General features: G+C 59.1%; 109 protein-coding genes, 8 tRNA genes, 2 pseudogenes and 1 riboswitch (1 of these 120 running past the window's edge). Of the genes and pseudogenes, 57 read left to right on the top strand and 62 right to left on the bottom strand.

From position 1 onward, the window contains the following. From ddpC to BUB69_RS11430, 5 genes are all read right to left on the bottom strand, one after another. A protein-coding gene (gene ddpC / locus BUB69_RS11450; RefSeq protein ID WP_073166324.1) for a D,D-dipeptide ABC transporter permease crosses the window boundary here: on the bottom strand, positions 1-501 show its 5' portion. 399 nt of this gene lie to the left of the window's left edge; 501 of the gene's 900 nt are visible here — the first part of the coding sequence; it begins with the start codon at positions 499-501; its stop codon lies off the left edge, out of view. Between the two features lies 1 nt (position 502). Next, a complete protein-coding gene (locus tag BUB69_RS11445; protein ID WP_073166320.1) occupies positions 503-1,519 on the bottom strand; it encodes an ABC transporter permease in 1,017 nt (338 codons plus the stop codon). A gap of 115 nt (positions 1,520-1,634) precedes the next feature. Then, positions 1,635-3,191: an ABC transporter substrate-binding protein gene (locus BUB69_RS11440; protein ID WP_073166317.1), complete on the bottom strand. Its 1,557-nt coding sequence runs from the start codon at positions 3,189-3,191 to the stop codon at positions 1,635-1,637. Positions 3,192-3,350: 159 nt separating this feature from the next. Next, positions 3,351-3,908 (bottom strand): D-alanyl-D-alanine dipeptidase, encoded by a 558-nt coding sequence (gene ddpX, locus BUB69_RS11435; protein ID WP_073166314.1) that lies wholly within the window; start codon positions 3,906-3,908, stop codon positions 3,351-3,353. Between the two features lie 39 nt (positions 3,909-3,947). Beyond that, positions 3,948-4,799 carry a MurR/RpiR family transcriptional regulator gene (locus tag BUB69_RS11430; RefSeq protein ID WP_073166752.1) on the bottom strand — a complete coding sequence of 284 codons (852 nt, stop codon included), beginning with the start codon at positions 4,797-4,799 and terminating at the stop codon, positions 3,948-3,950. 367 nt (positions 4,800-5,166) lie between these two features. Here BUB69_RS11430 and BUB69_RS11425 point away from each other — a divergent pair, with 367 nt between their 5' ends. From BUB69_RS11425 to BUB69_RS11395, 7 genes are all read left to right on the top strand, one after another. Continuing rightward, complete coding sequence (locus BUB69_RS11425; RefSeq protein WP_073166311.1) at positions 5,167-5,577, top strand: DoxX family protein; 411 nt, start codon at positions 5,167-5,169, stop codon at positions 5,575-5,577. A 90-nt stretch (positions 5,578-5,667) separates the two neighbouring features. Next, positions 5,668-6,066, top strand: a complete 399-nt coding sequence (locus BUB69_RS11420; protein WP_073166307.1) for a DUF2946 family protein — start codon at positions 5,668-5,670, stop codon at positions 6,064-6,066. An 80-nt stretch (positions 6,067-6,146) separates the two neighbouring features. After that, the gene (locus BUB69_RS11415) at positions 6,147-8,204 is read left to right on the top strand and encodes a TonB-dependent receptor (RefSeq protein ID WP_073166304.1); all 2,058 of its coding nucleotides are present in this window, start codon (positions 6,147-6,149) and stop codon (positions 8,202-8,204) included. A 224-nt stretch (positions 8,205-8,428) separates the two neighbouring features. Beyond that, positions 8,429-8,545, top strand: coding sequence for an AraC family transcriptional regulator (locus tag BUB69_RS29590; protein WP_084537084.1), 117 nt, complete (start codon positions 8,429-8,431; stop codon positions 8,543-8,545). Positions 8,546-8,622: 77 nt separating this feature from the next. Further along, positions 8,623-9,588, top strand: a complete 966-nt coding sequence (locus BUB69_RS11405) for an endonuclease (protein WP_073166301.1) — start codon at positions 8,623-8,625, stop codon at positions 9,586-9,588. A 69-nt stretch (positions 9,589-9,657) separates the two neighbouring features. Further along, positions 9,658-11,364, top strand: coding sequence for an amidase (locus BUB69_RS11400; RefSeq protein WP_073166297.1), 1,707 nt, complete (start codon positions 9,658-9,660; stop codon positions 11,362-11,364). A gap of 96 nt (positions 11,365-11,460) precedes the next feature. Next, a complete protein-coding gene (locus tag BUB69_RS11395; RefSeq protein WP_073166294.1) occupies positions 11,461-13,314 on the top strand; it encodes an ABC transporter ATP-binding protein in 1,854 nt (617 codons plus the stop codon). A 59-nt stretch (positions 13,315-13,373) separates the two neighbouring features. Here the strand turns inward: BUB69_RS11395 and BUB69_RS11390 are convergent, their stop codons facing one another. Both BUB69_RS11390 and BUB69_RS11385 read right to left on the bottom strand, forming a co-directional pair. Beyond that, positions 13,374-13,931 carry a GNAT family N-acetyltransferase gene (locus BUB69_RS11390; RefSeq protein ID WP_073166291.1) on the bottom strand — a complete coding sequence of 186 codons (558 nt, stop codon included), beginning with the start codon at positions 13,929-13,931 and terminating at the stop codon, positions 13,374-13,376. Positions 13,932-14,068: 137 nt separating this feature from the next. Continuing rightward, positions 14,069-14,995, bottom strand: coding sequence for a transcriptional regulator GcvA (locus BUB69_RS11385; RefSeq protein WP_073166288.1), 927 nt, complete (start codon positions 14,993-14,995; stop codon positions 14,069-14,071). A gap of 139 nt (positions 14,996-15,134) precedes the next feature. Here BUB69_RS11385 and BUB69_RS11380 point away from each other — a divergent pair, with 139 nt between their 5' ends. From BUB69_RS11380 to BUB69_RS11355, 6 genes are all read left to right on the top strand, one after another. Continuing rightward, entirely contained in the window at positions 15,135-16,430 is a 1,296-nt protein-coding gene (locus BUB69_RS11380) for an aminotransferase class I/II-fold pyridoxal phosphate-dependent enzyme (protein ID WP_073166285.1), read from the top strand. Positions 16,431-16,456: 26 nt separating this feature from the next. Further along, a complete protein-coding gene (locus BUB69_RS11375; RefSeq protein ID WP_175561701.1) occupies positions 16,457-17,329 on the top strand; it encodes a TauD/TfdA dioxygenase family protein in 873 nt (290 codons plus the stop codon). Further along, positions 17,326-18,360 (top strand): hydroxyacid dehydrogenase, encoded by a 1,035-nt coding sequence (locus BUB69_RS11370; protein WP_073166278.1) that lies wholly within the window; start codon positions 17,326-17,328, stop codon positions 18,358-18,360. The genes BUB69_RS11375 and BUB69_RS11370 overlap by 4 nt, the downstream gene beginning before the upstream one ends. A 15-nt stretch (positions 18,361-18,375) precedes the next feature. Further along, complete coding sequence (locus BUB69_RS11365) at positions 18,376-18,798, top strand: DoxX family protein (protein WP_073166275.1); 423 nt, start codon at positions 18,376-18,378, stop codon at positions 18,796-18,798. A 65-nt stretch (positions 18,799-18,863) separates the two neighbouring features. Continuing rightward, positions 18,864-20,372 carry a UbiD family decarboxylase gene (locus BUB69_RS11360; RefSeq protein ID WP_084537087.1) on the top strand — a complete coding sequence of 503 codons (1,509 nt, stop codon included), beginning with the start codon at positions 18,864-18,866 and terminating at the stop codon, positions 20,370-20,372. Continuing rightward, positions 20,359-20,925, top strand: coding sequence for a UbiX family flavin prenyltransferase (locus BUB69_RS11355; RefSeq protein WP_073166268.1), 567 nt, complete (start codon positions 20,359-20,361; stop codon positions 20,923-20,925). Before BUB69_RS11360 ends, BUB69_RS11355 begins: the two co-directional genes overlap by 14 nt. Before the next feature lie 169 nt (positions 20,926-21,094). On the opposite strand, the gene BUB69_RS11350 is transcribed toward BUB69_RS11355, so the two are convergent. Next, positions 21,095-22,468: an MFS transporter gene (locus BUB69_RS11350; protein ID WP_175561699.1), complete on the bottom strand. Its 1,374-nt coding sequence runs from the start codon at positions 22,466-22,468 to the stop codon at positions 21,095-21,097. Between the two features lie 100 nt (positions 22,469-22,568). Between BUB69_RS11350 and BUB69_RS11345 the strand changes: the two genes are divergently transcribed. From BUB69_RS11345 to BUB69_RS11320, 5 genes are all read left to right on the top strand, one after another. Continuing rightward, positions 22,569-23,495 (top strand): LysR family transcriptional regulator, encoded by a 927-nt coding sequence (locus BUB69_RS11345; protein WP_175561697.1) that lies wholly within the window; start codon positions 22,569-22,571, stop codon positions 23,493-23,495. 153 nt (positions 23,496-23,648) lie between these two features. Next, positions 23,649-24,260, top strand: a complete 612-nt coding sequence (gstA, locus tag BUB69_RS11340; protein ID WP_073166261.1) for a glutathione transferase GstA — start codon at positions 23,649-23,651, stop codon at positions 24,258-24,260. Positions 24,261-24,324: 64 nt separating this feature from the next. Further along, complete coding sequence (locus BUB69_RS11335) at positions 24,325-24,696, top strand: Rid family hydrolase (protein WP_073166258.1); 372 nt, start codon at positions 24,325-24,327, stop codon at positions 24,694-24,696. After that, complete coding sequence (locus tag BUB69_RS11330) at positions 24,686-25,090, top strand: nuclear transport factor 2 family protein (RefSeq protein WP_073166254.1); 405 nt, start codon at positions 24,686-24,688, stop codon at positions 25,088-25,090. The genes BUB69_RS11335 and BUB69_RS11330 overlap by 11 nt, the downstream gene beginning before the upstream one ends. Positions 25,091-25,511: 421 nt before the next feature. Further along, positions 25,512-25,970, top strand: coding sequence for a thiol-disulfide oxidoreductase DCC family protein (locus BUB69_RS11320; protein WP_073166248.1), 459 nt, complete (start codon positions 25,512-25,514; stop codon positions 25,968-25,970). A 190-nt stretch (positions 25,971-26,160) separates the two neighbouring features. Here the strand turns inward: BUB69_RS11320 and BUB69_RS11315 are convergent, their stop codons facing one another. The 8 genes and pseudogenes from BUB69_RS11315 to BUB69_RS11285 all read right to left on the bottom strand — a co-directional run bounded on the left by BUB69_RS11315 (position 26,161) and on the right by BUB69_RS11285 (position 32,625). Continuing rightward, positions 26,161-27,195 carry a methionine synthase gene (locus BUB69_RS11315; RefSeq protein ID WP_073166245.1) on the bottom strand — a complete coding sequence of 345 codons (1,035 nt, stop codon included), beginning with the start codon at positions 27,193-27,195 and terminating at the stop codon, positions 26,161-26,163. A gap of 24 nt (positions 27,196-27,219) precedes the next feature. Continuing rightward, complete coding sequence (locus BUB69_RS11310) at positions 27,220-28,203, bottom strand: DUF1852 domain-containing protein (protein WP_073166242.1); 984 nt, start codon at positions 28,201-28,203, stop codon at positions 27,220-27,222. A gap of 237 nt (positions 28,204-28,440) precedes the next feature. Next, positions 28,441-28,922: pseudogene (locus tag BUB69_RS11305) on the bottom strand (DDE-type integrase/transposase/recombinase); the annotation flags it as partial. A gap of 42 nt (positions 28,923-28,964) precedes the next feature. Then, positions 28,965-29,027: pseudogene (locus tag BUB69_RS29585) on the bottom strand (DUF2946 domain-containing protein); the annotation flags it as partial. A 69-nt stretch (positions 29,028-29,096) separates the two neighbouring features. Then, complete coding sequence (locus BUB69_RS11300; RefSeq protein WP_073166239.1) at positions 29,097-30,479, bottom strand: PepSY-associated TM helix domain-containing protein; 1,383 nt, start codon at positions 30,477-30,479, stop codon at positions 29,097-29,099. 108 nt (positions 30,480-30,587) lie between these two features. After that, positions 30,588-31,010, bottom strand: coding sequence for a hypothetical protein (locus tag BUB69_RS11295; RefSeq protein WP_073166236.1), 423 nt, complete (start codon positions 31,008-31,010; stop codon positions 30,588-30,590). A 203-nt stretch (positions 31,011-31,213) separates the two neighbouring features. Continuing rightward, positions 31,214-32,266: an ADP-ribosylglycohydrolase family protein gene (locus tag BUB69_RS11290; RefSeq protein ID WP_073166233.1), complete on the bottom strand. Its 1,053-nt coding sequence runs from the start codon at positions 32,264-32,266 to the stop codon at positions 31,214-31,216. Between the two features lie 282 nt (positions 32,267-32,548). Continuing rightward, positions 32,549-32,625 (bottom strand) — tRNA-Arg (locus BUB69_RS11285). Between the two features lie 314 nt (positions 32,626-32,939). Here BUB69_RS11285 and BUB69_RS11280 point away from each other — a divergent pair. The 3 genes from BUB69_RS11280 (at position 32,940) to BUB69_RS11270 (ending at position 34,227) form a co-directional block, all read left to right on the top strand. Further along, a complete protein-coding gene (locus BUB69_RS11280) occupies positions 32,940-33,179 on the top strand; it encodes a hypothetical protein (RefSeq protein ID WP_073166230.1) in 240 nt (79 codons plus the stop codon). Positions 33,180-33,217: 38 nt separating this feature from the next. Continuing rightward, positions 33,218-33,403 (top strand): PA3371 family protein, encoded by a 186-nt coding sequence (locus tag BUB69_RS11275; protein ID WP_073166226.1) that lies wholly within the window; start codon positions 33,218-33,220, stop codon positions 33,401-33,403. A 497-nt stretch (positions 33,404-33,900) separates the two neighbouring features. Beyond that, positions 33,901-34,227 carry an Arc family DNA-binding protein gene (locus BUB69_RS11270; RefSeq protein ID WP_073166223.1) on the top strand — a complete coding sequence of 109 codons (327 nt, stop codon included), beginning with the start codon at positions 33,901-33,903 and terminating at the stop codon, positions 34,225-34,227. A 157-nt stretch (positions 34,228-34,384) separates the two neighbouring features. Here the strand turns inward: BUB69_RS11270 and mgtE are convergent, their stop codons facing one another. Further along, positions 34,385-35,827 (bottom strand): magnesium transporter, encoded by a 1,443-nt coding sequence (gene mgtE, locus BUB69_RS11265; protein ID WP_073166219.1) that lies wholly within the window; start codon positions 35,825-35,827, stop codon positions 34,385-34,387. Positions 35,828-36,150: 323 nt separating this feature from the next. Here mgtE and bamE point away from each other — a divergent pair, with 323 nt between their 5' ends. Further along, entirely contained in the window at positions 36,151-36,645 is a 495-nt protein-coding gene (gene bamE / locus BUB69_RS11260) for an outer membrane protein assembly factor BamE domain-containing protein (RefSeq protein WP_073166216.1), read from the top strand. A 43-nt stretch (positions 36,646-36,688) separates the two neighbouring features. Here bamE and BUB69_RS11255 read toward each other — a convergent pair. The 7 genes from BUB69_RS11255 to ltaE all read right to left on the bottom strand — a co-directional run bounded on the left by BUB69_RS11255 (position 36,689) and on the right by ltaE (position 42,650). Further along, positions 36,689-36,765: transfer RNA gene (locus BUB69_RS11255), tRNA-Arg, on the bottom strand. An 87-nt stretch (positions 36,766-36,852) separates the two neighbouring features. Beyond that, positions 36,853-36,929, bottom strand: a tRNA-Arg gene (locus tag BUB69_RS11250). A 108-nt stretch (positions 36,930-37,037) separates the two neighbouring features. Beyond that, positions 37,038-37,128, bottom strand: a tRNA-Ser gene (locus tag BUB69_RS11245). A 62-nt stretch (positions 37,129-37,190) separates the two neighbouring features. Next, positions 37,191-37,379 carry a carbon storage regulator CsrA gene (gene csrA, locus BUB69_RS11240; RefSeq protein WP_002554426.1) on the bottom strand — a complete coding sequence of 63 codons (189 nt, stop codon included), beginning with the start codon at positions 37,377-37,379 and terminating at the stop codon, positions 37,191-37,193. A gap of 171 nt (positions 37,380-37,550) precedes the next feature. Further along, the gene (locus tag BUB69_RS11235; RefSeq protein WP_073166215.1) at positions 37,551-38,783 is read right to left on the bottom strand and encodes an aspartate kinase; all 1,233 of its coding nucleotides are present in this window, start codon (positions 38,781-38,783) and stop codon (positions 37,551-37,553) included. A 93-nt stretch (positions 38,784-38,876) separates the two neighbouring features. Beyond that, a complete protein-coding gene (alaS, locus tag BUB69_RS11230) occupies positions 38,877-41,501 on the bottom strand; it encodes an alanine--tRNA ligase (RefSeq protein WP_073166214.1) in 2,625 nt (874 codons plus the stop codon). Positions 41,502-41,645: 144 nt separating this feature from the next. After that, positions 41,646-42,650, bottom strand: a complete 1,005-nt coding sequence (gene ltaE / locus BUB69_RS11225; protein ID WP_073166213.1) for a low-specificity L-threonine aldolase — start codon at positions 42,648-42,650, stop codon at positions 41,646-41,648. 207 nt (positions 42,651-42,857) lie between these two features. Further along, positions 42,858-43,025, top strand: a riboswitch (FMN riboswitch). A 126-nt stretch (positions 43,026-43,151) separates the two neighbouring features. Here ltaE and BUB69_RS11220 point away from each other — a divergent pair. Further along, on the top strand, positions 43,152-43,664 hold the full coding sequence (locus BUB69_RS11220) for a 6,7-dimethyl-8-ribityllumazine synthase (RefSeq protein ID WP_073166212.1): 513 nt from the start codon (positions 43,152-43,154) through the stop codon (positions 43,662-43,664). Positions 43,665-43,721: 57 nt separating this feature from the next. On the opposite strand, the gene arfB is transcribed toward BUB69_RS11220, so the two are convergent. From arfB to BUB69_RS11180, 8 genes are all read right to left on the bottom strand, one after another. Then, a complete protein-coding gene (gene arfB / locus BUB69_RS11215; protein WP_073166211.1) occupies positions 43,722-44,135 on the bottom strand; it encodes an alternative ribosome rescue aminoacyl-tRNA hydrolase ArfB in 414 nt (137 codons plus the stop codon). A gap of 114 nt (positions 44,136-44,249) precedes the next feature. Further along, entirely contained in the window at positions 44,250-45,659 is a 1,410-nt protein-coding gene (locus tag BUB69_RS11210; protein WP_073166210.1) for an amino acid permease, read from the bottom strand. 295 nt (positions 45,660-45,954) lie between these two features. Next, on the bottom strand, positions 45,955-47,178 hold the full coding sequence (rluB, locus tag BUB69_RS11205) for a 23S rRNA pseudouridine(2605) synthase RluB (RefSeq protein WP_024689182.1): 1,224 nt from the start codon (positions 47,176-47,178) through the stop codon (positions 45,955-45,957). Between the two features lie 184 nt (positions 47,179-47,362). Next, positions 47,363-47,554, bottom strand: a complete 192-nt coding sequence (locus BUB69_RS11200; RefSeq protein ID WP_073166209.1) for a DUF1289 domain-containing protein — start codon at positions 47,552-47,554, stop codon at positions 47,363-47,365. 206 nt (positions 47,555-47,760) lie between these two features. Beyond that, entirely contained in the window at positions 47,761-48,555 is a 795-nt protein-coding gene (scpB, locus tag BUB69_RS11195; protein WP_073166208.1) for an SMC-Scp complex subunit ScpB, read from the bottom strand. Between the two features lie 15 nt (positions 48,556-48,570). Next, a complete protein-coding gene (locus BUB69_RS11190) occupies positions 48,571-49,269 on the bottom strand; it encodes a segregation and condensation protein A (RefSeq protein ID WP_175561716.1) in 699 nt (232 codons plus the stop codon). Positions 49,270-49,388: 119 nt separating this feature from the next. Further along, on the bottom strand, positions 49,389-50,018 hold the full coding sequence (locus tag BUB69_RS11185) for an L-threonylcarbamoyladenylate synthase (RefSeq protein WP_024689178.1): 630 nt from the start codon (positions 50,016-50,018) through the stop codon (positions 49,389-49,391). Positions 50,019-50,031: 13 nt separating this feature from the next. Next, positions 50,032-50,895, bottom strand: coding sequence for a PHP domain-containing protein (locus tag BUB69_RS11180; RefSeq protein ID WP_073166204.1), 864 nt, complete (start codon positions 50,893-50,895; stop codon positions 50,032-50,034). 65 nt (positions 50,896-50,960) lie between these two features. On the opposite strand from BUB69_RS11180, the gene BUB69_RS11175 reads away from it, so the two are divergent. From BUB69_RS11175 to BUB69_RS11150, 6 genes are all read left to right on the top strand, one after another. Next, complete coding sequence (locus BUB69_RS11175; protein ID WP_073166746.1) at positions 50,961-51,557, top strand: septation protein A; 597 nt, start codon at positions 50,961-50,963, stop codon at positions 51,555-51,557. Between the two features lies 1 nt (position 51,558). Beyond that, positions 51,559-51,858, top strand: coding sequence for a YciI family protein (locus BUB69_RS11170; RefSeq protein ID WP_024694197.1), 300 nt, complete (start codon positions 51,559-51,561; stop codon positions 51,856-51,858). A gap of 153 nt (positions 51,859-52,011) precedes the next feature. Beyond that, positions 52,012-52,419 carry an SH3 domain-containing protein gene (locus BUB69_RS11165; RefSeq protein WP_073166201.1) on the top strand — a complete coding sequence of 136 codons (408 nt, stop codon included), beginning with the start codon at positions 52,012-52,014 and terminating at the stop codon, positions 52,417-52,419. A 7-nt stretch (positions 52,420-52,426) separates the two neighbouring features. Continuing rightward, the gene (locus tag BUB69_RS11160; protein WP_073166199.1) at positions 52,427-53,104 is read left to right on the top strand and encodes a response regulator transcription factor; all 678 of its coding nucleotides are present in this window, start codon (positions 52,427-52,429) and stop codon (positions 53,102-53,104) included. 99 nt (positions 53,105-53,203) lie between these two features. After that, complete coding sequence (locus BUB69_RS11155; protein WP_024689172.1) at positions 53,204-53,668, top strand: Spy/CpxP family protein refolding chaperone; 465 nt, start codon at positions 53,204-53,206, stop codon at positions 53,666-53,668. A 90-nt stretch (positions 53,669-53,758) separates the two neighbouring features. Continuing rightward, complete coding sequence (locus BUB69_RS11150; protein WP_073166196.1) at positions 53,759-55,114, top strand: sensor histidine kinase; 1,356 nt, start codon at positions 53,759-53,761, stop codon at positions 55,112-55,114. A gap of 7 nt (positions 55,115-55,121) precedes the next feature. Here BUB69_RS11150 and BUB69_RS11145 read toward each other — a convergent pair whose 3' ends face one another. Further along, entirely contained in the window at positions 55,122-55,682 is a 561-nt protein-coding gene (locus tag BUB69_RS11145) for a nitroreductase family protein (protein WP_073166194.1), read from the bottom strand. Between the two features lie 174 nt (positions 55,683-55,856). Here BUB69_RS11145 and BUB69_RS11140 point away from each other — a divergent pair, with 174 nt between their 5' ends. Next, on the top strand, positions 55,857-57,311 hold the full coding sequence (locus BUB69_RS11140) for a TrkH family potassium uptake protein (RefSeq protein ID WP_073166191.1): 1,455 nt from the start codon (positions 55,857-55,859) through the stop codon (positions 57,309-57,311). Positions 57,312-57,477: 166 nt separating this feature from the next. Further along, positions 57,478-57,789, top strand: coding sequence for an Mpo1-like protein (locus BUB69_RS11135; RefSeq protein ID WP_024685608.1), 312 nt, complete (start codon positions 57,478-57,480; stop codon positions 57,787-57,789). Positions 57,790-57,840: 51 nt separating this feature from the next. Here the strand turns inward: BUB69_RS11135 and BUB69_RS11130 are convergent, their stop codons facing one another. After that, a complete protein-coding gene (locus tag BUB69_RS11130; protein ID WP_073166189.1) occupies positions 57,841-58,668 on the bottom strand; it encodes a UDP-2,3-diacylglucosamine diphosphatase in 828 nt (275 codons plus the stop codon). Positions 58,669-58,800: 132 nt separating this feature from the next. On the opposite strand from BUB69_RS11130, the gene BUB69_RS11125 reads away from it, so the two are divergent. After that, complete coding sequence (locus BUB69_RS11125; protein WP_073166186.1) at positions 58,801-59,673, top strand: DMT family transporter; 873 nt, start codon at positions 58,801-58,803, stop codon at positions 59,671-59,673. On the opposite strand, the gene BUB69_RS11120 is transcribed toward BUB69_RS11125, so the two are convergent. From BUB69_RS11120 to BUB69_RS11110, 3 genes are read right to left on the bottom strand one after another with little or no spacing between them, the layout of a single operon-like run. Next, a complete protein-coding gene (locus tag BUB69_RS11120; RefSeq protein WP_073166184.1) occupies positions 59,667-59,969 on the bottom strand; it encodes an Rdx family protein in 303 nt (100 codons plus the stop codon). The two genes, BUB69_RS11125 and BUB69_RS11120, sit on opposite strands and share 7 nt — an antisense overlap. 51 nt (positions 59,970-60,020) lie before the next feature. Beyond that, positions 60,021-60,854 carry an ABC transporter ATP-binding protein gene (locus BUB69_RS11115; RefSeq protein ID WP_073166182.1) on the bottom strand — a complete coding sequence of 278 codons (834 nt, stop codon included), beginning with the start codon at positions 60,852-60,854 and terminating at the stop codon, positions 60,021-60,023. 2 nt (positions 60,855-60,856) lie between these two features. Continuing rightward, positions 60,857-61,711: an ABC transporter permease gene (locus BUB69_RS11110; protein ID WP_073166743.1), complete on the bottom strand. Its 855-nt coding sequence runs from the start codon at positions 61,709-61,711 to the stop codon at positions 60,857-60,859. 259 nt (positions 61,712-61,970) lie between these two features. Between BUB69_RS11110 and BUB69_RS11105 the strand changes: the two genes are divergently transcribed. Continuing rightward, on the top strand, positions 61,971-63,059 hold the full coding sequence (locus BUB69_RS11105; protein WP_073166180.1) for an LLM class flavin-dependent oxidoreductase: 1,089 nt from the start codon (positions 61,971-61,973) through the stop codon (positions 63,057-63,059). A 63-nt stretch (positions 63,060-63,122) separates the two neighbouring features. Here BUB69_RS11105 and BUB69_RS11100 read toward each other — a convergent pair whose 3' ends face one another. Then, the gene (locus BUB69_RS11100) at positions 63,123-64,028 is read right to left on the bottom strand and encodes a LysR family transcriptional regulator (RefSeq protein ID WP_073166177.1); all 906 of its coding nucleotides are present in this window, start codon (positions 64,026-64,028) and stop codon (positions 63,123-63,125) included. 208 nt (positions 64,029-64,236) lie between these two features. Here BUB69_RS11100 and BUB69_RS11095 point away from each other — a divergent pair, with 208 nt between their 5' ends. The 4 genes from BUB69_RS11095 (at position 64,237) to BUB69_RS11080 (ending at position 68,720) form a co-directional block, all read left to right on the top strand. Continuing rightward, entirely contained in the window at positions 64,237-64,845 is a 609-nt protein-coding gene (locus BUB69_RS11095; RefSeq protein ID WP_073166173.1) for a cysteine dioxygenase family protein, read from the top strand. Beyond that, complete coding sequence (locus tag BUB69_RS11090; protein WP_073166170.1) at positions 64,842-66,425, top strand: rhodanese homology domain-containing protein; 1,584 nt, start codon at positions 64,842-64,844, stop codon at positions 66,423-66,425. Before BUB69_RS11095 ends, BUB69_RS11090 begins: the two co-directional genes overlap by 4 nt. Before the next feature lie 77 nt (positions 66,426-66,502). Continuing rightward, complete coding sequence (locus BUB69_RS11085; protein ID WP_073166167.1) at positions 66,503-67,492, top strand: ABC transporter substrate-binding protein; 990 nt, start codon at positions 66,503-66,505, stop codon at positions 67,490-67,492. A 52-nt stretch (positions 67,493-67,544) separates the two neighbouring features. Further along, positions 67,545-68,720, top strand: a complete 1,176-nt coding sequence (locus BUB69_RS11080; protein WP_073166164.1) for an acyl-CoA dehydrogenase family protein — start codon at positions 67,545-67,547, stop codon at positions 68,718-68,720. Here BUB69_RS11080 and BUB69_RS11075 read toward each other — a convergent pair whose 3' ends face one another. From BUB69_RS11075 to BUB69_RS11065, 3 genes are all read right to left on the bottom strand, one after another. Further along, positions 68,721-70,991 (bottom strand): molybdopterin guanine dinucleotide-containing S/N-oxide reductase, encoded by a 2,271-nt coding sequence (locus BUB69_RS11075; RefSeq protein WP_073166161.1) that lies wholly within the window; start codon positions 70,989-70,991, stop codon positions 68,721-68,723. 231 nt (positions 70,992-71,222) lie between these two features. After that, the gene (locus tag BUB69_RS11070; protein ID WP_073166158.1) at positions 71,223-72,155 is read right to left on the bottom strand and encodes an ABC transporter substrate-binding protein; all 933 of its coding nucleotides are present in this window, start codon (positions 72,153-72,155) and stop codon (positions 71,223-71,225) included. Between the two features lie 153 nt (positions 72,156-72,308). Beyond that, positions 72,309-73,217, bottom strand: a complete 909-nt coding sequence (locus BUB69_RS11065; protein WP_073166155.1) for a LysR family transcriptional regulator — start codon at positions 73,215-73,217, stop codon at positions 72,309-72,311. A 117-nt stretch (positions 73,218-73,334) separates the two neighbouring features. Here BUB69_RS11065 and BUB69_RS11060 point away from each other — a divergent pair, with 117 nt between their 5' ends. From BUB69_RS11060 to BUB69_RS11050, 3 genes are all read left to right on the top strand, one after another. Then, entirely contained in the window at positions 73,335-74,762 is a 1,428-nt protein-coding gene (locus tag BUB69_RS11060; protein ID WP_073166152.1) for a mechanosensitive ion channel family protein, read from the top strand. Positions 74,763-74,922: 160 nt separating this feature from the next. Then, the gene (locus BUB69_RS11055) at positions 74,923-75,360 is read left to right on the top strand and encodes a helix-turn-helix domain-containing protein (protein ID WP_073166149.1); all 438 of its coding nucleotides are present in this window, start codon (positions 74,923-74,925) and stop codon (positions 75,358-75,360) included. Positions 75,361-75,431: 71 nt separating this feature from the next. Further along, entirely contained in the window at positions 75,432-78,194 is a 2,763-nt protein-coding gene (locus tag BUB69_RS11050) for an ATP-binding protein (protein WP_073166144.1), read from the top strand. On the opposite strand, the gene BUB69_RS11045 is transcribed toward BUB69_RS11050, so the two are convergent. Together BUB69_RS11045 and BUB69_RS11040 are read right to left on the bottom strand one after the other, a co-directional pair. Then, entirely contained in the window at positions 78,174-79,658 is a 1,485-nt protein-coding gene (locus tag BUB69_RS11045; protein ID WP_483878436.1) for an ATP-binding protein, read from the bottom strand. The genes BUB69_RS11050 and BUB69_RS11045 overlap by 21 nt on opposite strands. Before the next feature lie 163 nt (positions 79,659-79,821). Next, positions 79,822-80,772: a GlxA family transcriptional regulator gene (locus BUB69_RS11040; protein WP_073166137.1), complete on the bottom strand. Its 951-nt coding sequence runs from the start codon at positions 80,770-80,772 to the stop codon at positions 79,822-79,824. A gap of 286 nt (positions 80,773-81,058) precedes the next feature. Between BUB69_RS11040 and BUB69_RS11035 the strand changes: the two genes are divergently transcribed. Beyond that, complete coding sequence (locus BUB69_RS11035) at positions 81,059-81,781, top strand: pirin family protein (RefSeq protein ID WP_073166133.1); 723 nt, start codon at positions 81,059-81,061, stop codon at positions 81,779-81,781. A 142-nt stretch (positions 81,782-81,923) separates the two neighbouring features. Here the strand turns inward: BUB69_RS11035 and BUB69_RS11030 are convergent. From BUB69_RS11030 to BUB69_RS11015, 4 genes are all read right to left on the bottom strand, one after another. Then, a tRNA-Gly gene (locus BUB69_RS11030) sits at positions 81,924-81,999 on the bottom strand. Between the two features lie 3 nt (positions 82,000-82,002). Further along, positions 82,003-82,078, bottom strand: a tRNA-Glu gene (locus BUB69_RS11025). Positions 82,079-82,178: 100 nt separating this feature from the next. After that, positions 82,179-82,254 (bottom strand) — tRNA-Gly (locus BUB69_RS11020). A 2-nt stretch (positions 82,255-82,256) separates the two neighbouring features. Continuing rightward, positions 82,257-82,332: transfer RNA gene (locus BUB69_RS11015), tRNA-Glu, on the bottom strand. A gap of 285 nt (positions 82,333-82,617) precedes the next feature. Between BUB69_RS11015 and BUB69_RS11010 the strand changes: the two genes are divergently transcribed. Continuing rightward, positions 82,618-83,376 (top strand): hypothetical protein, encoded by a 759-nt coding sequence (locus tag BUB69_RS11010; protein WP_073166130.1) that lies wholly within the window; start codon positions 82,618-82,620, stop codon positions 83,374-83,376. Between the two features lie 158 nt (positions 83,377-83,534). Here BUB69_RS11010 and BUB69_RS11005 read toward each other — a convergent pair whose 3' ends face one another. Then, positions 83,535-84,017, bottom strand: a complete 483-nt coding sequence (locus BUB69_RS11005) for a GAF domain-containing protein (RefSeq protein WP_073166127.1) — start codon at positions 84,015-84,017, stop codon at positions 83,535-83,537. Further along, entirely contained in the window at positions 84,014-84,904 is an 891-nt protein-coding gene (locus BUB69_RS11000) for an ATP-binding protein (RefSeq protein WP_073166124.1), read from the bottom strand. The genes BUB69_RS11005 and BUB69_RS11000 overlap by 4 nt, the downstream gene beginning before the upstream one ends. Positions 84,905-84,993: 89 nt before the next feature. Between BUB69_RS11000 and BUB69_RS10995 the strand changes: the two genes are divergently transcribed. Next, positions 84,994-87,366 carry a hybrid sensor histidine kinase/response regulator gene (locus BUB69_RS10995; protein WP_073166121.1) on the top strand — a complete coding sequence of 791 codons (2,373 nt, stop codon included), beginning with the start codon at positions 84,994-84,996 and terminating at the stop codon, positions 87,364-87,366. On the opposite strand, the gene BUB69_RS10990 is transcribed toward BUB69_RS10995, so the two are convergent. Continuing rightward, positions 87,363-87,848, bottom strand: coding sequence for a glutathione peroxidase (locus tag BUB69_RS10990; RefSeq protein ID WP_073166117.1), 486 nt, complete (start codon positions 87,846-87,848; stop codon positions 87,363-87,365). The genes BUB69_RS10995 and BUB69_RS10990 overlap by 4 nt on opposite strands. A 132-nt stretch (positions 87,849-87,980) precedes the next feature. After that, on the bottom strand, positions 87,981-88,376 hold the full coding sequence (msrB, locus tag BUB69_RS10985) for a peptide-methionine (R)-S-oxide reductase MsrB (RefSeq protein WP_073166740.1): 396 nt from the start codon (positions 88,374-88,376) through the stop codon (positions 87,981-87,983). Positions 88,377-88,567: 191 nt separating this feature from the next. Here msrB and BUB69_RS10980 point away from each other — a divergent pair, with 191 nt between their 5' ends. Next, on the top strand, positions 88,568-89,779 hold the full coding sequence (locus BUB69_RS10980) for a pyridoxal phosphate-dependent aminotransferase (RefSeq protein ID WP_024689029.1): 1,212 nt from the start codon (positions 88,568-88,570) through the stop codon (positions 89,777-89,779). Positions 89,780-90,044: 265 nt separating this feature from the next. Then, positions 90,045-90,932 carry a protease HtpX gene (htpX, locus tag BUB69_RS10975; RefSeq protein WP_073166113.1) on the top strand — a complete coding sequence of 296 codons (888 nt, stop codon included), beginning with the start codon at positions 90,045-90,047 and terminating at the stop codon, positions 90,930-90,932. Between the two features lie 162 nt (positions 90,933-91,094). On the opposite strand, the gene BUB69_RS10970 is transcribed toward htpX, so the two are convergent. After that, positions 91,095-91,766 (bottom strand): thiopurine S-methyltransferase, encoded by a 672-nt coding sequence (locus BUB69_RS10970; RefSeq protein WP_073166110.1) that lies wholly within the window; start codon positions 91,764-91,766, stop codon positions 91,095-91,097. Positions 91,767-91,873: 107 nt separating this feature from the next. Between BUB69_RS10970 and BUB69_RS10965 the strand changes: the two genes are divergently transcribed. Next, entirely contained in the window at positions 91,874-92,641 is a 768-nt protein-coding gene (locus BUB69_RS10965; RefSeq protein WP_073166106.1) for a DODA-type extradiol aromatic ring-opening family dioxygenase, read from the top strand. 76 nt (positions 92,642-92,717) lie between these two features. Here the strand turns inward: BUB69_RS10965 and BUB69_RS10960 are convergent, their stop codons facing one another. Together BUB69_RS10960 and BUB69_RS10955 are read right to left on the bottom strand one after the other, a co-directional pair. Then, the gene (locus BUB69_RS10960) at positions 92,718-94,382 is read right to left on the bottom strand and encodes a DEAD/DEAH box helicase (RefSeq protein WP_073166101.1); all 1,665 of its coding nucleotides are present in this window, start codon (positions 94,380-94,382) and stop codon (positions 92,718-92,720) included. A gap of 602 nt (positions 94,383-94,984) precedes the next feature. Continuing rightward, positions 94,985-95,746 carry a spermidine synthase gene (locus tag BUB69_RS10955; protein WP_073166097.1) on the bottom strand — a complete coding sequence of 254 codons (762 nt, stop codon included), beginning with the start codon at positions 95,744-95,746 and terminating at the stop codon, positions 94,985-94,987. 161 nt (positions 95,747-95,907) lie between these two features. Between BUB69_RS10955 and BUB69_RS10950 the strand changes: the two genes are divergently transcribed. After that, complete coding sequence (locus BUB69_RS10950; RefSeq protein ID WP_073166093.1) at positions 95,908-97,254, top strand: class II 3-deoxy-7-phosphoheptulonate synthase; 1,347 nt, start codon at positions 95,908-95,910, stop codon at positions 97,252-97,254. A gap of 7 nt (positions 97,255-97,261) precedes the next feature. Here the strand turns inward: BUB69_RS10950 and BUB69_RS10945 are convergent, their stop codons facing one another. Together BUB69_RS10945 and BUB69_RS10940 are read right to left on the bottom strand one after the other, a co-directional pair. Further along, on the bottom strand, positions 97,262-98,467 hold the full coding sequence (locus BUB69_RS10945) for a winged helix-turn-helix domain-containing protein (RefSeq protein WP_073166088.1): 1,206 nt from the start codon (positions 98,465-98,467) through the stop codon (positions 97,262-97,264). 56 nt (positions 98,468-98,523) lie between these two features. Then, positions 98,524-98,757 carry a DUF1127 domain-containing protein gene (locus tag BUB69_RS10940; RefSeq protein ID WP_073166736.1) on the bottom strand — a complete coding sequence of 78 codons (234 nt, stop codon included), beginning with the start codon at positions 98,755-98,757 and terminating at the stop codon, positions 98,524-98,526. Between the two features lie 95 nt (positions 98,758-98,852). On the opposite strand from BUB69_RS10940, the gene BUB69_RS10935 reads away from it, so the two are divergent. After that, entirely contained in the window at positions 98,853-99,707 is an 855-nt protein-coding gene (locus tag BUB69_RS10935) for a LysR substrate-binding domain-containing protein (RefSeq protein ID WP_205031512.1), read from the top strand. Here BUB69_RS10935 and BUB69_RS10930 read toward each other — a convergent pair. Beyond that, entirely contained in the window at positions 99,697-100,443 is a 747-nt protein-coding gene (locus BUB69_RS10930; RefSeq protein ID WP_175561694.1) for a sulfite exporter TauE/SafE family protein, read from the bottom strand. The genes BUB69_RS10935 and BUB69_RS10930 overlap by 11 nt on opposite strands. Before the next feature lie 203 nt (positions 100,444-100,646). Here BUB69_RS10930 and BUB69_RS10925 point away from each other — a divergent pair, with 203 nt between their 5' ends. The 4 genes from BUB69_RS10925 (at position 100,647) to BUB69_RS10910 (ending at position 105,044) form a co-directional block, all read left to right on the top strand. Next, positions 100,647-101,120 (top strand): MarR family winged helix-turn-helix transcriptional regulator, encoded by a 474-nt coding sequence (locus tag BUB69_RS10925; protein WP_073166082.1) that lies wholly within the window; start codon positions 100,647-100,649, stop codon positions 101,118-101,120. A gap of 143 nt (positions 101,121-101,263) precedes the next feature. Further along, positions 101,264-103,357, top strand: a complete 2,094-nt coding sequence (locus BUB69_RS10920; protein WP_073166079.1) for a TonB-dependent receptor — start codon at positions 101,264-101,266, stop codon at positions 103,355-103,357. 213 nt (positions 103,358-103,570) lie between these two features. Further along, complete coding sequence (locus tag BUB69_RS10915; RefSeq protein ID WP_175561714.1) at positions 103,571-103,999, top strand: organic hydroperoxide resistance protein; 429 nt, start codon at positions 103,571-103,573, stop codon at positions 103,997-103,999. A gap of 25 nt (positions 104,000-104,024) precedes the next feature. Continuing rightward, the gene (locus tag BUB69_RS10910) at positions 104,025-105,044 is read left to right on the top strand and encodes an alpha/beta hydrolase (protein ID WP_073166076.1); all 1,020 of its coding nucleotides are present in this window, start codon (positions 104,025-104,027) and stop codon (positions 105,042-105,044) included. 78 nt (positions 105,045-105,122) lie between these two features. Here BUB69_RS10910 and BUB69_RS10905 read toward each other — a convergent pair whose 3' ends face one another. Next, positions 105,123-105,692 (bottom strand): elongation factor P, encoded by a 570-nt coding sequence (locus tag BUB69_RS10905; protein WP_005616505.1) that lies wholly within the window; start codon positions 105,690-105,692, stop codon positions 105,123-105,125. A 99-nt stretch (positions 105,693-105,791) separates the two neighbouring features. Continuing rightward, a complete protein-coding gene (gene earP / locus BUB69_RS10900) occupies positions 105,792-106,925 on the bottom strand; it encodes an elongation factor P maturation arginine rhamnosyltransferase EarP (RefSeq protein WP_073166072.1) in 1,134 nt (377 codons plus the stop codon). Between the two features lie 172 nt (positions 106,926-107,097). Here earP and BUB69_RS10895 point away from each other — a divergent pair, with 172 nt between their 5' ends. The 4 genes from BUB69_RS10895 to BUB69_RS10880 all read left to right on the top strand — a co-directional run bounded on the left by BUB69_RS10895 (position 107,098) and on the right by BUB69_RS10880 (position 109,075). Beyond that, a complete protein-coding gene (locus tag BUB69_RS10895; protein ID WP_073166067.1) occupies positions 107,098-107,484 on the top strand; it encodes a hypothetical protein in 387 nt (128 codons plus the stop codon). A gap of 3 nt (positions 107,485-107,487) precedes the next feature. Further along, a complete protein-coding gene (locus BUB69_RS28845) occupies positions 107,488-107,970 on the top strand; it encodes a GreA/GreB family elongation factor (RefSeq protein ID WP_073166064.1) in 483 nt (160 codons plus the stop codon). Positions 107,971-108,092: 122 nt separating this feature from the next. Beyond that, positions 108,093-108,299, top strand: coding sequence for a hypothetical protein (locus BUB69_RS10885; protein ID WP_024689010.1), 207 nt, complete (start codon positions 108,093-108,095; stop codon positions 108,297-108,299). Positions 108,300-108,535: 236 nt separating this feature from the next. Beyond that, complete coding sequence (locus tag BUB69_RS10880) at positions 108,536-109,075, top strand: PaaI family thioesterase (RefSeq protein WP_073166060.1); 540 nt, start codon at positions 108,536-108,538, stop codon at positions 109,073-109,075. Positions 109,076-109,131: 56 nt separating this feature from the next. Here the strand turns inward: BUB69_RS10880 and BUB69_RS10875 are convergent, their stop codons facing one another. Then, positions 109,132-110,424 carry a serine/threonine transporter gene (locus BUB69_RS10875; protein WP_073166057.1) on the bottom strand — a complete coding sequence of 431 codons (1,293 nt, stop codon included), beginning with the start codon at positions 110,422-110,424 and terminating at the stop codon, positions 109,132-109,134. Between the two features lie 336 nt (positions 110,425-110,760). On the opposite strand from BUB69_RS10875, the gene BUB69_RS10870 reads away from it, so the two are divergent. Next, positions 110,761-111,381, top strand: coding sequence for a TetR/AcrR family transcriptional regulator (locus tag BUB69_RS10870; protein ID WP_073166054.1), 621 nt, complete (start codon positions 110,761-110,763; stop codon positions 111,379-111,381). A 56-nt stretch (positions 111,382-111,437) separates the two neighbouring features. Here BUB69_RS10870 and BUB69_RS10865 read toward each other — a convergent pair whose 3' ends face one another. Together BUB69_RS10865 and BUB69_RS10860 are read right to left on the bottom strand one after the other, a co-directional pair. Then, positions 111,438-111,767 carry a ComEA family DNA-binding protein gene (locus tag BUB69_RS10865; RefSeq protein WP_073166051.1) on the bottom strand — a complete coding sequence of 110 codons (330 nt, stop codon included), beginning with the start codon at positions 111,765-111,767 and terminating at the stop codon, positions 111,438-111,440. A gap of 162 nt (positions 111,768-111,929) precedes the next feature. After that, positions 111,930-113,924 carry a polysaccharide biosynthesis protein gene (locus tag BUB69_RS10860; RefSeq protein ID WP_073166047.1) on the bottom strand — a complete coding sequence of 665 codons (1,995 nt, stop codon included), beginning with the start codon at positions 113,922-113,924 and terminating at the stop codon, positions 111,930-111,932. Between the last annotated feature and the right edge of the window lie 11 nt (positions 113,925-113,935).

Raw genomic sequence — 113,935 nt, 5'->3', positions numbered from 1 at the left:
CGTGATCGCCAGCATTGCATTGAACAGGCTCGGGCCAAGCGCAGCCGCCAACGCCATGATCAGTACCAGCGAAGGCACCGACAGCATGATGTCCATCAGACGCATGATCAGGCTGTCGAAGCGTCCGCCGATGATCCCGGACAGGCACCCCAGCAGGCCGCCCGCCAGGCAGGACGCGAAGGCCACGAACAGGCCCACACCCACCGACTGCTGACTGCCGTACAGCACGCGGCTGAACAGGTCGCGCCCCACTTCGTCGGTACCGAACCAGTGCGCAGCGGAGGGCGCAGCCAGCCGCTGGGTAAGGTTCAGTGCATTGGGATCATGCGGTGCCAGCCATGGCGCAAACAGCATCACCATCAGCACGATGAACGTGATCAAAAGGCCGGCCATGGTCAGCGGACTGCGCCCGACCTGATGAGCCAGCCAGGCGAATTTCTCACGCCAGCCCTCGGACTTGAGCAACGGTGCGACCACAGGAGCAGCGACAGGACTGGACATTTCAGTTGACCTCGCCAATACGTGGATCGACCAGGCGATACAACAGATCAATCACCATATTGAGCATTACGTAGATAAACGACACCAGAATGGCGAAGCCCATGACCGCAGGAAAATCCAGCGACTGGATCGACTTCACCACATAGGCACCCATGCCTGGCCAGGCAAAGACCGTCTCGGTGAGCACAGCCCCGTACAACAGATCGCCGAGGGTCAGACCCAGTACCGTGATCGATGGAATCAGCGCGTTCGGCAAGGCGTGTTTCAGGATCACTGACCACTTCGAAAGCCCGTAGGCCCGGGCGGTGCGGATGTAGTCTTCGCCCAGTTGATCGAGCATCGCCGAACGGATCTGACGCGCCACGATGCCGAGATTGACGAAGCCCAGTGTGATCGCCGGAAGGATCAGGTGTTTCAGCGCATTGAAGAACAGCGCGGTGTCGCCGGCCAGCAGCGTATCAATGAGATAGAAGCCGGTGACCGTTGGCGGTGGCTGCAGCCCCTCGTCGATACGCCCGCTGCCCGGCAGCCAGTTCAAATGGCCATAGAACAGCACGATCAGACCCAGCCCCAGCCAGAACGCCGGGGTTGAAATTCCGGTAACCGCCAGGGTACGCGCCACCTGATCGATAAACCGGTTGTGGTACACCGCGGACAACACCCCCAGCGGCACGCCGACGATAATCGACAGGGTCAGGGCCACCAGCGCCAGCTCAAGGGTGGCCGGGAAGAACGTTTGAAGGTCTTCGAGAACAGGACGGTTGGTGCGAATCGATGTGCCGAGGTCGCCCTGCAGCAAATCCAGCATGTAACGGCCGTACTGTTGATAAAGCGGCAGATCGAGACCCAACTGGTGACGAATGTTTTCCACGATCGCGTCTGTCGCCCGGTCACCGGCAATCAATCGCGCGGGATCGCCAGGGATCAAGTGTGATATCGAAAACGTGATCAACGACACGCCAAACACGACGAGCAGAAGACCGCCCAGGCGTTTGCGCAAGATATTCAGGAAGGCCATCAGGCACCTCGGTAACACGTACAGTGGGCAAAGCGAAACGTTTCGCGAGCACGCCGCTGCCGTGACCTCGCCTTGATGGCGAGGTCAATTGAGCGCGGCGGTCATGGACGCTGACTTACTTGGTCAGGGTCCCGACGTTGAACACCTGTTCCAGCATCGGGTTGAACACATAGCCTTTAACCTTATCGCTCATCGGCACCGTGTAAGACTTCTGATAGAGGTAGGCATAGACACTGTCGGCCAACACGATCTTCTGCGCCTGCTGATAAAGTTCGACACGCTTGGCCATGTCCAGCGTGGTCGCGGACTCACGAATCAACTTATCGACGGCTGGGTTTTCATACATTGAGCGGTTGCCCGCCAGCCCCTTGAGCCTGGAGTCGAAAAAGAAGTTCATGAACATGTAGGGGTCGGCGAAGTCAGGGCTCCACGAGCCGATGGCAACCTCGAAATCACCTTTGCCCAAGCGCTCACGCATGCTGGCGTTCGCCAGTTTTTCCATCTTCAGATTAACGCCCAGCGACTGAAGGCCAGCCTGCAAGGTCAGGCCGATAGGTTCCCAGTTAGGGTCCTTGTCGGAGTACATGAACGTCAGGTTGCTCAGCTTGGGCGAGACCTTGGCCAGGTCGGTTTTCGCTTTGGCCAGGTCCTGCTTCATGGGCACAAGCTTTTCATCGTAGGCCCACATGCCCTGTGGAATAGGGCCGTTCAACGGTTTGGCCTTGCCGCCCAGAATACCGGTGATAATGCCGTTGTAGTCCAGCGACTCGATGACTGCCCGGCGAGCGTCAGGGTTGCTCATCGGGCCTTTCTGGGTATTGAAGTACAACAGCGTGACCCGCAGCGAAGGGTAATCACCGACCACCACGCCCGACTTCTTGCTCAGCGCAGCCAATTGATCCTCGGGCATGTCTTCAACGATGTCCAGGTCCCCATGCTCCAGTTGCAGCCGGCGCACCGACGCTTCACCGATGATCTTGATCACCACTTTCTGCAAAGTCGGTTTGGGGCCTGCGTAATAGCTGTTCTGCTCCATCGTGAGCGTCTGGCCTTTTTGCCAATTCGTCAGCTTGAACGCACCCGACCCGGCGGTATGGGTCGAGAGGTAGGCCTCGGCACCTTCAGCCTGTCTGGCGGCAGCCGGGTTGACGATGGCCGCGCCGTTGTGGGCCAGGGTGGACAGGAACGGCGCGTAGGGAGCGGTCAGGACAAACCGCACCGTCATGGGGTCGACCACCGAGACCGTCATGTCCTCGGGAAAGGCACCGGACGGACCCTGCTTGAGCTTCATCACCCGATCAAAAGAGAACTTGACCGCATCGGCGTTCACCTCTGAACCGTCGTCGAATTTGTTGCCCGGCTTGAGTTTGAATTCCCAGGTCAGGCCGTCTGGCGACGTCGTCCAGCTAGTGGCCAGTTCGCCCTGCACCTCGGTGCTGCCCTTGCCGTTTTCGACCTTGTAGGTCACCAGCCGCTGATACGCCGGGTACGTGACGGTCCAGTCATTGTTGTCGATGGTCACGGCAGGGTCGAGGGTCTGCGGATCGGATGGTTTACCGATCATCAGCGTGTCCTGGGCAACGGCGGCACTGGCCGACTGCCAGGCGCCCAGGCCCATGGCCGTGACAAACAGCGCAATCGCCAGATTCTTGGGTTTAACGATGGAGTTCATGCCGGTTCCTTGATCATTCGATAGGGAAGTTCGTCGGTTTTTTATTGAAGCTATACCGGGCAGTAAAAAAGACGCCTGATGGCCTCTGTGCTCGCTCATGACGCTGATGTTGATCGCCGGGATTCTTGGGTGTCCCGGTCAGGTTTCACGGTCTTTGATTCAATGTGCAGGCGCGATGGACGCGTCATCGATGAGCGGATAGTCATCCGCACCGGGTAATTCGTAATGCCACCATTCACTGTCGATATAGGTGAACCCTGCCGACAGCATGATGCCCAGCAGCAGCAGGCGATTGCGTTGCACCTGAGCCGGAAGGTCGGCGTGAAACTGGTGGGACTTCTCACGCATATCATCGAAGCCGGTTCCCATGTCCAGCGCCTCGCCCGAGGCGTCGACCAGTGTCAGGTCGACTGCAACACCACGCGTGTGGTGCGAACCCAGTTCCGGGTCGCGGACGTATTCGGAATTAGGCAGCGCATCCCACAACAGGTATTGGGCGTAAGGCGGGCGATAGGCATCGAACACGCGTAACGTCAGCCCGGCGTTTCGGGCCAGGTCGCTCGCCTTGCGCAAACAGACTTCCGCATCGTGGTGCAACAGGCAGCGCGAATCCTGATAGATGCGTTTGCCGGCCAGGTTGTCGGCACTGGCGTAGATAAGATCGATCTCGATCTGCAGCGCCTGGGCGTCGACCTCAACCAAAGGATTAGTATTCACTCACGAACTCCGAAGCGTGCGATAACAATGAAAGAGAACTTAATCAAACTGACCAAACAGTGTTTGCAACTCACGGTTTTTAGCCAGTCGCTCGTCAAGGCGATTGCCATAACTTTCCGCGACGGCGGACACCATCAAATTAAGCAGGCAGGTCAAGGGCGCCAACGAATCCCAGAACTGCCCGACATCCGTGTCCAGTTGCAACAAGTCCGTGGGGTAATCCCGCGCCCAGGGACATTGAAAGTCGGTAATGAACGCCAGTGGCAAGTTGCGCTGGGCCGCGACCTCGCAAAACGTACGCGCCACCGCGGAATACATACGAAAGTCGGCAATCACGGCATACGGATTATCGAATCCGGAATTGAGCGACTCTGCATACGTGCCCGACAACCCATCCACGTAATACACTTTGGGCCTGATGTATTCCAGGTGACTGAAGAACGCATTGAGGATGCCGCGCGTGGTTTGAATGCCCACGATGAACACCGCATCCGCGCTCGACAATCGCTCGACAATGTTGGCAAAGACCTCACCCCGGGCCAGCGCATACACGCGCTGAATGGCCTCGACTTCGCGCTTCATCGACCTTTCGAGCGTGTCCCCATGGCTGGCCTCTTCCCGAAAGGCTCCCAGCCGGTCAGTCAGCACCCAAAGGCCGCCCTCATCCCCTCTCAGGCTGCGTTTCACATCGTCGATGTTGCGATAACCCAGTGAACGCAAGAAGCGGCCTACTGATATTCCGGTCGTGCCTGCCTGCAACGCGATGCTGTCAGCGGTCTCGAACGGCAACTTCTGCGGATTGGCCAGCAGGTAACCCGCGATCCGTTTTCCGGTCGGTGTCAGGTCCGCGAACTGCTGCTCAAGCGCCTCAAGAAAGCTGGGCTTTTCCATCAGGTCATCCATCAATAGGCCCGGCGGGCGAAACCCGAAAATGTTACTCATCGATCAGTTCGTGCAACTCTGTTATCAACATAACATAGACATTTCGTGACGGTATACCGCTTTTTTCAATGCGCTTTAATTAGTTTTTCATGACGCTTCAGACCGGTGCATCGCCCAGGTAAAACGCACTTTCATCGGGCGTTAATTCACCGATCATGCAGTAACGCCCGCCTGTCTTTTTCCGTCCAAGTGTTTGATAACGCCGTGAGTCATGTTTTCCATACTAAGCGTTCTTAATTCATCCTACTTGTTACTTTTCATCCAGGCCGACATGCTCACCGCCGTTGGACCACCACTCACTTATCGGGGGCTTGTCATGGCTGTTTATCTTTACTGGGTCAGCACCGCACTGTTGTCGTTGCTGTATTTCGCGTCGGCTTATCTGTACATCACCCAACAGGATTATGTGCGTCAGGCGCAGGCCGAACTGGGTTATTCCGCGTCCTGTCTGGTGCCGTTCATGATCGTGGTCAAGGTGCTCGGGCCTGTGCTGATTCTGTCGCGCTTCAATGTGGCGCTCAGCGATCTGGCCTACGCCGGCATCTTCTATCACCTGATTCTGTCCGGCATGGCTCACCTCAACGTGCGCAAACCCAAAGGCGCGATTCCGGCGGTGCTGGGTCTGCTGTTTCTGGCAACGTCCTTCATGACGCAAAACGATGCGCGGCAACTTGCATCGCCTTATGCATCCGCATCGAGTTTCTTACAGACATCCGTCAGCCCTTGATGCGAACACCTGACCTGCCGTGCCGACTGCGACGATTCGCCACATCAGGTCATCGGGTTAAAAAATACGGCGGTGATACAGTTTCGCCCCATGAAAATAACCCGTGATGAAAAATCGCTGATTGCATGGACGCTGTACGCCAGTGTCCTGCTCAGCCTGTTTTTCTGCGGCCTTCATCACGGGCAAATGGGCGGCCTGGCGTTGAGCGGCCTCAATGGCGGCTATTGCGCTCAGGACAGTTCCGGCAGCCTGGGCCTGGATTCAAGCGAGTCAGATCAGAAGCAAAACGCCCTCCCCCAGCTCTCCTGCCCTGTCTGTTCATCTGCCACGGTGCTGACGGCCAGTCAAACCGCTGACTGGATGCTGAATCTGGCTCCCGCAAAAAACGTTTCGCCCATTACCGTTCGCTCCTGGGCACAGCCGCCTCCGCGCTACCTGTGGCCCGCCGTCAGCCCTCGTTCACCGCCTCTGCACGTCCTCGCTGTGTGACTCACTTAACCTGAACCCACGGGCACGCTTCTGCGCGCGCGTTGGAACAGCGTCACTTTTTTGCGTGGAACACCTCGTTCATGAAAACAACCCGTACCTCTCACCCCGCATCGCCCATCATGCTGTCCTGCCTGTTCGCACTCACCCCGCTTGGCGAAGCAATCGCCGAGACTCGCGACAGTGCGGACTCGGTCGTTACGCTCGGTGCCGTAGCTGTTTCAGCAGGGCAAAACGGTCCGCTGGCCAGTCGCAATATCCTGAGCTCCGTCGATGTGCTGGGCGCCGATATCCTGGAAAAACAGCCCGTGCAATACAGCTGGGAGCTGTTCGGCCGCGTCCCCGGTGTGATGCTGACGCAGTTCAATCAAGGCACCACCTCAGGCAAGCTCTCATTTCGCGGGTTTAACGGTGAAGGGGAAGTCAACGCGGTCAAGTTGTTGATCGATGGCATTCCCAGCAACACCAATGACGGCAACATGCCGTTCATTGACATGATCTTCCCGCTGGAAATCGACAACATCGAAGTGGTCCGTGGCACCAATGACCCGCGATATGGCCTGCACAACATTGCTGGCAACGCGAGCATCAACACGCGCCAGGGTGGTAATGACGGGAAACTGCGGCTGCGCTACGGCAGTTTCGATACGCGCGAACTGCAACTGGTCAAAGGCGTCGAGCAGGGCAACTGGAGTCAGAACTATTCATTCAGCTATCAAGGCAGCGAGGGATACCGCAATCACGCTGAAGCTGAACGCATGAGCTTTTCCGGCAAATGGTTCTACACCCCTGACGATGAACGCTGGCGAGCAGGCCTTATTGCACGCCATTACACTGCCGATGCTGACGAGGCGGGCTATTTGAGTCGGTACGACGCGCACGATCGCGCTCGCCAGTCTTATGCCAACAACGCGACCGATACCGGCGAGCGCGAGATGAACCAGCTCAGCCTGCACCTGGATACCACGCTTTCAGACACCTTGAGCTGGGCAAGCAAAGCCTATGTGAACACCTTCGAGGACCGCCGCTGGACGCAGTATTGGCGCACCTCCTCGCAACAGGAGCGCTACAGCGACGAAACGCAATACGGCGCGCTGAGCCATCTGACCTGGCGTCCCGAGGTCGAGCATCTGTATGCCTTCGCGCTGGAAGGTGGCGCTGAAGTGCAGCGTCAGGAAAACCAGAGCCTCAGGTATCGAACCCTGCAACGTTCTCGGGTGGCGCAGACCCGCGATCAACAGTTCGACCTGAATGTGTACGGTGCTTACGTGCAGGCAGTGATCGAGCCGCTCCAGTCACTGAAGATCATTCCGGCGTACCGCGTCGACAAGGTCTACGGCGACTACACCAACGAGCTGACTGGCGAACGTGCCGACGTCAACGATTACGGCCAGATTCGTCAGCCCAAACTCAGTGTTGTCTACTCGCCATGGGAGCAGGCAAGCGTGTATGCCAACTGGGGTCGCAGCTATCAGATCGGCGTCGGCTCTGCCGCCTATCGTCTGGCCACACAAGCCGATGACTTGAAGCCTTCGATCAATGATGGCTGGGAAACCGGGATCAAATTCCAGCCCGTCGACTGGATCAACGGACGCATCGCCTATTGGGAGCAGAAGGCCTCGGATGAAGTGCAGCGCAAGCTCAATGACGCCGTCGGCGATGCCGAGAATGTCGGGCAGACACTGCGCAAAGGCTGGGACGTGCAACTCAACGTCTACCCGACGGATGCCAGCAGCCTGTGGCTGTCCTACTCCAGGCAGTTCTCCGAAATTCTCAAACCCAACCCCAATCTTCCGGCCAGCGAAGGCAAGGAAATGGATCACGTTCCCCATCACCTTTACTCCGCGGGCTCAACCTATCAACTGACGCCAAAACTTGAGCTCTCGACCTGGATCAACGGCCAAAGTGACTACTATCTGGAACGAACCAACAGCACCGGCACGTTCGGAAGTTACATGTTGATCAATCTCGGGGTGACGTACCAAGTGTCACCGCAACTGAGCCTTGATCTTCAAGCGAAAAACATCGCGAACAAGTATTTCGAATACGTGTGGTACGACGCCAGCAGTGGCGTGGAGCAGTCGCTGCATGCGCCTGGCGATGGTCGCGCGGTTTATGCGGGCCTGACGCTGAACTTCTGACGGGCGAAACCGCAGGCACAGTAAATAGCGCTCGTTGCAGGAGTATGCACCGAGCGCTTGTTAAAAGAATGGTTCTATCCAGAGGCTGACAATGACCGATGCTTCGCAACCTGTTCAAGTTCCTCTTTGACGCTGCAATCCAGAAGCCGTCAGTTTTCCGACCTTCACACGCGGATCAATGTGCATTTGCGTGAGGATGTATCGGTGCCGCGCTCGCCGACTTCATGCACGTCGCACAGCACTGCGGCATGGCCAATGAGTCGGCGCTTGTTCGTCGGTTCATCAAGACCTTCGGTATCACCCCCAAGGAACACCGCGCGCGCCTCCAGTCAGCGCTCTAGTGCAATCTGAATTGCACGTTTACGCTCAGGTTGTCATGAGTACAATGCGCGCCCCTGAACCTGAAATATGCTGACTCATGAAATTTCTGCTTTACGTCTTGACGCTGTCGTTCCTCATTATCAATCCCGCTTTCTCCGAACCCCCTTCTACCTTTTCCGAAGCCAAGGTCGTTGCCAGGCAAAAGATCTATCTCGATCAGGCCAGCAGTGCTCAGGGCGATCTGTATTGCGGCTGCAAATGGACCTGGGTCGGGAAATCGGGTGGCCGGATCGATGCCGGTTCCTGTGGCCTGCAAGCCCGGAAACAGGAAAACCGCGCAGCGCGCACCGAATGGGAACACATTGTCCCGGCCTGGACCTTCGGCCATCAGCGTCAGTGCTGGCAGAAAGGCGGGCGCGAATTTTGCGAAAACGATGACCCGGTATTCAAGGCCATGGAGGCCGACCTGTTCAACCTTTACCCGGCCGTGGGTGAAGTGAACGGCGACCGCAACAATTACAACTACGGCATGGCCTCAGGCGTAGCGCCGCAGTATGGGCAGTGCAAGACCAAGGTCGACTTCCAGCAGAACGTTGCCGAACCGCGTGACGAGGTGAAAGGCCTGGTTGCCCGCACCACTTTCTATATGTTTGATCGATACAACCTGAACATGTCGCGCCAGCAGCAACAGCTGTTGATGGCCTGGGACAAGCAATACCCGGTAACAGCCTGGGAAAAGGAACGTGATCGTCGAATCGCGACGGTCATGGGCCACACCAACCCGTTTGTCAGCCGTGCCCGTACCTGGACGCAAGACTACAAACCGGTCGGCGACGGCGTGGTCAGCGCCATCCCGCAGAAAACCGTCCAGTCCAGCACACAGAAGCCAGCGCCACTCGCCTCCTCGTCGGGCGTGATCATCGGCAACCTCAACAGTCACATCTACCACCTGCCTCAGGGCTGCCCGAGCTACGATAAAGTCTCGGCAAAAAATCGGATATCCTTTGAGTCTGAATCCAAAGCCAGGGCGGCGGGCTACCGGAAGGCGGGCAACTGCACCTGAGCTCGCACGCAAGGCCCGGTGCAGCGCGAGCGCTGAGGTCGCCCCTTATCAGCAGTCGGTGATAACCACATGATCGAAGTCACAGAAGTCTCCATTGCCGAGCTACGCGCGGCGCTAGAATCCGGCAGGACCACCGCTGTCGAACTGGTTCAGGCGTACCTTGCCCGCATCGACGCCTACGACGGACCGCACACTGCCACCGCACTGAACGCCCTGGTCGTTCCGAACCCCGAGGCCCTTGCTGAAGCACGCGCCTCTGACGCCCGGCGCGCCAAGGGCGAAACCCTGGGGCCACTCGACGGCATTCCCTACACCGCCAAGGACAGCTATCTGGTCAAGGGCCTCACCGCCGCATCGGGCAGCCCGGCGTTCGTCGATCTGGTCGCGCAGAAAGACGCCTTCACCATCGGCCGCCTTCGCGCCGCCGGAGCCATCTGCCTGGGCAAGACCAACATGCCGCCGATGGCCAATGGCGGTATGCAGCGCGGCGTGTATGGCCGTGCCGAAAGCCCCTATAACGCCGACTACCTGACCGCGCCGTTCGCCTCTGGCTCATCCAATGGCGCAGGCACCGCCACTGCCGCAAGCTTCGCCGCTTTCGGCATGGCCGAGGAAACCTGGTCAAGCGGACGCGGCCCGGCGTCGAACAATGGTTTGTGCGCCTACACCCCTTCTCGCGGTGTGATCTCGGTACGCGGCAACTGGCCGCTGACACCGACCATGGACGTGGTCGTGCCCTACGCCAGAACCATGGCCGACCTGCTGGAAGTGCTTGATGTGATTGTCGCCGAAGACCCTGACACACGCGGCGACCTCTGGCGTCTGCAGCCATGGGTGAGCATCCCGAGCGTCGAGTCGATACGCCCTGCTTCCTACACCGAACTGGCCGTCCCTACTGCTAGCCTTGCAGGCAAGCGCTTCGGTGTGCCACGCATGTACATCAATGCTGACCCTGACGCCGGCACAGCCGAGAAGCCCGGCATCGGCGGCCCGACAGGACAGCGCATCATCACCCGCGCATCGGTGATCGATCTCTGGGAACAGGCCCGCAAGGCGCTCGTTGCGGCAGGTGCCGAGGTGATCGATGTCGATTTCCCGCTGGTGTCCAACTGCGAGGGCGACCGCCCTGGCGCACCAACCGTGTTTACGCGCGGGCTGGTGTCCAAAGAATTCCTGCACCACGAGTTGTGGGACCTGTCCGCATGGGCGTTCGACGAGTTTTTGCAGGCCAACGGCGACCCGAAGCTCAATCGTCTCGTGGACGTCGATGGGCCCAAAATCTTCCCCCACGAACCCGGCACTCTGCCCAACCGTGAAGACAACCTGGCCGCAGGCATGGATGAATACGTGCGCATGGCCGAACGCGGCATTACGCCCTGGAACGAAATCGCGACCCTGCCTGACGGACTTCGCGGACTGGAGCAGACGCGTCGCACCGACCTGGAAGACTGGATGGAAAAACTCGGGCTGGATGCGGTGCTGTTTCCGACAGTCGCCGACGTCGGGCCGGCCGATGCAGACGTCAACATCGAGTCCGCCGACATCGCCTGGAGCAACGGTGTGTGGGTCGCCAATGGCAACCTCGCCATCCGTCACCTGGGCGTACCGACCGTCACAGTGCCGATGGGGCTGATGGCCGACATCGGCATGCCGGTCGGTCTGACCTTCGCCGGTCGTGCGTATGACGACTCCAACCTGCTGCGTTTCGCTTCGGCGTTTGAAGCAATGGGCAGCAAGCGGGTGATTCCGCGTCGTACGCCACCGCTGAGTCACTAGCACAGTCGCAAGGCTTGTTCGCCCGCTGCATGAGCGGGCGAATGGCCGTGTAAGTCATGGCAGGATCGCCTTAACTGATTCCGATGGAGACTGTTGATGCTTCAGGCATTTGAAAAACGACTTGACCCTTTTCCGCCCGACGAGGCACCACCGCCGCCTGAGGGGCTGGTGAAATTCCTCTGGGCCTGCACACGGGGCGCACGGGGTTACGTCCTCGCGCTGGCGGTACTGAGTGCCAGCGTCTCGATTTACGAAGCCTGGCTGTTTTCCTTCCTCGGGCAAGTCGTGGACCTGCTCTCGACCTGGCAGGCAGGCGGTGAAGCCGGCGGGCAGGAAAGTCGAGTCCTATGGGGCATCGGCCTCATTCTGCTGACCAGCATCGGGCTGGTAGCGTTAAGAACCATGGTTCAGCATCAGGTCCTGGCGATCAACCTGCCACTGCGGCTGCGCTGGGATTTCCATCGACTGATGCTGCGCCAGAGCCTTTCGTTCTTTTCCGACGAGTTCTCCGGCCGGGTCACGACCAAAGTGATGCAGACGGCGCTGTCCGTGCGTGAGGTGTTGTTCACGCTGATCGAGATAGCCCCCGGAATTGGTGTGTATTTCATTGCAATCATCGCGCTGGCGGGCGGCTTCGACCTGAAACTGATGTTGCCTTTCATTGCGTGGATCGTGCTATTCGGGCTCGCCATGCTGTATTTCGTGCCCCGTCTGGGAAAAGTCGGGCAGGAACAGGCCAACGCGCGGTCATCAATGACCGGGCGTATTTCGGACGCCTACACCAATATCACCACGGTGAAACTGTTCTCCCACTCCAAACGTGAAGCGCACTTCGCACGTGCAGCGATGGAGGACTTCAAGCAAACCGGCTTTCGCCAGATGCGTTTGGTCAGCCAGTTCGAGATCGTCAATCAGGCCCTGGTGGTTGCACTGATCATGGGCGCTGGCGGCTATGCCCTTTACCTCTGGCACCAGGGCGAGGTCGGCACAGGTGCGGTGGCAGCTATTACCGCCATGGCGCTCAGGGTCAATGGCATGTCGCACTGGATCATGTGGCAAATGACGTCGCTGTTCGAGAACATCGGCACCGTACAGGACGGCATGGAAACCCTGACCCGCGGCCCCAAAGTGCAGGATGCACCGGACGCAGCCGTGCTGGTCACGTCAGGCGGCGCAGTGACCTTCGATAACGTGAGCTTCAACTATAACGGCGAGCGTCAGGTGCTCGACGGCCTTGATTTGAATATTCGTGCCGGCGAGAAAATCGGCCTGGTGGGTCGCTCCGGCGCGGGCAAGTCCACACTCATCAATCTGCTGCTGCGTTTCTATGACGTGGACAGCGGCCAGATTCGCGTTGATGGGCAGAACATCGCGCACGTCACTCAGGACAGTCTGCGCAGCGCTATCGGCATGGTGACTCAGGATACGTCCCTGCTGCACCGCTCAATTCGCGACAACATCGCCTATGGCCGACCCGACGCGACCGATGAGCAGATCCGCAGCGCAGCGGCCAATGCTCAGGCAGACGGCTTCATCAGCCAGTTGAGCGACAAGCAGGGCCATTCGGGCTATGACACGCTGGTGGGCGAGCGAGGCATCAAGCTGTCGGGCGGCCAGCGCCAACGTATCGCGATTGCCCGGGTGATGCTCAAGAATGCGCCAATCCTTCTACTGGACGAAGCCACCAGCGCGCTGGATTCGGAAGTCGAAGTCGCCATCCAGGAAAGCCTCGATGACATGATGCAAGGCAAGACGGTGATCGCCATCGCCCACCGGCTGTCCACCATCGCAGCCATGGACCGGCTCATTGTCATGGATGACGGGCGCATCATCGAACAAGGCACTCACAGCGAATTGCTTCAGAAGAACGGAACCTATGCGCGGCTGTGGCAGCACCAGAGTGGTGGTTTTCTGGGAGAAGATCAGGGTGTGGCCGAGGTGATGGACTAGGCGGAAGGCGAGCCGAGCGCTTCAAAGGCGACCTGCCGCCTGGCGACACGCCGACGGCATTACGTCGCATTGTCTTGAAGCTGCTCGGCACAGGCAGTCTTACCTCGACACCCTGAACGCTCCATCGTCTTATGAGTGCCCAACTGCCCTGTAACAACGAAACCGGCACCCGTGAAGAAACGCTCATCCTTGCAGTCAAGCTTGATCGTGGAGTAATGACGTGCAAGTTCGTCCAACATCCTGACGAGAAGACCTTGACGGCGAAACGCCGGGTGAACGACGACGAAAATAACTTCACAGCTACCAGGCTGTTCAATCGGTCGGTCGGCGTATAAAAACCCGGCCACTCGACCCGTCTGCAGGTCCTGAGAAAGAATCAATGAGGTTGGAGGGAAGTTCATGGAGGTCTTGAATTGGCACTGGGTTCTCTCCAGCCGTCGGGTAAGCTCCAACTCCCAGCGCTCCCTCGCCCTGGCCAATCGTTGCGCAGACTCATCTTCGTCGATCCGATAGGCATCAACGAAATGGGCCACACCCAGGCTGATAATTTGCTCCAACTGCGTGTCTTCAAGCCGTTGGCTGACAAGTCCCACCTTGAAGCCCAGACCGTTTTCCATCCTCTACACTTCCCTTCCAGTCCAGACACAAACCGGATGGATACCACACATCTCCCTTCTTCATGAAGGGCCTGGGCGAAAGGTTGTTATCGAGAGACGAGAGCGTGATGGATAGAGGCCCATACAAAACGCAAAGCTTAGTTGGAAAGTTCGGAAACCGGCGCAAATTCAGCGCTTTGCACCAGATCGATCAGCCAGGTACGAAATGCCACGACTTTATTCGAGTTGGCAATTTCCAGCGGCGTCACAAGGTAGAAGCCCAGATCGGACTTCAACTTGAGGTTGAACGGCGCTACCAGTCTCCCGGCCCTCAAATCGTCATCGACGTAGGTGGAGCGGCCGATGCACACCCCCAAGCCGTCGATGGCAGCCTGCACCGCCATCATTGCCAGATCGAAGGTCAGCCGCGTGCCTTCGGCGAGTTTCTTCGGTTGCCCTGCCGCGCTCAACCACATGTTCCAGTCGTTGCTGGTCATGCCGCTGACCTGCAACAGCGTTTGATTGGCCAGATCGACCGGGCTTTTCAAGGCTTTGGGACCCGTCAGCAGCTTAGGGTTGCACACAGGAAAGATCTCGTCGGACATGAGCCAATCCGCCCGCAAGCCCTTCCAGTCGCCGAAACCGTAGCGGATCGCGGCGTCAATCCCGCCCTTGCGGAAGTCGACGAGTTCGGTTGACGCAGTGACTCGCACATCGATGTTGGGAAACGCATCCTGAAACGAGGCCAGACGCGGTAGCAGCCATTTGGAGGCCAGGGAAACCAGGGTGCTGATGGTCAATGTGCTGTTGTTGGTCGACTCGAGCAGCATTTCCGTGGAATAGCGCAACTCGTGAAACGCCGAGCGAATGCCGGGCAAATACGCGTGACCTTCAGTAGTCAGCGCCAGACCATCCTTGAGCCGCAGAAACAGGCGAACGCCCAGTTCATCTTCAAGTCGGCGGATCTGATGGCTGATGGCCGTCTGCGTGACATTAAGCTCCTCAGCGGCCTTGGTAAAACTCATATGGCGAGCTGCCGAATCAAACGCTTTCAATCCATTGAGAGAAGGAATCCTGGCAACCATAAGACTTCGTAATGCTCATGAGATTTTGTCATAAGGTAGCACTCGATTAGTCCTTTGCAAAATGTTTCAGCGATCGTGGATCCTAGCGCCGTTCTCAAGCTGCAACGGCTTGAAACGCCCCTCATAGGATGAGATCGCCATGAACGACGCAGTAGAAACCAATAACGGCCTGGACAATAAAGCGCCACAACTGAAAGCCCGCAATGCATCGAGAATGGCTGAAATCAGCCGTCCGCATTTCGACGCCGCGTATGAAAAAGGTCTGATGGGGGTTTCCTGCCGAGTGCTCGACAACCGCCGCATAGAAATTGCTACCAGCGGCAAGGAAGTGATCGACTACACCCGCTGCGGTTACCTCAACCTGGACGCCCACCCCAAAGTGCTCGCCGCCGCCAAGGCCTCAATGGATGAAATCCCGTCGGCGCACTTTTCGGTAGCCCGCACACGCCTTTCCGCCGAGCCACTGGTACGTCTGGAACGCACCCTCGCCAAGCTGTTCGATGTAAACGGCGTGGTGGTGTTCCCGACCGTGGCCGCCGCCAACATGGGCGCCCTGCCGCTGCTGGCTGCTGGCCTGTTCACCAACGGTGAGAAACCGCTGATCGCTTTTGACCGTTTCGCCCACGTGACGCTGCAGTACCACATCCCGGTTCTGCGCGAAGAAACCGACGTGATCGTCATCGAGCACAACGACCTCGAACACCTGGAGCGTCTGTGCCAGGGCGGTCGCAAGGTCGCCTATGTGGGCGACGGTGCCTACTCGATGGGCGGCGCGGCCCCGGTTCGAGAGCTGCGTGCGCTGCAGGACAAGTACGGTCTATTCGTGTACCTGGACGACGCCCACGGCATTTCAGTGGTCGGCCAGCACGGTGAAGGCTTTGTCCGTTCGCAACTGGACGGCCTGGATGAAAACACCATCGTCGCCGCGTCGTTGGGTAAAGGCTATGGCGCAGCGGGTGGTCTGTTGATGCTCGGCACCAGGCATATCGAGAACTCGATCCGTCGCTATGCACCCACCTACGGCTTCTCCTGCGCACCGAACATGGCAGCCGTGGGCGCAGCATTGGCGTCGGCGGAAATCCATGCCACGCCGGAACTGCACAAACTGCAACACTCGCTGCGCAACAACATGAAGCTGTTCGACACCCTGATCCCGACTGAAACCAGCGGCAGTGAATTGCCAATCCGGATCGTACGCATTGGTAACGAAGAGGAAGCCATTGCCAAGGGTGAGTACTTGCTACAACAAGGTCACTACACCTCTGTCGTGTTCTTCCCGACCGTCCCACGCGGTCAGGCAGCACTGCGCATGTCGGTCACATCGGCACACAACCCGGCCGACATCCTCGATTTGAGCCTGATGCTCAAAAGCAGCGAATCGAATAGGGACAGCACCCCTAACGCTGCCCAACTCCAGCCTGCGCTGGCCGTTTGATTAACATCGTGCAGGAGACGCTCAACGTGAAGCGAACGGATCTGGCGGAAACCTTCGTCACGGCGGTGACGGATTTCGATATCACTACTGCTTCCCTGGACGAGGTACGTGCCATTCAGGAGCTGGTTTACGAACGCAAAGTGGTGGCACTGAAAAACCAGATATTGACCCGTGAGGAATATCAGCAGTTCGCAGCCTGCTTCGGGGAACTCGAGCAGTTCAAGCTCAAGAGCTACCACGACCCTGAGTATCCGAACATTCTGGTGATCAACAACCGCAACGGCGCTGGGGCGGTCGGTGCGCGCAAGCTCGGCAACATGTGGCACAGCGACTCCAGTTACCTGGCCGAGCCACTGCCGTTGACCATGCTACACGCGCAACAGATTCCCGAAACGGGTGGCGATACGCTGTTTGTGGATATGCAGTCGGTGTACGACGATCTGCCGAAGGATTTGTACAGGCGAGTCCACAATCGTCAGGCGGTACATGACGTGCGCTGGACCTACAAAGTCAAGGAAGACGATGTCGGAGAGTCAATCCAGGAAATCTTCACCCGGCTGGAGCAAACGTTCCCCGCCAGCGTCCACCCGACGGTCGCCGTGCATCCGCGCACACAGCGCAAAAGCCTCTACGTCAACCCGGGCTACACCACGCGCATCAGCGGTTACTCGCAAGAGCAAAGTCGGGCGTTGCTGGATGGGCTGTTCGCGTTTGCCCTGAAGCCGGAGCGGATTTTCAACTACCAATGGGAGCCTAACGACCTGCTGATCTGGGATAACCGTTCGGTGCTGCACTGCGCGACCGAGCTGTCGCGCGATGCCCAGCGGGTGATGTTCCGTATCGGTGTCAATGATGGCGGGTTCTTTGCTCAGGACACGGCGCAGGAGAACGTCGCATGAGCAAGAAGCGTGTATTGATCGCCCATATCCTGGGTGCCAAAGGCAAACAAATGCTGCATGAGCGTGACGACATCGAAGTGGTGGAGTTTCCTAACACCATCGAGCAGGGCCAGTTCCAGGCCTTACTCGAGAGCTTCGATGCAGTGCACGGCGTGATCCTCGGCCTGACCCGGTTCGGCACCGCCGAGTTGCAACGCGCACAGGGCTTGCAGGTGGTGTCTCGGATCGGCGTCGGTTTCGATGCGGTCGATATACCGGCAATGACCAGGGCTGCGATACCTGTAATGGTCTGCGCCAATGCCAACCACCGGGCAGTGGCGGAGCACACCCTGGGCTTCATGCTGTCCCTGGCAAAACGTACCGAGGCGTTGACTGATCTGGTGCGCGACGGCAACTGGCACCAGCGGTACGACTACCTGCCCAGTGAACTGGAAGGTCGCGAAGTGCTACTCGTCGGTTGTGGACGGATTGGCGCCCGTGTTGCCACGCTCCTCGTGGCGCTGGGGATGCGGGTCAAGGTGTACGACCCGTACCTCGCGCCAGGGCATTTGCCTCACGGAGTGCAGTGGGTTGCAGTGTTGGAAAACGGATTGGCGACCGCCGATTACGTCAGCCTGCACTGCCCGAAAACCGCCGAAACGCTCGGCTTGCTATCTGCCGAGCGTTTGGCCCTGATGAAACCGCAGGCCTACGTCATCAATACGGCGCGTGGCGGCATTATCGACGAGCAGGCCCTCTACGAGGCACTCGTCGAAAAACGCCTCGCTGGCGCTGCGCTCGACGTGTTCCTGCCGGAACCGCCGACCCACGGCAGCGGTTTGCCCAGTCTCGGCAACGTTATCTGCTCACCGCATCTGGCCGGGGTCTCACACGAGGCAGTCAGCCGCATGGCGATACTGGCCGCTGGCAATGTACTCGACGTTTTCAACGCTGAACCAAACCACGAAAACGCGGTGAATCCACAGGTGTTCGACCGGGCATTTCACCTGGCTGAAACAGACTCCGCCGCCACCATCCCTTACCCAATCTGACTTGTGAGCAACGGAATGTACTTACGCTATCAGCTGTTTGATGACCAGCGCGACGCGATGATCCTGGTCGCGAGAATCATGATTCTGATCCTCTACGGCTACTTTGGCTTCACCTATGTCACCGACCACGGCAGCTTCGTGACCTACCTGAAATCGGTGAACGCGCCGATCCCTGAGTTCACCGCGATCGTCGCCACCATCGTCGAGTTCCTCGGAGGGCTGGCTCTGTTGTTCGGCTTCTGGACCCGGCCCATCGCAGCAGTTTTCGTGCTGTACACCATCGGCACCGGAATCATCGGTCATGCGTTCTGGAACACCACCAATCCGGCCGATCATCACACGTTGTTCGTGCACTTCTTCAAGAACGTGAGCATTGCCGGCGGTTTCCTTTTCCTCTGCCTGTTGGGGCCTGGAAAGTACTCGATCGACAAACGTTGATCTTTTTGACGATGGGCGCAGAAATGCGCCCGTCGTTCTCTATTCAGTTCCTGCGGAAACACACGATGAACGAAATGATTGAACCGGTTGCCGACCTTCGAGACTGGCTCGCACGCGCCGAGCACATCGGCGAACTGCAGCGGGTCTCGCAGGCCGTCGACCCGATAGAGGAAATGAGTGCTATCACTTATCTGGTAGCCCGCCAAAGCGCATCCCCTGCGGTGCTTTTCGACCAAGTGGACTCACCGTTGGGCTTGCGTCATCTATGGAACATCTTCGGCCCGAGCGTGGCGCGCACCGCGATCACCCTTGAAGAGGCGCCGGACACGCCGACTATGGAACTGATCCGGCGCACCAAAGACAAGCTCAGGAACAGCATCGCTCCGCTTGAAATCCCGGCCGAAGTCGCGCCGATCTATCAGAACACGCTCACCGGCAACGACATTGACCTGACTCGACTGCCGATCCCCAAACACTGGCCAAGGGATGGCGGTGCTTATGCCGGTACAGCGGATGCGGTGTTCACCCGGGATCTGGAATCCGGCTACCTGAACGTCGGCACTTATCGAATGATGGTCCAGGGTCCCCGCGAAGTGGGTCTGTCGCTTGCACCGGGTAAGGACGCCCTGCGTCATATCCACCAGGCATGGGCCAGGGGCGAGGCGCTGCACGTCGCGGCAGCCTGGGGTGTCGATCCATTGATGATGGTGGTGGGATCGCAATCCTTGCCGCCGGGCGTCAGCGAGTATGATTTTGCCGGTGGCATCAAGGGCAAACCGATTGAAGTCGTGCGCGCGAAAAACTCCGACCTGCTGATTCCTGCCGCCGCGGAGATTGTCATCGAGGGCGTCATTCGACCGGGTTCAACCCGTGAAGAAGGGCCATTCGGCGAGTTCACCGGCTACTACGGTTACAAGGACATCGATTGCCCGCTGATCGAAGTCACTGCCCTGCACTACCGTACCCAACCGATTCTGACCAATGCGCTGATGGCCGATTTTCCCTCGAACGAGCAAAGCGCGTTTTTCTCCACCATCCGTTCGGCCAAGATCTGGAACGACCTCGACAAGCTCGGCATCCAGGGCATCAAAGGAGTGTATTGCCCGCCTGCTGCTGCCGGGGCCTTCGGCATGATTGTCATCAGTCTCGAGCAGAAATACGCCGGGCATGCCGCGCAAGCCCTGGCCCTCGCCAGCCAGGTGCCCGGCGGAGCCTACATCAGCAAATGGATCGTCGCAGTGGATGAGGACGTCGATCCCACCGACATGAACCAGGTGCTGTGGGCCATGGCCACGCGCGCCACGCCCAGCGATGACATCGACATTCTGCGCAACACCCGTGGCTCGCCACTCGATCCTGCACAGAACCCGCCAGAAAAGCGCTTCTTCGGCTCCAAGGCCTTGATCAACGCCTGCAAGGACTACCGCAACATTCGCAACTTTCCGACCCGCACCCTGTTGCGCCCATCGGTCTATAAACACGTGCGCGAACGCTGGAGCGATTTGGGTCTGCCGGGAGAAGCGCCGGTGATCAGCGCATTCGACGACGCGGTGGATTCTCATGAGCAGCACTGAACGACGCATCGTGGTCGGCATCAGCGGCGCCAGCGGGGTGATTTATGGCGTGCGCACCTTGATGCTGCTGCGTGAGATGGGCATTGGCACGCACTTGGTCATGACCAAATCGGCCCAAGTCACGTTGGCCCATGAACTCGACATGAAAGTGGCAGATGTCAAAGCGCTTGCCAGCGTCGTACACGATCCGGCGGACATCGGCGCATCCATTTCCAGTGGCTCATTCAAGACCTTGGGCATGGTGGTGACCCCTTGCTCGATCAAGAGTCTCTCGGAAATTTCCAGCGGCATCACCGGTAGCCTGCTCAGTCGCGCTGCCGACGTGACGCTCAAGGAGCGCCGACCATTGATTTTGATGGTGCGGGAAACCCCGTTGCACCTGGGCCACCTGCGCAGCATGACCCAGGTCTGTGAAATGGGCGGCATCGTGGTGCCGCCGGTACCGGCGTTTTATGCCCGGCCGCAATCGATAGAGGACATGGTCGATCACACGGTTGGCCGCATGCTTGATCTGCTGGGACTCGACACCGGGACGGTAAACCGCTGGGGTTGATCGTCGCTTTCGGCTGCATCTTCGGCAAGCGTGCTTCGGCACCTTGCCGAATGGCTCTTTCACAACCTGGACCCACCCAACAACGTCGCGTTTGCCTGCCTGTTCGACAGAGCGCAGGCAACGCTACGCCCATCATTGCAGAACTCACCGGCTCGCTGCGGCGCGTCGGTCAGCATTCACTCACGACATCGACTTCGTCGGTGTACAGCCGCAGCACGGTCAGTAAAGCGGCGGCGGCAAACGACAGTGCAACGATAGATAAGGCGCCAGTGGCGCCGCCCGACTCTCCCAGCGTGGCGCCGAGCAAGGCGATACCGGTCACCCCGCCACATTGGCGTGCGGCGTTGAGTACCCCGGAGCCGACCCCTACCTTGCCGTTCGGCACACTCGCCAGGCAAGCGCCGACGATCACCGGCAAGGTCGCACCGCCCAGACCGATCAACAGTCCTCCGAGTGCCAGACTGACGTCATCCATTGCGTAGAGTGCCAGCCATGCCGCACCAAGCGCGCCGCAAAGCATACCGACGGCACCGACCGAACGTGCACCGTAGGCATTGGACAAACGCCCCGAGAGACTCGCCATCACGCCGGTCGCAATCGTCATGGGGATCATTGCCAGACCGATCCCCACCGGTGTCCGCCCCTGACCCTGCAAGGCGAAGGGCAACACGAACAGACTGCCGTAATACGCCAGGGTCTGCAGAAACCCGGCGCCAATGGCAGCGGAAAAGGTTCTGGATGTGAACAGATTCAGGGGGAGCATCGGTTCACGCTGCGTCTGCTGCGAATAGATAAATGCCAAGCCCGAAACTAGCGCCACCAGTAACGTAGTGACGACCCAGGCATTGCTCCACCCCCTCACCGGTCCTTCGATCAGGGCAAAAATCAACGACAGCAGCGCCAGCGCCGAAAGCACCTGCCCCGGCCAGTCAATCGAACGACGCTGGATGGCGAGGCGACTGTTGCGTACCGCGCAACAGCCCAAGGCAATCAGGCAGAACGGTACGTTCAGATAAAAAATCGAACGCCAGTTGACCAGCTCCACCAGCATGCCACCCAACAACGGCCCGCTTACCAGAGCGAGTGCCGAAATCCCTCCCCACAACGCCACGGCCTTGGCCCGCGCCTTGGGATCGGGATACGCCTCTACCAGCAACGCCATGGAGCTAGGCAGCATCAGCGCCGCACCAATGCCTTGAATGGCCCGCGCAGAGATCAGCTCAACAACGCCTTGGGCCAATCCGCAGGCCACCGACGAACTGATAAAAACCCAAAGGGCAAACAGGAACACTTTCCTGGCCCCCAGCCGATCACTCAACGCTCCGGCGGACAACAGCAGGCTGGCAAACACCAGAGTGTAGGCGCCGGCGATCCATTGCAGCCTATCCATACCCACTGCCAAGTCATGCCCGATGCTCGGCAGCGCCACATTCAGCGCTGTGACATCCAGCGCGACCATAAACGAACTCAACGCCACGCTCACCAGAACAGGAGCCGCCGAGACGGGTCTGGCCGTCGGATCCATTGACAGAGTTTCGCCCACTTTCCAACACCTCAATGTGTATTCAGGGGCGATCCTGAGGCAATGCAGGTACTTCGTAAAATTAGATCTCGACCAACTGAACATAAGAGGAACTACTGAGATGATGAACCTGATGCACTGGCGCCTGATGGTCGCCGTCGCTGACGCCGAAAATATTTCCCGCGCCGCCGAGCGTTATGGCATTACCCAATCGGGCGCAAGCCAGGCCCTCACGCAGATGGAGGAAGCGTTGGGCGTAAAAGTGTTCGTGCGCGACCGCCGCCAGACCTCCGCAACGGCCATCGGGCAACAGATCATCGACCGGGCACGACGCATGCTCAGTGAATTCGAATCCATCCAGAACCTGGTGGATGCGTCGCGTGGATGTCATCTGGGGCGGATCAAACTTGCCAGCTTCCCTTCCGTGTTTGCCAACCTGTTGCCGCCGATGCTGCAAAGCTTCAGCCGGCTACACCCAGGCATCGAAATTGTTTCGTTGGAAGGCACCGATGAGGAAGTCGAACAATGGCTGACCAGCAGCAGTATCGACCTGGGCGTCGTGATGAACCCCTGCCCGTCCCGCGGTGCGCTGTTGCTGGGCCGCGACTCCTGGGTAGCGGCAGTTCCCGCGAACCATGACATGGCCCGCAAATCCTCGGCCAGCACTGTCGCGCTTGAAGATTTAGTGAAAGAACCCTTCATCCTTGCGACCGGCGGTTGCCATCTCAATGGTCAGTCACTGGTCGAGCGTGAAGGACTCAAGCTCAAGGACATCAAGATCACCGTGCGCGACTGGACTACGGCATTTGCGTTGATCAGCGAAGGCATGGGTATCTCGATCGTACCGGCCTCGACACTGCCAGTGGATCGCCGGGGCATGCGGATCTTCGAATTGAGCAAACCCATCTATCGTGAGTTCGGCCTGGTTTGCTCATCCGCCGGCGAACGCACCCCTTGTGCCCAGGCGTTTCTCAATGAAATTCGCAAGTCGACCCTCGGCAGCGACATCCCGATGACGGTTCGCAGTACTGAAGCGAAAGTCGCCTGAATGAACATAAGAGAACCTAATGATGCATGCATACGATCGTAATTTTACCCATCGATGACATGACACCACTATATCTGGAACGAGGTTCGCAGCCGTTTCAGGCTTGGAACGGCAATACGTTCGGGTACGCGTTACCCGCTTATAGGAGATACCATGAAATTGTACTTTGCCCCCATGACCTGCTCCCTGTCGCCGCACATCGTGCTGCGTGAGCTGGGCCTGCCTTTCGAACTGATCCGAGTCAACAACAAGACCAAAGCCACGGCCGACGGTCGTGACTTCCGCGACATCAACCCAAAGGGTTACGTCGCCGCGCTAGTGCTGGATAACGGCCAGGTGCTGACTGAAGGCCCAGCCATCGTCCAGTACCTGGCCGATCGGGTTCCGGGCAATTCGCTGGCGCCGGCCAACGGCACCTGGGAACGCACTCGTCTGCAGGAACTGCTGAACTTCATCACCTCGGAAATTCATGGCGGCAGCGCACCGCTGTTCAATGCCGATATCCCTGAGCCCACCAAGGAAATTTTCCGGCAGAAGCTGTTCAAGCGCCTGGACTACCTGAACACAGGCCTGGTGAACAAAGATTACCTGCTGGGCGTCTTCGGCCTGGCCGATGCTTACCTGTTCACCGTGCTCAAGTGGCTGCCGTTCTTCAATATCGACGTCAAGAACTGGCCGGAACTGGCGTCGTTCATGGGCCGTATGGAAGCACGTCCAAGCGTGCAGGCCGCCATCGCTGCAGAAGAGGCGACGCAGCCGGTTTAATCATGGATGACAGAAGCTGGTCGAAGCTGGCTTCTGCGTTACTTCAACCTGGATGAAGCTCCCTATGCAGACAATTGAACGCGTCCCAAGCGGCCACGCAGGACGTAGCCGTTCCTGTGCCTACGCCGATATCGTTTACACCGTGGCAACTTCCGCGGACACCTCACTGGACATCGTCGGCCAGACTCACCAGGCCCTCGCCGCGTTGAGCGCCAGCCTCGAAGGCCTTGGCTCCCACGCTTCGCGCATGCTGTCGGCTCAGGTGCTACTGGCGGACATGGGCAGCAAACCCGCAGTCGATGAAATCTGGGCCCGATGGATCGGCGACAACCCCCAGCACTGGCCACAGCGCGCCTGCTACGGTGTCGATCTGGGCGGCAAACTTCTGATTGAAATCATCGTCACTGCGGCGCGAGGAACGGCTAATGACGCCTAACGATCAGATCGACCTGGTCATTCGGACCTGCGAGGCACAACGCACTGCGGCCATGCTCGGCGGTCATCTGGATATTTTCAGCTACCTGTTCCACCCGGACCTGACCTACATCCACGCCAGCGGTGTGGTGGACGATCTCAAGAGCTATCTTGAGAAATGCCGCTCTCGGGAATTCATTTATCACACCCTCAATCATCAAATTGACAAAGTGACTCGCGTGGGTGAACTGGCGATCGCGTTTGGCGAGATGTCTACCACCGTCACCTCCGCAGGCGTGCGAAAACATCTGCACAACCGAACGCTCACGGCGTGGAGAAAGACTGATGAGCAATGGCAACTGCTGGTCTATCAAGCGACGCCGCTCAAGCCAGCCAGGGTGCTTGAGGCTACGTGAACGATTCGGCGTACGCCGGCGCTCAATCACGTAAGACAAAAAAGCCCTGTACACATCTGGCGTGCAGGGTTTATTTATTTTGTCCGGACGGCTATCACGGCATAGGCGGTCATGACGCAAAAATGCTCGGCGCTCGTGTGCACATGCCGGACGACCGCCTTGACGTGTTTAAATCGTTGGCTGAAGCATCCGCTGTTGTACCTGCTCATCAGCGGAGCCGGAGGGCTCAGAGTTGCTCTGAAAGCGAGGCTGTTGGCGGACCTCGTATTTATTACCTCCAGCCAGGCTGGATAAGCCAGAATGGTCTGGTGAACATCCAGGCCGTCCTGGTTCACACGACAAAGGCGCACCGAGCGGCACTGCCCGCGTTGACCTGGTTTCCTGAGCCTATCGGTTGAACACCACTAAGGGACAATGATTGATGCACGAGCCAATAAAGTGGCCTCTAACGCTCTACTTCGATGGCGACTGCCCGCTCTGCGCTCGAGAAATCAACATCCTGCGTGCGCGCGCGGAACCCAGCCGCCTGCACTTCGTTGATATCAGCGACGAAGCCTTTGATGCCAAATCCGTTGGATTCACGCTCACGCAAATGGAGTCAGCACTTCACGCCAAGTTTGACGATGGAACCTGGGTCACAGGCCTGGACGCAACGCTCTGGAGCTGGCGAGCAGCGGGTCTCGGTGCCTGGGCTGCCCCCTTGTCATGGCGATTGACGAGGCCGCTTCTCAACATCGGCTATCGCCTCTTCTGTCGCTGGCGTCCGCACCTGGCATGGTTGCCCCATCCTGACGGCAGCACTCGCTGTCAGCGTGACAGCTGTGTACTCCCTGGATCAGAGCAGACCTCGCAAGACCGGCGACCGCCGGATAAAGGTTAGCGTCTCGCCCCTTCGTCGATCAGATCCGGGCTGGCGGGGCGTTCTTTCAGACACCACCCAACGAAGCTCAGCGTCAGCGCATGACTCTGTTCAGAATCAACGATGGGCTGCATGCCGACTGTAATGCTCTGAGGTTTTCTCAGACTGGATGCCAAAGGATGCGCAGCGCGGGGATGATCCGTATCCTTGCTCAGCGCTGGTTCGAAAGTTCTCTGCGAACGATTTCTGCACCCGCACTCAACGCGTGCAGCTTGCCGCTTGCGACTCGACGGGGCAAAGGTGCCATGCCACAGTTTGTGCATGGATAAAGCTTGTCGGCATCGACGAACTGGAGCGCTTTTCTCAGGGTATTGGCGACTTCCTCGGGCGTCTCAATGGTATGGCTCGCCACGTCAATGGCGCCTACCATCACTTTTTTACCCCGAATGAGTTCAATCAGATCCATAGGCACGTGAGAGTTATGGCACTCCAGCGAGATGATATCGATGCCGGATTTTTGCAGTTTGGGAAAGGCTGCTTCGTACTGCCGCCACTCTGAACCCAGCGTCTTCTTCCAGTCGGTATTCGCTTTAATGCCGTAGCCATAGCAAATATGCACCGCCGTTTCGCATTTGAGCCCTTCCATCGCCCGCTCCAGGGTAGCAACGCCCCAGTCATTCACCTCATCAAAGAACACGTTAAATGCAGGCTCATCGAATTGAATAATGTCGACCCCGGCAGCCTCCAGCTCTTTGGCCTCCTGGTTGAGAATGTTGGCAAATTCCCAAGCCAGCTTTTCGCGGCTTTTATAATGGGCATCGTAAAGGGTATCAATCATCGTCATGGGGCCTGGCAGGGCCCACTTGATCGGCTGCCTGGTTTGCTGTCGTAGAAACCTGGCATCTTCAACAAAAACAGGCTTTTTACGAGCAACAGCACCCACCACCGTTGGTACGCTCGCGTCGTAGCGGTCACGAATTCTGACAGTCTCACGTTTTTCAAAATCAACACCGTCGAGGTGCTCTATAAACGTCGTCACGAAATGCTGGCGAGTTTGCTCACCGTCACTGACGATATCGATACCGGCCAGCTGTTGTTCTTGCAGTGACAACCGGAGCGCATCCTGCTTGCCCTCAATCAATTCTTCACTTTGCAGCTTCCAAGGTGACCAAAGGGTCTCAGGCTGCGCAAGCCAAGAGGGTTTAGGCAGGCTGCCAGCAGTCGAAGTGGGTAACAACTTCTTCATGAATATGACCTTGTTTTTAATTAATCAAAGTGCGCAACGAGCGGACCATTGTTCAAGAATAGCGTGGTAAGGTTTGATAAGGTGTTCTTCGGCAAACTTCCCTTGCTCGGCAGCCAGTCGACTACGTTCCTCGCGGTCATAAACAATTCGAGTCAGCGAGTAATCCTGGTTTTTCAAGCTAGGCTGATAGCATTTTCCTGCCGCTGAGTTCGCATTATATATTTCAGGCCGGTATATTTTCTGAAACGTTTCCATTGTGCTAATAATGCCAATCAGCTCAAGATTCGTGTAATCAGCAAGCAAATCACCTGAAAAATAAAAAGCTAACGGCGCAGCGCTGTTCGGCGGCATAAAATAACGAACCTTCAAGCCCATTTTCTTGAAATACTCATCGGTCAACGAGTATTCATCTTGCTGATACTCATATCCTAGGACGGGATGCTGACTCTCAATCCGATGGTACCTTCTGCTACTAGAAACGCTCAGACAGATAACAGGCGGCTTCTCGAAATTATCTTTGTAGGCACCTGAATTAACGAAGCACTTAAACAGCTTCCCGTGCAACGCTCCAAAATTTTCTGGCGTACTGAACTGGGGCTGGTCCTTGTTGTGCTCTAGCAACCGCACACTGAAGTCATAGTCGCGCACGTAAGAGGAAAAATTATTCCCGACAATACCTTTGATGCGCTCACCGGTTGTTCGATCAATAATCGTGGCTTTCAGAACTTCGATTAGCGGGATGGCACTCTCCCCGCCGTCAGCAGCAATAGCCAGCTCAGCGGAGATGATGTCCAGTTCGACCCTGTAACGATCACCTGTAGGGTTGTTCCATTGCGCCAAGGCGTTGAAACGGTTGTTGATCATCGTCAACGTGTTGCGCAAATTCTTCTGGCGACTTTCCCCTCTTGCCAGATTGGCAAAGTTCGTCGTGATGCGGGTAGTGGCTGATGGAGCGTAATGCTCATCAAAAGGAATGCTCTTGATAGCAAATGTGAATTCTTTTTTCATCCTGACCTAGCACCCTGTTTCCGACGCACAGCTGAAATGGACTTTCGCCGTCATTAAGCGTTGACCTAAGCTCTGTTTCTTCACTGAGTGGTGGTTATCCTGCCTTTCGTGAAGAGCTGCGAGTATTTTAGGTCTAGTAAACACATGAGCAAAAACGAATTGATTTCAATAAAGCATTAGTCACGCTCATGATGGGTGCAGGGTTAAGACAAAGGTCGCCGGGTCCATTTATAGTGGTCAACTGATCCCGGACACGACGTTAAGTTTTATCTCGGCCTGAGCCGGGGTCCGCCCATTATTGAACTGATACGGTCTAATCCAGTTGTACCGATGCATCAGGTAATAACTGATGTCGCGTAAGCCATGCCCAACGCCTTGATGACCAGATCCGCATCCGGCTTGTTCGACAGCCCCTAGCCCATCACTCGGCGCGCGTAAAGATTCATAACGACAGCCAGGTAATGCCATTTCCCTTGAGCCCAGATGTAGGTGATGTCGCCACACCAGACCTGGTTCGGCGTCGGCACATCAAACGCTCGATTCAAGATGTTCGGAATGTCAGGCCGCTCAAACGTCGCTTGTTTGTAGGCATGTGATCCAGGTTGTTTGCTGACCAACTCCAGTTCCCGCATCAGGCCTCGCACCTTGAACCGCACAATTTTCTCGCCCCCTTCCTGCATCATCGACACGATGCTGCGGCGATGGTGAGACATCTGGCTCATGCCAGGCATATCGTGGCATTCCATGCCAGCCATTTCCATTGGCTGGCTTTTGCCATGCGCAAGGCTGATCCCCTGACTGATCAGCGGACCGGCAAAGATCATCAGCATGGCAAACAGACTCAGCCATGCTCCGATCAAGCGTCTGTTACGCATCACCTGCGCACCAGTGGGTTACACCTTGTCTTCGACAAAGGGCCTCAAGGCTTGCCGATAGCCCAATAGCGCATCCAGGAGGATAAAGCCCAGCAGGCTGACGCCCAGTACGGGCAGCGCAAAGCCCATCAACACGGCTGCCACGATCAGCGCCCACCGCGCGAACGGCTTTAATGAGCGCCATAGGTTGAAAAGCGTTGCCTGCTGACTACGGGCCTGAGAAAGCGCTGGACGACGTCGCCACCACATCACGTACCCCATGACGACCATGGCCGCCAGACCACTGGCAAAGACCACCAGCACCAATTGGTTGGCAAGACCAAACAACACGCCCATGTGAGCGTCAATGCCCCAGCGGGTCAGTTTGGCGGGCAACGAGTAAGCGGAAAACCTGACGTGATCGACCACTTCCAGTGTGCGTGGGTTGATCGACACGGCATCCACTTGCGTCGGCCAACTGCGGTCTATCTCGCTGACCACCCAGGCCTTGTCACTGCTCGTGGATGGCCTGATTTCAACCTTGGCAGCATCGATATGCTCGGCACGCGCCTTGGCCAGAACACTGTCGAACAAGGCGGGGTCCAGCACGGTCGCCTGTGCCGTTGGTGCCATGTGCATGTGATGCTCGGCATGTTCGTCCATGGGCATCGTCGCCGACTTGCCCAATGAGGTCGCTACGCTCGGTGTTGACCAGCCATAGTAGGCCCGCAATACGCCAATGTTATCGCCAGCGTACTGTGACCACGTCAAACCGGTGGCCGAGAAAAACAGCAGCCCCAGCAGCAACCCGACACCGGTCGTTGCATGCCAGCGACGCACAGTGTCGCGCTCGCGGCTCTGTCGACGACGGCGAACGGCCCACAGTATCAGGCCGCCGAGTGCAGCCACCCACAGCCAGGAAGCTGCCAGCTCGCTATAGATTCTGCCGACATCCCCCAGCAACAGGCCCCGATGAAACTGATCGATCCAGGTACGTAGCGGTAATACGCCACTGGTACCGTAGACCTTCATGTCCCCGCGAATGTCGCCACTCACCGGGTCCACGAACAGCGCTCGATGCTCTGATGGGCCAAACCCCGGATCGCTGAACATCACCCGGGTGGTATCCCCTTCCCGTGGGGCCGGGCGCACCGCGGCAACGCTCAGGCCTGGACCTGCCGATGCCTGGGCTCGCTGAACCTGAGCCTGCAAGCTCAGAACGGGGCCACGGCTGTCCGTGTGCAGGGCATGGGCGTAGAGCGACTCTTCGATCTGAGGGGTCAGCGCATACACGACGCCACTCAAGGCCGCGACCAGCATGAACGGACCGACGAATACGCCGATGTAAAAATGGAGCCTTTTCAGAAAGGCGACGAACGCCCCGGACCGCCGTGGTTCAGGGCTTGAAAATGATGCAGACATAGGGACTCACCAACGTGTAAACGCGGCCAGCCGGGATCAGATCCCGGAAGACGTTAAATTCAGTATGGGTTGTGCGTGCGAGCGACACTCACACTTCCACAAGAGGCGCTATGGAGCCTGTGGATTGAGTCCCGGAAGGGTGTGACGTGACAGGTTGCCGAGCCACAGATCGGGCAATACAAAACGGGGAATGCGGGTTCGGATCAGCCAGCCCAGGGCCACGAAGAAAATCGTCGCCAGCGTCAGTGTTCCGGCAAACGAACAGTCTCCCGGTTGCGACTGCATGCTGCCTGATGTCTCTATCTTTTTTGACGCACCCTCCATGGCCATCTGCATCTTGTGATGCCCTGCATGATGGCCTGAATGCATACCTGACATCTCATGGCCGACAGGGGACGCCGAGGCCACCGCCTGACCGGCAAAAGCGGCCATCATCTGACCATGGCCGACACTGCACGCAAGGCCATTGAACAGGACAACTGCATACAGTATCCAGGCAATGGGCGAGCAATGGGTTCGGAAGACATTCATGGCGGGTAATTTAACATCTCCACTGCGGCCTAAACACCAGTTTACTCCCTGTCAAAACGACGCAGTGCCGTCCGGATAATGCACGTAAAAGCACATGTCGCTGTTGGCGCCAGGAACCGGATACGCTGAACGCGCTATTGCTTTGACTAACAGGGTGTTCCAGGTGGGGTTCGAACCTGCAGTAGGGGATTTCACGAACATGTTCAGCCCCCCGGATAGTCCGCTTCAATAGCCCCGTCAAACTCCCCGCCATACCCCGAATAATCCCTCGGCACGCGCTCCATATCCTCCGCAATCTTCTCAATCACTTCACGCAGCTCAAGCCTCTCCAGCCAGCGCGCCGGAATGCCTTCCCGTCCGCATTGAATCCCCAGCAAATGCCCTGCAATCAGCCCGGTGCTGTCACTGTCGCCGCTGTGGTTCACGGCGTTGATCACACCCTGCTGAAACGAGGTCGCGCTGAGTGCGCACCAGACACCAATCGCCAAGGCTTCTTCGGCGATCCAGCCGGCACCGAATTCGTCGATGCGTTCGGGCGTGGGGCGCAAACCTTCGTGGTAGTAAATGAGCACGCGTTCGAGCAGCACTCGGGTTTCTTCCATGCCGGGTTTGTCGCCATGTTCGGCGAGGCTTGCGGTGATGGCATGTTCGAGGCTGTCTTCCCGGTCGACGATGCGCTGAAGGATATCGGCGAATAGGCCTGCGGCCAGGTAGCCGGAGGGATGACCGTGGGTCAGGCGTCCGGTATCGGCTGCGCAGTCGAACGCATTGTGGAAAAAGGCGCACGGCGCGACGCGCATGACGGCCCCGCAGCCCTTGCTGTTGTTTTCAGCCAACTGGCCGAAGTCCTTGCTCTCCCTCAATGCGCTGAGGCAAGTGTTGCCCGGGGCGCGGCGGGACCACAGCGCGCGTTCTTTGACCAGCCAGCCGTTGAGGCTGACGTGAATGGCCGGCTGCACATCCTGGGTCACCAGCCAACGCAGCAGTGCGTGGTGGATGACGCTCGGGACGTGGCAGATGCCGCGTGAGCTGCCGCGCACATAAGCGCGCAGCAGACCTTCGGCGGTGAAGAGCATCATTTGTGTGTCATCGGTGACCGCGCCAAGTCGGCCATAAGCAGGCGCGAAGTCGACAATGCCTTGTGCGCCGAATGTGGCGCGAATCGCATCACATTCAAGGAATTCAACCGGCGCGCCGAGTGCGTCGCCCACTGCGCCGCCAAGCAGGCAGCCTTTGATCCGTTCAAGTCTGTTCATGTCTGTTTCCTTACGTCGCAGGGATCATCGCTTGCGGCAGGTCCAGCTTTTTTTTCAGCTATTCGACGTGGGCCTCCTGGAGGCGCTCAAGGCTCGTGCACAACCCGAATAGCACGTTTAAAAAGCTCGGGGTCAAACTGAGACCCTACCCCATCGGCCAAAAGTTTCCTTCAGGAAATAATTGCACTGGGAACTGGGGGCTAACGTGGGGAGCAGGCAGGAAAAAACGTGACCGTGGCAGATATAGCGGTCGTTTCTGACTAACTCGCGCTCTGACGAATATGGTGTCCCAGGCGGGGTTCGAACCTGCAACCTTCCCCTTAGGAGGGGGATGCTCTATCCAATTGAGCTACTGAGACACTGTGCCAGCACACCGATTGGTGCCAGCGAGGACGGCGAGCATCTTAACGATATGAGGCGGTTTTGTCATGTCGTCATTGTCCGCCGGCCATGTAGTCCCGGTCCGAAGGACAAGCCTTCTTCAACCGGATCATGCAAATTGCACTGTCCCAAAAAGCCATCATTGCAAAACGCAAGAGACGAACATTTTTATTCGCATTCAACTATATGATTTTAAAGGATATTTTTACCGATTTTAGTTGGCATGCAGACTGCATTATCAGTATCAGCGAACCACCCCTTCCTTCTGATGTCCGGGCACAGGTACTGAAAAATGAACATGACCCTCTCAGTGTTGAATGCAGCAGCTCTGGTAGCCCTCATTGCGTTTCATTTTCAGGACACCGGCATAAAGAATGATCAGATGAGTGTGCAGACTCAGGTTCATCAGCCACTGAGCCATGCACCTCAGCTCGCTGTCATGACTGACAGAAGCGCCAATGCAGCTATGCTGACCAACGACGCGCAGGAGTTTCTTCAGACGCCACGCGAAGACCAGCGCTGGGTCTTCTGAAGACGTCACACATAGCCCACCTTCACGAGAGAGTAGCCATGTCGAAATCCGCTTTGTCATTCCTGATCCTGGCGTTGATGGCAGTTGCCGTTGATCTGCTTCTTCCCGCTCAGGCACAAATGTTGAGTATTGCGTCAAAAATCGCGGCAGGTCTCTTCGGCAGCCTGTTCGTTGTCGCCCTGGTAGTAGGACGTCGCTTCAAGTTCGATCCGGTTCTGCGCTAAGCACTGCCTTGAAAATCGCACACTGCTGATGGTTGTACTGGTCGGCAAGGCCCTCAACGCCTTCTGACTGGATCATCGGCCCTGGCACCACCCGCGTCACCCCTCCCCCGCTTCGCCCCCTCACCCTTATCAATCTGATCGTCCGCCAAGTAGCACGCCTGTCGGCACGGATTCGTATTCCACCCGCTTAGCATCTACGCTGCACACAGATAGCCATGATGGCAAAAAGCAGTCAGGTGGGATGCCCTGCTGTCAGCTGAACGGGTTTGATTATTTTTTTACACATCCGTCCGCAATTCTGATAATTGGTGCTGGCTAAACGCCTTTATCTGAGTCAATATTTGTCACAGATTTGACGCCAAGGAATCGACGCAATAGGGGATGATGCTACCCCTTCGACAACGCGGTGGAACATTTGGCCAAAATGACGGTCTCATGATCACAATCTTGCGGCCACTTGTTGAAACCGCTTCCCCCTGAACTAACCGGTTAAATATATGAGCCCTATGAAACAGGCTATTTATTCCAGCCGCACGGCTGATAAGTTTGTAGTTCGCCTACCAGACGGCATGCGTGATCGTGTGCACGAGGTAGCCAAGAATCATCACCGCAGCATGAACTCCGAGATCATTGCTCGCCTTGAGCAAAGCCTGATTCAGGAAGGTGCCCTTGGCGATGAGCCAAGCCTGCGTCTTGACAGTCCTGAGCTGTCTTTGCACGAACGTGAGCTGCTGCAACGCTTTCGTCAGCTTTCACACCGGCAGCAAAATGCCCTGGTGTCGCTGATTGCACAAGACACGGAACTCGCCTCAGAAGCGTCGTGACAGTTAGCAGAAAGTCGTTCAAGGCCAGCGCAAGCTGGCCTTTTTTTGCTCTAGGATCTTGCCTTAGTTGCTGTAGGAAATATCGCCACACCATCTAAGCACGGTCTTGCAAGACAAAAAAAACCGCCCATCGGGCGGTTTTTTTTGTTGTAGCGTCTTAAAGAAGAAAGATGGTCGCAAGCCCCAAAAAGATAAAGAACCCGCCACTGTCGGTCATCGCCGTAATCATGACACTTGCGCCCATCGCCGGATCCCGACCCAGCTTGACCAACGCCATCGGAATGGAAACCCCCATCAGCGCAGCCAGTAAAAGGTTGAGGGTCATGGCTGCGGTCATCACCACGCCAAGCGACCAACTGCCATACAGCAGGTAAGCCACGACGCCGATCACCCCACCCCATATCAACCCGTTGATAAGGCCGACTGCCAGCTCCTTGCGCAGCAGCCGCGAGGTATTGCCCACATTGACCTGATCAAGCGCCATGGCGCGAACGATCATGGTGATCGTCTGGTTGCCAGAGTTGCCACCAATACCGGCCACAATAGGCATCAACGCCGCCAGGGCGACCAGTTTCTCGATCGAACCTTCGAACAGACCGATCACACGTGAAGCCAGAAATGCGGTGATCAGATTGACGGCCAGCCACGCCCAGCGGTTACGCAACGAGCGCCAGACCGAAGCGAAGATATCTTCCTCTTCACGCAGACCCGCCATATTGAGGACTTCGCTTTCGCTCTCCTCACGAATCAGGTCGACCATTTCGTCGATAGTCAGACGGCCGATCAGCTTGCCGTTCTTGTCGACGACAGGCGTAGAGATAAGGTCATAACGCTCAAAGGCCTGGGCCGCATCATAGGCATCATCTTCCGGATGAAAGCTGACGGGATCGTTGGCCATGACTTCACCGACCATTTTTTCCGGGTCGTTGACCAGCAGTCGCTTGATCGGCAAGACACCTTTGAGCACACCCTCGACATCCACCACAAACAGCTTGTCGGTGTGACCGGGCAGCTCCTTGAGCCGGCGCAGGTAGCGCAGGACGACTTCCAGGCTCACATCCTCACGAATGGTCACCATCTCGAAGTCCATCAGGGCGCCGACCTGATCTTCGTCGTAGGACAGCGCAGAGCGAACGCGTTCACGCTGCTGCGAATCCAGGGCTTCCATCAGCTCATGAACAACGTCACGCGGCAGCTCAGGGGCCAGGTCAGCCAGTTCATCGGCGTCCATGTCCCTGGCGGCCGCCAGCAGCTCGTGATCGTCCATGTCGGCGATCAGCGTCTCACGAACGGAGTCCGAAACTTCCAGAAGGATGTCGCCGTCGCGCTCAGCCTTGACCAACTGCCATACGGACAGACGGTCTTCCAGCGGGAGGGCTTCCAGAATATAAGCGACGTCGGCGGAGTGAAGGTCATCGAGCTTGCGCTGCAGCTCGACAAGGTTCTGCCGGTGAACCAGATTTTCTACGCGATCCTGATGCTGACCTTCCTGGCGATGAGTCAGGTCCTCAACGATACGCTGGCGCTGCAGTAGCTCGATGACTTGAGCAAGACGATCCTGCAAGCTTTCCTGCGTTTTTTTGACTTCTCTTTCGGTCATAGGCGAACTCCACTCCCAGCAGCGGAGCACGCCGGGGAGATCAATCAGTTAATTCATGATTGTTGATACAAACTATTGAGTAACTACTGGGTAAGTCCATGGAGGTATTCCACAAGCCCCGGCGGGGCTGACGGGCGCAATGATACACCGCTTTGAGCGGATCGCACGCGAGAAATTCAGCCTGGAACAGGCGCTTGCAACGCAAACTTCAAACGTTCTGCGAACCAACAGGAGTTCGACGTCACATTCAGCCAAGAAAACACGTTAGCCCTGACGAAGGACCGCCACTAGGCTGTCACGACCGTCGTCTAAAGGACCTGACTATGCGCATCACCCCTCTTGTTTCGTTATGGAGCGCCCTGCTCTGCGTGCCCCTGATGGCCGAGGCCAACACCGTGCAGCGCTGCGAAGATACCGCTGGCAACGTGACGTTCACCACACTGAGCTGCCCCGAAGGGCACAGCCGCCAACTGCAACGCGCCTTCAATGCGCCACCCGGAAGCACGCAAGGCTTGATGCTGCCCCCGTCCGAGGGCAATGAGCCTCGAAGACCCCGATCACCAAACAAGGAAGTCGTGATCGTCGGCCAGCACGAAGACGGTTGCGGCAACCGGCTGAGTGCCGACCAGCGCCGACAAGCCATCATCAATCAACGCACGCCACCTGGCATGACCCGACGCGATGTCGAAAGCCTTCTGGGGCGACCGGATAAAGTCACCAACACTAATGGCGAACTGCGTTACGCGTATCACCAGAAGAAAGGCCGTAGCCATACAGTGACGTTCGATCAGGACGGATGCGTGAAAGGAAAACGCTAGAAAGCAAAAAGCCCACATCTTTCGATGTGGGCTTTTTGGTGTTTGGTGCACTCGACAGGATTCGAACCTGTGACCGCTCGGTTCGTAGCCGAGTACTCTATCCAGCTGAGCTACGAGTGCATTGGTGTTTTTAGACCAGATCACCTCTGGTTGAAGCCAGTCAACTTCAATGCTGTAATGACTTACAACGTTGAAACCAACCTTAAATGGTGCACTCGACAGGATTCGAACCTGTGACCGCTCGGTTCGTAGCCGAGTACTCTATCCAGCTGAGCTACGAGTGCAGTGTTGAAGCCGCGCATTATAGGTCGTCAGATTGTTTTGTCAAGCGCTTTTTCTAGTAAATTCAACAACTTACAGATCAAGCCAAATCTAACGCACTACATGAATAATGGCGGAGAACGGGGGATTCGAACCCCCGACACCCTTTTGAGGTGTACTCCCTTAGCAGGGGAGCGCCTTCGGCCACTCGGCCAGCTCTCCGCAACACGGGGCGTATAATAACCACCCTTTTCCCCGTTTGCAAACCAAAAATTCAATAAAAATTAATGGCTTGGTTCTTCGTCCTTCTCTTTCTTGATCCGCAGGTAAATCTCTTCACGATGAACCGCGACTTCCTTGGGCGCATTGACACCAATACGCACCTGATTACCCTTTACGCCAAGCACGGTCACAGTGATTTCACCATCACCAATGATCAGGCTTTCTGCGCACCGACGAGTCAGAATCAGCATACTTTTCTCCTTACGCATTCATTCAGGGACAACAGTCTGCACAACCAGTAGGCACAGCCCGCAGCATCAAAGCCTGCGAACATGGCCGAGTATCGACTAACGCAAAGAAAAGAACAGCCTTTCTGCGCAGCTCTCAGAACGTGCAGCCAGGCCGCACGCCCTGAAGTCAGATCACTCGCCCTGTCGAGCAGCATCCAGTTCAAACGCCGTGTGCAGTGCGCGCACCGCCAACTCCAGGTACTTCTCTTCGATCACCACCGACACCTTGATTTCCGACGTCGAGATCATCTGGATATTGATGCTCTCCTTGGCCAGCGCTTCAAACATGCGGCTGGCAACGCCTGCATGGGAACGCATGCCCACGCCAACGATGGAGACCTTGGCAATCTTGGTGTCGCCGGACACTTCACGTGCGCCGATTTCACGCGCCGTCGTCTCAAGCACCTGAAGCGCGGCCTGATAGTCATTGCGATGAATCGTGAAGGTGAAATCGGTGGTGTTATCGTGCGCCACGTTCTGCACGATCATGTCGACTTCAATGTTCGCTGCGCTGATCGGGCCAAGAATCTTGAACGCCACACCCGGAGTGTCTGGCACGCCACGGATCGTCAGCTTGGCTTCATCGCGGTTGAAAGCGATGCCGGAAATGATCGGCTGTTCCATGGATTCCTCTTCATCAATGGTAATGAGGGTGCCCGGCCCCTCTTTGAAGCTGTGCAGAACGCGCAGCGGGACATTGTATTTGCCGGCGAACTCAACCGCCCGGATCTGCAGCACCTTGGAACCGAGACTGGCCATTTCCAGCATCTCTTCAAAGGTGATCTTGTCCAGACGCTGTGCTTGCGACACCACCCGCGGATCGGTGGTGTAAACACCATCCACATCGGTGTAGATCTGGCATTCATCGGCTTTCAAGGCCGCCGCCAGCGCGACACCGGTCGTGTCGGAACCGCCACGGCCCAGTGTCGTGATGTTGCCGTTCTCGTCGACGCCCTGGAAACCGGCCACCACCACAACACGACCTTCTTTCAGGTCATTGCGGATTTTCTGGTCGTCGATCTGCAGGATGCGCGCCTTGTTGTGCGCGCTGTCAGTGAGAATGCGCACCTGATTGCCGGTGTAGGACACCGCAGGCACGCCACGCTTCATCAGCGCCATGGCCAGCAAGGCAATGGTGACCTGCTCACCAGTGGACACGATCACGTCCAGCTCGCGTGGAACCGGCTGATCGCTGATCTGCCGGGCCAGGTCGATAAGACGATTGGTTTCGCCGCTCATGGCCGACAGCACGACCACCAGGTCATCGCCCGCCTCGCGGAATTTCTTGACCTTGTCGGCCACCTGCTCGATGCGCTCGACCGAGCCCACGGAGGTGCCGCCAAATTTCTGTACGATTAAAGCCATCTCAAAGCCGCCTCAGAACCCGTTAAGAGCACCCATAAACAGACGAGTCCGCGTATCAGGCCCGCCTTGCGCGGACAGGCCTGCGAACCCGATTCAGATACCCTGCTCTACAAAAGGAACGGTCAGTGCCAGCGCAGCATCCAGCGCACCTGCATCGACACCACCACCTTGAGCCATATCAGGACGGCCGCCGCCCTTACCACCTACCGCTGCGGCCGCTTGCTTCATCAAATCACCGGCTTTGAGTTGGCCAGTCAGGTCCTTGGTCACGCCTGCAACCAAGACAACCTTGTCTTCGTGAACACTGCCGAGCAGGATCACTGCGCGGCCGAGCTTGTTCTTCAACTGATCGACAAGCGCCAGCAGCGCCTTGCCGTCCTGACCATCCAGACGTGTGGCCAGAACCTTGACACCCTTGACATCCAGCGCGGCAGACGACAAATCGTCACCAGCAGCACTGGCAGCCTTGGCCTGAAGCTGTTCCAGTTGTTTTTCCAGCAGACGGTTGCGCTCAAGCACAGCCGTCAGCTTGTCCAGCAGGTTGTCGCGATTGCCTTTGACCAGCGTCGCGGCTTCCTTGAGCTGATCTTCAGCCGAATTCAGCCATTCCAGCGCCGCAGCACCCGTGACCGCTTCAATACGACGAACGCCTGCAGCAACACCGCCCTCGCTGACAATCTTCAGCAGCGAGATGTCGCCGGTGCGATTGGCGTGGATACCGCCGCACAGCTCGACGGAGAAATCACCGCCCATGCTCAGCACGCGCACACTATCACCATACTTCTCGCCGAACAGCGCCATCGCGCCGCGTTTCTTGGCAGTCTCGACGTCGGTCTCTTCGGTCACGACCGAGGTGTTCTTGCGGATTTCGGCGTTGACGATGTCTTCCAGCGCGCGCAATTGCTCAGGCTTGATCGCTTCAAAGTGGCTGAAGTCAAAGCGCAGGCGCTGACTGTCGACCAGCGAACCTTTCTGCTGAACATGATCGCCCAGCACTTGACGCAAGGCCGCGTGCAGCAAGTGCGTGGCGGAGTGGTTCAGTGCGGTTGCCTGACGAACTTCGGCCGACACCTGGGTTTCAACCTGTGCGCCGACAGTCAGACTGCCACTGGCCACGACACCATGGTGCAGGAACGCGCCACCGGTCTTGGTCGTGTCGCGCACATCGAAACGTACGCCGTCCGCTTCAAGGAAACCACTGTCACCAATCTGGCCGCCGGATTCTGCGTAGAACGGCGTGGTGTCAAGGATCACGACGCCCTCTTCGCCTTCGCTCAACTGCTGAACGGACTGACCGTCCTTGTACAGCGCGACAACGCTGGCGCTGCCAGTCGTCGCCGAATAACCGGTGAACAGGGTTGCCGCATCGACCTTGACCAGGCTGTTGTAGTCCATGCCGAACGAACTGGCCGAACGGGCGCGTACGCGCTGGGCATCCATCTCACGCTCGAAGCCTGCTTCGTCCAGCGTCAGGTTGCGCTCGCGGGCGATGTCGCCGGTCAGGTCCATCGGGAAACCGTAGGTGTCGTAAAGCTTGAACACCACTTCGCCCGGCACGACAGAACCCTGAAGCTCAGCCAGATCCTGCTCGAGGATTTTCAGACCCTGCTCAAGCGTCTTGGCGAACTGCTCTTCTTCGGCTTTCAGTACGCGCTCGATATGCGCCTGCTGCTGAACCAGTTCTGGGAACGCAGCGCCCATTTCGGCAACCAGCGCAGCCACGATCTGGTAGAAAAAGCTGCCCTTGGCACCCAGCTTGTTACCGTGACGGCAGGCGCGACGAATGATGCGGCGCAGCACGTAGCCACGACCTTCATTGGAAGGCAGTACGCCATCGGCAATCAGGAAACCGCACGAACGGATATGGTCAGCCACGACTTTCAGCGAAGCCTGGGCGTCATTGGTGCAACCGATGGCCTTGGCCGAAGCGGTCAGCAGGCTCTGGAACAGATCGATTTCGTAGTTGGAGTGAACGTGTTGCAGCACCGCACTCACGCGTTCAAGGCCCATACCGGTGTCGACCGATGGCGCTGGCAGCGGGTGCAGCACGCCGTCGGCCGTGCGGTTGAACTGCATGAACACGTTGTTCCAGATCTCGATGTAACGATCGCCGTCTTCTTCCGGCGAGCCTGGAGGACCACCCCAGATTTCCGGACCGTGGTCAAAGAAGATCTCGCTGCAGGGACCGCAAGGGCCGGTGTCGCCCATGGTCCAGAAGTTGTCGGACGCGTAAGGCGCGCCTTTGTTGTCGCCAATACGAACCATGCGTTCGGCAGGCACGCCGATTTCCTTGGTCCAGATGTCGTAGGCCTCATCGTCAGTGGCATAGACCGTGACCCAGAGTTTTTCCTTGGGCAGGTTCAGCCATTTCTCGGAGGTCAGAAATGTCCAGGCGTAGGTGATGGCGTCACGCTTGAAATAGTCACCGAAGCTGAAGTTGCCCAGCATTTCGAAGAAGGTATGGTGACGGGCGGTGTAACCGACGTTTTCCAGGTCGTTGTGCTTGCCACCGGCACGCACGCACTTCTGGCTGGTGACCGCTCGGGTGTAGGCACGTTTTTCCTGGCCCAGGAAACAATCCTTGAACTGGTTCATACCTGCGTTGGTGAACAGCAGGGTTGGGTCATTGCCCGGAATCAAGGAGCTGGAGGCGACACGTGTGTGGCCTTGCTCTTCGAAGAAGCCAAGGAAGGCTTCACGGATTTCTGCGCTTTTCATAGGTTCTTCCACGGAGACTGCGGCCAGAGGCAAGTGCAAAACGTCAAATGACGTAGCGACGGCAAAGGGCCGCATTATATAGGCGTTGCGCCCTCGGTACAGTGTGTTTGTACGATAGAAACAAGTAACTGGACTATTGGCATGTCATTGGCGCGTGAACTCGGCAAATGCGCTTATCACTTCCTCGACCTGAGTTCGGGAAACGTTCAGGTGCAGCACCATCCGCAAACGCGGGGCCGCCACGAGTTGAATGCCGCGCTCGGCACAGAATGCCTTGAGCGATCCGGCACGCTCACCAACAGCCACGTACACCATATTGGTCTGCACAGGCTCTACACCATAGCCCAGCGCTGCCAGCCCTTCGGCCAGAAATGCTGCATTGGCGTGATCCTGCGCCAGTCGCTCGACCTGATGATCCAGCGCATACAGGCCGGCCGCGGCCAGACTACCGGCCTGGCGCATACCGCCGCCCACCATCTTGCGCAAACGACGCGCCTTGGCGATCAGTTCATGGGAGCCGCAGAGCACCGAACCCACCGGCGCGCCCAGCCCTTTGGACAGGCAGATGGAAACGGAATCGAAATAACCCGTGATGACCCGTGCATCCACGCCAAGCTTCACCGCTGCGTTGTACAACCGAGCGCCGTCCAGGTGCAGGGCCAGGCCTTTCTCCAGCGTCAGGGCGCGTGCGGCAGCCAGATAGGACAGCGGCAGCACCTTGCCTTGCATCGTGTTTTCCAGTGCCAGCAGACGGGTGCGGGCGAAGTGAAAGTCATCGGCCTTGATTGCATCGCTCACCTGTTGCAAGTCCAGCGAGCCGTCGGGCTGAACGTCCAGCGGTTGCGGCTGAATCGAGCCGAGCACCGCGGCACCACCGCCCTCATATTTGTAGGTGTGCGCCTGCTGGCCAACGATGTATTCATCGCCCCGCTCACAGTGAGCCATCAAGGCGAGCAGGTTACTCATGGTGCCGGACGGCACGAACAGCGCTGCGGCAAAGCCCAGGCGCTCGGCCAATGTGGCTTCGAGAAGATTGACGGTCGGGTCTTCTCCATACACGTCATCGCCGACGGGTGCTCGCGCCATGGCATCGAGCATGCCAGCCGTTGGCAGTGTCACTGTGTCGCTGCGCAGATCGATGACCGTCACGAAAAACTCCCTGAATTCGAGTATCGATTAAGCAACCCTGTGGCTGCAACGAAGCATTACTAAGGCCGTGGCACATGATAATCAAGCCCTGTCGCCCTCGATACTCCACTGCTTTATACGAAAAAGGTAGGTTCACTGTACGAAAGTGTCCATGCATGACCCAAGGAACTGTGATAAAAATCCCGCGCCGGCCACGAAATGTGTCGGCAACGTTCTCAGGGCGGGGCGTAATTCCCCACCGGCGGTAATGATGCGCAATGCGTCTAGCCCGCGAGCGCTTGAGGGTTGGCAGCATTGGCTGACGACCCGCAAGGTCAGCAGACCCGGTGTGATTCCGGGGCCGACGGTCATAGTCCGGATGAAGAGAGAGCGGGAGTGGCGTCTACAAGAACGTCTGCAAAACCCTATCTTGAACGACTCTGTTCAAGCGGTTTTCCTACGCGACTAGAATCCCTTTCGATCCAAATGCCCTGTTTTTTCTATAAACAGGAGTCAGAACACGTGCAACCCACTGCAATCGACAGCAAAAGCAAAAGTCATCCGAACGAGCGCGTTGCGTTCATCCAGGCCTGCTGGCACAAAGAGATCGTCGATCAGAGCCGTAAAGGTTTTGTCGCCGAAATGGCCCACCATGGCTACGCCGAGAGCGACATCGACTTCTTTGAAGTGGGTGGCGCGTTCGAGATCCCGCTGCACGCAAAACTGCTGGCCAATTCGGGCCGTTACGCCGGTATCGTCGGCGCCGCACTGGTGGTGGACGGTGGCATCTATCGCCACGAGTTCGTTGCGCAGTCGGTGGTCAGCGCGCTGATGCAGGTCCAGCTGGAAACCGAAATCCCGGTATTTTCCGTAGTGCTGACGCCGCACCACTTCCATTCCGGCGAAGAGCATCAGAAATTCTTCTTCGATCACTTCGTGCACAAAGGCGAAGAAGCGGCCAAGACGTGCGCCGATACCCTTAATAAGGTGCGCGCCCTGCGTCGTCACGAGCTTCAGCAAAAAGCCGCTCGCTGACACGGTGAGGATGAGGCTGCACTGACTGCCCTGCGCATCAGAGGCAGCCTCGTCTGATCAGAAGTCCACCTTCCCCCGCCCTGCCTTGATCGACCCCCGCTTGCTCTTGGACTCCAGTCTGCGAGTCTTGGAACCCAGCGTCGGGCGCGTCGGCCTGCGTTTTTTCTCGACCTTCCCTGCATTGACGATCAGCTCGCTCAGCCGCAACAACGCATCGGCCCGGTTCTGCTCCTGCGTACGGTACTGTTGCGCCTTGATCACGATTACCCCATCACTGGTAATCCGATTGTCGCTCAGCGCCAGCAACCGCTCTTTATAGAAAGGCGGCAACGACGATGCGTGAATGTCGAAACGCAAATGCATGGCACTGGAGACCTTGTTGACGTTCTGCCCACCCGCGCCCTGGGCTCGAATGGCAGTCAACTCGATTTCAGCGTCCGGCAAATGAACGTTGTTGGAAATCACCAGCATGAAGACATCTACACACAATCAGAATGAACGCCAAGGATACGCCGCTCGTAGCAGCCGTGCATGGCTCGCATGAAAAACCCGGCCTCATGAGCCGGGTTCTTCAAGGGTTTGGCATTACTTGACCGAGGCCGACGCCACCCTAAGATCGCGTCGATTCTTGATCCGGTAGCAGAGCCACATGGCAGCCAGCCAGACCGGTATCGCATAGACCGATACCTGAATGCCGGGAATCATCAGCATGATGCCCAGAATGAACACCACGAACGCCAGGCACACGTAGTTGCCATACGGATACCACAGGGATTTGAACAGCGGGACCTGTTGCGTGCGGTTCAGGTGTTGACGGAATTTCAGGTGCGAGTAACTGATCATTGCCCAGTTGATGACCAGCGTGGCCACCACCAGCGACATCAGCAGCTCCAACGCATGCTGCGGAACGAAGTAGTTGAGCAGCACAGCCACCAGCGTCACCGCCGCCGAGGCGAAGATTGCCTTGACCGGCACGCCACGCTTGTCCACCTGCGCCAGCCCCCTGGGCGCGTCGCCCTGCTCGGCCATGCCGACCAGCATGCGGCTGTTGCAGTAGGTGCCACTGTTGTAGACCGACAGCGCCGCTGTTAGCACCACGAAGTTGAGGATATGCGCAGCTGTGTCACTGCCCAACATCGAAAACACCTGCACGAACGGGCTGCCGCTGTAGGAATCGCCCGAGGCATTAAGACTGGTCAGCAGACTATCCCAAGGGGTGAGCGAGAGCAGCACCACCAATGCGCCGATGTAGAAAATCAGGATGCGGTAGATGACCTGATTGATGGCTTTCGGAATGACCGTCTTCGGCTGTTCTGCCTCGGCCGCGGTAAAGCCAAGCATTTCCAGACCACCAAAGGAAAACATGATGATCGCCAACGCCATCACCAGACCGCTGACCCCATTGGGGAAGAATCCGCCGTGCGCCCAGAGGTTGCTGACCGACGCCTGCGGTCCGCCGCTGCCACTGACCAGCATGTAGCTGCCCAGCGCGATCATGCCGATGATCGCAACCACCTTGATGATCGCAAACCAGAACTCGGTCTCGCCAAACACCTTGACGTTGGCCAGGTTGATGACGTTGATGAGCACGAAGAAGACTGCAGCCGAGACCCAGCTCGGAATATCGGGCAACCAGTAATGGATGTATTTGCCGACGGCCGTCAGTTCCGACATGCCGACCAGAATGTACAGCAACCAGCAGTTCCAGCCGGACAGGAAACCGGCAAAGCCGCCCCAGTAGTTGTGCGCGAAATGGCTGAACGACCCGGCCACCGGCTCTTCAACGATCATCTCACCCAGCTGGCGCATGATCATGAAGGCGATGAAGCCGCAGATCGCGTAACCGAGAATCATCGACGGCCCGGCCGATTTCAACACACCAGCCGAGCCCAGAAACAGGCCCGTTCCAATAGCGCCGCCAAGGGCGATCAGCTGGATGTGTCGATTCTTCAGACCACGCTTCAACTCGCCAGACGCTGAGCTTTGTTCACTCATCAAAAGCCACCTGATTGTTCTTGTTCTGTGACGGATAGGACCCGTTGCGCTCGTGACGCAACGGAATACAGCGCTCAGGACGGATAGCCCCGAGCGTTTTCAAACAACAGTGATTCACAGAAAAAAGCGCGGCATTGTACACCGGCCTCCACATCGGGGTTTAAAAGAGACGAGCAGGCGTGACGGGTTGTTTACTCAAACCCTGACGCAGGATAAAAACCATCCGTAAACAGAAACGCCAGCCGCAAGGGGCTGGCGTTTCCGTTTATTTACACACGCTGCTCACACGCCACGTTTACTGTGGCTTGCGACGACCGAAGCCTGGGCGCTGGCCCGAGCCTGCCGGTGGACCACGACGCTTGCCTGACGGCGCGTCATCGTCGACCAGCTTGATACCGGCACGCTTGGGCGCTGGCTTGGCCGGACGTTTGTTCATGTCGCTCGGACGCTCGGCCACCGGAGTGCCACGGCTGTTGTCAGCCGGACGCGGCGAACGCGAACCTGGCTTGCCGGAATCCTTGCGCGGTGAAGGACGCTGGGTCGAATCGCCACGCGGACGATCACGGTCGCTGCCAGTGATCTGCGGTTGACGCTGCGAACGTTCGCTGGACGTTGATGCGCCAGCAGCAGGACGCAAGGTCCGCACGCGCTCGCCTTTGCCCAGCGGGCGGGACGATTGACGCTGCAGGCGCTCCAGTTTTTCCTTGGTCTTGGCGTTCATCTGCGGCTGGGCCACAGGTGTCAGGCCGACTTCGGCAGCCAGAATGTCGACTTCGTACTGGCTCATTTCACGCCAGCGGCCCATCGGCAGGTCGGAGTTCAGGAACACCGGCCCGTAACGCACGCGCTTCAGGCGGCTGACCACCAGGCCCTGGGATTCCCAAAGGCGACGCACTTCGCGGTTACGGCCTTCCATCACCACACAGTGATACCAGTGGTTGAAGCCTTCGCCGCCCGGTGCCTGCTGAATGTCGGTGAAACGCGCAGGACCGTCTTCGAGGATCACGCCGTTTTTCAAACGCAGCAGCATGTCGTCGTCCACTTCGCCACGTACACGTACCGCGTACTCACGGTCCATTTCGAACGAGGGGTGCATCAGACGGTTGGCCAGTTCACCGTCGGTGGTGAACATCAGCAGACCGGTGGTGTTGATGTCCAGACGACCAATATTGATCCAGCGGCCTTCTTTCGGGCGCGGCAGGCGATCGAATACGGTCGGACGGCCTTCAGGGTCGTCACGGGTGCAGATCTCACCGTCCGGCTTGTTGTACATGATGACGCGGCGAACCGTTTCGGCTGCTTCTTCGCGCTTGATCACGCGACCGTCGACGCTGATAGCGTCGTGCAGGTCAACACGCTGACCGAGGGTGGCGTCCTTACCGTTGACCTTGATACGGCCTTGGGTAATCCAGGCTTCTACGTCACGGCGCGAGCCCACGCCAATGCGCGCCAGAACCTTCTGCAGCTTTTCGCCTGCGGGTCCGATTTCCTGGCTGTCCTGCTTGTCTTTTTCACTCATCTGGGCACCTCCCGGTGTGTCGAATCAGGGCTGGCCGAGAACCGGCGAGACCTGTGCCCTGCGCGCTGTGGATAGCCGCAAGGCGAAATACTTGAAGCCCTGGCGAAAGGGTTATCGCCGAGGGTCGGCCATCATACGCCCCTGCGGTCTTTTGTGCATCCGGGGCGCGGCGTAATTACCGGCATCACTTCTTCTTTTTGCGACCACCGGTCTTGAGCTTCGCCAGCCGCTTGGCTGATTCACTCAGCACTTCGCGCTTTTCGTCCTTTTCCAGCTTCTTCCACGCCTTGATTTCCCGTTTGCTGCGACCACACCCCAGACAAATATCGTCGTCGAATTTGCACAAGCTGATGCAGGGGTTCCTGGTTGAACTCATGGGCAGCGACTCTCATGGGAAAGGTGACTGAAGGTGTGACCGCAGGCGGGGGGATGAATTCGACGTGATGGCAGATACAGGCATGCGCTATGCGGGAGGCGGCTTGCCGGCGAGGCGATCTGACAGGCAACCGTTCAGTGCCTGATCTGACGACATCGGCGGCGAGCCGCCTCCCTACCGCTAGCCGAACGTCGTACGCAAGACAGTCAATCCGGCCTGGGGGCTTGATCCAGATCTTCTTCATCAACCGATTCTTCATCAACCGATTCGGGCTCAGCCCGTAAAAGATCATCGAAATCGGTCTTGAGCCCCTGTTCCATCGAGTCCAGTTCAACCAGCAGACTGCGAAAGCTGGTTTCGTCACGCGGTGGCTCTGGCTCTTCGTCGACATCCAGGCTGGCATCGGCCAACGCCTGGATATGCGCAGGGACCGGGGCGTCTTCGAAGTCCAGCTCCGGCTCGGTTTCCATTTCGCGCAGGTCTGCCAGCGGCGGCAGTTCGTCCAGACTCTTGAGGTTGAAGTGGTCGAGAAAGCCTTTGGTGGTGGCGAACATGGCCGGCTTGCCCGGTACATCGCGATAGCCCACCACGCGAATCCACTCGCGCTCCATCAGCGTCTTGACGATGTGGCTGTTCACCGCAACGCCACGCACCTCCTCGATCTCACCCCGGGTAATCGGCTGACGATAGGCGATCAGCGCCAGGGTTTCGAGCATGGCACGGGAATAGCGCTGAGGCCGCTCTTCCCACAGGCGTCCGACCCAGGGTGAAAACCTGTCACGAATCTGCAGACGATAGCCGGACGCGACTTCCTTGAGTTCAAAAGCGCGGCCGTCGCAGGATTTGCGCAGCAGTTCCAGCGCTTTCTTGAAGATCGGCGGCTCCGGGCGCTCGCCTTCCTCAAACAGCTCATACAGCCGATCAAGCGTTTGCGGCTTTCCGGAGGCCAGCAGAAAAGCTTCAAGCAGTGGCGCAAGTTCGCGGGGTTCGTTGAGATTCATGGGTGTGCTCTGGCTCTACTCGGCTCGCGCCCGGACATGGATCGCCGCAAAGGGCTCGTTTTGGACCAGCTCGACCAGCGATTCCTTGACCAGCTCAAGCACGGCCATGAACGTGACCACCACACCGAGTCGCCCCTCCTCTGCGGTGAACAACTCGGCAAAGGGCACGAAACCACCCCCCTTGAGGCGTTCCAGCACATCGCTCATGCGCTCGCGGGTGGAAAGAGCCTCGCGGCTCACCTGATGGCTTTCGAACATGTCGCCGCGATGCAGCACTTCAGCCATCGACATCAGCACCTCTTCAAGGCTGACATCCGGCAACAGCTTTCGCGCCCGTGCTTCAGGGGCATCCAGTTTCGGTACGATGACGTCGCGCCCCACCCGTTTCAGGCCATCAAGGCCCTCTGCAGCGGCCTTGAAGCGTTCGTACTCCTGCAGACGACGAATCAGCTCGGCACGCGGATCGCCTTCCTCTTCTTCGATTTCCGCCGAACGCGGCAGCAACATGCGCGATTTGATCTCGGCGAGCATGGCTGCCATCACCAGGTACTCGGCCGCAAGCTCCAGGCGCACGGTTTTCATCAGCTCGACATAGCCCATGTACTGCTTGGTGATTTCAGCCACCGGAATGTCGAGGATATCGATGTTCTGTTTGCGGATCAGGTACAGCAGCAGGTCGAGGGGGCCTTCGAAGGCTTCGAGAAAGACTTCCAGCGCGTCCGGCGGAATATAAAGGTCCAGCGGCATCTGCGTGAGCGCCTGGCCGTAGACCAGGGCAAACGGCAGCTCCTGCTGGGCATCAGCCTGACTGTCGACGGTCTCGACCACTGTCATTACGAACCGTCACCAAACGGCGTCGGGTCGCCACAGCCGACACGAATGACCTGTGGTTCGCCTTCGGAAAGATTGATGACGGTGGACGCGGAAATCCCGCCCATCCCGCCGTCGATGATCAGGTCCACCTGATGCTCGAGAATTTCACGCATTTCATAGGGATCGCTCAGCGGCACGCTGTCACCCGGCATGATCAGGCTGACACTCATCAGCGGCTCACCCAGCTGCTCCAGCAGTGCCTGGGCAATCGGGTGGCTCGGCACACGCAGACCGATGGTGCGACGCTTGGGGTGCAGGATCAGGCGCGGCACTTCTCGGGTGGCGTTGAGAATGAAGGTGTAAGGGCCGGGCGTATGGGCTTTCAACGCACGGAACGCGCCGGTGTCGACTTTGGCAAACAGGCCCAGTTGCGACAGATCGCAGCACATCAGCGTGAAGTTGTGCTTGTCGTCCAGTTGCCGCAGACGACGGATACGCTCGATGGCGCTCTTGTCGCCAATCTGGCAACCCAGCGCATAGGACGAATCTGTCGGGTACACCACCAGCCCGCCGGCCTTGATGATTTCCGCAGCCTGTTTGATCAGGCGCGGTTGCGGGTTCTCCGGGTGGACCTGGAAAAATTGACTCACGGTAACTTCCTGTTCAGACGGCGGCAGTAGGATGTTCATGTTTGAATCTGCACCATAAAGGCGGCAAATCCTCCGGGACCGGGCGATAAACGCCAATTTCGCCCCAGGTGCCGGGGCCATGGAAGTCGCTGCCGGCGGACACCAGCAGACCGAACTCACGGGCCAGGATTGCCAGGGTTCCGACTTGATCGGCAGGCTGCATGCCATTGACCACTTCGATGGCGTGACCGCCAGCCTGGATGAAATCGCCGACCAGTTTACGCCGTTTACTGCGGGTAAAGTCATAATGCGAAGGATGCGCGAGGCTGACCCAGGCGCCGGAAGCCCTCAAGGTCGCTACGGTGTCTTCCAGCGTCGGCCAGTGCTGCTTGACGTCACCCAGCTTGCCCGCGCCCAACCATTTACGGAAGGCCTCGGCGCGATCCTTGACGTAACCTTCGCGCACCAGAAAGTCAGCGAAATGCGGACGCGCTGGCGCATTACCACTGTCGCCCAGCTCTTTCTGGATCGCCCGCGCGCCTTCCAGCGCCCCAGGCATACCTTTGATCGCCAATTTGCGACTGATTTCTTCAGCGCGTAGCCAGCGTCCATCATGCAAACGGGCGATGGCTTCGGTCAGGGCAGGTGCCTGAATGTCGAATGCATAACCCAATATATGGATGGTCGCCCCGCCCCAGGTGCAGGACAACTCGACACCGTTGACCAGTTGCATACCCAGCGAATGCGCCGTCGCACGGGCTTCTTCGAGACCTTCGAGGGTGTCGTGGTCGGTAAGCGAAAGGACACGCACGCCATTTTCGTAAGCACGCGTCACCAGTGCGGTGGGCGACAAGGCTCCATCCGAAGCGGTGCTGTGGCAATGCAGATCAACATTCATAGTGGTGCTTTCGCAGTCATTGATGTTTGTTATTATGCCGCTACATCCTGCTTCTGGCTGCCATTGTGAAACAATTCATCGACTTCATCCCGCTGCTCCTGTTTTTCATTGTCTACAAAACCGAACCCCGCGCATTGGATATCCTGGGCAACAGCTACATGGTAGGCGGCATTTTCAGCGCCACTGCCATGCTGATCATCAGTTCGGTGGTGGTTTACGGCATCCTCTATATAAAGCAGCGCAAGCTGGAGAAGAGCCAGTGGCTGACCCTCATCGCCTGCCTGGTGTTCGGCAGCCTGACGCTGGCCTTTCACAGCGAAACCTTCCTCAAGTGGAAAGCGCCGGTGGTCAACTGGCTATTTGCCCTGGCATTTGCCGGTAGCCATTTCATTGGTGATCGTCCACTGATCCAGCGCATCATGGGCCACGCGTTGACCTTGCCGGCTGCCATCTGGACCAAACTGAACATCGCCTGGATCTTCTTCTTCCTGTTTTGCGGTGCGGCCAACCTCTATGTGGCGTTCACTTATCAAGAATTCTGGGTCGACTTCAAGGTCTTCGGCAGTCTGGGCATGACCCTGATTTTCCTGGTGGCACAAGGCATCTACCTGTCCCGCCACCTGAATGATGCAGCTTCCACCACGACCAAATCCGAGGACTGACATGCTCTACGCAATCATCGCCACTGACGTCGAAAACTCGCTGGAAAAACGCTTGAGCGTACGCCCTGCGCATCTTGATCGACTCAATGCGCTCAAGGATGCCGGCCGCCTGATCCTGGCAGGCCCGCATCCTGCGGTCGACAGCAACGATCCAGGCGCAGCCGGTTTCAGCGGCAGCCTGATCGTGGCCGAGTTCGATTCCTTGAGTGCAGCAGAAAGCTGGGCAAAGGCCGATCCGTTCGTCGAGGCAGGCGTCTACGCCAACGTGGTGGTCAAGCCGTTCAAGCTGGTTCTGCCCTGATACGACGCTGAGTCTCCTGTGCGGTCCTGCACGCAACATCGCAGGACCCGCCCGCTTCACGCCCTGCTCCCCCGTTGCCCTCATCATTCCCCACGCGCTGCCGACAACCTGCCGAGGTTCCACTAAAAACGGTTCTGGTCAACGGGAGTTCAGATGCGTTCAGGTACGTTGTGTCTGCTGATAGCGATGTCGGGAACAAGCCTGCAGGTTCAGGCAGAAGGGGCGGATGTCACCGGGGCTACACCTGCGGCGCATTCTTCAAGCGCTGCCAGCCAGATAGCAGATCTTCAGGCGCGACTGGGCGAGAGCGAGCGTCAGCGCGAAGAGCTGGCCAGGCAGGCGCAAAGCGTCGAACGCGACAGCGCCCTGTTGAGCCGCTCGCGCCAGGAGAACCAAAAGCTCAAGTTGCAGCTCAAAGAAGCGTTGTCGGCCGCGCCACCGCGCCTGCTGACCGAGCAACAACAATGGTTCGTCGCAGGGGGTGGCGTTGCGATGATTGCCCTTCTGTGCGGTATATTTGTCAGCGGTTGGCGTAGGCAACGTCGGCAGTGGCTAAATTGAGTGAGACATGAGCGAGCTGTTACTAATTGATGATGATCAGGAGCTTTGTGAGCTGCTGAGCAGTTGGCTGAGCCAGGAAGGTTTCCAGGTACGCGCCTGTCACGATGGCCAAAGTGCCCGTCAGGCGCTTGCCGAGCAAGCCCCGTCAGCGGTGGTACTGGACGTGATGCTACCCGACGGCAGCGGTCTGGAACTGCTCAAGCAGTTGCGTTCCGAACACCCCGAGCTGCCGGTGGTGATGCTCTCGGCACGTGGCGAACCGCTGGACCGCATTCTGGGCCTGGAACTGGGCGCTGACGATTACCTGGCCAAACCCTGCGATCCCCGCGAGCTGACTGCCCGCCTGCGCGCCGTGCTGCGCCGCAGCCATCCGGTGGCGTCGTCGACTCAGCTTGAACTGGGCGACCTGACTTTCAGCCCGATGCGCGGCGTAGTCAGCATTGATGAGAAAGAACTCACACTCACCGTTTCGGAAAGCCGCCTGCTGGAAGCCTTGCTGCGCCAGCCCGGCGAACCGCTGGACAAGCAGGAACTGGCGCAACTGGCGCTGGGCCGCAAACTCACTCTCTACGATCGCAGCCTGGACATGCACGTCAGCAACCTGCGCAAGAAAATCGGCCCTCACCCGGACGGCCGTCCACGGATCATGGCGCTGCGCAGCCGTGGTTACTATTACAGCCTTTAAGCTTACACAAGCTTTACCAAGCCCTGACCGCGCTTGACCTTGATCTCCCTAAACTGGGCTCAACGGCATAGAGCCGCACTAGAGACAAGGAGATACACCATGCGCAAGACCCTGATCGCTTTGATGTTCGCCGCTGCCCTGCCTACCGTTGCCATGGCTGTTCCACCGCCACCTGCAGGCGCTGAACCTGGCGCACCGGCCATGCATATGGAGCGCGACGACCGTGGCCCTGGCCCTGGCATGCATCGCGGCCCAGGCCCTTTCCGTGATCTGGACCTGTCGCGTGAACAGCGCCAGCAGATCGACCGCTTGATGCGCGAACAGATGCACGAACGCCGTGACATCACTCAGCGCTACCTGGACAAGATGCCTGCTCCTGAGCAGAAGGCCATGCAGGACGAGATCAACGCCAAGCGCACCGAAACCGATACCCAGATTCGCGCCCTGCTCAAGCCTGATCAGCAGAAGCAGTTCGATGAAATCAAGAAGAAGCAGGACGAACGTCGCGCCGAATGGGCCGAATTCAAGGCCTGGAAAGCCGCGAAGGCTGCAAAAGCGCAATAATACCGGTCACGCCCCAGGGCAGACTGACTGCAACCAACCCGGCATGCTCGAGCATGCCGGGCTTGCTCATTTCTTGACCGAGGAAAACCTGTGCGTTCATTGTTCTGGCGAATCCTGGCCAGTTTCTGGCTGGCCATTGCTCTGGTTGCAGGCCTGTCGATTCTGCTCGGGCACATGCTTAATCAGGACGCCTGGATCCTCAGCCGTCATCCGGTGCTCAATAATCTGCCGGAAAACTGGACCCAGCGTTTCGAAGAACAGGGCGCCGAGGCGTCTCAGGATTACCTCCAGACCCTCAAGCGCCGTAACCGCATTGACGTGCAGGTGCTCAATGACAGCGGCGAGCCGGTGGTGCGCGGCACCTTCCCGCCTCGTGCAGCAGCCCTTGAAGCGCGCCAGCAGCAGGGCGATGACGACGATGACGGCAGAAAACTGCCGTGGCGACGTCTGGCAACCGAATACACCAGTCCCAAGACTGGCGAAACCTATCTGTTTATCTACCGGATTCCCCACCCGGAACTCGATCAATGGCATCGCCAGAGCCTGATGTGGCCGCTGAGTGCGCTGGGCATCGCGCTGGTCGTGCTGACCCTGTTCAGCCTGTTTGTGACCCTGTCGATCACCCGGCCGCTGAGTCGCCTGCGTGGCGCCGTGCATGATCTGGGTCAGACCAGTTACCAACAGCACAGCCTGGCGCAACTGGCCAACCGTCGTGACGAATTCGGCGTGCTGGCCACCGACTTCAACCGCATGGGCGCGCGCCTGCAAAGCCTGATCGGCAGCCAGCGTCAGTTGCTGCGTGACGTGTCCCATGAACTGCGCTCACCACTGGCGCGCCTGCGCATCGCGCTGGCCCTGGCAGAACGTGCCGAACCTGCCGAGCGTGAAAAGCTGTGGCCGCGTCTGGGCCGCGAATGCGATCGGCTGGAAGCGCTGATCAGCGAGATTCTGGCCCTGGCGCGCCTGGATGCGGACTTTGGCAGCGCCGAGCCAGTCGATCTGGAGGGGCTGCTGCATCGCCTGAAGCACGACACGCAACTCGACGGCGTCGAGCAGAGCATTCAGGTGCACGTGCAAAGCGATCTGCACTTGCAAGGCTGGCCGGACATGATCGAACGAGCGCTGGACAACCTGCTGCGCAATGCCCTGCGCTTCAACCCGCCGGGCCAGAGCATCGATCTGCAGGCCACGTGTGTGGACAACCACATACGCCTGAGCGTGCGTGATCACGGTCCTGGGGTCGCCGAAGAGCATCTGGCGCAACTGGGCGAGCCATTCTACCGCGCACCCGGCCAGACTGCGCCGGGCCACGGGCTGGGACTGGCGATCGCCCGACGCGCCGCAGAACGTCACGGCGGCAGTATGACCCTGGGCAATCATCCGCAAGGCGGTTTCATCGCCACGCTGGATCTGCCGCCAGAGCCCGTCAATCCCTCATCGGTCTAGGGCTTGATCAGCCCTGCCATTGACTGACAAACCCGCCCACGTCCACCTTCGGTGCTTCGCGCGGCGGGTTCAACGGGGTGCCCAGGTAAAGAAAGCCGATCACTTCTTCATTGGCTTCAAGCCCGAGCCCTTTGGCCACATGCGGCGAATATGACAGCTCGCCCGTCCGCCAGACCGCGCCGACACCCAGCGCGTAAGCCGCCAGCAACACCCCATGCGCGGCACACCCGGCAGTGATCAACTGTTCACTGCGTGGCACCTTGAAGTGATCCTGCAACCGCGCAATCACCACCACAACCAGCGGCGCACGCAACGGCCCCTGACGAGCCTTGTCCAGTGCCTGCGGGGTGATCTCGCCACCGCCCTGCTCCAACGCTTCGGCCAGCAAGGTGCCCATGCGCTCGCGTGCCGAGCCTTCGACGGTCAGAAAACGATACGGTCGCAGTTGGCCGTGATCGGGTGAGCGCAAGGCTGCACCGAACATGATTTCCCGCTGTGCGGCATCCGGGGCCGGATCGACCAGACGTGGAACCGATACGCGGTTGAGCAAAGCGTCGAGCGCCTGCATGGGCTGTCTCCTTTCAAAGATGATCGGGCATTCTAGAGCGTGTATGGCTTCAATAACGAGCGTGCGGGGCAATTACTTACAGGCAATGTCGAACGCAGCGCCCGGCCATGCTGGTTTACATGCCTACGCGCGCGGGTAGAATGGCGCCTTTCTTCACTGCAACCAGAGCCTTTCATGTCGTTGCCGACCCTTCGCATTATCGGTTTCATCATCGGCATTTTTCTGATCACTCTGGCTGTCGCCATGATCGTGCCCATGGCCACGCTGGTCATCTACGACCGCTTCGAAGACCTGCGCTCATTTCTGTGGGCCAGCGCCATCACCTTCATCGCCGGGCTCGCGATGGTGCTGCCAGGCCGACCCGGGCACGTTCAGTTGCGCCCGCGCGACATGTACATGCTCACGGTGTCCAGCTGGATCGTCGTGTGTATCTTCGCGGCGCTGCCGTTTTTGCTGACCCAGCACATCAGCTACACCGACTCCTTCTTTGAAAGCATGTCCGGCATCACGGCCACAGGCTCGACCGTGCTCAGCAATCTGGACAGCATGTCGCCGGGGATTCTGATCTGGCGTTCGATGCTGCACTGGCTGGGCGGCATCGGCTTCATCGGCATGGCCGTCGCGATTCTTCCGCTCTTGCGAATCGGCGGCATGCGACTGTTCCAGACCGAATCCTCCGACCGCTCCGAAAAGGTCATGCCCCGCTCGCACATGGTGGCCAAGTTCATCGTGCTGGCGTATGTCAGCTTCACTGCGCTGGGCAGTCTGGCGTTCTGGATGGCGGGCATGAGCCTGTTCGATGCGATCAACCACGCCATGTCAGCGATTTCCACCGGCGGTTTCTCGACGTCCGATCTGTCCCTGGCCAAATGGCCACAGCCTGCGGTTCACTGGGTCGCCATTGTGGTCATGATCCTGGGCAGCCTGCCCTTCACCCTCTATGTCGCCACGCTGCGCGGCAATCGAGGTGCATTGTTCCGGGACGAACAGGTACAAGGGCTGATTGCCCTGCTGCTGATCACCTGGCTGGTGATGACCGTCTGGTATGCGAACACCACCGACCTGCCGTGGACCGAGGCGTTGCGCCACGTGGCGCTGAATGTCACATCGGTGGTGACAACTACAGGCTTTGCGCTGGGGGACTACAGCCTGTGGGGCAACTTCTCGCTGATGCTGTTCTTTTACCTGGGCTTCATCGGGGGCTGTTCCGGCTCGACGGCAGGCGGCGTGAAAATCTTCCGGTTTCAGGTCGCCTACATCCTGCTCAAGACCAACCTCAACCAGTTGATCCATCCACGCGCCGTGATGAAACAGAAATACAACGGTCACCGGCTGGACGACGAGATCGTGCGCTCGATTCTGACGTTCTCGTTCTTTTTCACCATCACCATCTGCCTGATTGCGTTGATGCTGTCGCTGCTGGGCCTGGACTGGATGACCGCGCTGACGGGCGCCGCCAGCACGGTTTCCGGCGTCGGTCCGGGGCTGGGCGAAGTCATTGGACCGGCGGGTAACTTCTCCACCCTTCCGGATGCCGCCAAGTGGATTCTGTCCGCCGGCATGTTGTTGGGCCGTCTGGAAATCATCACCGTGCTGGTGCTGTGCGTACCGGCGTTCTGGCGGCATTGATGCGCGCATAAAAGAAGCTGACGCCTGATGCGTCAGTTCTGCTGCCGGTTCCCGGCAGATCGCCGGCAAGCCGCCTCCCACAGTAGGGTGAACTGCGCCGAATGGATGCTGCCAAACAGCATCCTGTCAGGCTAGACTGATCCGAAGCCAACACGAGGGTCAGCACATGGACACCGTCAAGCCGTTCAACCGCTTTGCCGATTTCTATCCGTACTACCTTGAGGAACACCGCAGCAGCACCAGTCGACGCCTGCATTTCGTGGGCACGTCGCTGGTGATCTTTCTGCTGGCCTTTGGCATTGGCAGCGGGCGGTGGTGGCTGTTGGCGCTGTTACCGATTGCCGGTTACGGCTTTGCCTGGGCCGGGCATTTCTTCTTCGAGAAAAACCGCCCCGCCACCTTCAAGCACCCGTTCTACAGCCTGCTCGGCGATTTCGTCATGTACCGCGACATGCTGTTGGGCAAAGTGCCCTTTTAAGAGTGTGCCTTTTTAAGGGTATGCCGCTCCAGCACGGTCACGCCGTAGTACTCAGGCAACCGGCTCGCTGACCGGCATTTCCTGCTGCTCGACCTGCGGGCTGGGCTGTAAATGTGCATTCGCCAGCCGAAACAGTTCGATCTGGCCGTCCAGGTGCTCGATCAGCGCCGTGCAGGATTCAACCCAGTCTCCGCAGTTCATGTATTCCACGCCGCCCACCTCGCGAATTTCCGCATGGTGAATGTGCCCGCACACCACGCCATCCAGCCCGCGCTTCACACATTCATGAGCGATGGCCTCTTCGAAATCACTGATAAAATTCACTGCGCTTTTGACTTTGTGCTTGAGGTACGCCGACAGCGACCAGTAGCCATAGCCGTATTTGGCACGCCAGTGATTGAGCCAGCGATTGAGGGTCAGGGTGAACTCGTAGGCCGAATCACCCAGAAACGCCAGCCAGCGGTGATAACGGGTGATCACATCGAACTGATCGCCATGAATCACCAACAGACGACGACCGTCGGCGGTCACGTGTTCGGCCTCGTCCACCAGCTGGATGTTGCCCAGTATCAGCTTCGAGTAACGACGCAGAAATTCATCGTGGTTGCCGGTGACGTAGATCACTTCGGTGCCGCGCTTGCTCATGGTCAACAAACGCCGGATGACGTTGGTATGCGCCTGCGGCCAATACATCCCGCCGCGCAGCTTCCAGCCGTCGATGATGTCGCCCACCAGATAGATGCGATCAGCCTGATAGCGCTTGAGGAATGCCGACAGGTGTTCAGCCTGGCAATCACGCGTGCCCAGATGCACATCGGAAATCCACAGGGTCCGTACACGTTGTTTACGGCTGGGTTTGGCGAGCTGAGCACTGCTCATGGGACGACCTCCGGCAGGTTTTCCAAGAGAGTGCGGCATGCCGGTTAACCGAATGTGACATGTGCATGTCGATGTCATGACAATGGCTTTTGCGAGGTAGACTTCGCTCTCACCGCACCCACAAGGACTGTCATGACCCCGCGCTCCGCCCTGCTCGCCCTGCACATGGGTGCCCTGTTGTTTGGCCTGTCGGGTGTGCTGGGCAAACTGGCCCACGCATCGCCCTCTGTGATCGTCTTCGGTCGTGCAGCCTTTGCCGTTGCGGCCCTGGCGGTGTTCGCAAGGTTTGTCGGCATGCGCTGGAGGCCGTTGAACCGGGCCAGCGCCGCGCGGCTGATGCTCAGCGGTGTGTTGCTGAGCCTGCACTGGGTGTCGTTCTTTCTGGCGGTAAAGGTCGCAGGGGTGGCAGTGGCGACGCTGGGGTTCGCGAGCTTTCCGGCGTTCACCGTAATCCTGGAAGGTCTGGTGTTTCGCGAGCGGATTCGTCGCGTCGAAATGCTGCTGGTGGCACTGGTGAGCGTGGGGCTTGTTCTGGTGACACCCGGGTTCGATCTGGCCAGTCAGGCAACGGGCGGTCTGCTGTGGGCGATCTTCTCGGGGCTGACCTTCGCCCTGCTGTCTCTGGTCAATCGCGCCAGCGCCAGCCATGTGCCGGCGGTGCAGGCCGCACTGTGTCAGAACCTGGTCGTCGCCCTCTGTCTGGTGCCGTGGGCGGCGGCGGCGCTGCCTGCCGTTTCTGCCGTCGACTGGCTATGGATCGCGCTGCTCGGCGTGATCTGTACCGGCCTGGCGCACGGTCTGTTCGTTGCAAGCCTGGCGGTGATCAAGGCCCGAACGGCGGCCGTCGTGTTTGCCATGGAGCCGCTGTACGGCATTGCGTTCGCCTGGCTGATCTTCGCCGAAACGCCCACGCTGCGTATGCTGCTGGGCGGGACGCTGATCATCGTTGCCATTCTGATATCAGGCTTGATGGGCCGTCGCGACACAAAAACCGCCGCTCATTGAGGATCCGCTGCGCCGGACCGGTCGTTATGGCCCAGATCGCGTGCCGGGTCGATCTGGTCACGTAACCGTTGCTTGAGCACCTTGGCCTCCGGGAAGCCACCGTCGGCCTTGCGCTCCCAGATCTGCACGCCGTCGCAGGTAATCCGGAACGCGCCGCCCGTGGCAGGCGCCAGCGAGACTTTGCCCAGATCATCGCAGAAGGTGCTCAGCAGTTCCTGCGCCAGCCAGGCAGCACGCAACAACCATTGGCACTGGGTGCAATACGTGATGATCACTTCAGGTTTTTCAGCAGACATGGACACTTGCTCCGCATAAACGAGCGCCCATGATACGCACCGTTCGCTCACTCAACGAGCGTTGGCGACGCGTCGAATGTCGTTGAGCGTCGGGTTGTGCGCAAGATCGTCCGGATCGGCGTCCTGCTGATGCCCTTTGACACCCAACAGGCTCAACAAGCGGCTGCGAATCACCTGGAACCCGGCCTGCCCGCTGTCGCGCTGACGCGGCAGGTCAATGCGGATCTCGTCGGCAATCCTGCCGTTGGCCAGCACGATGACCCGATCAGCGAGCAGAATCGCTTCATCCACATCGTGGGTCACCAGCAACACGGCCGGCGTGTGCTTGCGCCACAGGTCGATGATCAACTGATGCATGCGGATGCGCGTCAAGGCATCGAGTGCGGCAAAGGGTTCGTCCAGCAACAACAGTTTGGGTTCACGCACCAACCCGCGTGCCAGCGCGACGCGCTGCGCCTCCCCGCCCGACAGCGTGGCCGGAAAGGCATTGATTCGATGAGACAGACCGACTTCGCCGAGCGCCGCTTCCGCTCGCGCCCTGGGGTTATCGATATGCAGGCCGAGCACCACATTTTTCCACGCGCTTTTCCATGGCATCAGGCGCGGCTCCTGAAAGACTGCAGCCCTCGCCACCGGCACGCGCAGCTCGCCACTGTCGATACTGTCCAACCCGGCCAGGGTGCGCAGCAAGGTGGTCTTGCCGGAACCGCTGGCACCGAGCAAGGCGACGAATTCGCCCGGTGCGATGTCCAGATCCAGACCATCGATCACCCGTTGCTGGCCGAACTGACGAACCACATTACGTAGCTGAACCGGAGCCTGAATGGCTTTTTCCGGGGCACGATGAAGGGACGCCTGAGTGTTGCGCACATCGAGAGCAGTCATGTTCAGTTCCTCAAAAAAGTCGGGCGCCAGGCCAGGGCGTAGCGCTCCAGCGTGCGGATAATGCCGTCGATCACCAGCCCCAGAACGCTGTAGATCAACAGGCAGATAACGATCACATCAGTGCGCATGAAGTCCCGGGCATCACTGGCCAGATAGCCGATGCCCGCCGTGGTGTTGATCTGTTCGACGAACACCAGCGCCAGCCAGGAAATCCCCAGTGAATAACGCAGACCGACAAAGAATGAAGGCAGCGAGCCCGGCAGGATCACGTGCCAGATCAGTTGGCGGCGACTGAGGCCAAGTGTGTTGGCGGCCTCGATCAGTTTGGGGTCGATGTTGCGAATGCCGGAAAACAGATTCAGGTAAACCGGAAACGTGGTGCCCATCACGATCAGCGCCACTTTGGTGAACTCGCCAATGCCGAACCAGAGGATGAACAGCGGCACCAGCGCCAGCGACGGAATCGTGCGCAACATCTGCATGGGCGAGTCGAGAGCCCATTCGCCGCGCTTGGACAACCCGGTAATCAACGCGGCTACCACCCCGATGCTGACACCGATGCTCAGCCCCAGCAGCGCGCGCTGCAAGGACACCCAAAGATGCCGGCCCAGCTCGCCCGATAGAATCATCGACCAGAGCGTACCGCCGATTTGCGACGGCGCGGCAATCACCCGGCTGGGCAGCAAGCCGGTCTGTGAGGCCAGCTCCCAGAGCAGCAACAGCGCCAACGGACTGAGCAGGCGCAGGACGAATCCCGGCACACGCCATTCGCGGCGAGCCCGGGCGACCTGCTGCTGTTCAGGCTTGTTGACGACCAGATAACCGGCGTCGATGGAAGTGAGCGTTGTTTCAGACATGTAGGCATCCTTGCTGATCGGGTCGGGCAAACGCACCCGACTCACGGGATAAGCCTCATGCTAGGTGCATAAGAACGCTAAGTGAAATTCTATTTAGACATAAGCTAATCGTTAAAATATTTGATTATTCACAAACAATATAATGCATATTTTTTATAATTAACTTAGACCAAAATCGAATTTCACAGCCGTTGCTTCCGCCCTTTATGGTGCTCCTCGACAAGGTCGAACGGACCTCAACCATTGGCAGGAGTTATTCATGAGTATCGAATTCATTGGCTACATCGCCACGCAGCCCGGATCGGAAATCCATCCACGCAGTGGCGCGACCATCCAGCCCGACTACGTGCGGCAAGTCGCCAAGGCTCATGAAGACTCAGGTTTCGACCGGGCATTGATCGCCTACCATTCCAACAGCCCGGACAGCACACTGGTGGCTGCGCACGCTGCCAGTGTGACCCGCACACTGAAGTTTCTGATCGCGCATCGTCCCGGCTTCATTTCGCCGACCGTCGCAGCCCGCCAGTTCGCGACGCTGGATGTGTTCAACGGCGGGCGCACAGCGGTCCATATCATCACCGGCGGCGACGACAAGGAACTGCGTGCCGACGGCAGTCATATCGGCAAGGACGAGCGCTACGCACGCAGCGACGAATACCTCAGCGTGGTGCGCCAGGAGTGGACACGCGATGAACCGTTCGACCACAAGGGCACGTACTACCAGTTTGAAGGTGCGCACTCACTGGTGAAGTCGCCACAGCAGCCACACATTCCGCTGTACTTCGGGGGATCGTCAGCCGCTGCGATTGCCGTGGCAGGTAAACATGCCGACGTTTACGCGCTGTGGGGCGAGACGTACGAACAAGTGCGAGACGTGGTCAAACAGGTACGCGCCGAAGCGGCCAAACATGGTCGCACCATTCGTTTCAGCCTGTCGCTGCGACCGATTCTGGCTGACACCGAAGCGCAGGCCTGGGCACGTGCCGACAGTATTCTGGAAAAGGCCAGGGCATTGGCCGAGAGCAACGGTTTTGTGCGTCGTGAGCCGCCGAACGAAGGCTCGCGTCGCCTGCTGGCCGCGGCGGCGCAAGGCTCGCGTCTGGACAAGCGCTTGTGGACAGGTATAGCCGGTCTGCTGGGCGCTCAGGGCAACTCGACCTCACTGGTCGGCACACCCGAACAGGTCGCTGAAGCGCTGCTGGACTACTACGACCTGGGGATTACGACCTTCCTGATTCGCGGCTTCGACCCGCTGGATGACGCCATCGATTACGGCAAAAAGCTGATCCCGCTGACCCGCGAACTGGTTGCCCGGCGCGAGCGCGAGGCCCGCGAGCAAGTTGCCTGAGCCACCAGCAGACGACATAGACAGGGAACACAGGCAGGTGCCATCGCCTGCCTGCAGTACGCGTCACGCCGCTGCTGAAACCTGATCCAGCGACCGCGCGACCAACGCGCCGAAAGCCTCCACCGGCCCTTGCAGGTTGCCCAGAAAACGCGGGTAGAACAGCCACAGATCCAGCACCGGTTTGAAGTCTTTCAAAGGCACGACCGCCAGTTGATCGCGATGAATACTGCGTTCCAGCAATGGGCGCGGCACCAGGCCCAACCCCATGCCATCGGCCACCAGCCCCAGTTGCAGCTCGGTGCCGAAGGTTTCCAGATTGACCTTCATGCTCAGGCCCTGATCGGACAAGGTGCGTTGCAGCCCGGACCGGAAACCGCAACCGTCCGGATTCAGCACCCAGCCCTGTTCGTAGCAGTCGGCGAGCCTGACAGGCTTTTTCGACACGGTGTTTTTCGCACCAACCACCACCAGCTCCATCTTGCCGATGGAATGCGCCACGATGTTTTCCGGGAAGATCTTGCCTGCCGGGAACAGCGCAGCGGCGGCGTCAAGCTCGCCGTTTTCGATCTTGCCGATCAGGTAACTGCCCCACCCGGTACTCACTTGCGCGCGCAAGTCGGGATATTCGCCGCGCAGTTGTTTGAGCGCATCAAGCAGCACCACATCACCAATGGTCTGTGGCACACCCAGACGCAAAAGTCCGCTGGGCGGTGTGTCACTGGCCACCAATTCGCGCAGCGCGTCCATCTCGCGCAGGATCGCAAGGCACTTCTGATAAACCTGGATACCCATGGGCGTGGGCTTGAGCGGCTTGGTGTTGCGATCGAACAGCTCGACACCCAGGGCGTGCTCGAAATTCTGCACCCGGCGCGTAATGGCGGGCTGCGTCAGGTCCAGCGACTCGGCCGCGAGGCTGATCGACTGGCAGCGAATTACTGCAACGAACGCATCGATATCATCAATTTTCATTCGGACCGCACATAAAAATATAAGAGGAACATAGGCAAAAAGCATAGTGCCAACGGCCGTTCGTGGATAGCCCACGCTTGAAACATAAGCCGGAACAGTCAGCGGCGAAAGACGTTTTCGTTCTAACCTAATCATTAAAAAAAAGCATATTAAATACAATAATTATGCTTATATCCATCTATCTACTCGACACTGCTGTGGAATGGACATGACCCGGAACCGACACCCCGAACGACTCGGGGCCTTCATCGATGCACTGACTGAACTCATCAACAGCGACACCCATGAGAGCGATGTGCTGCGTCGCGGTAGCAGACTGCTTGCGCAACTGGTCAGCCATGACGACTGGTTGCCCGATGAATTCGCCACGCCCGACCCGACCCGCTACCAGCAATTTCTGCTGCACGCCGACGCGCAACAGCGCTTCTCGGTGGTGAGTTTTGTCTGGGGGCCGGGCCAACGCACACCGATTCACGACCACCGCGTCTGGGGGCTGATCGGCATGCTGCGCGGTGCCGAAGACGCCCAGGGTTATGTGCGCGGTCAGGACGGACGCCTTGAACGGCAAGGCCCGGCTGTGCGTCTGGTGCCAGGTCAGGTCGAAGCGTTATCGCCACAGCACAACGATGTGCATCAGGTCAGCAACGCCTTCAGCGATCAGGTCTCGATCAGCATCCATGTGTACGGCGCCGACATCGGCCAGGTACGGCGCGCCGTCTACGCACTGGACGGCAGCGAAAAACTGTTTATCTCCGGCTATTCCAACGCCACCGCTAGCCCTTCTCTTGCACAGCCGACAGGAAGTCTGACCCGATGACCGCACACGCAACCCGATCCTTCACCGAGATTCGCCAGGCGTTGCTGGACCGTCAGGAACTGGCGCTGGTTGATGTGCGCGAAGAAGCGCCGTTTGCGCAAGCGCATCCGCTGTTTGCCGCCAACATTGCGCTGTCGAAACTGGAGCTGGAGGTGTTCTCGCGCATCCCCCGGCGGGACACCGCCATCACGCTGTACGACAACGGCGAAGGCCTGGCCGATATTGCCCTGCAACGCTTGCAAGCCTTGGGTTACAGCGATGTGAAGCTGCTCGACGGCGGTCTGCAGGGCTGGCGCGAGGCCGGTGGCGAGCTGTTTATCGACGTCAATGTGCCGAGCAAGGCGTTTGGCGAACTGGTGGAGCATCATCGCGCCACACCATCGCTGGCCGCGCAAGAGGTCAAAGTGTTGCTCGACAGCCAGGCCGATGTGGTGGTGCTCGATGCGCGCCGCTACGACGAGTACCAGACCATGAGCATCCCCGGCGGTATCAGCGTGCCCGGCGCGGAACTGGTGCTGCGCGCCCGCGAATTGGCACCGGACCCGAACACCCGAATTATCGTCAATTGCGCGGGCCGTACCCGCAGCATCATCGGCACCCAGTCGTTGATCAACGCAGGACTGCCCAATCAGGTACACGCGCTGCGTAACGGCACCATCGGCTGGCTGCTCGCCGATCAAACACTGGACCATGGGCAGAACAGGCGCTTCGCCGAGGTGAGCGAAAAGACCCGCGACTCTGCCAGCGCCGATGCTCGCAAGGTGGCCGATCGCGCAGGCGTGCAGCGTGCCAGCCGGACTGATCTGCAAGGCTGGCAGGCGCAGACGACGCGCACGACGTACCTGTTCGATGTACGCACGCCGGAGGAGTTTGCCAAGGGCCATTTGCCCGGAGCGCGTTCGACACCCGGCGGGCAATTGGTGCAGGAAACCGACCACTACGCCAGCGTCCGTGGCGCGCGAATCGTGCTGGTGGACGACGACGGCGTGCGCGCCAACATGTCGGCGTCGTGGCTGGCACAACTGGGTTGGGATGTGTCGGTCATCGATGGCCTGCACGCGCCGGATTTCTCTGAACAAGGCGACTGGGACGCGCCCTTCCCTTCACCTGCGCAGGTGGAGTTCATCAGCGCCCAGACGCTTGCCCAATGGCAGGCACACGACGGCGTTGCGGTGCTGGATTTCACGACCAGCGCCAATTACGTGAAGCAGCACATTCCCGGCGCCTGGTGGAGCCTGCGGGCTGACCTCGAACAGGCATTGGCGAAAGTGCCCGCGGCCGAGCGCTATGTGCTGACCTGCGGCAGCAGTCGTCTGGCACGCTTCGCAGCCGCCGACGTCGAGGCCCTTACGGACCGGCCGGTGTTTGTGCTGGAGGGCGGCACGGCCAGTTGGGTCAAGGCCGGGTTTGCACTGGAACACGGCGAAACGCGTCTGGCGTCGCCGCGTATCGACCGTTACCGCCGTCCTTACGAAGGCACCGACGCGCCCAAGGCCGCGATGCAGGCGTACCTGGATTGGGAGTTTGGTCTGGTCGAGCAACTGGGCCGCGACGGGACACATGGGTTTCGGGTGATCTGAGGATCGAACCGCCGCCTACAACAATAGTGTTCCTCCAGTGAGTTACGTTTTGTTTGATATTACGGAGTTCCCCATCCATGGCGCCTTTCTTCAAGACCACCACACCCCTGAAAAGCCTGTTGCTCGCCACTTTGCTGAGCCTGCTCGCCAGTCAGCAGACCCTGGCTGCGGAGCTGGCGCCATTATTGGTTGCCAACCAGAAGTCCCTGTTGAAAGTGCTGTTACAGGTGTCCGGCGAGCTCAAGGACGTGCCCTATGACATTCAGTTCTCGGAATTCCCGTCCGCCGCCCCGCTGGGTGAGGCACTGAATGCCGGTGCGGTGGACATCGGCGCCTTGGGCGATGCGCCTTACGTGTTTGCGCTGGGCGCGGGCGCGCCGCTGAAAGTGGTCAGCATCACCCACGCACAAGGCCGCTTCACCACCGCCTTGCTGGTGTCAAAAAACTCGCCGATCAAGACCGTCGCCGACCTCAAGGGTAAACGCATCGTCACCGGTCGCGGCTCCATCGGGCATTACCTTGCGATCCGCGCCTTGCATGAGGCCGGCCTGAAGACCAGCGACGTTACGTTCATCAACCTGCTGCCCAGTGAATCAAGGCTGCTGCTGGACAGTGGCGACGCCGATGCCTGGGCGACCTGGGATCCCTACACCACCATTTCCATCAGCCAGAACGACGCGCGTGTGCTGGTCAGCGGCAGCGAGCTGTTGAGCAATCACCTTTACCTCGCCGCGACCCGCAAGGCCATCGACGGCAAGCGTGCGCAACTGGACGACTTCGTCGCCAGGGTCGAACGCGCCTTCAACTGGACCAACGCTCATCCCGAGGAATACGCTGCCGCTCAAGCCAGGGTCACCGGACTGCCGCTTGAGGTGCACCTGTCAGTTGCCAAGGCCACGAAGATGCAGCGCACGCTGATTGATGACACGATCATTCAGGGTCTGCAGGTCACCGCGGATACGTATCTGGCCGAAGGCATTCTCAGTAAGCCGATCGACGTCTCGACAGGTTTCGATAAAAGCTTCAACGTGGCGCGGCCTCGGATTGCCCAGACCGCCCGCCAATGATCAGCCTTTTCAACGCATACCCGCTTGCTGCCCCACTGCGAAAGGACCCCGCATGAGCCCTTCTACCCTTCGTCAACAGTTGCCTGAGTCGGACGCCGCCTTTAGCGCCCGGCTGAACAGCCTGACGGCGACGCTGGCCGAAACCGCCGAGCACTACGACACCAGCGCTGCCTTTCCGCACGCCAACTTCAGCCTGCTGCACCAGCATGGTTTGCTGGGCCTTGTCGTACCGACCGAACTGGGCGGTGGTGGTGGGGATCTGTCGCGGGCGCAGCAGGTCATCAGCGCGGTCGCCCAAGGAGAGCCCTCCACGGCATTGATTCTGGTGATGCAATACCTGCAGCACGCCCGCTTGCAGGAAAACGTGAATTGGCCCCGCGACCTGAGAGTACGGGTCGGCGAGGAGGCGGTCCGCGACGGCGCGCTGATCAACGCTCTGCGTGTCGAACCCGACCTGGGCACACCGGCACGTGGCGGTTTGCCGGGCACTGTCGCGCGGCGTACTGCCGACGGCTGGCGCATCAGCGGCACCAAGATCTATTCCACCGGCAGCCATGGCCTGACCTGGTTTGCCGTGTGGGGCCGCAGCGATGACGAAGACCCCTTGGTCGGCACCTGGCTGGTGCACAAGGACACACCCGGCATTCAGATCATCGAGGACTGGGACCATCTGGGCATGCGCGCCACCAACAGCCACGAGATTCGTTTCGACGATGTGCGGGTGCCGTTGGAGCACGCGGTGAGCGTCAGCCCATGGAGCGCGCCAAAGCCGGATCTGGACCCTGCGGGTCCGTTGTGGATGTCGGTGCTGCTGTCATCGGTGTACGACGGGATTGCCCGGTCCGCCCGCGACTGGCTTGTGGACTGGCTGGAACAGCGCAAGCCGTCCAACCTCGGTGCGGCGCTCTCGACCCTGCCGCGGTTTCAGGAAATCGTCGGACACATCGACACGCTGCTGTTCGCCAACCGCAGCCTGCTGGATGCAGCGGTTCAGGGCCTGACGCCTGCGCAGCATGCCGGACAGCTCAAATACCTGGTGACCGGCAATGCGATACGCGCCGTGGAGCTGGCCATCGAAGCGTCCGGCAATCCGGGGCTGTCGCGCAGCAATCCGCTGCAGCGTCACTACCGCAACGTGCTGTGTGGCCGGGTTCATACGCCGCAGAACGACGCCGTGCTGATCGGCGTCGGCAAGGCCGCTTTCGCTGCACGCAACGCCGGTGTTTGATCATGCCATCGGTGGCGGCTCGAACGCCGTGACCGATGGCAGCGGCTCATTGCATTTGACGATTTCCACCGACGCTGTCTGTGCCGAGCAACCTTGCGACAGGCTCGACGCACCGACGTCCCGCGTGATGACGTTGGGATTGCCGTGCTTCTCCAGGCTGCCCCGTTCGCCCCGCACCAGCGGATCGAACCACGCACCGGTCGCGATCTGCACCACGCCGGGCCGAATACCCTCGGACACGATCACCCCGGCCAGAAACGCGCCACGCTCATTGAAAACCTTGATCACATCGCCATCGACAATCCCGCGTACCTGCGCGTCTTTCGGGTTCATGGTCAGCGGCTCGCGCTCGCGGATCTTCGAAGAACGGCTATAGCTGCCGTGGTCATACTGGCTGTGCAGCCGGGTCTTGGGCTGGTTGGACAGCAGGTGCAAGGCGAAGGCAGGCGCAGGTTTATCCAGCCACACCGGGTGCCCGGGACAGTCTGCATAACCAAATCCGGCTATGCGCTCGGAAAAGATTTCGATACGCCCGGACGGCGTCGGCAGCGGATGGGCATCCGGGTCATCCCGAAAGGCCTTGAGCAGCACATTGTCGGTTTCTGGAAAGTCGATTTCCAACAGGCCATCGCGCCAGAACTGGTCGAACGCTGGCAACGCGATCCCAAACGACTCGGCACGCTGGCGGGAATCGTCATAGATGAATCGCAGCCAGGCCTGGGCATCGCGGCCTTCGGTGAACGTCTCGGCAACGCCCATGCGCTTGGCCAAATCGGAGAAGATCGTGTAGTCATCGCGGGATTTGCCTACAGGCTCAATGGCCTGCTGCATGGCGATCATGAACCGGTCTGACGCCGAACTGCCGATGTCATCACGCTCCAGCGCAGTGGTCGCGGGCAATACTATATCGGCGTACTTGGCCTGCGCGGTCCAGAACTGCTCGTGAACGATGATGGTCTGCGGATGCTGCCAGGCTCCCAGCAGTCGGTTGAGGTCCTGATGGTGATGGAAGATGTTTCCGCCTGCCCAGTACACCAGCTTGATGTCGGGATAGGTATGGCGCTGGCCGTTGTAATCGAACGGGGTGCCGGGGTTGAGCAACATGTCGGTCACCCGCGCCACCGGGATGAACGCCTTGACCGGGTTGCTGCCTTGGGAAAAGCGCGGCCCGGAGAACGCCTTGCGTCCGCTGCCGGTGTTGTTCATACAGCCATATCCCAGGCCGAAGCCTGCACCGGGCAGGCCGATCTGCCCCAGCAATGCAGCGAGGGTCACGGTCATCCAGAACGGCTGCTCGCCATGCACCGAGCGCTGCAACGAATAGGCAACGTTGATCATGGTTCGCTTGCTGGCCATCTGGCGCGCCAGCTGGACGATCTGTTCTGAGGGAATATCCGTCAGCGCTGCGGCCCAGTCCGGGCTTTTCGGTTGGTTGTCGGTGTGGCCGAGCAGGTAAGCGCGAAAGCGTTCATAGCCAACGGTGTAGCGTTGAAGGAACGACTCGTTGTGCAGGTTCTCGGTGATCAGCACGTAGGACAGCGCCATCATCAAAGCCGTGTCGCTGCCGGGCCTGACCGGCAGCCACTGGATCTGCGCAGGGCCTGCAAGGTCTTCACGCAACGGACTGACGTTGACGAACTGCACACCTGCGTCAGACATTTTTTGCAGTGCGTCGGCAAGCAGGTGATCCGTTGCGCCGCCTGGGCTGGTCTGGGCGTTCTTGGCAGGCAGGCCGCCGAACGCGACGAACAGCTCGCAATTTTCGGCGAGGTTTTTCCATGAGGTATGAGCCGCCAGCAGCCAATCCATGCTGCCGACAATATGCGGCATAAGCACCCGTCCGGCACCCAGGCTGTAACTGTCGGTGCTGGACACATAGCCGCCAATGCAGTTGAGGAAACGGTGTAACTGGCTTTGGGCATGATGAAAGCGCCCGGCACTGCCCCACCCGTAACTGCCGCCAAAAATCGCCTGATTACCGTGCTCCTGCCTGACCCGTTTCAGTTCACGGGCGACCAGATCCAGTGCAACCTCCCACGACACCTCAACGAAAGGCTCCTGCCCGCGCAAGTGCGGACGCCCGCCCTTGTGCTCCAGAAAACTGCGCCGCACGGCCGGACGCAGAATGCGTGTCGGCGAGGTGATGGCCGCTGCCACCGAGTCACCGATGGGCGAAGGGTCCTTGTCCCACTCGACAGGCTGCAAGGCTTGCAGCTTGCCATTCACAACCTGCGGGCGATAAGCGCCCCAATGCAGCGAGGTCAGACTCATGTCAGGGCGGACTCCTTGGGTTTGGTGATGTTTATCGTGCTCTACACCCGAATGCAAAATCCGTGGCAAACAAAAACCGTGGGAGGCGGCTTGCCGGCGATGGCGTGCGTTCAGCAATGGATCAGTCGCTTGATGAACCGATTCGCCGGCCACAATTTCTGCGTTTCAGCAGATTGCACGTTGCTGATCGTGCCCGGAACGTCCGGACGCGGAGCGTGAGGAACGCTCGATCTAGCGTGACACCTGGGTCTGACTCTGGAGCACTGCGTTGAATGACTCGTCGAACACGCTTGCTGCGGGATAGCTTTTGGTCAGTCCGGCGCCGTTGAAGAACTCGATGGTCTGTTGTGCGCCTGCAACGACGTCAGGGGTAATGGGCACGACGGTGACCTGGGCGCGGGAGAACCAGCGGCTGGCGACTTGCGCGTCGGCCTTGGTCAGTGCAGACCAGGCACTGGCGTAGATTTCGTTGTGCTGCGGGTCACTCACTGACCAGGCGCGGGCGGCTCGCAGGCGCTGGAGGAAATCGCTGATCTGCGACCGCTTGTCCTTGATCGCGCGATCGTTGGCGACAATGAAACTTTGTGCCGGTATCAGCCCTTTGGCCGTTGTGATGACGCGTGCGCCCTGGCGCTCCTGCTGGGTGACGTAGGGCTCCCAGGTGGCAATCGCGTCCACCGAGCCGCCTTCCAGCGCGTGGGAGGAATCCAGCGCGCTCAGGTAGCGATAATCCACGGCATCGCGAGCGATGCCGGCCTTGTCCAGCGCGGTCAGCATCAACTGCTGACTGAATGAGCCTTTCCAGATCGCGACCTTCCTGCCCGCCAGATCGGCAACGGTTCTGATGGACGAGTCTTTGCGCACCACAATCGCCACGCCGTCGAGGTTTTGCCGCGAGACGCCGATCACCTTGATCGGCGCGCCCAGCGCTCCCATGAACAACGCGGGCGAATCGCCCAGCAATCCCACATCCAGACTGCCGACGTTCAAGGCTTCCGCCACAGGCGAGCCTGCCGTGAACTGTTTCCACTCGATGTCGTAAGGCACGTCCTTGAGCACGCCCGCGGCCTCCATCACGGTGCGGGCGCTGTAGCTCTGGTCGCCGACAATGAGATTGGCGGCGTAGGCGCCGGTCGACACCATAAGCGCCAGGGCCAGGCCCATTGTCCAGCGGGTGATTGTTTTCGCCACAGGTGCTCTCCACAGATCATCAACAGGTGCGTTTTCACGCAGATGGCACGACCCTAACACCCGGCACAAAATTAGCTAAATTCATTTTTGTTCTAGACTAATATGCAAAACACTCAGCTAAAAACCTTACCCCTGACGATCGTCCAGGTCGATGCCCGAGTCCAGCCGCTCACGCAAAAACTCGATGAAGGCCTGCACCGGCCTGGATGCCTGGCGATGCTGTGGGTACACCGCCGACAAGGTCAACGGCTCCGGCCGGAGGTCGTCCAGCACCCGCACCAGGCTGCCGTCGCGCAAGGCCGCGCCGACAATGAACGTCGGCAGGTAAGTGATGCCCAGCCCCGACACGGCTGCATCCCGAAGCAGCTCGCCATTGTTGACCCGCATCCGCCCGCTGACGCTCAGGCTCAGCGGCTTGCCTGCGCCCTGGAAACGCCATTGCACCTGACGCACATGACCGTACGGCAGGCAGTCATGGGCGTGCAGGTCCTCGGGTTTTTCCGGGGTACCGCGCTCGGCCAGGTAGGCAGGACTGGCGCAGTAGACCCGGTCGATTGACGCGATACGCCGGGCGATCAGGCTGGAGTCTTCCAGCACGCCGATGCGCAGCACCAGGTCATAACCCTCGCTGAGCAAATCCACCGGGCGGTCACTCAGGTCCACTTCCACCGACACGTCGCGGTAGCGCTGCAGAAACAGCGGCAACAGGCAGCCCAGGTGCGCCACGGCAAACGACAGCGGCGCACTCAGGCGCAAAGTACCGCGTGGCTCGCTGTTCTGGCCGGTGATGCCCTGCTCCACCTGCTCGACTTCGGCCAGCAGGCGCAAGGCCGATTCGTAATAGCTCTGGCCCAGCGGCGTGACGTCCAGCCGCCGCGTCGAGCGGTTTAACAGACGTACACCCAGGCGCTCCTCGAGCTGCATCAAACGCCTGCTGACGAACTGTTTGGACAGCCCGAGCTTGTCGGACGCCGCGGTGAAGCTGCCCGACTCCATCACCTGGCAAAAGATACGCATGTCTTCAAAAGGGTTCATTGTCACGACCTGGTGGACAGTTAAACGCTTTATAGCCGCTTTTTCACTTTTCAGCACCCCATTAGTCTGTGTCGACAGGGCAGAAAGCCCATTCCCGACATTCTGTGGAGCCAGACCATGTATCAGTCACTGAGCCATCCCCTGCTCTGGAGCACCCTGCTGCTGTTGGCCGATGTGCTGATCTGGCACCTGGCGCCGGTGCAGCAGCGGGTGGCGCGGGTCAGCCTTCGGTTGGCACTGTTTCTGGTGTTCAGCACACTCATCATCAACGCGGGCATCAGCCCGTTGCAGGCACCGTCCTGGCCGGATGACACCGTGATTCAGTTGGGCGCAACGGCGCTGGCGATTCTCTGGTGGGTCTACGCCGCGCGGGTACTGACGGTATTGATCGGCCTTGCGCTGATGCACCGCATCGGGCACAGCGGACGATTGTTGCAGGACGTGATTGGCGCGCTGGTGTTTTTGATCGCCGTGGTGGCGGCCGCAGGCTATGTCCTGGAGCTGCCGGTCAAAGGTCTGCTGGCGACGTCAGGTGCGATGGCGATCATTGTCGGTCTGGCGTTGCAGAGCACACTGAGTGATGTGTTTTCCGGGATTGTGCTCAACACCACCAAGCCTTATCAGGTGGACGACTGGGTGTCGATCGATGGCGTCGAAGGCAAAGTGCTCGACATCGACTGGCGCGCCACGCACCTGCTGACCAACGCCGGCAGCACCGCCGTGGTGCCTAACTCGGTGGCGGCCAAGGCCAAAATCGTCAACCTCAGCCGCCCGACCCATATGCACGGCGTTTCGATCAGCATTCAGGTGCCGACACACATTCGCCCGCGCCGGGTGCTCGACGCTCTGGAGCGCACCCTGCAAGGCAGCAGCAGTCTGTTGCTGAACCCTGCGCCGAAGGCCGTGCTGCAAGCGTCCGGCGACAGCATGTCGGAATACGTGGCCAGCGGTTTCATCGCCGACCTCAGCAAAAAAGGCGAAGTGCGTAATCAACTGTTCGACCTCGCCCACCGACACCTTGAAGCCGCAGGCATCGTTCGCCAGCCCGACGCAGCCGTTGAACCGGCTTCCCGGGCCCGTGCATTGCTGGAGGAGGTGAAAGTGTTCCGCTCGCTCAGCGAAGCAGAGCGCGATCATCTGGCGCAGCACATGACCGCTCAGCAGTATTCGGCAGGCCAGGTGGTGCTGGACCTGAACGAGGTGCCTGACGGACTGTTCGTGATCGCCACCGGCGTCATCAGTGCCGCGGTGGTCAACGGCGAACAACGCGTCGAAGCCGGGCGCATGGGGCCGAGCGAAGTGCTGGGCGAACAGGGCCTGCTGGACGACACGCCTTCCGAAGCCTGCTTCACGGCCCTGACCTCAAGCATCGTTTATCGCATCGACAAGACCATTGCCCGCGCCTGCATGGCGCAGTCCAGCCAAGTCAATACGGCGCTGCACAAGCTGCAGGCCGTACGCCAGAAGAACAGCCATTCGATGCTGCTGGCGCGCCCGCCGCAGGTGAGGAAAGGCGGCTTTCTTGGCTGGCTGCAGAGCCGTTGAAACGGCCGACGCAGAGCTGTCAGGCAATCATTTAGCCATCATCCGCCCACCTCGAAATTAACAACGATTAACTCGTCAGTACGGCTAGCGAATTCAAGAATAGCGGCCTCTGCGCAAATCCTTGCCCATGGAAAGCTCCCAATCACCACGGACATTTGCCATGACTCACTTTTCACGTTACGCCTGCACACTTTGCCCTGAGGCACAGGGCACCAACACACCCGGCCGCCACAGCGGTGGGTTGTCACCGTGGCGCGAGCGACTGGCCAAGCAGTTGATCAGCGACAACCTGAGCGAAAACATCGAAGTGGCCGAACTGGCACGCGCCTGTGCCCTGTCGCGCAGCTATTTCTCTCGCGCCTTCAAGTGCAGCACCGGGTTATCACCTCAGGAATGGATCCGCGAACAGCGCCTGGCCCGAGCCAAATGTCTGATCCAGCACACCGCCATGAGCCTGACCCAGATCAGTCAGGAATGCGGATTCTGTGATCAATCACACTTTTCGCATATCTTCTCCCGCGCTGAAGGCGTCAATCCCTTCACCTGGCGCGGACATGTACGCACGAACGGCCAGCGCGCGGAGTTGGCCGCGTCGTGACACAGGCTCTGGGCTACTCTGTGCACTCGGGCGCGCCATCCAGTGCCAGACAACCTGACAGGAGCCCCCCGTTGACCGCTCTCGGCGAACAAGCCATTCGCTTCGGCCCTTATCGCATCTATCCACACCAGCGGCTGGTGCTTGAGGCCGACCAAACCCCGCTGCGGCTAGGGCGTCGCGCCGTGGACATTTTGCTGGTACTGCTCGAACACGCCGGTGATGTGGTCAGCAAGCAGCAGTTGATGGCCCGGGTCTGGCCCAGAAGCGTGGTTGAAGACGGCAACCTGCGTGTGCACATGGCCGCCTTGCGCAAAGCGCTCGGCGATGGTCAGGCGGGACAGCGCTACATCGTGACAGTGGCGCAACGCGGCTACAGCTTCGTCGCCCCGCTTCTTGTGGAACACAGCGAAGAAGCACCGGATGCCCGCATGAAGAACCCGACGCGCCATAACCTGCCAATGCGGCGTGCACGCCTGCTGGGCCGTGAAGCCTTGGTCGACCGCGTGGTCGGGCAGTTGCAGCAACACCGATTCATTTCCCTGGTCGGCCCCGGCGGGGTCGGCAAGACCACACTGGCGCTGCGCGTTGCCGAGCAGTTGATCGGCCGCTACCGCGACGGCATTCGCCTGCTGGACCTGACGCCGCTGACAGACCCGGCCCTGATCGTCCCGCACCTGGCGTCGCTACTGGAATTATCGCTGCACGACGATGCGCCCATGACCCATCTGGCCACGTTTCTACGCGAACGGCAGGTGTTGCTGGTGATTGATAACTGCGAGCACCTGATCGACGCCATTGCGCCGCTCAGCGAAAGCATTCTGCGCAATGCGCCACACGTACACATTTTGACCACCAGTCGCGAAAGCCTGAGGGCAGAGGGTGAGTACGTGCAGCGGGTGGAGGCGCTGGACTGTCCGCCTCGGAAAGACGTCGACCGTTCGTCCGCCATGGGCTACCCGGCTCTGCAACTGTTCGTCGAGCGCGCCATGGCCAGTCATGAGCCCTTTGAACTGACCGACGAAAACCTGCCACTGGCCATTGAGCTGTGTCAGCGGCTGGACGGCCTTCCACTGGCAATCGAACTGGCCGCCGCGCAGGTCGGCCATTTGCACCTGAGCGGAGTGCTTGAGCATCTCCAGCACGCTGAAGGTTCGTCCGGCGTAATGGCCCGCCATCAGACGCTGAACACACTGCTGGACTGGAGCTTCCAGATGCTGAGCGTCCGGGAGCAGGACTGTCTGCTGCGACTGGGTATCTTCAGCGCGCGCTTCACGCTGGAGTCCGCTGCGGCTGTGATTGCCGATCAGCCAGTCGTGACGCCTGACGTGTTTGCCGCCATCACGCAACTGGTGAGCAAATCCCTGCTGAACGTAGAGGTCGGTGATGACGAGGTGTTCTATCACCTGCTCGACACCACGCGCCGTTATGCCCTGGAAAAACTGCAGCAACACCCCGAGCTGCCAGCCATTCGGGATCGTCACGCCCGACGCTGCCTGACCATCATGGAGCAGGCACGACAGGACTGGGAATGCCTGCCGACCGGGCAGTGGATCGAGCGCTACAGCCGAAGCCTGGAGGACATCCGCTCGGTACTCGCCTGGGGCCTGAATGCCAAGCGGCCTCAGCCCATCGCCATTCGGCTCGTGGCTCAGTCGGCACCCTTGTGGCAGGAACTGTCGCTGCTCAAGGAGCATGGCGGCTACGTGCGCAGAGCCTTGGCGCTGCTGTACGCCAACCCCCTGCCCTGCCTGGACCTGAAAATGGTCTTGAAACTGGCTCAGGCCAACTTTTCGTACCACACCGTCGGTGGCACACCGGAAACCGTGGAAGCCTTTGCCACCGCGCACTTGCTGGCAGAACAGTCAGGAGACCTGAACGGTCGGCTGCAGGCCATCTCCGGACAGGTGGCGGTTAATCTGTGCAGCGGTCATTACCTGCCCACGCTCGAACAGAGCCACCAGTTCAATCGCCTGGGGCTCGACGTTAATGAAACCCTGCGCCTGAGCGCCCAGCGGCTACGCGCCCTGGCACTGCACTACAGCGGCGACCAACGCCAGGCCCGACGCGATGCCGAACAGGTCATTCAGCGCATGGCGCAAAGTGATCACTCCAACCGTTTCACTCAAGGTTTTGGAATCCAGTACGACCTCAGCGTGGCATCACTGACCTTGCTGGCGCGCATTCTCTGGATGCAGGGCTTGCCCGAACAGGCCTGGCGAACCGCCTCTCAAGCGCTGGACATCGCGCTGCAGATCAACCATGGCGCGTCCATCTGCTACAGCCTGGCCGTGGCGGGTTGCCCGCTTGCGCTTTACAACGGCGATACGCGGATCGCCAGCGACCGGGTGCAGTTGCTGCGCGAACAGTCCCAGAAACATTCGGTCCTGCTGTTCTACCGATGGGCGCAGTATTACCAACAGGTGTTGAGCGACACGGATGACCCGCAAGATCAGGCCCACTGCACGGGCCTGATCAAGGACATCATGGCCACGCTGTGCCCCGGCGCGGTGGACGACGTACAGCTTGCGCGAGCAAAAACCGGCGAGGCTGGCTGGTGCACTGCCGAACTGTTGCGCGCCAAGGCGCAGGGGTTGCAGGCGCACGATGAGCAGCAGAGCGAAACGCTGCTCCTTGAATCCCTGGAAATTGCACGAAACCAACATGCGCTGGCATGGGAACTGCGCAGCGCAACCTCACTGGCACGTCTGTGGCATCGCCGGGGTCTGGGGCAACAGGCCAGGGTCCTGCTGGCACCGGTTCATGCGCGTTTCAGCGAAGGGTTCGAAACACCCGACCTCAAGGCCGCACGCGCTTTACTCGACCAGTTGCACTGACTGGGCTTTCGCCGCCAGCCAGCGCTGAAGGCTGAGGTGGCGAGCGTGGCGGGTGGCGAATGTCTGCAACTCGCCACTGTGTTCGAGCTTTTCCAGCGCATACAGCCGTGTGGTATGCAAAAGGCGATAGCGCATACCCTCATCCCCCGCCCCCCGCATGCTCGACAACAACGAGTGGCGCTCCAGTTGCATGATTCCCTCGCGCACCGACTGCGCGCCAAGCCCGTCGCAACCGATGACATCAACGGCCGACTCACGCGTGAACGCGGCTTCGAAGACTGCCAGGCGGCGTAATACTCGTTGCGCCTGCTCGTCAAGGTTCAGACAACTCCAGTCCAGCGATGCCCTGAGAGACTGATGGCGCGCGACTGCACTGCGTCGACCCTGCGTCAGCCAGTGCACACAGTGGGCCAGTTGGGCCTGCAATCCCATCAGTGCAAACACTTCGATTTGTGCGGCCGCCAGCTCCATGGCCAATGGCAGACCGTCGAGTTTTCGACAGATATCGCCGATGACAGCCATATCTCGTTCGCGCACCACCCATCCTTGCTGACGCGCCTGGGCTCGATTGACGAACAATTGCACGGCCGAATAGGCAAGCCCCTGGCCCACACTGCACGGCGTACCGGCAGAAGGGAACGCCAGCGGTTCCAGGCGGTACACCGTTTCGCTAGGGATGCCCAAGGGACGACGGCTGGTGGCCAGAACCACCAGATCACCCCCCAAGGCAAGCAAGGCGCCTGCCCAACGAGCGCAGCGTTCGTGCAACGCCTCGCAATTGTCGAAAATCAGCAGACGCCGCCCCTTGGCGGTCTCGATGAACAGGTTGTGCAAGGAAGACGCTGCCTTGCTATCCAGCAAGCCAGACAGACAATCAGCCAACGATTGCTCATCGTTCACAACCGAGAAATCGATCAGCCATACGCCGTCGGCGTAACGCCCGGACAATGCGTCGGCCACACGACAGGCAACCGACGATTTGCCGACACCGCCCGCCCCCACCAGACTCATGAAGCGCTTGGCGGGTAGCTGGCGCATCAGTCTACCGATCACTTCATCGCGTCCGATCACCGGGTTCAAAGGTACCGGCAGGTTATGTGTCGCACGCGCCGGCGGAGCCGCAGGCCCCGCCTGGGTGCGATCGACCCTGGCGATGAAACGGTAACCGTGCTGCGGGATTGTCTCGATGTAGCGCTGTCCGTCGTTCAAGGCTCGTCGCAATGCGGCAACGTGTACGCGCAGATTGATTTCCTCAACGCATGAGCGGGGCCAGACCTGATCCAGCAATGCCTGCTTGCTGACGACTTCGCCGGCGCTTTCAATCAGTATCTGCAGAATGTCCAGCGCCCGACTGCCCAGACGCACTGCCGTACCGCCACGCGTGACCAGCCGCTGACGCACGTTAAACGTGTAGGCACCGAAAGACAGCACCGCCTCGCTGTGCGTGGTATCGAAGCGGTTCAACGGTGCAGGCTGGCCGAGGCACACTGTCTGGCAGTCCATTGCGTCACCCTGATGAATAATGCTTATTCATCTTGGCAGGCAACCGCTCTGGAACAAGTTGTTCAGGGGGCGTCATACGGTCAACGCGGTGCCGAATACGGACACCGGGGCTTTTCAGTCGAAACTAACTGAATTGTTCGCGGTATTGGGAGGGGGTCAGACCGAGTTTTTCACCAAACAGAAAACGCATGTGCCGCACGCTGCCAAAGCCACTTCGGTAAGCCACGGTCTTGAGCGGCAGATCGCTGATCTCCAGCAGGCTTCGGGCCCGGTCGATACGCGCATTCTGCAGAAACTCCATGGGCGTCATCTGCACTTCGCGCAAGAACAGCCGGGCAAAGTGCCGGGCGCTCATGTTGGCCATGCTGGCCATGCGTTCGACGCTGAACGATTCATCCAGGTGCTCCAGCACGTAGTTCTGCACTCGCGTGACAGGGGTTTGCTGAGTCGCCACAGCATTCATCAACGGACTGAACTGCGCCTGGCCACCCTGACGCTTCATCAGCACCAGCAGCACCTTGGCAACATCCTGTGCGACTTTCTTGCCGTGATCCTGCGCAACAATCGCCAGCGCCAGGTCGATACCTGCGGTCACACCGCCGGACGTCAGCAGATTGCGATCCTGAATGTAGATCTGGTCGGTTTCGACGATGGCTTTTGGAAAGCGTTTGATAAGCCGCTCGGTGTAGTGCCAGTGAGTCGTGACACGATAGCCGTCCAGCAGCCCCGCCTCGCCCAGTATGAAAGCGCCGGTACAGATCGACCCGATACAGCCCGCCTGTCCCTTCACCTCCAGCAACCAGCGCACCAGAGGTTGATGTTTTTCATCGTAGGCACCCGGTCCACCGGGCACCAGCAACAGGTCGGGGTTGCCAGCAGCCTGGCTCATGTGAACGTCGGCGGTAACGTGCACACCATTGGATGCCCGTATGGCGTCGCTCTGCGTACCGACCGTGCTTATCTGGTAATGCTCGTCAGGTGCCAGGTAACGATTGGCAATGGAGAAGACCTCCATGGGGCCCGCCATGTCGAGCAGAAGAAAATCGGGAAACAGGACCATTGCCACGGTTTTCATGAATGAGGCGTCACTTGAGAGGGAAAAGGTCGAGCGCGCATTATGGCGGAGATCGTGGGCGATGGGGACTTTGCGCTGGAATGAGCTTACTCACGGAAGGACCGATGCATTCAGGTACGTAGCCCTCTTAATGACTCTTTTTGTGCCGAGAGACAAAACTGTCAACCACAGCGAGACAGTCATTCATTTCTCATCTACTTATTGCGCCACTGGATAACCAGTAACCTTCATCTCACTCAGTCGATACCTGAATCTGCAGCGTCGACATCTGGATGGAGAAACTATCATGCTGACTCTTCGCAATGCTTCCGACCGCGGCGCAGCCGATCATGGCTGGCTCAAGTCCTTTCATACGTTCTCGTTCGCCAGTTATCGCAACCCGAAAGAACAGGGCTTCTCCGACCTGCTGGTGATCAACGACGACCGTGTGATTGCAGGCAAAGGCTTCGGGCAACACCCGCACCGCGACATGGAGATTTTCTCCTACGTGCTCGAAGGCGCACTGGAACACAAGGACACCCTGGGCACCGGCTCTGTGATTCGCCCCGGCGACGTGCAATTGATGAGCGCTGGCAGCGGCGTGGCGCACAGTGAGTTCAACCACTCGCAAACCGAAGGCGTGCATTTCCTGCAGATCTGGATCGTGCCGAATGTGAGCGGTGCGACCCCGAACTATCAGCAAGAGCACTTCAGCGCCGAGCAGAAACGTGGCCGTCTGCAATTGATCATTTCGCCCGAAGGCGAGAACGGCGCGCTCAAGGTTCGTCAGGACGCTCGCGTGTATGCCGGCCTGTTCGATGGCAGCGAAACCGCGACACTTGAACTGGACGCCGATCGCTACGCCTACGTACATGTTGCACGCGGCAGCGTAGTACTCAATGGCCAGGCGCTGGGTGAAGGGGACGGCGTACGCTTGCGCAATGAGCAACTGATTGCATTGAGCGAGGGTGTGGACGCCGAGGTACTGGTGTTCGACCTGCGCCCCAATGAGCTGCCACAAATGCCATGATGGGCAAGCACGATCAAGAACGCCGCCCGCTGGGCGGCGTTTTTGTTGGTCGCTCATTGGGCGCTCAAGCAATGCAGCTGGCCTGCCTGTAAAAAACGCGCATACAAAAACGCCGCTCTGTTGAGCGGCGTTTTTGTGAATTTGGAGCGGGAAACGAGACTCGAACTCGCGACCCCGACCTTGGCAAGGTCGTGCTCTACCAACTGAGCTATTCCCGCAAATGGCGTCCCCTAGGGGACTCGAACCCCTGTTACCGCCGTGAAAGGGCGGTGTCCTAGGCCACTAGACGAAGGGGACACAGCCTGAAACATCATGGTGTATGTTCCAGTTCCAGACCTCATCCGAAGATGGGTACTGGTTTCACTCAACCCTGCCGTGAAGCAAGGCTGCTTAAAAATGGAGCGGGAAACGAGACTCGAACTCGCGACCCCGACCTTGGCAAGGTCGTGCTCTACCAACTGAGCTATTCCCGCAATGGCGTCCCCTAGGGGACTCGAACCCCTGTTACCGCCGTGAAAGGGCGGTGTCCTAGGCCACTAGACGAAGGGGACACACGTACAACATTCACTACTTATTGCGCTTCGCTGTGTGCTTTACGCTGTAAGTGGCGCGCATTCTATGGATGGTTTGACAGGTCGTCAACCCCCATCTGAAAATTTATTTAAATCAACGACTTCGACCCCGTTCAAGGTGCCGACCGGCGGTTTGCGATTAGCTGCCTATAATAGAGGCAATGTTGCAAACTCCGACAGGCACATCTATGCGCAGTAGTGCTTAGCCACTACACTCGCAACAAAACTACTTGAACAAATGAGGTTTGCGCAGTGACTCCACTCATGATCACGTTGATGGTTGTAGCCGGCATTGCGCTGCTCATCGCGATCGGCTACCTGAACCATGTCGCTGAAAACAGCAAACTGGACAAGGCACGTACTAAAGTCGAACTCAGTGACCGCCTGCGTCGGTGCGGCGAGATCACCGAGGTGTTTCCCGGCCAGTTGATGTCGCCTGCGCTCAAGCTGCTGTTGACGCGCCTGGAGCTGAACGTCGTACAGCGCATGCTGAACCTGGAAAAAGGAAACGCCCAGCTCAAGAGCCGCTTGACCGAACTGGAAACGCAGGTCGCCAAAGGTGACCGTATCGAAGTGACCAACCCGGTCACGCCGATTCAGACCGAAGCCAAGGCCAAGGATGTGCGATTCCTGCTTGAAGCCCTGCATGGTCAGGTCACTCGCGCCGCACACGACGGTTTTCTGCAGACCAGCGAAGCCAAACACTGGATCCGTGAAATCCGCACCATCCTGGTCAACCTGCATATCGAGTTCTTCAACAACCTGGGGCAAATGGCGCTGTCCCAGGATCAGCCAGGTCAGGCGCGTCTGGCGTTCGAGCGTGGCGTTCAATACCTGCGCAACCAGCCGGATCCGGTGACCTACCAGCAGCAATTGCTGGCCATGGAGAAACAACTGGCCCGCGCCAACTCGATGGTGCTGACCAATACCGCCCCGAGCGCCGATGACGACAACGCACTGACCGAAGGCCTGAAGGCGGACGAAACCGAATCGGAATGGAAGAAGAAAGTCATCTACGATTGATGAATGTGTTCACTCATTGATAGGTCCACTGTGGGATTGACGCGTTCGCGGACAACTGCGCATCCCACAGTGAGACGATGCCCCTACCCTCTATACAGCGCTGCCCCGCAGCAAACACCGGACGGTGAAACCGCTTACGTCCGGCCATGGTGGGTCACTCAGCAGTCTGTCTCAGCCAGAAAGATAGCGGCAAGACGTTCGATACCCGCCTGATCCGCCTCGCTGAAACGCCCGACACTTGGGCTGTCCAGATCCAGCACGCCAATCAGTTTCCCGTCTTTTACCAACGGAACGACCAGTTCGCTGTTCGACGCACTGTCGCAAGCGATGTGCCCGGCAAAACTGTGTACGTCTTCGACGCGCTGGGTCTGCCGACTCTGCGCAGCCGCGCCGCACACGCCTCGCCCGAACGGAATTCGCACGCAGGCGACCTGCCCCTGAAACGGCCCCAGGACCAGCTCTTCGTTTCGATTGAGGTAAAAACCGGCCCAGTTCAGATCATCGATCTGGGTGTACAGAAACGCCGAAAACTGTGCAGCGTTGGCGATGAAGTCACGCTCATCGGCCAGCAGCGCTTGCAGTTGCACGGCCAGCAGGTTGTAACCGTCCAGGCCAGCGCCTGTGTCTTGCAGATTGATCATGTGTGTTGCTCCAGCAATTGAAGGCCTACCCAATAACGTGCGAACTGATAGGCACAACGACCATTTCGATTACCGCGTCCCGTCGCCCAGCGGATCGCGGCCTTGTCCAGTTGCTCATCGCGCTGCCAGCTCAGGCCGGATTTCAGCGCCAGTTGAGTGATCCAGTGCTCGACCACGTTCAGGTAATGGTCCTGCGTGAAGGGATAGAACGACAACCACAGGCCGAAACGGTCGGACAAGGCAATCTTGTCTTCCACCGCCTCGCTCGGGTGCAGCTCGCCGTCGACCTGCTGCCAGTTGGCATTGTCGCTCTCCTTTTCGGGCACCAGGTGGCGGCGATTGGACGTGGCATACAGCAATACGTTGTCCGGTGCCTGTTCAAGCGAGCCATCGAGCACGCTCTTGAGCACCCGGTAATCACCTTCGCCCGACTCGAACGACAGGTCATCGCAGAACAGCACGAAGCGCTGCGGCAATGTCTGTAACTGCTCCACAAGACGCGGCAGATCACCGAGGTGGTCACGTTCAATTTCAATCAGGCGCAGACCCGCCTGCGCGTATTCGGCCAGCAGCGCACGAATCAAAGAAGACTTGCCGGTGCCACGCGACCCCCAGAGCAAAGCGTGGTTGGCAGGCAGCCCATCAATAAACTGACGGGTATTGCGGCTTAGCTGTTCACGCTGCAGATCCACGCCAATCAGGTCGGACAGGCGCATGTCCAGGCTGACCTCCAGCGGCATGAGATAACCACTGCGTCCCTCGCGCACCCAGCGGGCGGCCAGCGCCTGCGTCCAGTCCACCGGCTCGCGAAGCGCAGGCAGCAGTGGCTCAAGCCGCGCCAGCACGGCGTCAGCACGCTCAAGAAAAGCATTCAACCGAGAATCCACGGTTTCTCCTCATATTTAACTGATTATCCAACAGGCCCGATCAGCTATGCTTGCCCGGCACCGGGCACCAGAAGTGGCAGTAAGTACTCATGGATATATCGCTCCCCAACAGGCTTTCATTCAAGCAGGCACGCCTGGCCGTATTGATCGGCTTTGCACTGGGAACCCTGCTCAGCCTGTTTCAGATCGCGATCGATTATGCCAGCGAAGACGCCTCTATCGATCGGGAAATCAATTCGCTGCTGGAAATCATCCAGAATCCCTCATCACGCATCGCCTATAACATCGATGCCGAGCTGGCTCAGGAGCTAACGCTAGGCCTGCTGCGCTCGCCTGCCGTGGTCAGCGCGCGGCTGACCGATAACAACAACATGGTGCTGTCCAGTGTCGAGCGACCGTTGACCCGCGGACGCTACCGGATGCTGAGTGACTGGCTGTTTGGAGAAAAGCGTCAGTTTCAGGAAGCCTTGCGCCTGGATCACCTGCCCAACGAGACCATCGGTACGCTGTATCTGACCGTCGACACCTTCGCCTTCGGCAGCCATTTTCTGCAACGCGCCGAGATCACCCTGCTCAACGGCTTTGTTCGCAGCCTGGCCCTGGCCGCCATTTTGACCATTCTGTTTTATGCAACGCTGACCAAACCCCTTGTGGGCGTGATCCGCAGCCTGAGCGTTCACGACCCGCGCAGCCCGGTGCGTTCGCGGATTGTTTGCCCGCCCGACCATGAAAACGATGAGATCGGGGTGCTGGTCGAGACATTCAACCGCCAGATCGAAACCACGAGCAACGAACTCGCCAGACGCCGCGAGGCAGAAAATCGCCTGACCGATCACCTCAACGAACTGGAAGATATCGTCGCGGCGCGCACCAACGAGCTGCGCACCAGCAATATCCGCCTGCGCCAGTCCAACGAGGAGCTACAGGTGGCGCGCAGCACGGCGCTTGAAATGGCCCACGCACGCTCGGCCTTTCTGGCCAACATGAGCCATGAAATACGCACCCCGCTAAACGGTCTGCTGGGCATGCTGGCGCTTTCCCTGGACAGTCCGCTGAACGCCGAGCAACGCCAGCAACTGATGATTGCGCACGACTCGGGCAAGGTGCTGGTCGAGCTGCTCAACGATATTCTCGACATGTCCAAATTCAACGCGGGGCACCTGGAGATCGAACTCATTCCGTTCGACCTCGGACTGCTGGTGGAAGACACGGCCAATCTGCTGTCACAGAACGCGGCCCCCAACGTTGAACTGACCTGCCTGATTGCGCAGGACTTTCCAGCAATGGTCATTGGCGATCCTACCCGCGTAAGGCAGATCGTCAGCAACCTGCTCTCCAATGCACTCAAGTTCACGCGAGTCGGACGTGTGGATGTGCGCCTGAACCACTGGCTGGACGCTGAGACGCAGCAAAGCCGGGTCAGCATTCAGGTGCGCGATACCGGCATCGGCATCGCCCAGGAAGCCCAGGCAAAAATCCTGCAACCGTTCGCTCAGGCAGAAGCAGCCATCACCCGGCAGTTCGGCGGCACAGGACTGGGGCTGGCACTGACCCACAGCCTGTGTGAAGCCATGAGCGGCACGCTGAGCATCGAATCGCAATCCGGCGTCGGCAGCCTGTTTTGTGCCGAGCTGCCGCTGCCGGTTCACCTGGATGCGATCACACCGGAGCCCATCGGAGGTCGGGTGACGGTTTTCAGTTCAGCAGGCAGCGGCCTGGTGGAGTTGCTTGAAAACCTGTTACCGGCCTGGGGTGTAGACCTTGAGCGCCGCAGCGTTGACGACCGCACACGCGAGCTCAAGCTCGATCCCCGCCCGGATCTGGTGATCACCGATTGCCCCGAATGCCTGTTTGCGATTCGCCCGGTTACCTCGGCGCCCATCCTGCTCGTCACTGCCTACGGAAACTTCATGCCAGGCGAGCAGGTCGGCGCCCTGGCCCCCTTGCAGCAACAGGCCAGGCCGCTGGCCCGCAACGCGCTTTATCACACACTCAGCCGGGTCATGAACCCGGAACAAACCAGCAACAGCGATGCGCCGACGCATGAGCAGACCACTCAACGCCCGGCCCGCATCCTGCTGGTGGAAGACAATCCGGTCAACCAACTGGTCGCCAAGGGTATTCTTGCCAGAATGGGCTGCGACGTGGTGGTCAGCAGCCATGGCGCAGAGGCACTCGAGCAATTGGAGCACAGCAACTTCGATCTGGTGCTGATGGATTGCAACATGCCCGTCATGAATGGCTACGAGGCCAGCCGACAAATTCGCAGCAGCGGTCGCTGGCCCAACCTGCCCATCGTGGCCCTGACCGCCAACGCCATGCCGGACGAGCGCGAGCGTTGCAAGGCAGCAGGCATGAGCGATTATCTGGCCAAGCCCTTCAGACGCGCCGAGCTGATCAGCATTCTGGACCAGTGGATTCCGATCGCCGAACAGGCCGAACAGGCCGACCAGGACGTCTAGCGCAGCAGTGCTTCGATCTCGCCGGTCAGTTCCTCAGGCTTGGTGAGCGGCGCGAAGCGCTTGACCAGCTTGCCGTCCTTGCCGATCAGGAATTTGGTGAAATTCCATTTGATCCGCTCCGACCCCAACAACCCCGGCGCCTGCTTCTTGAGTTGCACGAACAATGGGTGAGCCTGATCGCCGTTGACATCGACTTTCTTGAACAGCGGAAAACTGACGCCGTAGTTGAGTTCGCAGAACCCGGAAATCGCACCTTCATCCCCAGGCTCTTGCTTGCCGAACTGGTTGCAGGGAAAACCGAGCACCACCAGCCCCCGGTCCTTGTAGTCCTGCCAGAGTTTTTCCAGCCCTTTGTACTGCGGTGTAAAACCGCATTTGCTGGCGGTATTGACCACCAGAACAGCCTTGCCAGCGTAGTCAGCGAGGGTTTTCTGCTCACCTTTGAGGGTGGTGCACGGGATGCTCAGCAGGTTTTCGCTCATGACAGTCAGTGCCTCAGGCTAATAGGGGTCGCGCAATGACCCGTGACGTTAGCGCGCAATCGAGCGGCATGCACTTCAATTACCCGCGCTGATAAAGCGTGATAAGCGCAGTGGCCGCTCAGCAAACGGTCGCTATTGGCGCGGCACCAGGTCCAGACACACCGAGTTGATGCAATAACGCAGACCGGTCGGCGGTGGACCGTCCGGGAATACATGCCCCAGGTGCGCATCACACTTGGCGCAGACCACTTCGGTGCGGATCATGCCATGGCTGACATCGCGCACTTCCACCACCGCGCTACCTTCGAGGGGTGCGTAGAAGCTGGGCCAGCCGCAGCCGGAGTCGAATTTGGTCTCGGAATCAAACAGTGCTTCGCCACAGCACACGCAATGATAGACGCCAGCGGTCTTGGTATCGTTGTACTTGCCGCTGAAAGGACGCTCGGTGGCTTTCAGGCGACAGACGTTGTACTGCTCAGGGTCAAGCATCTCGCGCCACTCTTCGAGCGTTTTCTCCAACTTGTCCACAGGTACACCTCCCATTCGGAAAAAGCCTGATCTGTGTCTTTTCCGCAGATCAGGTGGCACGTATGATTGCGCCAGGTCAGACGTCAGTCTGGCACCCGCGTTTGTCGCGCACAAATTCATTTCATTGTGCCAGGTGCAGCGACCTTCAATTGCAAGTCAGCAACAGCTCGTCCATTTTCAGGATCATCACCATGCAGTTCAGCAAATCGAACAAGCTCGCTAACGTCTGCTATGACATTCGCGGGCCAGTGCTCAAGCACGCCAAACGCCTGGAAGAGGAAGGTCATCGCATCCTCAAGCTGAACATCGGCAACCCGGCACCGTTTGGTTTCGAGGCGCCTGATGAAATCCTGCAGGACGTCATCCGTAACCTGCCGACCGCTCAGGGCTACAGCGACTCCAAAGGCCTGTTCAGCGCTCGCAAGGCCGTGATGCAGTACTACCAGCAGAAGCAGGTCGAAGGTGTCGGCATTGAAGACATCTACCTGGGCAACGGCGTGTCCGAACTGATCGTGATGTCGATGCAGGCGCTGCTCAACAATGGCGACGAAGTGCTGGTGCCTGCGCCGGACTACCCCCTCTGGACCGCTGCGGTGGCGTTGTCCGGTGGCAATCCGGTGCATTACCTGTGCGACGAACAGGCCAACTGGTGGCCGGACCTGGCCGACATCAAGGCCAAGATCACCCCCAACACCAAGGCCATGGTGATCATCAATCCGAATAACCCGACGGGCGCGGTGTACTCGAAGGAAGTGCTGCTGGGCATGCTGGAACTCGCTCGCCAGCACAATCTGGTGGTGTTCTCCGACGAGATCTACGACAAGATCCTCTACGACGATGCCGTGCACATCTGTACCGCCTCACTGGCGCCGGACCTGTTGTGCCTGACCTTCAACGGCCTGTCCAAGTCGTACCGTGTCGCAGGCTTCCGCTCCGGCTGGATCGCCATCTCGGGTCCGAAACACAATGCGCAGAGCTATATCGAAGGCATCGACATTCTGGCCAACATGCGTCTGTGCGCCAACGTACCGAGCCAGCACGCCATCCAGACCGCACTGGGCGGCTACCAGAGCATCAATGACCTGATCCTGCCGCCAGGCCGCCTGCTGGAGCAACGCAACCGCACCTGGGAGCTGCTCAACGACATTCCGGGCGTGAGCTGCGTCAAACCCATGGGCGCGCTGTACGCCTTCCCGCGTATCGATCCGAAAATCTGCCCGATCCACAACGACGAAAAATTCGTGCTGGACCTGCTGCTGTCGGAAAAACTGCTGGTGGTACAAGGCACGGCGTTCAACTGGCCGTGGCCTGACCACTTCCGCGTGGTCACCCTGCCGCGTGTCGATGAACTGGAGCAGGCCATTGGCCGCATCGGCAACTTCATGAAGAGTTATCGCCAATGAGCCATCAGTCAATGTGATGCGCTGCACCCTGCCCCGACCCGTTCGGGGCATTTTATTTCTGCCCTTCACTCAATGGCGTTCAATCCAGGCATTGCGGCGCATGAGGTCCAGCGCCATGGCTCAGGCGCCGTTCAGGTTCTCGGGATTACCATCAAATCTGACCAGAGGACACAGTTTGAAATAGTCCCTCGGTTGAATAGAGACGGGCATCACCTTATATACCCGGCATCCAGTTACATTTTGTCCTGAGGAGAACGTTTCGACCATGATGCGCATTTTGCTGTTTTTGGCCACTAACCTTGCGGTCGTGCTGATTGCCAGCATCACCCTGAGCCTTTTTGGCTTCAATGGGTTCATGGCGGCCAACGGGGTTGATCTCAACCTCAATCAGCTGCTGGTCTTCTGCGCTGTGTTCGGGTTCGCAGGTTCGCTGTTCTCGCTGTTCATCTCCAAATGGATGGCGAAAATGAGCACCGGCACTCAGATCATCACCCAGCCGCGCACTCGCCATGAGCAATGGCTGCTGCAGACCGTGGAACAACTGTCCCGCGACGCAGGCATCAAGATGCCGGAAGTCGGTATCTTCCCGGCCTATGAAGCCAACGCGTTCGCCACGGGCTGGAACAAGAACGACGCGCTCGTTGCCGTCAGCCAGGGCTTGCTGGAGCGTTTTTCGCCCGATGAGGTCAAGGCGGTCCTGGCCCACGAGATCGGCCACGTGTCCAACGGCGACATGGTGACGCTGGCGCTGGTACAGGGTGTGGTAAACACCTTCGTGATGTTCTTCGCCCGTATCATCGGCAACTTCGTCGACAAGGTGATTTTCAAGACCGAAAACGGTCAGGGTATCGCCTACTACATCACGACGATCTTCGCCGAGCTGGTGCTGGGTTTCCTGGCCAGCGCCATCGTGATGTGGTTCTCGCGCAAACGCGAGTTCCGCGCCGACGATGCCGGTGCTCGTCTGGCGGGCACCCAGGCCATGATCAGTGCCTTGCAGCGCTTGCGCTCCGAGCAGGGCGTACCGGTGAACATGCCCGACAGCCTGACGGCGTTCGGCATCAATGCCAGCCTCAAGCACGGCATCGCCGGCCTGTTCATGAGCCACCCGCCGCTGGAAACCCGCATCGAGGCACTGCGCCGCCGTGGTTGATTGATCGGGCAGCGACAAAAAAGGGCGACGTGAGTCGCCCTTTTTCTATTCCGGAAACCGACACAACGCTGCTCACAGAAAGCCGCCTCCCGCAGCCAGGTATCTGCGGCGAGATTGTGTCGTATCGGAAACACAGGTAGGTTCAGGCAACTACTCGCATGATCATGTGCCAGCCAAAACTTTTCGCTCAAACCAGTAAGCACACTCCTCCATACGCCTCACCCCGGCCTTGAGCGCCTTGGGGCTGCTGTGCAGCGCATCGCGCCCTGCAACCTTCATCACCTTCCATCCAGCAGACACTGTCGCTTGCAGCCACGTGTCAGGGACGGAGAATGGCGGCCCGTCGAGTTCTGACTGATCGTAGTCCAGCGTGATCAGCAATCCGCGGCAAACGGAAGGCATCAGTCGCTCAAGCTGTCGGACATAACGCTCACGCATGTCAGACGGCAACGCAATCATCGCGGCCCGGTCATAAAAAGCCGAGCACGTGCCTATCTCTTGCGACGTCAGGGCAAAGAAATCACCACACCATATCTCGATCCCAGGGGCAGAGTAGACGCTGAAACCACCGCACTGCCTCACCTGAGGCTGCAACGTGTGACCGGCGAAATAGCCTTCGACCGCCGTCTGCGACAGCTCGACGCCGACCACGTACCAGCCCTGCTCGATCAGCCAGCTCATGTCCCGGCTCTTGCCGCAGAGCGGCACCAGCACGCGCGCTCCCTGCTCCAGCGCCAGCCCGGGCCAGAATGCACGCAGGTCCTCATTCACCTCAGCCTGATGAAACCCGATCTGCCCCGTCGACCAGCGCTGCTGCCAAAACTCCGCGTCCATGAACCCTCCTGAAAAATCGATCAAACCGCATCAAAACTTATATTAGATTTAGATCATTGCAATGACTGAAGATGAGTCCATCATTGTTCTTTGCACATGGAGCTCAAATGTTCCCCAGCCTGTTTATTTCCCACGGCTCACCGATGCTGGCACTGGAGCCTGGCGAAAGCGGCCCTGCGCTGGCACGTCTCGCCGCCACAATGCCCAGACCGCGCGCTATCGTGATGGTGTCGGCTCATTGGGAAAGCCACGAACTGTTGGTCAACGGCAATCCGCAACCGGAGACCTGGCATGACTTCGGGGGCTTTCCCGCAGCGTTGTTCGCCGTACAGTATCCCGCACCCGGCCTGCCTGAACTGACACGGGAAGTGGTCGATCTGCTGGCCACCCACGACCTGCCCGCACGCATCGACAGCAGGCGCCCGTTCGACCATGGCGTCTGGGTGCCGCTGTCGTTGATGTACCCACAGGCCGATATTCCCGTGGTACAGGTTTCCCTGCCCAGCAGACAGGGCCCCGAGCTGCAGACGCGCATCGGCAAGGCGCTCGCCAGCCTGCGCGATCAGGGCGTGCTGATCATCGGTTCCGGCAGCATCACGCACAACCTCGGTGAGCTGAACTGGCACGCAGGCCCAGAGAGCATCGAACCCTGGGCCAAGGCCTTTCGCGACTGGATGATCGAGAAGCTCGCCAGCGACGACGAAGAAGCGCTGCACCACTATCGCAGCCTCGCGCCTCATGCGGTGCGCGCTCATCCGAGCGACGAGCATCTGTTGCCGCTGTACTTCGCCAGAGGCGCAGGCGGTGAGTTCAGCATTGCGCACCAGGGCTTCACCCTGGGCGCGCTGGGCATGGACATCTACCGATTCGGCTGACGCTTGAGAAATCCGAAGCAAAAAAATCCCCGAACCAGTCGGGGATTTTTTATTGGACGATCAGCTCAGGCGCGGATCAATCCTCGCGATAGCGACGCAGCTTCAACTGCTTGCCGGCAACGCGGGTGTCCTTGAGCTTGGTCAGCAGACGCTCAAGACCATCTTCCGGCAGTTCGACCAGGCTGAAGCTGTCACGGACCTGAATACGGCCGATGGCTTCGCGGGCCAGGCCGCCTTCGTTGAGGATGGCACCCAGCAGGTTCTTGGCAGCGATACCATCACGCGCACCCAGCGCGGTACGGCAACGAGCACGGCCTTCAGCCAATGGAACCGGCGCACGACGCTCACGCTCTGGACGGTCACCGCTGCGCTCCGGACGATCGCCACGCGGGGCGTTGTTCGGAACCAGTGGGCGCTCACGCTCGATGGCAGCCAGTGTCAGAGCCTGACCATTGGTCGCTTTGCGCAGCAGAGCGGCAGCCAGTGCACGCGGGGTGCAACCGATGTCCGCAGTCAGACGATCCAGCAGATCACCATGGGTCGACTCAGCGTCGGCAACCAGTGGCGACAGGCTGTTGGTCAGCTTCTTGATACGGGCATCCAGCACAGCCTGGGCATCCGGCAGGCGGACTTCCGCAACCTTCTGACCGGTCACACGCTCGATAACCTGCAGCATGCGGCGCTCACGCGGCGTAACCAGCAGCAGCGCACGACCTTCGCGACCTGCACGGCCGGTACGGCCGATACGGTGAACGTAGGACTCCGGGTCGTAAGGCATGTCCACGTTGAACACGTGAGTGATACGCGGAACGTCGAGACCACGAGCAGCAACGTCGGTCGCTACAACGATGTCCAGACGGCCATCCTTGAGCGAGTCAATGACGCGCTCGCGCTGGTTCTGGGCGATGTCGCCGTTCAGCGCAGCAGCCTTGTAGCCTTTGGCTTCCAGCGCGCTTGCCAGGTCCAGGGTCGCCTGCTTGGTGCGGACGAACATGATCAGGGCGTCGAAGTCTTCGACTTCCAGCAGGCTCAGGACAGCCGAGGTCTTCTGGTCAGCGTGAACCAGCAGGTGAGCCTGCTCGATCGCGGTAACGGTCTGGGTCTTGGTCTGGATCTTGACGTGCTTCGGATCGCGCAGGTGGCGTTCGGCGATGGCACGGATCGACTGCGGCAGTGTGGCCGAGAACAGAACGGTCTGGCGAGTCTCAGGCATGGCCTTGAAGATCACTTCCAGGTCGTCCATGAAGCCCAGCTTCAGCATTTCGTCCGCTTCGTCGAGAACCAGGTGGTTCACGGTCGCCAGAACTTTTTCGTCACGGCGAAGGTGATCGCACAGACGGCCCGGGGTAGCGACGACGATTTGTGCGCCGTTGCGGATGGCCTTGAGCTGAGGGCCCATAGGCGCGCCGCCGTAGACCGCTACAACGGTCACGCCCGGCATTTGTTTTGCGTAGGTCTCGAACGCGGTGGCAACTTGAAGTGCCAGCTCGCGGGTCGGGGCCAGGATCAGTGCTTGCGGCTCGCGCTTGCTCGGGTCGATGCGATGCAGGATAGGCAGTGCGAACGCGGCGGTTTTACCCGTACCGGTCTGTGCCTGACCAATCATGTCGTGACCGGCGAGAATGATCGGGATCGATTGCTGCTGAATGGCCGAAGGCTCTTCGTAGCCAGTGGCGACGACAGCTGCAACGATATTGGGATGAAGTTCGAGAGCGGCGAAGCCGCCGATTTCCTGGGTCATGGGTCTGCCTCTAGTGCATCCGCAAAGACCCATGCTTCAAAGCTGCGCGTGCCGTGTACGACCTTGAGGTCACCCTGGCTGCTTTGTCGGCGGGGATTTGCGAAAACGTTTGATGAATGGATCGTCAATGATAGTTCGCAGTGCGAACGCGCGACCGAAGCGGGCTTCGGAGAACTGCTATATCACGACGAGGGCCTCGTTAAGGCCGGCGCGCACTATACCGGAATTGCGCATCAAAGTGAGTCTTTTTTTTGCGAAACATTGCCGGCAGAGCGAGAAAAAACAGGCACTGTGGGTCATTGACCTTTTGCCGTGCGCGGCATGAGCCCGCGTTTGCGGGCACGCCGGCTTAAACGTTTCACCGGATCGTACAGATGATCAGGACCAAGACTTTCGACGTGCGGCGAATTGTCCCACGCAAGTTTAGGCTTTGTACGAAAAGTCGGCGAGCCAAGTCAGACGAGGCAAAACAGGCAAGGAGCGGCCGGGATCGCGTTTGAGTCTGCGGATTGCAAATGAGCATTCCGATCGGACTCGCGAACGAGCCCGTTTTTAACGCGCCATCACCGATGATTCGTAAAGAGCCTGGAGAACAGTCCTGCTCAGGTTGCCGGTCTGACCGCCTTGATCAATGACGCCAGTGAGTAACCCAGGCGAGCGGCCAGTGCTTCGGCCCGCACGTTGAGGGCGTCGATGTCCAGCACCTGGTCCAGGTCCGACGGCACGATAAGAATGACATTGCCCTCTTTGACCGGCAGCTCCCAGTAATGGCGATGATAAAGACCGCGCAACAGCGCGGCACCCAACGGCTTGCCGTCGTCGGTGGCCCACTGATTGATGATCAGCCAGCCGCCGGGGTTCAGGCGTTGCTGACAACCGTGCAGGAAATTCCAGGCCAGATGCCCGACCCCGGGGCCGACATCCGTATAGAGGTCGACGAAAATCAGGTCCGCAGGCTCCGTGGTATCGAGCAGATCGAGCGCGTCGCCGATACGTATATATAGACGCGGGTCGTCGTCCAGCCCCATGTACTCCATCGCCAGGCGCGGGACATCCGGGCGCAGCTCGATCACCTCGACGTCTTCAAGCGGCAGAAACTTCATGCACGCCTGGGTCAGCGTGCCGGCACCCAGCCCCAGAAACAGCGCGCTCTCGGGCGCCTCATGGCACAGCGCACCGATCAACATGGCGCGGGTGTAGTCGTACTCCAGCCAGCTGGGATCAGCCGTGAAGGTGCAACTCTGTTCGATGGCATCGCCAAATTCGAGGAAGCGATAGTCGTCGACTTCCAGCACGCGGATCATGCCGAAATCATCGTGGACTTCCGCCAGAATCCGTTCTACGCGCTCACGCTCTTCCGTCATTACCGTTCCCGATTGGCCCGCAAAACGCGGATTGTCGGCCAAGCCACGTGCTTTGTCACATTTTCCCGGACCACAACCTGCCCCGGTTATCTGCGCCACGCTGGCAGCAGCCCGATGAGCTGCTAACATGCCGATCCGATTGCACAACCCTAGAGCCAACCATGAGCCAACCCTGGAGCCCCGACAGCTGGCGGGCACTGCCGATTCAGCAGCAACCTCAGTACCCCGACGCCGCGCATCTTCTGAAAGTCGAACAAAGCCTGGCCAGCTACCCGCCGCTGGTGTTCGCCGGCGAGGCACGAGAGTTGCGTCGTCAGTTTGCCGAAGTGACTCAGGGCCGCGCGTTCCTGCTGCAGGGCGGCGACTGCGCCGAAAGCTTCATGGAGTTTTCCGCCGCCAAGATTCGCGACACCTTCAAGGTGCTGTTGCAGATGGCCGTGGTGATGACCTTTGCGGCCGGCTGCCCGGTGGTCAAGGTCGGACGCATGGCCGGCCAGTTCGCCAAACCGCGCTCAGCCAATGATGAAACCATCGATGGCGTGACCTTCCCGGCCTATCGTGGCGACATCGTCAACGGCATCGGCTTCGATGAAAAGAGCCGCGTTCCAGACCCTGATAGGCTGATACAGGCCTACAACCAGTCCACCGCCACGCTCAATCTGCTGCGCGCCTTCGCGCAGGGCGGCTTTGCCGACCTGCATCAGGTGCATCAGTGGAACCTGGACTTCATCGCCAATTCGGCACTGGGCGAAAAGTACAGTCAACTCGCAGACCGCATCGACGAGACGCTTGCCTTCATGCGCGCCTGCGGCATGGACACCTCACCGCAATTGCGCGAAACCAGCTTTTTCACCGCCCATGAAGCTCTGTTGCTCAACTACGAAGAGGCCTTCGTGCGGCGCGACAGCCTGACCAACGATTACTACGATTGCTCCGCGCACATGCTGTGGATCGGCGACCGCACCCGGCAACTGGACGGCGCGCATGTCGAATTTCTGCGTGGCGTGAACAACCCGATTGGCGTCAAGGTCGGGCCGAGCATGAACACCGATGACCTGATCCGCCTGATCGACATCCTCAACCCGGACAACGATCCAGGCCGCCTGAACCTGATTGCGCGCATGGGCGCCAATAAGGTCGGCGATCACCTGCCGCAGCTGATTCGCGCTGTCGAGCGTGAAGGTCGCAAGGTGCTGTGGAGTTCGGACCCGATGCATGGCAATACCATCAAGGCCAGCAGCGGTTACAAGACCCGCGACTTCGCGCAGATCCTGGGCGAGGTCAAACAGTTCTTTCAGGTGCATCAGGCCGAAGGCACCTACGCGGGAGGCATCCACATCGAAATGACCGGGCAGAACGTCACCGAATGCATCGGCGGCGCGCGCCCCATCACTGAAGATGGCCTGTCGGATCGCTACCACACTCATTGCGACCCGCGGATGAATGCCGATCAGTCGCTTGAGCTGGCGTTCCTGATTGCCGAGACCCTGAAACAGGTACGCCGCTAGATTATCTTCAGCTTTCCAGCGCGCTTGCCAGACGCGCACCGCTGTCGCGCTGGCAATTGATCTGAATCCGCGCCAACCCCAGCCAATTGGCCAGTTGGCGCAGATTATCTGCCAGGGCTTGCATGCCCTCCTCCTCCAGTCCCGTCTGCTCTTCATGCACGGCATGCACCGCCAGGCGTCCGGCTGCACGCTCGGAACGCAAATCGACCCGTGCGGCGATGCGCTCGTTGTGCAGAAATGGCAGCACGTAATAGCCATAGACGCGCTTGTCCTGCGGTGTATAAATCTCCAGCCGATAGCGAAAGTCGAACAACCGCTCGGTTCGTGACCGCTCCCAGACGAGGGAGTCGAACGGCGACAACAGCGCGCTGGCAGTGACCTTGCGCGGCACCTTGCAGTCTGGCAGGCAGAAGGCTTTGTGCTTCCAGCCTTGAACCTGAACCCTCTCAAGCTCACCAGCCTCGACCAGTTCCGCCAGCAGGGTGCGGCTGGGCTGTGGGTCCTGGCGAAAATAATCGCGCAGGTCCTTCTCCGTGCCGACACCCAGCGCACTGGCGGCATGCAGCAACAGACCGCGCTGGGCATCCGCTTCGCTGATGTCGGGTTGATCGAGGAGGGTCATCGGCAACACGCGCTCGGGCAGGTCATACAGACGCTCGAAGCCGCGACGCCCCGCCACCGTCACTTCGCCCGCTGCAAACAGCCACTCCAGCGCCTGTTTCTCCACACTCCAGTCCCACCAGGGTCCGGCTTTTTCCTGACGGGTGCTCAGGCTGCCCGCGCCCAGCGCGCCCCGCTCGCGAACAGCTTGCAATACGCGTGCAATGGCGGGCTGCTGCTCCCGACCAAACCTGGCCAGCCCCTGATAGATGCCCTCACCCTGAGCCGCACGGCGCATGCGCCAGCGCATCAACGGGTACAGCTCGATGGGCAGCAATGAAGCTTCGTGCCCCCAGTATTCGAACAGACGTCGGTGTCGCCCCTGACTCCAGGCGGCCTGATCCAGCAACGTTGGCGAGTAATGACCCAACCGTGAGAACAGCGGCAGGTAGTGCGAGCGCACCAGCGCATTGACCGAGTCGATCTGCAACACGCCCAGTCGACTGATCAACTGTGTCACGTGGCTGGCCTTGACAGTGGCTGGCGGCTGGCGCCCGGTGAACCCTTGGGCGGCCAGTGCCAGACGACGTGCTTGTTTGAGGGATAACTCCATGGGCTTCAACGCTCCCGTTTCAAGCCCTTTACGCTAGCCGATTACAGAGTGCCCTGTCAGCGCCTCATGGGGTCGTCCCAGAACGGACGCTCGGTCTCCTGCAGAACATCGGCGCGGCTCAGACCCAGATCCTTCAGTGCCCCATCGCTCATCTGCGCGAGCAGACGACGTTGACGGTGCAACTCGTACCAGCGTGCCACGTGCGCTTTGAGCCACTTCAGCGCTTTGCCAAGCGGCAACCGCAAGGATGAGCTGGCGATCAGTACATACCCTTTTTGACCTTTCATCATCTTGCCCTTCATGTGGGGATGACTAAAGTCTCGCGCCGGGCTTAAGATCAATCCAACGAATGTTTCTTATGCAAGCCATCTGGGAGATTGATGCATTGGCCACCTACCCCGGCATCGACACCGAACTGCTGCGCACTTTTGTCGCCATCGCCGATCACGGCGGTTTTACGCGGGCGGGTGAGGTGGTCAACCGCACTCAATCTGCGGTCAGCATGCAAATGAAGCGACTGGAAGAAGATATCGTCCAGCGCTCGCTGTTTCGCAAGGACGGCCGTACTTTGAGCCTCACGGCAGAAGGACAGGTGCTGCTGGGCTATGCACGGCGCATCCTCAAGCTGCACAGCGAGGTGTTCAACACGTTGCGCGAACCCCACATGGTGGGCGTGGTGAAGATCGGCTCGCCGGACGATTACGTGATGCGCTTTCTGCCCGGCATCCTGTCGCAGTTCTCGCAGGCCTATCCACTGGTTCAGGTCGAAGTGCATTGCGAACCGTCGGATCTGCTTTTGCAGCGCAATGACCTGGACCTGACCATCGTGACCCGCAAGCCCGGCAATGAAATCGGCCAGTTGCTGCGGCGCGAACACCTGGTCTGGGTCGAGGCCAACGGTCATGCGCCCCATGAGCAGACGCCCATGCCGTTGGCGATGTTCAATACCCGCTGTTTTTGTCGGGAATGGGCCTGCAATGCCCTCGACACCCTCGAACGTGAGTACCGGATCGCCTACAGCAGCGCCAGCATGGCGGCGATCATGGCGGTGGTCGGCGCAGGTCTGGCCGTGACCGCGCAGTTGCAGAGTCTGGTCACGCCGGATCTGCGTATCCTCGGCGAAGCGGAAAACCTGCCGCAACTGCCCACCGCCAGCGTGGTGTTGCTGCGAAACCCCGACAATCCCTCACCCATCACCGAATGCATGGCCGATTACATTGCCGAGGGTTTCAGACTTTAAGCGCCAGGATCACCGCGCAGAGCACCAGAAACACACAAAACATTGAGCGCAATTTGCGCTCTGGCAACGAATGCGCGAGCTTCACGCCCCAACTGATACTCGCCAGGCCGCCGACAGCCAGCGGGATGCCCATGGACCAGTTCACATGATCATGCAGTGCGTAGGTGACCAGCGTGATCCCGGTGCTGGGTGCTGCCAACGACAACGCCAGGCCCTGCGCCACCACTTGAGTGGCACCAAATACACTGGTCAGGATCGGCGTGGCGATCACCCCGCCGCCCACACCGAACAGACCGCCTGTGACACCGGAGCCCACGCCCAGCAGCCACAGCCATTTTTCATGGCGCAGTTGCGAACTGGCCTGCCCCTTACGCCAGAACATCTGCGCCAGATTGAACACGGTCAGCACAACCAGGAAACCGACGAACGCCAACCGCATGCCCTGCGGATCGAGGCGAACCGCGAGCAATGACGTCAGCCAGGCGAACAGGAAACTGGGCACGATGAGCATCAGCGCGTTGCGCAGCAGAATGCGGTTACGTTGGTTGTAGCGCCACAACGCCAGCAGCACATTGGGCAAGACCATCAATAATGCGGTGCCCTGCGCCAGTTGCTGGTCCAACCCGAACAGCACACCGAGCGCGGGAATCGCCACCAGACCGCCGCCGATTCCGAAGAGCCCGCCCAGCGTGCCCATTGCCGCCCCCAACACTACAAACATCAAGACTTCGATCACGCCACATCCCCAACCAATCAATGGCCAAATGCTACGCAGTCTTGCGCGTGAGGCAAACGATCAACGTCGACAAAGCGGCTTTTTTTGCGCGCCGCCGTCCTGACCCGGCGACTGGCTAAGCGTTGCGCCAATGAAATTGTCTGGCGCATTAAAGATCGCAACACTAAATTAAGCCCCTCCTTCACCGCGCATGAGGAATGCCCATGGACGCCGACGACAGCCTTACCCCCACCGCCTCCGCCGATTGCGACTCGCTGTTGCTCGACAATCAATTGTGTTTTGCCCTGTATTCCACCTCGCTGATGATGACCAAGGTGTACAAGCCCTTGCTTCAGGCGCTGGGGCTGACCTATCCGCAATACCTGGCGATGATGGTGTTGTGGGAAAAGGACGGGCTGACCGTTGGCGAGGTGAGTACACGTCTGTTGACCGATCCGGGCTCGTTGACGCCGCTGCTCAAACGCCTGGAGGGCGAGGGTTTCATCAGCCGCACACGCAGCAAGGAAGACGAGCGCGTCGTGCTGCTGCATCTCACTGAACAGGGTCGCGCCTTGCAGCACAAAGCCACGACGGTACCGGGCTGCATTCTGTCCGCCAGTGGCTTGAACATGGACCAGCTTCGCGAGCTGCAAGGCAAACTGCTGGATCTGCGTGAACATTTGCATGACAGCTTGTGACGGACGCATGATTGAACTGTAACAACCATGAAATATTAAGAAACAATCAGTGGCATATCGGAAACAGGAATTCTTAGTACAAGCAAATAGCAAGCATTACCATTCGCATCCTAAAAATCACAGCCCTCTGGATGCGCATCTTCATGCCTGCCCTCATTCGCCTCAAACCTGCCTCCCTCGGTTTTTCCGTGCTGCTTACAGCGGGCTATGCCTGCGCCGCGCCCACCACACTGCCTGAACTCTCGATTGAAGCCGACACCCTTATCGATGACCCCAGGGTCAAGGAAGTCAGCACCGCGACGCGCACCTCAACCCCCGCGCGCTATGTGCCGCAGGCCATCGATACAGTGAAGACCTCCAGCGTTCTGGATTACGGCACCAACGATCTGGGCACAGCACTCAGTGGCCTCCCTAATGTCAGCAGCGCGGCGGACACGCGTTTCGACGGTCTGAGAATCCGGGGCTTCGACGCCAGCAATGATTTCTATCTGGATGGCATTCGCGACGATAGCCAGTACGTGCGCGACCTGCATAACATCGAGCGGATTGAGGTATTGAAAGGTCCGGCAGCCGTGCTCTATGGCCGTGGTAGCCAGGGCGGCATCGTCAACCGGGTCAGCAAGTTGCCTCAGGCAGGCAGGCGCTCCACGCTTGAAGTCCAGGGCGGCAGCGAGGACCTGCGCAGCCTGTACGCCGACCTGAGTGCCGACCCCAGCGAAAATGTCAGCCTGCGCCTGAATATGGGCAATCAGGACAGCAACAGCTTTCGCGACGATGTCTCCAGCAGCCGACAGCTGTTCGCGCCTTCGATCAGTTGGCAACTGACGCCTGCGCTGAACTGGCTGGTGCAGTATGAATACAGCCGCTACGACCGCACGCCGGATCGCGGTATTCCGGGCATCGGTGGGCGCCCTGCCGATGTGCATCGCGGCACCACCTACGGCGACGACCGGGATTACATCGACGACCGGTCGCAGTCGCTGCGCTCGAAACTGACCTATGAACTCAATGACAACTGGCAGCTCCGCCAGACGCTGGGCGTGTTCAAGCTCGACAGCGATTTCGACAACACCTACCTGACCGGCTACGACCCGAGCACCCGGCGCGTGACCCGCCAGCACTGGCAGCAGGATCTCAGTACCCGCAACGTCTTCAACAATCTGGAGCTGGAAGGCCTGGTGGAAACATTCGGCCTGGAGCATCGGCTCTTGACCGGCCTGGAAATGGGCAGCCAGCGCCGCGACCCGACGCTGTATACCGCAGCGACATCAGGCGCAGGATTCCAGGCCGTTCCGGCGCTGGATCTGTTCGAGCCGGATCGTAACCAGAGTCACACGGGCCGGATGATCGTCTCCAGTGACAACCACACCGAGGTCGAAAGCCGCGGGCTTTATGTGCAGGACCAACTGCGCCTGAACGATCAATGGCAAGTACTGGGCGGGCTGCGTTACGACCGCTTCGAAGTGGAGACCACCAATCAGCTTCGCGGCATCAAGGATCAGCGCGATAGCAACAGCACCAGCCCGCGCGTAGGCGTGGTGTGGACGCCCGTGCGGGACCACTCGTTCTATGCATCCTGGACCAAGACGTTCTCGCCGGTCGGTGGTGGCTTGATCGGCATCACACCGGGCGCATCGGGCAATGCCAATGACCTGAGCCCGGAGATGACCCGGCAGAAGGAAATCGGGGTCAAAAGCGACTGGTTGAACGAACGCCTGAGCACCACGCTCGCGGTCTATGAACTGGAGTTGTACAACCGCCGCACCACCGATCCGGTCAACCCGACCATCACCTTGCTGACTGGCCTGCAGCGTTCACGCGGTATCGAACTGACGGCCACCGGTCAGTTGGCCAGCCATTGGTACCTGCGCGGCGGCATTGGTCTGCAGGACGCAACGATCGTGGAAGACGACAACGGCCTTGAGGGCAATCGCGTCAGTAACGTGGCGCGACGCAACGGCAGTGTGTTCCTGACCTGGAAGCCGGAAATGGGGTGGTACGCAGAGACCGGACTGACCCTGTCAGGCGAGCGTTACGCCGACAACCAGAACACCACGGTGCTCCCCGGCTACGGTCGCTGGGATGCGCTGGCAGGCTTTCGCCAGAAGGACTGGGACGTACGCGCGGCGCTCAACAACCTGACTGATCGCACGTACTACAGCTCGGCGACCAGCGCCGGACAGATTCGCGTCGGCGATCCGCGCAATCTGGTGGTGACCGGAACTTACAGTTTCTGAGTATCAGCACTTCGTTCTGATCGTGCCCATGCCTGGCGTGGGCACACCTCCACGGGACACCGCGCGTCGCACCTTTGTCGGGCCGTCGCCCCTCTCTGCTCACATCCTTATTCTTTTCAAAAATTAACTTGCGCGCAAAGTATTCCAGGGATACATTGAATTCGCTATTAGTTAGCGCGCAAACATTTAGCGCATAAAGTCATCTCTACAGGGATCCAGACCATGAACACTCTCTACACCGCAGTCGCAACTTCCACCGGTGGCCGTGATGGCCGTGCCGTTTCCAGCGACAAGGTTCTCGATGTAAAACTCGCCACCCCAAAAGAGCTGGGCGGTGCCGGTGGTGAAGCCACCAACCCTGAGCAACTGTTTGCCGCCGGTTACTCGGCCTGCTTCATCGGCGCGCTGAAATTCGTCGCCGGCCAGAGCAAGCGCAGTATCCCTGCCGATGCGTCGATCACCGCACATGTCGGCATCGGTCAGATCCCCGGCGGCTTCGGTCTGGACATCGACCTGCACATCAGCCTGCCAGGTCTTGAACAAGCCGACGCCCAGCAGTTGGTCGATGCCGCTCACCAGGTCTGCCCGTACTCCAACGCCACCCGTGGCAACGTCGATGTGCGTCTGCACGTCACCGTCTGATCCTCGCCCGCCACAGGAATCGAACATGAAAACTTTCAGCAAAGTAGTGACCGGTACGCTGCTCGCCCTGTCTGTCAGCAGCGCATTCGCCGCAGGCGATTCGGGCGTTGAGCACAACACCCAGGCCTTTCTCGATGCACTGAACTCGGGCACCGGCAAGCCCATCGAGCAACTGTCGCCCAAGGACGCCCGCGCGGTATTGGTCGGCGCTCAGTCAGGGGTGAAACTGACCCTGCCCAGGGCCGATGTCAGCGAGAAAACGATCAAGGTCGACGGCCAGTCCATCAGCCTGAATATCGTGCGTCCCGCAGGCGTCAAAGGGACTTTGCCGGTTTTCATGTTCTTCCACGGCGGCGGCTGGGTCCTGGGTGATTTCCAGACTCACGAACGCCTGGTTCGGGATCTGGTTGCAGGCTCTGGCGCCGTTGCGGTGTTCGTCAATTACACGCCTTCGCCTGAAGCGCATTACCCGACTGCGATCAATCAGGCCTACGCGGCCACTCGCTGGGTGGCTGAGCATGGCAAGGAAATCAACGTCGACGGCAAGCGTCTTGCCGTGGCTGGCAACAGCGTCGGCGGCAACATGGCGACAGTGGTTGCCCTGATGGCCAAGGAAAAAGGCACCCCGGCGCTGCGCTACCAAGTGCTGCTGTGGCCTGTGACGGATGCCAATTTCAACACTGCGTCCTACGACCAGTATGCCGAAGGCCACTTCCTGACGCGCAACATGATGAAGTGGTTCTGGGACAACTACACCACCGACGCGGCGCAGCGTAACGAGATCTACGCCTCACCGTTGCGCGCCACCATCGATCAGTTGAAAGGCTTGCCGCCTGCGCTGGTCCAGACCGCCAGCGCTGATGTGTTGCGCGATGAAGGTGAAGCCTATGCCCGTAAACTGGATCAGGCTGGCGTGCCCGTCACGGCTGTGCGTTACAACGGCATGATCCACGACTACGGCTTGCTCAACGTGGTCAGTCAGGTGCCGGCGGTTCGCTCCGCCATGCTGCAAGCGTCCGAAGAGCTGAAAGCACACTTGAAGTAACGCCATCTGCCGAATCGCAGGCAAAAAGAAACCCGCATCGCTGCGGGTTTCTTGCGTAACGGGGTTACAAAACCATGCTTATTTGGCACGGCCTTTGTAGGAACCGCCTTCACGGGTATCGATCTCGATCATGTCGCCGATTTCGATGAAGTCAGCCACGCTCAGCTCAGTGCCGTTCTTCAGTTTGGCAGGCTTCATGACCTTGCCGGAAGTGTCGCCACGAGCCGAACCTTCGGTGTAGTCAACCTGACGCACGATAGTCGTCGGCAGCTCTACGGAAACCAGACGCTCTTCGAAGAACACGGCTTCGCACACGTCGGTCATGCCTTCTTCAACGAAAGGCAGAACGCTTTCGATGTCTTCGGCGTTCAGTTCGTACATGGTGTAATCGGAGGTGTCCATGAACGTGTAAGTGTCGCCGCTGATGAAGGACAGAGTCGCTTCCTTACGGTCGAGGATCACGTCGTCCAGTTTGTCGTCAGCGCTGTAAACGATCTCGGTCTTGTAACCGGTCAGCAGGTTCTTCAGCTTGGTCTTCATGATTGCGCTGTTACGACCGGACTTGGTGAATTCAGCCTTCTGAACCAGCCAAGGGTCGTTTTCCAGACGGATCACGGTACCGGGTTTCAGCTCTTTACCAGTTTTCATTGCATATATCCGAATTTGGATGAGATTAACCAAAGGCTCTGTACGAGAAATAGCCTTGGAGGGCACTTTTCGTACAGAGCCTTACATCAAGGCCGCGTATCATAGCGAATTTCCATAAAACTGCACCAGCGCTGCGGCGAGATCCTTGCGAGCGGCCTGTTCTTCGCACCAGCGTTCGGCGTGGCTCTGGATCTCCACCCAGTGGATCATCATCGCCTGCCAGCTCGCGTCCAGCGGCAGGCTGGCGTTCCAGCTTTGCCAGAACGCGTTCAGGGCCGACGCAGCCTCTGCCGACAGGCCTGCCAGGTAGAGTTCCAGAAACGCGTCAAGCTTGGGCAGATGTGCATCGCCTTCCTGCTGATAGATGTGCCAGAGCATCGGCCTGCCCGCCCATTGGGCTCGCACGAACGAGTCCTCGCCTCGTACCACATTGAAATCGCAGCTCCACAGCAAGCGGTCGTATGCCTCCTGCCTGACGAACGGCAGTATCTGGACCGTCAGAACGCCCCGCTGCTCAATGCTGCCAACCGTCAGTTCAGCCATGTCGAGCCAACGCTGCACGTCGGCAAGAATGCGCCCTTCCGGGACCAGCAACTGCGTGGCATGACTGTCGCGGGCAAGGGCATCGAGCCAACTGCCAAGCGCCGGGTTCTCGTAGGCAAACAGCGAAATCAGACGCGCCCCTGCTATCGGCTTTACGCCCAGCGTCTGCAGAAAGGTCTGCTGCGCCGCCACGTCGTGCTGAAAAGCCCGACGTTGCTCGATCAGACCCTGCTCGCGCAGCAATCCGCCGGTGGCGTCCCGAAAGCCGGGGAAGAAAAAGAATTTCTTCAAACCACTCGACTGCAGCGACGGCAAGCCATGGCAGCCCGTCACCCACTCTTCGGCGCTCAGATAATCGAGGTTGAGCCACACCGGCCTTGGCGAGCGCTGCAGCATGGCGTCGGTGTAATGAGCAGGAAGCCGGCAGGCGAACGACTCAATCACTGCGTCGGGAATGTCCGTGTTCACCCATTCTGCGGGCCAGTGACAGACACTGACGCCTTCCTGCCACTGCTGGGCGGCCTGAGGATCCGCTTGCGGACACAGACGGGCAAATGCCGACAGGTCGTCGATCCATAGACGAACGGTCAGGTCGTGCTCGGCGACAAGTTGACGCGCCAGGCGCCAGGTGACGCCCACATCCCCGTAGTTATCGACCACATTACAAAAAACGTCCCAAGAGGCTTTCATCCGGGCTCCCTGAGGCCTGTCCGTAAAACATCGATTGTCCTTCAGAACGCCCCTTCCCCACCAGCCTTGAGCCTTGAGCGCCTCTGATGCGGCAGAAGCCGCGTGTGCAGTTGTCATCCACACGCGTCAGGCATGGCACAATCGCACTGCGCCCTTCGCAAGGAACTCCGCCATGCCGTCCCACATCCGCCGTCGCGAACTGTATGTGTCCCTGAAATTGATTCTGTGCATTGCCCTGGGTATCTGGCTTGGAGCCATGGCGGTAGTCCTGACCGGCTGGCTGTTATACAAAAGCCTTCCTCCTGCACAGACCGTTGCGCTGGAAAAAGCCGCCACTCAACTGACAGCGCCGCCTGCACCGCAGGTTGAACCCGAAACAGCGATGTTCAGGAAATACGAGCAGAGCCTGCGCGAAAGCGAAGCCAGACAGGCCCGCGAGCAGACGCAGGAGCAACAGCAGCGCAATTTCAGCCGCGCCAAATGCGACTTCTGGATGCAGCAGGACCGCACCGCGCCGAGCGAGAAAAGCCGCGCCAGCATCAACGAATATTGCGGATGAGCCATGAACAAGCAGGACGTGCTGCAACGCATCACCGATAGACTGGCGGTGGATCTGGACATTGCGCAACGCGCCGCCCAGACCGCCTATGAAGCCGCCACACACGAAGAAAACATCGCCGAAAACAAATACGACACGCTGGGGCTGGAAGCCTCCTATCTCGCTGCCGGCCAGGCGCGTCGCGTCGATGAAATCCGTCAATCGCTGGCGCTCTACCGGAACTGGTCACTCAAGGCGTTCGATGAATCCTTCGGCATTCAGGTCGGTGATTTGATCACCCTCGAGGGCGAAGCGGGTCAGGTGCAGTATCTGTTCCTGGGGCCTGACGCAGCGGGGCTGAAGGTTCACGCAGGCGAATGTCTGATTACCGTGATAACGGCTCGCGCACCGCTGGGGCAGAACCTGCTGGGAAAATTCGCAGACGATGTCGTACAGATTGTCATCAACGGCGTCCGACAATCCTTCGAGATCACTCAAACCTTATGAATCACCCTATCTGAAGGGTTGATCGGGCCAAGTTTTTCTGGGTAAGGTGGGGCCGTCGCTAAAACCGCAATAATCGGGGCTACATCACAGCAAGCAAGGACTAACACCCAAGGAGATTTTTCATGACGAACGTCATAGCATTCCCTGACGCCCATGAACGTGATCGCCTGAAGTCCAGTCAAGATCCGGCGTTGAGATACCTGAACAAAAAAGAGCGACTGCTGATCGACCAACTGCGTTCGACCAGCCATGCGGGCCGTCAGTATGTGTACGACTACGCAAGCATCATGCACCTGTCCAGGCCCTTGTATCCTGAACCGCTAGAGTGATGGCCCGGCATCCGGGCTGAACATCCTGCAGAAAATACGCTCAGGGCCTCTTTAGCAGGCCCTGACAGCGATGCGCCGTGACTGGCGCACTTTCCTTCTTTTCATACCGACCTCCCTGCCCGGCAACCCCTGGCGGCGCTGAGTGCGCGCGGCAATTTTTAATTGCGATCATCATCATTAATTGATTACGATCGCAATCAATTAATCCGCCCGTCGTCGCTATGGAGTACCGCGTCATGCAGAATCTCTCGCGTGAAGAAAAGATCGAATTGTGGATGGCAGAGGAGAAAACCGTGCGCGCCACGCTCGGTCCGCCCGGCGACACGGGGCTTGCAGAGGTGGCCCTGCTGGAGCCTATCGATTTCTTCAACGGTATAGGTCGCGGCGATCTACCCAGCCCGGCACTAGGCGCGTTGATGGGCTTTGTTCCGCTTGTCTACAGTGAGGGGCAATTCATCTTTCAGGGTACGCCGGACAGCCGACATTACAACTCGCTGGGCATTGTCCACGGCGGTTATGCCGCGACGCTGCTGGATTCGTGCATGGGCTGTGCAATTCATACCCGGCTCAAGAAAGGCCAGGGGTACACCACACTGGATTTGCGCGTCAGTTATATCCGCGCACTGACCGACAAGGTTGGCCCCGTCCGCGCAGAAGGCAAGGTCATCCATGTGGGCCGGTCTACGGCAGTCGCCGAAGGTCGGTTGTATGACGTGGATGACCGTCTGTATGCCACTGCGAGCACCACTTGCATGATTCTTACCATGAGTTCGTAAGAAACGTCAGCCGGTTGAGGGGCGCAGGACCGGACGGTGACTGCGCCCTCATGTCGTCAACCTTGCAAAACCCACTCGATGGCCGGATACGCCAGCGCAGTGATGGCGACCAGCCCGGCAATGACCACGAAGACGTTGGACAGCTTGCCCGAGTACTTGCGCATGGCGGGTACCTTGCGAATGGCGTACATCGGCATAAGGAACAGCAATGCCGAAATGATCGGGCCACCCAGGGTTTCAATCATGCCCAGAATGCTGGGGTTGAGCGTCGCCACGATCCAGCACACCACCAGCATGAACGCAGCGGTCATACGGTCGAGCATTTTAGGAGCGGGACGGCGACCGGTTTTGACGATCAGACCTTTCAGCCCCTCACTGGCACCGATGTAGTGGCCCAGGAACGACTTCGAGACGGCCACGAATGCAATCAGCGGCGCGACGAATGCGATGGTCGGATTACTGAAATGATTGGCCAGATAAGACAGGATCGACAGGTTCTGTACCTTGGCCTCGGCCAGTTGAGCAGGCGACAACGTCAGCACGCAACTGAATACGAAGAACAGCACCAGCACGACCATCAACACGTGGGCGCGGGCCAGAATCTGTGAGCTACGCGCCTCGGCGTTTTCACCGTACTGGCGCTTCTGCTCGACGGCGAAAGCGGAAATGATCGGGGTATGGTTGAACGAGAACACCATCACCGGAATGGCCAGCCACAGGGTCGGCAGAAATGCCGAAGGCTCGGGCAGCGTCGTTGCAGTACTCAGAATGCCGCCGTTCCAGTGCGGAATCAGAAATACGCTCAGGAACAGCAGTGCAACGATAAAGGGGTAAACCATCAGGCTCATGGCCTTGACGATGAAACGCTCCCCGCACCGCACCACGGCCAGAAGTCCCACGATCAACACGAACGCCAGCACAGCACGCGGCGGTGGCTGCACCTGCAATTGGTGCTCAAGGAAGCTGCCCACCGTGTTGGTAAGGGCCACGCTGTAAATCAACAGGATCGGGAAGATGGCGAAGAAATAAAGCAGGGTGATCAGTGCGCCTGCGCCCTTGCCGAAATGTTGTTCGACCACTTCGGTGATATCCGCCCCTTCTCGCCCGGACAACACGAAACGTGTCAGCCCGCGGTGGGCATAGAACGTCATGGGGAAGGCCAGTATGGACAGCGCCAGCAAGGGCCAGAATCCGCCGATGCCCGCGTTGATCGGCAGAAACAGAGTGCCTGCGCCAATCGCGGTACCAAACAGGCCCAGCATCCAGGTCGTATCACTACGGTTCCACGCGGCAGCGCGCGCGGAGGTTGACTCCAGACGTTCTACGACGCCATTTGCCTGATCATTCATCCGGTCGACTCTCCGTGGCCGGTTAATCAAAAGGGAAACGCATCAAAAAACGGGCAGTCCGCGTTCCCCCGGAAAACAAGGGGCCGGATTGTCCGGGATTACGCCGAGAAATCAACGGTTTTGTCTGACGGATCTGTAGGTTCTGAACCACAACGGACAAATTTTGCTCAGTTCCGAACATCTGAAAAGAACGTCAGAGTCGCCTGGCGGCCATACCGCCTTTAGGTTTTGCGTGGAAACGTCGGAATCGCAGCGCTTCAAACCTATGCTGCATCGTTTCATCTATCCATGTATAAAGGCGTTGTAATACTTCGGCCACTTCCTGGAGAATCGAGCATGCGTTACGCGCTTGATCGTAAAGCCCAAACTCATCAGCGGATTGTCAAGGAAGCATCCGTACGTTTTCGCCGGGATGGCATTGGAGCAACGGGGCTGCAACCCCTGATGAAATCGCTGGGTCTGACCCACGGCGGTTTCTATGCTCATTTCAAGTCAAAAGATGACCTTGTCGAGCAGGCGTTGAGACAGTCCGTGGATGACGCCAAGGTGCTCACCCGCGAGATGTTTGCCGGGCAGGATGCGCTAAGCGAGTTCATCGATCTCTACCTGTCCAGCCCACACCGTGATGAACCGGGAACAGGTTGTCCGTTACCGAACATGTGCGCTGAACTGGGTCAGATGGAACGTCCTAGCAAACTGACTGACGAGATCACGCTTCATCTGCTGGAAACGTTCGAAAACGCACTGCAAAGCGAAGATTCCCAATCAAAAAGTGTACTGATTCTCTCGAGTCTGGTGGGGGCGTTGATGCTATCGCGCAGCGTTCATGACCGGCAACTTTCAGATCACATACTGAACGTGACTCGAGACCATGTGAAGTTACATGTCTGCCAACAGGAAAGTGCATCAGCGCTTCAACAACCGGCGCTGTCGACAGACTCTGCACTGATCAACTAAACACAAAGAAAAGGCCGACGCATGTCGGCCTGTTCTTGATTAATGAACGTCCGCGATTATTCCACTGACAGTTTGTCTCGATTTTTTTCGAGAATGGATTTACCGATCCCCTTCACCTCGATCAATTCATCAACCGATGTGAACGCCCCGTTACTTTCCCGGTAGGCCACAATGGCATCAGCCTTGTTCTTGCCGATACCGGCCAGTTCCTTCTGCAGGGTTTCTGCATCGGCTTTGTTGAGGTTGATCCTGTCTGCCTGTGCCGCCTGCACTGCCGCAGCAACGGGGGCTTCCACACTGCTCGGCGCGGCGGGTGCCGCTGTTACGGCAACCGAGGCGCTGGTCAACAAGGCAAACATCAAGGCAGAGAAAAAAGTAGTTCGCATAACTGACGCTCCATAAAGTTTAAGGCAGCTTTCCGAAGCTGCGACTGAAACTTAGACCAGCGCACGTCGTTATCAAAGTAAACGAGCATTGCCAGTTATGTCGGGCACACTGTTCGCGGGCTTATTGCACTAAAAACTTACAGCAGGAAACACTTCATCACTTCAGGTCTCATTGCGGCGCTCCTGATACATCCAGTCAACTATCTCCCCTTCGGGCGTATAGCCACTAACTGTTTCGCGAAGTAACTGCCTGACACTGGTGTAATCATCCTGATCAACGGCATCCAGCAAGCGGGTCAGCCGCCCTTTCAATATTTCCCACGGTAAATAGTCTTCATTGGCACTCATGATCATCGGGTGCTCGGTCGCCACCACGTTGTCGCCAATCAGAAGTTCCTCATAAAGCTTTTCGCCTGGGCGCAAACCGGTGAATTCGATGGAGATATCACCATGCGGGTTCTTTTCCGAACGAATGCTCAGGCCCGAAAGATGGATCATCTTCTCGGCCAGTTCAATGATCTTCACCGGCTCGCCCATGTCCAGAACGAAAACGTCGCCACCATGCCCCATGGAGCCGGCCTGAATGACCAGTTGCGCGGCCTCCGGAATGGTCATGAAATAACGGGTGATTTTCGGATGCGTCACCGTCAACGGCCCACCCGTCTGGATCTGCTTGTGGAACAAGGGAATCACCGACCCCGATGAACCCAGCACGTTGCCGAAACGAACCATGGTGAAACGGGTTTTGTTGACCTGATAGACGTTGGCTTTGTCGCCGAAAATCACCGGCGCCGTCTCACGACTGAGGGCCTGCAAGATGAGTTCGGCAAGCCGCTTGGTACTGCCCATGACGTTGGTGGGGCGCACCGCCTTGTCCGTGGAGATCAGCACGAAGTTCGACACACCTGCCTGCAAGGCCGCCTGCGCGGTATTAAGGGTGCCGACGACATTATTGATGACACCTTCAGCGATATTGTGCTCGACCATCGGTACATGCTTGTAGGCGGCCGCGTGGTAAACGGTATCGACCTTCCAGGCCTTCATGATCGTCAGCAGTTTGGGGTGATTGCGCACCGAACCCAGAATGGGCAGCAATTTGACGCTCAGGGATTCACGGGCGGCGCGCTGCTCCAGTTCGAACAGAATGCTATAGAGATTGAACTCACTGTGGTCGAGCAGTAGAAGCTTGGTAGGTCCCAGCAACAGAATCTGCCGGCACAGTTCGGAACCGATCGAGCCTCCTGCCCCCGTCACCAGCACCGTCTTGCCCTTGATGCAATGCTCAAGCAGATTCTCGCGCGCAGGCACCGAGTCTCTTCCCAGCAGGTCGGCGATGTCGACCTCCTGCAGGTCATCCACCTTCACCCGACCGGCAGCCAGATCCATGAATCCCGGAACGCTTCGCACGTGCAGCGGGAAGCCCTCGAGAAATCCCAATATCTCGCGACGGCGTCCACGTGATGAGGACGGAATTGCCAACAGGATTTCCTGCGCGCCCGTGACGTCGATCATGCGTTGTATGTGTTTTGGCTTGTAGACCTGAAGCCCGGAGATGACCCGGTTGGAGATGGATTCGTCATCGTCGATAAACGCGACCGGGTGCATCAACCGCCCCATCCGCAGTGCTGCGACCAATTGATTGCCTGCAGCGCCTGCGCCATAGATGGCGACCTTCTGCAAACCGTTGTCCCGTTTGGCGAACGGGACATGCTGCGCCGCCGAAAACCAGTCGCCCAGAAAGTATTGCCGCATGGCCAGGCGCAGACCGCCGATCATCACCATGCTCAGCCACCAGTAATTGAAGATGACCGAACGGGGTACCAGTTGCTGATGGTTGCTGTACACGTAAACCATGCAGCCGAGAATCAGGGAGGAAAGCGTGACCGCCTTGATGATCGCGATGAGCGCGTCATTGCCGAAGTAGCGCATGACCGCACGGTACATGCCGAAGCGAATGAACAGCGGAATGGCAGCAAGCGGAGCACTGATGAAAAGCCAGGTGTGCTTTTCCAGCGGGTTGATCAGATCATCGATCCCGAGACGGACGATAAACGACATCCACAGGGCGAGCCATACCAGCAGAACGTCAGCAGCAACCTGGATTATTCGCTTTTTGCGGCGTGGCAACGCCAGCAGAACATCGCGTAACCTGCTCATCAATTCGTGAT

Source organism: Pseudomonas asturiensis (assembly GCF_900143095.1).
Taxonomy (GTDB): Bacteria; Pseudomonadota; Gammaproteobacteria; order Pseudomonadales; family Pseudomonadaceae; genus Aquipseudomonas; species Aquipseudomonas asturiensis.
The sequence above is the reverse complement of the archived record's forward strand: the minus strand, read 5'-3'. Positions and strand labels throughout refer to the sequence as shown.

Bases quoted from the DNA above. Each gene is read 5' to 3' on its own strand.
- BUB69_RS11110 (WP_073166743.1), bottom strand. From the start codon at position 61,711: ATGTCTGAAACAACGCTCACTTCCATCGACGCCGGTTATCTGGTCGTC.
- BUB69_RS11210 (WP_073166210.1), bottom strand. From the start codon at position 45,659: ATGAGTGAACAAAGCTCAGCGTCTGGCGAGTTGAAGCGTGGTCTGAAG.
- BUB69_RS11365 (WP_073166275.1), top strand. From the start codon at position 18,376: ATGTACTTACGCTATCAGCTGTTTGATGACCAGCGCGACGCGATGATC.
- BUB69_RS11355 (WP_073166268.1), top strand. From the start codon at position 20,359: ATGAGCAGCACTGAACGACGCATCGTGGTCGGCATCAGCGGCGCCAGC.
- BUB69_RS10910 (WP_073166076.1), top strand. From the start codon at position 104,025: ATGAAAACTTTCAGCAAAGTAGTGACCGGTACGCTGCTCGCCCTGTCT.
- BUB69_RS11200 (WP_073166209.1), bottom strand. From the start codon at position 47,554: ATGAGTTCAACCAGGAACCCCTGCATCAGCTTGTGCAAATTCGACGAC.
- BUB69_RS10865 (WP_073166051.1), bottom strand. From the start codon at position 111,767: ATGCGAACTACTTTTTTCTCTGCCTTGATGTTTGCCTTGTTGACCAGC.
- BUB69_RS11105 (WP_073166180.1), top strand. From the start codon at position 61,971: ATGAGTATCGAATTCATTGGCTACATCGCCACGCAGCCCGGATCGGAA.
- htpX (WP_073166113.1), top strand. From the start codon at position 90,045: ATGATGCGCATTTTGCTGTTTTTGGCCACTAACCTTGCGGTCGTGCTG.
- BUB69_RS10860 (WP_073166047.1), bottom strand. From the start codon at position 113,924: ATGAGCAGGTTACGCGATGTTCTGCTGGCGTTGCCACGCCGCAAAAAG.
- BUB69_RS11065 (WP_073166155.1), bottom strand. From the start codon at position 73,217: ATGAACCCTTTTGAAGACATGCGTATCTTTTGCCAGGTGATGGAGTCG.
- BUB69_RS11425 (WP_073166311.1), top strand. From the start codon at position 5,167: ATGGCTGTTTATCTTTACTGGGTCAGCACCGCACTGTTGTCGTTGCTG.
- BUB69_RS10955 (WP_073166097.1), bottom strand. From the start codon at position 95,746: ATGACGGAAGAGCGTGAGCGCGTAGAACGGATTCTGGCGGAAGTCCAC.
- BUB69_RS11095 (WP_073166173.1), top strand. From the start codon at position 64,237: ATGACCCGGAACCGACACCCCGAACGACTCGGGGCCTTCATCGATGCA.
- BUB69_RS11395 (WP_073166294.1), top strand. From the start codon at position 11,461: ATGCTTCAGGCATTTGAAAAACGACTTGACCCTTTTCCGCCCGACGAG.
- BUB69_RS11370 (WP_073166278.1), top strand. From the start codon at position 17,326: ATGAGCAAGAAGCGTGTATTGATCGCCCATATCCTGGGTGCCAAAGGC.
- BUB69_RS11145 (WP_073166194.1), bottom strand. From the start codon at position 55,682: ATGCAGGCGCTCGACGCTTTGCTCAACCGCGTATCGGTTCCACGTCTG.
- mgtE (WP_073166219.1), bottom strand. From the start codon at position 35,827: ATGACCGAAAGAGAAGTCAAAAAAACGCAGGAAAGCTTGCAGGATCGT.
- BUB69_RS11080 (WP_073166164.1), top strand. From the start codon at position 67,545: ATGAGCCCTTCTACCCTTCGTCAACAGTTGCCTGAGTCGGACGCCGCC.
- BUB69_RS11290 (WP_073166233.1), bottom strand. From the start codon at position 32,266: ATGAACAGACTTGAACGGATCAAAGGCTGCCTGCTTGGCGGCGCAGTG.
- BUB69_RS10895 (WP_073166067.1), top strand. From the start codon at position 107,098: ATGCCGTCCCACATCCGCCGTCGCGAACTGTATGTGTCCCTGAAATTG.
- BUB69_RS11300 (WP_073166239.1), bottom strand. From the start codon at position 30,479: ATGTCTGCATCATTTTCAAGCCCTGAACCACGGCGGTCCGGGGCGTTC.
- BUB69_RS10965 (WP_073166106.1), top strand. From the start codon at position 91,874: ATGTTCCCCAGCCTGTTTATTTCCCACGGCTCACCGATGCTGGCACTG.
- rluB (WP_024689182.1), bottom strand. From the start codon at position 47,178: ATGAGTGAAAAAGACAAGCAGGACAGCCAGGAAATCGGACCCGCAGGC.
- BUB69_RS11315 (WP_073166245.1), bottom strand. From the start codon at position 27,195: ATGAAGAAGTTGTTACCCACTTCGACTGCTGGCAGCCTGCCTAAACCC.
- bamE (WP_073166216.1), top strand. From the start codon at position 36,151: ATGCGCATCACCCCTCTTGTTTCGTTATGGAGCGCCCTGCTCTGCGTG.
- BUB69_RS11445 (WP_073166320.1), bottom strand. From the start codon at position 1,519: ATGGCCTTCCTGAATATCTTGCGCAAACGCCTGGGCGGTCTTCTGCTC.
- BUB69_RS10960 (WP_073166101.1), bottom strand. From the start codon at position 94,382: ATGACCCAGGAAATCGGCGGCTTCGCCGCTCTCGAACTTCATCCCAAT.
- BUB69_RS10940 (WP_073166736.1), bottom strand. From the start codon at position 98,757: ATGATGAAAGGTCAAAAAGGGTATGTACTGATCGCCAGCTCATCCTTG.
- BUB69_RS10875 (WP_073166057.1), bottom strand. From the start codon at position 110,424: ATGAATGATCAGGCAAATGGCGTCGTAGAACGTCTGGAGTCAACCTCC.
- alaS (WP_073166214.1), bottom strand. From the start codon at position 41,501: ATGAAAAGCGCAGAAATCCGTGAAGCCTTCCTTGGCTTCTTCGAAGAG.
- BUB69_RS11415 (WP_073166304.1), top strand. From the start codon at position 6,147: ATGAAAACAACCCGTACCTCTCACCCCGCATCGCCCATCATGCTGTCC.
- BUB69_RS11130 (WP_073166189.1), bottom strand. From the start codon at position 58,668: ATGAGCAGTGCTCAGCTCGCCAAACCCAGCCGTAAACAACGTGTACGG.
- BUB69_RS10980 (WP_024689029.1), top strand. From the start codon at position 88,568: ATGCAGTTCAGCAAATCGAACAAGCTCGCTAACGTCTGCTATGACATT.
- BUB69_RS11170 (WP_024694197.1), top strand. From the start codon at position 51,559: ATGCTCTACGCAATCATCGCCACTGACGTCGAAAACTCGCTGGAAAAA.
- BUB69_RS11430 (WP_073166752.1), bottom strand. From the start codon at position 4,799: ATGGAAAAGCCCAGCTTTCTTGAGGCGCTTGAGCAGCAGTTCGCGGAC.
- BUB69_RS11270 (WP_073166223.1), top strand. From the start codon at position 33,901: ATGAGCCCTATGAAACAGGCTATTTATTCCAGCCGCACGGCTGATAAG.
- BUB69_RS11385 (WP_073166288.1), bottom strand. From the start codon at position 14,995: ATGGTTGCCAGGATTCCTTCTCTCAATGGATTGAAAGCGTTTGATTCG.
- BUB69_RS11360 (WP_084537087.1), top strand. From the start codon at position 18,864: ATGAACGAAATGATTGAACCGGTTGCCGACCTTCGAGACTGGCTCGCA.
- BUB69_RS11005 (WP_073166127.1), bottom strand. From the start codon at position 84,017: ATGATCAATCTGCAAGACACAGGCGCTGGCCTGGACGGTTACAACCTG.
- BUB69_RS11070 (WP_073166158.1), bottom strand. From the start codon at position 72,155: ATGGGCCTGGCCCTGGCGCTTATGGTGTCGACCGGCGCCTACGCCGCC.
- BUB69_RS10990 (WP_073166117.1), bottom strand. From the start codon at position 87,848: ATGAGCGAAAACCTGCTGAGCATCCCGTGCACCACCCTCAAAGGTGAG.
- BUB69_RS11345 (WP_175561697.1), top strand. From the start codon at position 22,569: ATGATGAACCTGATGCACTGGCGCCTGATGGTCGCCGTCGCTGACGCC.
- BUB69_RS10950 (WP_073166093.1), top strand. From the start codon at position 95,908: ATGAGCCAACCCTGGAGCCCCGACAGCTGGCGGGCACTGCCGATTCAG.
- BUB69_RS10995 (WP_073166121.1), top strand. From the start codon at position 84,994: ATGGATATATCGCTCCCCAACAGGCTTTCATTCAAGCAGGCACGCCTG.
- BUB69_RS11060 (WP_073166152.1), top strand. From the start codon at position 73,335: ATGTATCAGTCACTGAGCCATCCCCTGCTCTGGAGCACCCTGCTGCTG.
- gstA (WP_073166261.1), top strand. From the start codon at position 23,649: ATGAAATTGTACTTTGCCCCCATGACCTGCTCCCTGTCGCCGCACATC.
- BUB69_RS11040 (WP_073166137.1), bottom strand. From the start codon at position 80,772: ATGAAAACCGTGGCAATGGTCCTGTTTCCCGATTTTCTTCTGCTCGAC.
- scpB (WP_073166208.1), bottom strand. From the start codon at position 48,555: ATGAATCTCAACGAACCCCGCGAACTTGCGCCACTGCTTGAAGCTTTT.
- BUB69_RS11165 (WP_073166201.1), top strand. From the start codon at position 52,012: ATGCGTTCAGGTACGTTGTGTCTGCTGATAGCGATGTCGGGAACAAGC.
- BUB69_RS11405 (WP_073166301.1), top strand. From the start codon at position 8,623: ATGAAATTTCTGCTTTACGTCTTGACGCTGTCGTTCCTCATTATCAAT.
- BUB69_RS10920 (WP_073166079.1), top strand. From the start codon at position 101,264: ATGCCTGCCCTCATTCGCCTCAAACCTGCCTCCCTCGGTTTTTCCGTG.
- BUB69_RS10885 (WP_024689010.1), top strand. From the start codon at position 108,093: ATGACGAACGTCATAGCATTCCCTGACGCCCATGAACGTGATCGCCTG.
- BUB69_RS11280 (WP_073166230.1), top strand. From the start codon at position 32,940: ATGAACATGACCCTCTCAGTGTTGAATGCAGCAGCTCTGGTAGCCCTC.
- BUB69_RS11085 (WP_073166167.1), top strand. From the start codon at position 66,503: ATGGCGCCTTTCTTCAAGACCACCACACCCCTGAAAAGCCTGTTGCTC.
- BUB69_RS11010 (WP_073166130.1), top strand. From the start codon at position 82,618: ATGATCACGTTGATGGTTGTAGCCGGCATTGCGCTGCTCATCGCGATC.
- BUB69_RS11235 (WP_073166215.1), bottom strand. From the start codon at position 38,783: ATGGCTTTAATCGTACAGAAATTTGGCGGCACCTCCGTGGGCTCGGTC.
- csrA (WP_002554426.1), bottom strand. From the start codon at position 37,379: ATGCTGATTCTGACTCGTCGGTGCGCAGAAAGCCTGATCATTGGTGAT.
- BUB69_RS10925 (WP_073166082.1), top strand. From the start codon at position 100,647: ATGGACGCCGACGACAGCCTTACCCCCACCGCCTCCGCCGATTGCGAC.
- BUB69_RS11100 (WP_073166177.1), bottom strand. From the start codon at position 64,028: ATGAAAATTGATGATATCGATGCGTTCGTTGCAGTAATTCGCTGCCAG.
- BUB69_RS11390 (WP_073166291.1), bottom strand. From the start codon at position 13,931: ATGGAAAACGGTCTGGGCTTCAAGGTGGGACTTGTCAGCCAACGGCTT.
- BUB69_RS11420 (WP_073166307.1), top strand. From the start codon at position 5,668: ATGAAAATAACCCGTGATGAAAAATCGCTGATTGCATGGACGCTGTAC.
- BUB69_RS10880 (WP_073166060.1), top strand. From the start codon at position 108,536: ATGCAGAATCTCTCGCGTGAAGAAAAGATCGAATTGTGGATGGCAGAG.
- BUB69_RS10870 (WP_073166054.1), top strand. From the start codon at position 110,761: ATGCGTTACGCGCTTGATCGTAAAGCCCAAACTCATCAGCGGATTGTC.
- BUB69_RS11135 (WP_024685608.1), top strand. From the start codon at position 57,478: ATGGACACCGTCAAGCCGTTCAACCGCTTTGCCGATTTCTATCCGTAC.
- BUB69_RS28845 (WP_073166064.1), top strand. From the start codon at position 107,488: ATGAACAAGCAGGACGTGCTGCAACGCATCACCGATAGACTGGCGGTG.
- BUB69_RS11120 (WP_073166184.1), bottom strand. From the start codon at position 59,969: ATGTCTGCTGAAAAACCTGAAGTGATCATCACGTATTGCACCCAGTGC.
- BUB69_RS10970 (WP_073166110.1), bottom strand. From the start codon at position 91,766: ATGGACGCGGAGTTTTGGCAGCAGCGCTGGTCGACGGGGCAGATCGGG.
- BUB69_RS11090 (WP_073166170.1), top strand. From the start codon at position 64,842: ATGACCGCACACGCAACCCGATCCTTCACCGAGATTCGCCAGGCGTTG.
- BUB69_RS11275 (WP_073166226.1), top strand. From the start codon at position 33,218: ATGTCGAAATCCGCTTTGTCATTCCTGATCCTGGCGTTGATGGCAGTT.
- BUB69_RS11380 (WP_073166285.1), top strand. From the start codon at position 15,135: ATGAACGACGCAGTAGAAACCAATAACGGCCTGGACAATAAAGCGCCA.
- BUB69_RS11160 (WP_073166199.1), top strand. From the start codon at position 52,427: ATGAGCGAGCTGTTACTAATTGATGATGATCAGGAGCTTTGTGAGCTG.
- BUB69_RS11440 (WP_073166317.1), bottom strand. From the start codon at position 3,191: ATGAACTCCATCGTTAAACCCAAGAATCTGGCGATTGCGCTGTTTGTC.
- BUB69_RS11330 (WP_073166254.1), top strand. From the start codon at position 24,686: ATGACGCCTAACGATCAGATCGACCTGGTCATTCGGACCTGCGAGGCA.
- BUB69_RS11055 (WP_073166149.1), top strand. From the start codon at position 74,923: ATGACTCACTTTTCACGTTACGCCTGCACACTTTGCCCTGAGGCACAG.
- BUB69_RS29590 (WP_084537084.1), top strand. From the start codon at position 8,429: ATGCACGTCGCACAGCACTGCGGCATGGCCAATGAGTCGGCGCTTGTT.
- BUB69_RS11125 (WP_073166186.1), top strand. From the start codon at position 58,801: ATGACCCCGCGCTCCGCCCTGCTCGCCCTGCACATGGGTGCCCTGTTG.
- BUB69_RS11035 (WP_073166133.1), top strand. From the start codon at position 81,059: ATGCTGACTCTTCGCAATGCTTCCGACCGCGGCGCAGCCGATCATGGC.
- BUB69_RS10905 (WP_005616505.1), bottom strand. From the start codon at position 105,692: ATGAAAACTGGTAAAGAGCTGAAACCCGGTACCGTGATCCGTCTGGAA.
- BUB69_RS11115 (WP_073166182.1), bottom strand. From the start codon at position 60,854: ATGACTGCTCTCGATGTGCGCAACACTCAGGCGTCCCTTCATCGTGCC.
- arfB (WP_073166211.1), bottom strand. From the start codon at position 44,135: ATGCTGGTGATTTCCAACAACGTTCATTTGCCGGACGCTGAAATCGAG.
- BUB69_RS11075 (WP_073166161.1), bottom strand. From the start codon at position 70,991: ATGAGTCTGACCTCGCTGCATTGGGGCGCTTATCGCCCGCAGGTTGTG.
- BUB69_RS11320 (WP_073166248.1), top strand. From the start codon at position 25,512: ATGCACGAGCCAATAAAGTGGCCTCTAACGCTCTACTTCGATGGCGAC.
- BUB69_RS11310 (WP_073166242.1), bottom strand. From the start codon at position 28,203: ATGAAAAAAGAATTCACATTTGCTATCAAGAGCATTCCTTTTGATGAG.
- BUB69_RS11295 (WP_073166236.1), bottom strand. From the start codon at position 31,010: ATGAATGTCTTCCGAACCCATTGCTCGCCCATTGCCTGGATACTGTAT.
- BUB69_RS11140 (WP_073166191.1), top strand. From the start codon at position 55,857: ATGTCGTTGCCGACCCTTCGCATTATCGGTTTCATCATCGGCATTTTT.
- BUB69_RS11180 (WP_073166204.1), bottom strand. From the start codon at position 50,895: ATGAATGTTGATCTGCATTGCCACAGCACCGCTTCGGATGGAGCCTTG.
- BUB69_RS11400 (WP_073166297.1), top strand. From the start codon at position 9,658: ATGATCGAAGTCACAGAAGTCTCCATTGCCGAGCTACGCGCGGCGCTA.
- earP (WP_073166072.1), bottom strand. From the start codon at position 106,925: ATGAAAGCCTCTTGGGACGTTTTTTGTAATGTGGTCGATAACTACGGG.
- BUB69_RS11155 (WP_024689172.1), top strand. From the start codon at position 53,204: ATGCGCAAGACCCTGATCGCTTTGATGTTCGCCGCTGCCCTGCCTACC.
- BUB69_RS10945 (WP_073166088.1), bottom strand. From the start codon at position 98,467: ATGGAGTTATCCCTCAAACAAGCACGTCGTCTGGCACTGGCCGCCCAA.
- BUB69_RS11335 (WP_073166258.1), top strand. From the start codon at position 24,325: ATGCAGACAATTGAACGCGTCCCAAGCGGCCACGCAGGACGTAGCCGT.